Origin of the sequence: Sorangium sp. So ce124 (assembly GCF_051525235.1) — a bacterium.
Lineage (GTDB): Bacteria > Myxococcota_A > Polyangia > Polyangiales > Polyangiaceae > Sorangium > Sorangium atrum.
In genome coordinates this window covers 11816299-11931641 of sequence record NZ_CP150312.1, presented here as the reverse complement: position 1 = coordinate 11931641, position 115343 = coordinate 11816299, and the positions used below count along the sequence as shown (strand labels likewise).

The following is a 115343-nucleotide window of genomic DNA, read 5'->3' as shown; positions in this document are numbered from 1 at the left end:
AGAGGTCATCTGGTGTGCGTCGACCGCCAGGGGAAAAGAACCGCGAGAGCAGAGCGCGCACGGTGGGCGCGCAGGCCGCGCACCCGGGGCGGCGGCCGGGTCACTCGAAGGCCATGATCTCCGTGTAGCATGCGTCGTAAGCCTCCTGGCAGGAGACATTGGGGTTGTCGTTCATGCACGCGACGAGATCGTCCGCTGCATCTCGGTTGAGAGGGTTCATCTGAGCCGCGCACTTGGAGGTGTCGAAGGTGCCGGCGTCGCAGAAGTCGGAGATGGTGTCGCAGATCTCGTCGGCCTGGTGCGGGCACGCGTTGGCGTACGTGCGATTCATGCACGCTTGAACGGGCTCCACATCGCACGCCCGCTCCACACCGATGTCGCTCAGGCAGTCCACGAGGTCCGCGGCGTGACCCGGGGAGAAGACGGCGAAGCCGTGCTTGCAGAGCCCGTAGCCGATCGGGTCCTCGTCGCGGGTCGCGCCGCACTGGCTCGTCGCCCCCTGCGCAGGCGAGATGTTGAGCTCGTCACAGGCCGCGACCGTGAGGTTGCCGTCCGACGCCTCGATGCAGGCATCGCCGCCGCCGCTGCCGCCCTGGCCGCCGTCGCCGCCGCTGCCGCCCTGGCCGCCGTCGCCGCCCTGGCCGCCGTCGCCGCCGTCGCCTCCGCTGCTCGTGGACCCGTGGGTGACGCCGGGTCCGACCGTCTGGTCCACGTCGTTGTCGGTGTCCTCCGTGGTCACGACGCAGCCGGTGACGATGGCGGGCAAGATGAAGGTAAGCGCGAGGAAAGAATGGCGATGGCGAGCAAGCATGGTCACGGTGCCTCCTACAATGTCAGGGAAGAGTTCCACGGCCTGGTGCGTTCGACTGAACCTGGGGCTCCCCTATTCCCCTCGCAATCCTGCTCTTCGGCCTGGTCCAGCCGTCCGACGCCGACGCTCCGGGGGCGCACCTCCGCCGTCGGCGGCTCAGGCCGCCGTCGACCGCTTGTTTCAGCTGCATTTCGTCAGTGTCAAGAACAGATTTCAGCGTCGTGGTCGTCCGTTCGCCTGCCCGGGCACCAGGCCGGCGCGCCCGGCTCCTCCGGACGTCCGTTCAGGAAGAGCTGAAAAGCTGCTCAGGCCGCGGGGACGCGCGAAACAAACTGAAAGGGCGCGGAAGAATCGCGCTTGCGTACCGCGCCTCCCGCTGGTAATCACCGCGCTCCGTTTTCCCGGGCGATCGGGTGTCCTCCCGGTCTCCCAGTAGAAGAGCCGTAACGGCGCTTCGATCCCAGCTCCGCCCCTTCGGCCGCCGCGGGAACCCCCCCGGTGACGCGAAGGGGGCCCACGTCGATGGACGTCGGGCTGGGACCGGAAGCGTACGACGGTGCAACCGGTTCGCAGCGAACCGAAACCCGGTACGGAGTCACTCCGCCCGCCGGTGTCGCGAGGTATCTCGAATGGTAAGCAAAGCCAGTGCGATGTTTTCGCGGATCGCCCCGCGCAAGGCTCGCATGATCGCTGATCTCGTCCGAGGTCGCGACGCGGACGAGGCGATCCAGTTGCTCTCGTTCACGCAGAAGAGCGGCGCCCCCGTCCTGCGGAAGATCATCGAGAGCGCGGTCGCGAACGCCCAGCAGGCGGGCGCCGACATCGACGCGCTCTTCATCAGCAAGGCCACCGTCGACAAGGGGCCGAACAAGTTCAACCGCCGCTGGCGGCCGCGCGCGATGGGCCGTGCGACCCGGATCACCAAGGGCGTGTCGCACATCGTCATCGAAGTCGACGAGAGAAAGTAAGTAGAGGACCTGCCGATATGGGACAAAAGACCCATCCGTATGGCTTCCGCGTCGGTGTCATCAAGACGTGGAGCAGCAAGTGGTACGAGGACGGCGCTGCGTATCAGAAGTGGCTCCACCAGGACATCCGCATCAAGCGCGCGATCAAGCAGTACCTCTACAACGCCAACATCGCCGGCGTGGAGATCGAGCGCGCCGCCAACCGCGCGAAGGTGATCGTCTTCACCGCCCGCCCGGGCATGGTGATCGGCAAGGGCGGCAAGGGCATCGAGACGCTGAAGAGCGGGAACGTCGGCACCGCGTCCAAGGGTGAGACGCTCTTCCCCGGCGTGTCGTCGTTCACCGACAACGAGGTGTTCATCGACGTGCAGGAGGTCCGGAAGGCCGAGACCAACGCGCAGCTCGTCGCCGAGAACATCGCGACGCAGCTCGAGCGCCGGATCGCGTTCCGCCGGGCGATGAAGAAGGCGGTGGCCACCGCGATGAAGTTCGGCGCGAAGGGCATCCGCGTGCGCTGCGCCGGCAGGCTCGGTGGCAGCGAGATGAGCCGCGTCGAGACCTACCGCGAGGGCCGGGTGCCGCTGCACACGCTCCGCGCCGACATCGAGTTCGGCCTGGCCGAGGCGAAGACGAAGGTCGGCATCATCGGCGTGAAGGTCTGGATGTTCAAGGGCGAGGTCCTGCAGCGTAAGGCGCGCCGGATCCAGTAGAGGGATTGCAGAATGCTGTCTCCGAAGCGAACCAAGTTCCGCAAGATGCAGAAGGGGAACAACCGCGGCCTCGCCATGACGGGCAGCGACGTCTCCTTCGGCGACTTTGCGCTCCAGTGCGTCGAGCCTGCCCGCGTCACCTCGCGGCAGATCGAGGCGGCTCGTATGGCGATCCAGCGGCACGTGAAGCGCGCGGGCAAGCTCTGGATCCGCATCTTCCCGGACCGTCCGGTGACGAAGAAGCCGCTCGAGGTCCGCATGGGTGGGGGCAAGGGCGCGCCCGAGGAGTGGTGCGCGCTCGTGCAGCCGGGCCGCGTGATGTACGAGATCAGCGGCGTGAGCGAGGAGACTGCGAAGGAGGCGTTCCGCCTCGCGTCGCACAAGCTCCCGATGCAGTGCAAGTTCCTCGCCCGCGGGCTGACGTGAGGTAGGCGATGAAGGCGAAGGATTTGCGTGAACGCACCACCGAGCACCTGCGCGAGCTCGAGAAGTCTCTGGCGGCGGGCCTGTTCGAGGCGCGGTTCAAAAATTTCACGAATCGGCTGAACGACACGGCGACGATCCGCAAGTCGAAGCGGGATCTCGCGCGGGTGAAGACGATCCTCACGCAGCGTGCGCGTGCCGAGGAGAAGGCGTAGCCATGGCGAAGAAGAAGGCAAAGACCCAGCAGCCGGTCGCTGCGGCGCCCGAGCTGGCAGCCGCGGCGCCTGCGCAGGGTGAGACCGAGGCGAAGGCGCACGGCTTCCGGCGCAAGCTGGTCGGCAAGGTGACCAGCGACAAGATGAACAAGACGGTCACCGTCGAGGTCATCCGGAACGCGCTCGACCCTGTGTACAAGAAGTACGTCCGTCAGCGGGAGCGCTACAAGGCGCACGACGAGACGAACCAGTACAAGGTGGGCGATCGCGTCGAGATCACGGAGCACAGGCCGATCTCCCGCGACAAGCGGTGGCTCGTGACCAAGCTCGTTGCCCGCCCGGTGGAGGAGTAGCGCCATGATCCAGGTGTCGACGCATCTCGAGGTCGCGGACAACTCCGGCGCCCGAATCGTGAAGTGCATCAAGGTGCTCGGCGGCTCGCGCCGCAAGTACGCCGCCCTCGGCGACGTCATCGTCGTCTCGATCAAGGAGGCGTTGCCGGGCACCAAGGTGAAGAAGGGCGAGACGGCGCGCGCCGTCGTCGTCCGCACCGCCCGGGAGTACCAGCGCTCGGACGGCAGCTACATCAAGTTTGATGGGAACAGCGCGGTCCTCATCAACAAGGAGAAGGAGCCGATCGGCACCCGCATCTTCGGGCCGGTCGCTCGCGAGCTCCGCGCGAAGAAGTTCATGAAGATCATCTCTCTCGCTCCGGAGGTCCTCTGATGAAGCGCCTCAGGGTCGGTGACCTCGTGCAGGTCATCAGCGGCAAGGAGGAGGGGAAGCAGGGCCGCATCACGAAGATCCTCGCTGACGAGGATCGCGTGGTCGTGGAAGGCCTGAACACGGTGACCCGCCACCAGCGGCCCACGCCGCGCAACCAGGAGGGCGGGAAGATCACCAAGGAGGCGCCGATTCACGCCTCGAATGTCATGCCGGTCGATCCGGCGACGGGCAAGCCGACGCGCGTGAAGGTGCGCGTCGGTGAGGACGGCAAGAAGACGCGCGTCGGCAAGAGCGGCAGCGCGATCGGTGTGGGCTAGCCATGGCGGACAAGAAGGACAAGGACAAGGCGGCCAAGGACGCCGGTAAGGGCAAGGACAAGCCCAAGCCGCAGCAGGCCAAGCCTCAGGCGCCCGCCAAGAGCAAGGAAGCCAAGGGCGCGAAGGCCAAGGGCGCCGAGGCCGAGGCCTCCGGGCCGGCCGAGGATCGCCCGCGCGACCCGAACTACGCTCCCCGGCTGCGCACGCACTACAGGAAGAGCGTGACGGCCGCGCTCGCGAAGAAGTTCGGCTACAAGAACCCGATGATGGTGCCCCGCCTGCAGAAGGTGGTCATCAACATGGGTCTCGGCGCCGCGGTGCAGAACCCGAAGATCATCGACTCCGCCGTCGAGGACATGCGGGCGATCTCCGGCCAGAAGCCGGTGGTGACCCGTGCCCGGAAGTCGATCGCGACCTTCAAGCTGCGCGAGAACCTGCCCATCGGGGTGATGGTGACCCTGCGTGCCGAGCGGATGTGGGAGTTCGTGGATCGCCTGATCGCGTTCTCTCTCCCGCGTGTTCGTGACTTCAAGGGCGTGAGCCCGAAGGGGTTCGACGGCAAGGGCAACTTCACGATGGGCCTGCGCGAGCAGATCATCTTCCCCGAGATCGACTACGACAAGATCGATGTCGTGAAGGGGCTCAACATCTCGTTCGTGACGACGGCGAAGACGGACGAAGAAGGACGCGCGCTCCTGACCGAGCTTGGCATCCCGTTCCGGCATTGAGGGATTTTCGATGGCCCGTGCAAAAGAGTTTGCGAAGCTGAACCGTCCGCCGAAGTTTTCTACGCGGCACAAGAACCGTTGCAAGGTGTGCGGGCGCGCGCGCGCTTACTACCGCGACTTCGAGCTCTGCCGCGTCTGCCTTCGGTTGTTCGCGCTCCGTGGTGAGCTCCCTGGTGTGATCAAGGCCAGCTGGTGATTCTATGATGACCGATCCCATCGCCGACATGCTGACCCGCATTCGCAACGCGGCGCTCGCGCGGCACGACAGGACCGAGATTCCCGCGAGCCGCATCAAGGCCGCGGTCGCGGAGATCCTCAAGTCCGAAGGCTTCATCGCCGACGTGCGCGAGACCGAGGGTGAGGGTCCCAAGAAGCTCACGATCGTGCTCAAGTACGGGCGCGATCGTCAGAGCGCGATCGACGGCGTGCGCCGCGTCTCCCGCCCCGGGCGCCGCGTGTACGTGCGTCACGACAGGATCCCGCGCGTGTTCAGCGGGCTCGGGATCTCGATCCTGAGCACGTCCCGCGGGCTCATGAGCGACAGGGATGCGCGTCGCCTCAAGATGGGCGGCGAGCTGATCTGCGAGGTGTGGTGATGGAAGCTCAGGCGAACGCAGCCCAGCCCGCGAACGGTGACAGCCGGCTCGCTCCGAAGACGTCGCGCGTCGGCAAGCGCCCGATCGACCTGCCGAAGGGGGTCACCGCGACCGTCAACGGCCGGAAGATCGACGTCAAGGGCCCGAAGGGGCAGCTCTCCCGCGCGATCACCGACAAGGTGGACATCAAGCTCGACGGCGGCAAGCTGCACGTGAGCTCGGTGGCGCCGGGGCGCGACGGGTCGCGCCTCCAGGGCCTCACGCGGGCGCTCGTGGCCGCGATGGTGAAGGGCGTCGCCGAGGGCTACGAGCGTACGCTCGAGCTCAAGGGGACCGGCTATCGCGTCGAGCTCAAGGGCACGACGCTGAACTTCGCCCTCGGCTTCTCCCACCCGGTGACGTTCCCGGTGCCCACGGGGCTCACGGCGACGATCCCGGCGGACTCGAAGGGCACGATCCTCGTCCTGACGGGCGCGGACAAGGAGCTCATCGGGCAGACGGCCGCGACGATCCGTGGCTTCAGGCCGCCGGAGCCGTACGGCGGCAAGGGCGTCCGTTACCGCGGCGAGCGCGTGCGGGAGAAGGCTGGCAAGGCCGGCAAGGGCGGCAAGAAGTAAAGGCGAGCGGCGGCGTTTACGCCGCTGCACCGAGGGACGAGACGGTCATGGGCATGAAAATCGTCGGTCGGGAGCGCCGGAAGCTCCGCATCCGCAAGAAGGTCGAGGGGACGCCGGAGCGCCCGCGCCTCAGCGTCTTCCGCAGCTCGAAGCACATTTACGCTCAGGTCATCGACGACGTGAGCGGCAAGACCCTCGCCCACGCTTCGACGCTGTCGAAGGACCTCAAGGGCTCCCTCGACGAGGACAACAAGGTCGAGGCGGCGAAGAAGGTCGGGGCGCTGATCGCGAGGATCTGCAAAGAGAGGCAGATCGACAAGGTCGTCTTCGACCGCAACGGCTATCTGTATCATGGGCGCGTCAGCGCCCTCGCCCAGGCGGCGCGCGAGGCAGGTCTCGATTTCTGACTCCCACAGCCGCTGCCCTGATGGTGAGGGCAGCGGGCGCGGTCAACTGCCGCGGCGGAGAACGTGATAGAGGACGGTTATGGCGTTCGATCATGTCGACGAAGAGAAGCTGAAAGAGCGAGTCATCCACATCAACCGCGTCGCCAAGGTCGTCAAGGGCGGCCGGCGCTTCAGCTTCTCGGCGCTGGTCGTGGTGGGCGACGAAGCGGGGCACGTGGGCATCGGCCTGGGCAAGGCGAACGAGGTGCCGGAGGCCATCCGCAAGGGGAACGATCAGGCTCGCAAGAACCTGTTCCGCATCCCGCTGGACGGCGTGACCATCCCGCACGACTCGTTCGGCCACGTCGGGGCGGGCAAGGTCCTGCTGAAGCCGGCCAGCCCTGGGACGGGCGTCATCGCCGGCGGCGCGGTGCGCGCCGTCGTCGAGTCGGCGGGGATCCACGACGTGCTGTCGAAGTCGCTCGGCACGAGCAACCCGCACAACGTCGTGCACGCGACCGTCGCGGCGCTCCGTGGGCTCAAGAGCCCGGAGAGCGTCGCCGGGAAGCGGTCGATGCAGCTCGACTCGCTCGACTACCAGCGCCGCGGTGGCACGAACACCGCGGGTCGACGGCGCGCGAGCGTCGCGCCGCCCCCCGGGAAGCCGGGCGGTGGCGGTGGTGCACCGAGCGGCGGCGGTGAAGGAGGCTCGCAGTGAAGCTCCGGGTACGTCAGAAGGCCAGCAACATCGGCCAGGTCGAGCACACCCGCAAGATCATCAAGGGGCTCGGCCTGCGTGGGCCGGGGTCCGAGGTGGTCGTCGCGAACACGCCCTCGTTCCGTGGCATGGTGAAGAAGGTCCTCCACCTCGTCGAGGTCGAGGAGGTCGCCGACGGTGCGACCTCCTCGAAGGCCTGAGAAGCGAGATCGTCATTCCAGCGGAGTCGCCGCGTACGGAAGTGTGAAACATGGACATTCTCTCTAAGCTCCAAGCCCCTGAAGGCGCCGTAACCAAGAGGCTCCGCGTTGGCCGTGGCGTGGGCTCGGGCGTCGGCAAGACGTCTGGCCGCGGACAAAAAGGGCAGAAGGCGCGGGCCGGCGGCAACATCAACAAGAAGCACTTCCAGGGCGGGCAGACGCCGATCCAGCGTCGCCTCCCGAAGCGTGGCTTCCGCAACCCGCTCGCTGACATCGTCGTCAACGTCAACGTCGGCGCGCTCGAGGCGTTCGACGATGGCGCGCAGGTCGATCTGATCGCGCTCCACGAGCGCCGCCTCGTTCAGGGGCGGTTCGACGTGCTGAAGATCCTCGGCGACGGTGAGCTCACGAAGAAGCTCACGGTGACGGCGCACCGCTTCTCCAAGGGAGCGGTCGAGAAGATCGAGAAGGCGGGGGGCAAGGCGGTCGTGCTCGCGGCGCCTGCACCCCAGGGCAACTCGACGGACTCCTCGTCCTCGTAGCCAGCGCGCACGCGCACCCACCAAGCCGGAGTCCAGGATCGCCTATGGCCAGCCTCGCGGGAATCACCAACTTCCACAAGATCCCCGAGCTCCGGCGACGCGTGATCTTCACCCTGGTGATGCTCGCGGTCTACCGGGTCGGCGTCTTCGTGACGACGCCCGGCGTCGACCGGAACGCGATGCGGCAGTACGTCGCGAAGCAGTCCGGCGGGCTCCTGAGCTTCTTCAACATGTTCTCGGGCGGCGCGCTGGAGAACCTGTCGATCTTCGCGCTCGGGATCATGCCGTACATCTCGGCCTCGATCATCATGCAGCTCATGGGCATGGTCTACAAGCCCATCGACGAGCTGCGGAAAGAGGGCGAGCAGGGCCGCCGGCGGATCGATCAGTACACGCGGTACGGCACGGTCGCGCTCTCGCTGTTCCAGGCCTTCTCGATCGCGAAGATGCTCGAGGGCCTGTCGAGCAGCGAGACCGGGGCCGGGATCGTGAACCACCCCGGCATCGGCTTTCAGCTGATGACGGTCGTCACGCTGACGACCGGGACCGCGTTCCTGATGTGGATCGGCGAGCAGATCACGGAGCGCGGCGTCTCGAACGGCGTCTCGCTCCTGATCTTCGCGAGCATCGTCACGCGCATCCCGGCGGAGCTCGGCAACTACTTCGCCCAGAACGCGGGCGATCTCCAGCCCCTGACGATGGCCGCGGTCGTCGCGTTCATCGTGTTCGTCATCGCCATTATCGCCTTCTTCGAGAACGGCAGGCGTCAGATCCCGATCGTGTACTCGCGGCGCCAGGTCGGTCGCCGCGTCTACGGCGGGCAGACCGCGCACCTGCCGCTGAAGGTGAACACGTCCGGGACCATCCCCCCCATCTTCGCGTCGTCGCTGCTGATGTTCCCGCAGACGCTCGCGAACATGAACGTCCCCGGGGCCGACCACCTCCAGGCGATCATCAACCGGGGGGACTGGGTCTTCAACACCGGCTACGCGCTGCTCATCATCTTCTTCTGCTTCTTCTACACGAACGTCACGTTCCAGCCGGTGGACGTCGCGGAGAACCTGAAGAAGCAACAGGCAAATATCCCCGGGATCAGGCCAGGCAAGCAGACGGCGGACTACATCCACCGCGTGATCCAGCGGATCACCGTGGGCGGCGCGCTCTATGTCGCCGCGGTGTGCGTGGTGCCCTCGATCGTCGGCAACCTCCTGCGTGTCCCCTTCGGCTTCGGAGGTACGTCGCTGATGATCGTCGTCGGCGTCGCGCTCGACACCGTGAACCAGCTGGAGGCGCACCTGATCACGCGGAGCTACGAGGGGCTGACGGGCCCCGGTGCCACCCGCATCCGGGGCCGCAGGCTCCCGGAAGCGTGATGGAGGGCAAATGATCTTGGTTCTGGTGGGACCTCCTGGAGCTGGGAAGGGTACGCAGGCAAAGCTGCTGTGCGCCCGCTTCGGCATCCCGCAAATCTCGACAGGCGACATGCTGCGCGAGGCAAAGCGGTCGGGGACGCTGGAGAAGCGCTATCTGGACATCATGGACTCTGGCGGACTCCTGCCGGATGAGGCCGTCATCGGCCTCATCGCGCGCAGGACGGTCGAGCCCGACTGCAGCAATGGCTTCCTCCTGGACGGATTTCCCAGGACGGTGCCCCAGGCGGACGCGCTCGACGACCTGCTCGCCAGCCAGGGCGGTACCCGGATCGACGCGGTGATCCAGCTGGACGTGGCGCGTCCCCTGCTCGAGGAACGGTTGATCCATCGCCGCACTGACAAACGAAGTGGACAGATATATCATCTCGTCTATAATCCGCCGCCCCCCGGTGCGGAGCTAGAGCATCGGGCCGATGATCGGCCCGAGGCTGTTGCAAAGCGTCTCGATGCCTACGAGGCGATGACGGCCGCGCTTCTGCCGTTCTACGAGCAGAAGAAGCTGCTGCATCGCGTCGATGGGGTCGGGAAGCCTGAAGACGTGACGCACAGGGTACTGTCGGCCATTGGCCGGCCGGGCTCGGGTGGAGAATGAGGCGTAAGAATCAGACCAGACCGCCGAAGGAACCGAAGGGCGACAAGCTCGAGTTCGACGGCGTGGTTCAAGAGGCCCTGCCGAACGCCATGTTTCGCGTGAAGGCGGACAACGGCCTCGGCGTCCTCGCGACCATCAGCGGCCGGATGCGGCAGTACTACATCAAGATCCTGCCGGGCGACCGCGTGACCGTCGAGGTCTCGCCGTATGACCCGAGCCGTGGCCGGATCACGTACCGGCACAAGTAACGTAGTTTTTGAGGAATCTGGAGGCTCCCCGTGAAGGTGCGCCCGAGCGTCAAGAAGATCTGCGACAAGTGCAAGGTGGTCCGGCGGCGTGGTGTCGTTCGGATCATCTGCGAGAACCCCCGCCACAAGCAGCGCCAGGGGAATTAGCTCTTTCGGCGGAAGCCCGCCCTCGTTTCGGTTTGGAGTAACCATGGCTCGTATCGCTGGTGTCGATCTCCCGCGTCGGAAGCATGTCGCCTACGCCCTGCCGTACCTGTTCGGTATCGGGCGGACTCTCGCCTTGCAAATCTGCGAGAAGACCAACATCCCGCAGAACAAGCGGGTCGAGGAGCTCAGCGACGCTGAGGTGAAGGCGATCCGCGACCTCCTGGACGCCGAGTACAAGGTCGAGGGCGACCTGCGGCGCGAAGTGCAGCTCAACATCAAGCGGCTCATGGACCTCGGCTGCTACCGGGGCCTCCGCCACCGGCGCGGGCTCCCGGCGAACGGGCAGAGGACGCATACGAACGCGCGCACCCGAAAGGGACCGCGCAAGGGCATGTTGCAGCGGCGTCCTGCCGCGACCAAGTGACGAGCGGGGATTAGGACGCCATGGCGCAAGCGAAGACGGCTGCCGCTACAACGAAGGCCAAGCAGAAGAAGAAGGTCAAGAAGAATGTGTCCGCGGGCATCGCGCACATTCAGTCGACCTTCAACAACACGGTCGTGACGATCACGGACATCAACGGCAACGCGATCGCGTGGTCGTCCGCTGGCGCTCGCGGCTTCAAGGGATCGCGCAAGTCGACGCCGTTCGCCGCGCAGCTGGCGGCGGAAGAGGCGGCGCGCCGGGCGCAGGAGCACGGGATGCGCTCGGTCGCCGTGTTCGTGAAGGGGCCGGGGGCCGGGCGCGAGAGCGCGCTCCGCGCGCTCCAGACCGCTGGCTTCAAGGTGACGCTGATCCGCGACGTCACGCCGATCCCCCACAACGGTTGCCGGCCGCCCAAGCGGCGCAGGGTTTGAGGTAATTCACGATGGCTCGCTACATTGGTCCGGTCTGCAAGCTCTGCCGCCGCGAGGGGATGAAGCTCTACCTCAAGGGCGAGCGGTGCTACTCCGAGAAGTGCGCGTACACGCGGCGCCCGTATCCCCCGGGCCAGCACGGCCAGGGGCGCATCAAGCTGAGCGAGTACGCGGTGCGCCTGCGCGAGAAGCAAAAGGTGCGTCGCATCTACGGCGTGCTCGAGCGGCAGTTCAGCGGGTATTTCCAGGAGGCCAACCGGCGCAAGGGCCGGACGGGCGAGGAGATGCTCGGGCTGCTGGAGCGGCGGCTCGACAACGTGGTGCATCGGATGGGCTTCGGCTCGTCCCGCGCCGAGGCGCGCCAGCTCGTCCGGCACGGCCACGTGCACGTGAACGGCAAGCGGCTGGACATCCCGAGCTACGTCGTTCGGGCGGGTGACCGGGTCGAGCTCACCGAGGGGGCGCGCAAGTTCAAGAGCGTCCTCGCCTCCGTCGGCGGCGCGGACAAGCGGCCGGTCGCGAGCTGGATCGACGTGGATCGCGCGGCGTTCACCGGCGCGATCAAGGGCGCGCCGATCCGCGAGGATCTCAACGAGCCGGAGATCCGCGAGCAGCTCGTCGTCGAGTACTACTCGCGCTGATCGCGCGAGGGCGGCGCGAGGAGGGCGGCGTCGCGAGCGCACCTTGCAGGGTGCGCTCGCTCGCTGCGGGCTCCCCTCGGCGTCGCCGTCCCGCGCTCTCGCGCGGGGGCATGGAGCCTAGGATGCGGGCAGGAGGCGGCGCCGATCGGTCGAGTGCGGCCGCGGCGTGAGACCTCCGCGCAAACCTCATGAAGGAAGGAGATCGCCATGACGATGAACAACCCGAACCTCACGATGATCGCCCGTAACTGGCGCGATCTGATCCGGCCCAAGGGCATCTCGATCGACGCGGAGAGCGGGACCCAGTTCTACGCCAAGTTCACGTGTGAGCCCCTGGAGCGCGGCTTCGGGATCACGATCGGCAACTCGCTGCGCCGCGTGCTGCTCTCCTCCCTCCAGGGGGCGGCCGCGACGGCCATCCGCATCGAGGGCGCGCTGCACGAGTTCACGACCGTGCCGGATGTGGTCGAGGACGTCAGCGACATCATCCTCAACGTGAAAGAGGTCGTCTTCAAGGCGGCCACCCCGAAGACGTACTCGGTGCGGATCGATCGCGAGGGGCCCGGGCCCGTGTACGCGCGCGATATCCAGCTGGTCGAGGGTCTGTCGGTGCTCAACCCCGACCACCTCATCGCCGTGCTCGACAAGAAGGGCCCGCTCTCGATGGAGCTCACGGTCAACGTGGGCCGCGGCTACGTGCCCGCCGAGCGCAACAAGACGCCGACCATGCCGATCGGGACGATCCCGATCGACGCGCTGTTCTCGCCGATCCGCAAGGTGAACTACACCGTGCAGAACGCCCGCGTCGGGCAGGTGACCGATTACGACAAGCTCACGCTCGAGGTCTGGACCAACGGGTCCGTCTCGCCCGCGGATGCGGTCGCCTTCGCCGCGAAGATCCTCAAGGAGCAGCTCTCCATCTGGGTCAACTTCGAGGAGAGCGAGGAGACGAGCTACCAGGCGGTGATGAGCGACGACGAGCCGCTCAACGAGAACCTGTTCCGCTCCGTCGAGGAGCTCGAGCTCAGCGTCCGCTCCGCGAACTGCTTGCAGAACGCGAACATCACGCTCATCGGCGAGCTCGTGCAGCGGACCGAGCAGGACATGCTCAAGACCAAGAACTTCGGTCGCAAGTCGCTGAAGGAAATCAAAGAGATCCTCGCGAACATGGGGCTCTCGCTCGGGATGAAGATCGACAACTGGCCGCAGCTCCTCGAGCGCTGGAAGGCGCAGCAGGCGCAGGCGTGAGTCGGTACTGAGGGAACGTCATGCGTCACAAGAAAGCGGGCAGGCAGTTTGGTCGGGATACCTCCAGCCGCAGGGCGATGCTTCGCAACCTGACGGCGAACCTGATCACCCACGAGCGGATCGAGACGACCGACGCCAAGGCGAAGGAGCTGCGGCGCGTGGCCGAGCGGCTCATCACCAAGGCGACGCGGCTCGGCAAGGTCGCGTACACCGCGCACGGAGAGCTCAGCCCCGGCGACAGAGCGCGCCGGCTCCACGCCGAGCGGCTCGTGGGCAGCTACATCCCTCGCTGGGGGGTCGCGACCGATGGCAAGAAGGTCGACATCATCGCGAAGGTGATGATCGATCTCTCGAAGCGTTTCGAGGGGCGGCCGGGTGGCTACACGCGGATCATCAAGCTCGGTCCGCGCCGCGGTGACTCCGCGCAGATGAGCCTCATCGAGTTCATCGACGCGCCGCCGGTCGCGGACGCGCCTTCGCAGGCCGCCGAGCCGGTCGCCGCGGCGGAGCCGGCCACCCCGGCGACGACCGCCGGCTGAGCCGGACGCAGCCGGCGCCGCATGGCGCCGGCGCAGTCGAAGACAGAACGCCGGGAGAGCGCTCAGCTCGCCCGGCGTTTCTGCTTTGTGAGCCTCGCCGGCAATCAGGGACAGACCGCTGCGTGGGGCCGGCGCGCTCGACGGCTCAGCGGTCGCGCGCGCCCGCTTCAGGGGCGTCGTCGCTCCGCGGTTCCGCCTGCTCGATAGGTTGTGCCGGCAGGTCAGGGTCCGCGTTCGAGGCGGCGGGCGGGGCCGGCTCGGGAGACGTCGGGGGCTGCGGAGGAGCGGCGCCGTCCTGCCTTCGCGGCGGTGTCGAGGCAGGAGAGGCGGCCGGCGGCGGAGCGGACGGCGCCGAGGCAGGAGAGGCGGCCGGCGGCGGCACCGAAGCAGGAGAGGCGGTCGGTGGCGGAGGAACGGTGCCGCCTTGCCCTCTCGCGGGCGATGGAGCGCTCCGACGCCGGGCGATGAAGAACATCGAGAGCACCGCGGCGAGACCTACGGCTGCCGCGGCGATGTGGCGGTTCGTCTGGCTCTTCCGCTCGGCGACCTTGTCCCCGAGGGAGGCGAGCGCCGCCCTCGCGCCGGCGTTGGAAGGGTCGAGCTCGATCGCGCGCTCCAGCACGAACTTGTCCGGCGTGCCGCGCTCGATGAGGAGCGCGCCCTCGAGGTAGGCGATCTCCGCTTCGATCTTCTTCGCGCGCTCGCCTGGCGCGTCGAGGCGCAGCGCCTTGCGCAGCATGGCGAGCGCGTCGTCGCGCCGGTCGGCAGGGAGCGATCGCGCCCGCTCCACGTAGGCGTCCACCATCTCCTTGCGGCGCTCGAAGAGCGGCGCGCGGGCGAGGACCTTGTCGAACGCCTCGGTGGCCTCGGCGGGCTTGCCCGCGCTCGCCGCGGCGACGCCCTCGTCCATCAGCTTGTACACCTCCGCGAGGCGCGCGCGATCGTACGTCCCGAAGAGCTCGCGCGCGACACGGTCCCACGACCATTCGCGCGGCGGCTTCGCGCCGGTGAGGTCCAGGTAGGCGTCGCGGAGCTGCCAGATGCCGGGCTCGCCGATCGCAGAGATCGCCTCCCGCGCGGCGTCGCGCAGCCGCGCGCGGTCGCTGTTGCAGAAGCTGAGGACCACGCGCATGGCGTCCACGTCCCGGACGCGACCATAGGCGCGGAGGACGTCGGCGAGGATCTGCGTGTCGTTCGACGCGATCGCCTCGCCGGGGATCGCCCGGCCGAGCAGGTCGAGCTGCTTGTTGGCCCACCGCTGGACGATCTTGGCGTCGTGCTGGCGCGCCTCGATCAGCGCGGGGACCGCCTTGTCGCGGAGCTTGGCCACCTGCCGCTGGAGATCGATGCGGAGCAGCTCGCCGAAATAGGCGTGCAGCGCGATGAGCTCGCGGACCGCAGGCGTCGTCCCTGCAGCGACGAGCATCCGCTCCATCGCGAGCAGCTTGACGACATCGCGCCACGCGCTGTCCCGCGGCCGCGCGGCGGCCAGCATGAAGTCCAGCCAGTCCCCCTCGTCCTTCTCGTCGTCAGCGCCCTTCTTGGCGCTCTGGTCGGCCTTGGGGTCCTTCTTTGCGTCCTTCGCGTCGCCGGCGTCCTTCTTCGCGCCCTGGTCGGCCTTCGCGTCCTTCTTCGCGTCGCCAGCGCCCTTCTTGGCATCACCGGCGCCCTTCTTCGGGTCGCTGGCGCCCTTCTTCGGGTCGCCAGCGCCCTTCTTCGCGCCCTTGTCGGCCTTCGCGTCCGCGGCCTTCTTCTTGTTGCCGTCGCGCGCGTCCTCCCCCTTCTCGCCCTTCAACGCCTTGCGGCCTTCTCTGCGCGCTTCCGCGAGCACGCGAGGCGCCGCGCCCCGATCGAGCGAGCCGCGGATGTCCTGAACGCGAAGCCGCACCGCATCGACGATGCCAGGGATCGGCTCGTCGAGGGCCGCGCGGGCGTTCTCCCGCGAGCGCGCGTCCTCGGACGTGAGCTGGTCGAGCAACCGGTCGAGCTCGCGGACCGCGGTGATGTCGGGCTCAGGTCGAGCGATCGGGGCGAGGCGCGGGAGCTCCGGGAGCGCGGCGGAGGCCGGCGCGGACGTGCCCGCGTCGCGCTCGCCTGCGGCGCGCGCCGCAGGCGTCGCGAGCGGCACGGCTGCGAGCAGGCCAATCAGGGCGAGCCACGCGCACGCCGGCGTGCGCCGCCGCGCCGGTTGCGCGCCTGCGCCCCTCGGATCCGACGAGCTGCGTGCCAAGCGCATCAATCCGTGATGCGAAAGTCGAAGAAATCGCCGGAGAAGCCCCGCCACCGGACGTCGACGCGCTCGACGCGCGCGGCGCTCGGGCCGCGGTTCGCCCAGGCGATGAGCTCCTTCAGCTCGTCCTCCTCTCCCTCGGCGAGGACCTCGACGGCGCCGTCGGACCGGTTTTTCACCCAGCCGGTGAGGCCGAGCCGCTTGGCCTCGCGCTGCGTGGAGGCACGAAAGAAGACGCCCTGGACGCGACCGCGGACGAACAGCTGAACCTGTTTGAGCCCCATGGAACCAGCTTGACTTAGCCGTGCGTTCGGGGGGAGGCAACTTCAGGCAGCACCTTGTGGTCACGGGCAGTTCGCCCTCGCCGTCCTGCGCAAGGACGGCGCGGACGACCTGTGTCCGTGCCGCGCCCCACGACGCGCGAGCATCGTCCGTGCCTCCCGCCGCGCATTGACAGAGCAGACGCGCTTGATAGAGTCGCCGCCCGATCGGCAAGCACAGCCCGCCGATCGAGCGACATGAACGTGAGGGGCGCCGGTTGCGAGGCGACCCCCTCTTCCCTCTGGCGACCCGCCGACATCGACGACATGCTCGGCCCCGCCTCGGGTCCGACCCGCTGACCCTCCCCAACCAAAAAACCAACGACCGACGGCCTCCACGCCCTTGACAGGGCACGCGCCGTCGCATCCTGGAGCTTTCCGACTCATGCACCTCAGGGAACTGAAGCAGAAACCGATGGCCGAGCTCGTCCAGATGGCGAAGGGGCTCAACATCGAGGGCGCTGCCGGGCTGCGCAAGCAGGAGGTGATCTTCGCTCTCCTGCAGGCCCACGCGGCGCAGGACCAGCCGGTCTACGGCGAGGGCGTGCTCGAATGCCTGCCCGACGGCTTCGGCTTCCTCCGGGCGCCGGACTACAACTACCTGCCGGGTCCGGACGACATCTACGTCTCGCCGTCCCAGATCCGGCGCTTCAACCTCCGCACCGGCGACAGCGTGAGCGGCTCCATCCGGCCGCCCAAGGAGCGCGAGGCGTACTTCGCGCTGCTCAAGGTCGACAAGATCAACGGCGAGCCCCCCGAGGTCGCCCGCGACAAGATCCTGTTCGACAACCTCACGCCCCTCTACCCGCAGCAGAAGTTCAACATCGAGAACGGGACGAAGAGCTTCTCGACCCGCATCATCGACATGCTCTGCCCCATCGGGAAGGGGCAGCGCTGCCTCATCGTCTCGCCGCCCCGCGCGGGCAAGACGGTGCTGCTCCAGCAGATCGCCAACGCGATCTCCGCGAACCACCCGGACACGACGCTGATCGTGCTGCTCATCGACGAGCGCCCGGAGGAGGTGACCGACATGCAGCGCACCGTGAAGGGCGAGGTGATCAGCTCGACCTTCGACGAGCCCCCGACGCGGCACGTGCAGGTGGCCGAGATGGTGATCGAGAAGGCGAAGCGCCTCGTCGAGCACAAGCACGACGTCGTGATCTTGCTCGATTCGATCACCCGCCTGGCGCGCGCGTACAACACGGTCGTCCCGCCGAGCGGCAAGATCCTCTCCGGCGGCGTCGACTCGAACGCGCTGCACAAGCCGAAGCGGTTCTTCGGCGCCGCGCGCAACGTCGAGGAGGGCGGGTCGCTGACGATCGTCGCCACCGCGCTCGTCGACACGGGCTCGCGCATGGACGAGGTCATCTTCGAGGAGTTCAAGGGCACGGGTAACAGCGAGATCCACCTGGATCGCAAGCTGATGGAGAAGCGGATCTTCCCCTGCCTCGACATCAACAAGAGCGCGACCCGCAAGGAAGAGCTGCTGCTGCCCGAGTGGATCCTCCAGCGCGTCTGGCTGCTCCGCCAGCTGCTGCACCCCCTCAACGTCATCGACTCGATGGAATTCCTGCTGGACAAGGTGAGCCGCACCGAGACCAATCAGGAATTCCTCGAGAGCATGAACCAGTAGGCGCATGTCCCAGGGCGCTCCCGGCGGTCGTCGGGAGCGCTCTCGTTCGCGCGAACGGTTCGCGCGGGGGCCCGCGCGCGCGCTTCTCCGGGCGAAGTCGTGTTAGCGTCTTCTGGTGACCGCGAAGGCGGAACAACGCACGAAGGCGCTGCAGGCTCGCATACAGGAGCTCGAGGCGCGCCTCGCCCACGCCGACAAGACGGTGCAGGCGCTCCGGGATGTCGGGCTGGCCCTTGGCAGCACCCTGGATCTCGACCAGCTCCTCGCGCTGATCCTGAACAAGATCACCGAGCTGCTCGACGCGGACCGGGCCACCCTCTACCTGCTCGACGAGCAGCGGCAGCGGCTCTTGTCGCGCATCATCATCGGTGAGGAGGCGCGCGCGATCGAGCTGCCCGTCGGCGCGGGGATCGCGGGCCACGTCGCCAAGATGGGGCGGACGGTCCGCGTGAAGGACGCCTACCGGGATCGCCGGTTCCAGCGCGACTGGGACGAGGTCACGGGCTACCGCACCCGCTCGATCCTCGCCGCGCCGATGAAGAACCACGTCGGCCGGACCATCGGGGTCATCCAGGTCCTGAACAAGCACGGGGAGGGGGAGTTCTCGGTCCATGACGAGGAGCTCCTGAGCGCGCTGGCGACGCAGGCGGCCGTCTCGATCGACAACTCGAGGCTGTTCCTCTCGGTGATCCAGAAGAACACGCAGCTCGTGGAGACGAAGGAGCAGCTCGAGCACCGCGTGAGCGACCTCAAGCTGCTCTTCGATCTCGAGAGCGCGATGGGCCGCGCGACCACGATGGAGGACCTCGCTCGCGCGGTCATCACGGAGGCCGGCAGGGCGTGCGAGGCGCGGGCGGGGGGGATGCTCGTCGACGAGATCGAGGGCGGGCTGTTCCTCTACTTCTTCGATCTCACGGCGTTCGACGGGGGCAGCGCGCCGCCCCGCGCGCCCGCGCTCGGCGATGAGCCGGAGGGCGTCGTGGGCGGGGCCCCTCCGAGGCCGGCGGTGAAGCGCATCGCGATGCGCCGCGGCGAAGGGGTGGTCGGGCGCGCCATGGTGAACAACGAGGCCGTGTGCTTCTCGCGCGAGGGCGGGGGCGAGGAGCCGGACGACACGCTCGTTTCGCCGCGGCTCGCCCAGCTCGTCGGCGCGGAGCTCAGGACGGCGATCGCCGTGCCGCTCGAGGGCGAGGACGCGGTGCCGATCGGCTCCATGGCCCTCTACAACTCCAGGCACCCCCACGGCTTCTCGAAGGACGATCGCGCGCTGCTGCGGCTCGTGTCGGCGAACGCGTCGACCGCGCTGCGGCTGTTCCGGTCGCGCCTCGAGCGGGAGCAGAGCGAGCGGCTCACCACGATCGGGCGCCTGCTCTCGGGCGTGATGCACGACATGCGCACGCCGCTCACGGTGATCAGCGGCTACGTCCAGCTCATGGCCGGCGCTCCCGACGCGGCGACGAGGGAGGACCACGCGCGGCTGATCCTCAAGCAGTTCGACGTGATCAGCGCGATGCAGCGCGAGGTGCTGGAGTTCGCGCGCGGCGAGCGGAGCATCCTCGTGCGCAAGGTCTACTTGACCAAGTTCTTCGGCGACATCGAGAAGCAGCTGGAGCACGAGCTCGCTGGGACCGGCGTCTCGCTCTCCCTGGAGCTCGAGGACCGAGGGACCGCGCGGTTCGACGAGGCGAAGATGACGCGGCTCCTGCACAACCTGGTCCGCAACGCGGTCGAGGCGATGCGGCCAGGCGGGGGCACATTGACGATCCGCGCGTACCGCGACGAGGGCGACCTCGCGATCTGCGTCGCGGACACCGGGAAGGGGATCCCCAAGGAGATCCAGGGCCGCCTCTTCCAGTCGTTCGTCACCTCCGGCAAGCGCGGCGGCACCGGCCTCGGGCTCGCGATCGTGAAGAAGATCGTCGACGAGCACGCCGGGACGATCACGGTCGCGTCGTCCGACAAGGGCGCGAAGTTCACCATCCGCCTGCCTCAGGAGAGCGCGCCGTCGCGGTCTGCTGGGACCGCAGGGGGGCAGCCTCAGCTGGCGTCGACGGACGGCAGCTCGGCGAGCAAGGCGGGCGCGAGCGTCGCGCCGGTCGTCCACGAGGGCATCTCCCGCCGCAGGCCGGCGGGCTCAGCTCCCTCCGTCACTCCCGTGAACGAGCGGGGCCGACGCTCGTCCAGCAACGGCTCGGACGCCTGAAGCGCCCCCGCCGCTTGCGCGAGGCGCACCCGATGGAGAGACTCGAACGGTGTCCCAGCTCCGCCTGAAGCTCCTCGAGCCCCACCGGACGTCGCTCGAGAAGTGCGTCTACTGCCCCAAGCTCTCCCGCGCCGCCTGCCCCGTGTCGAACGTCGAGGCGAACGAGACGGTGACGCCGTGGGGGAAGATGTCGATGGCGTACTTCGCCGCGCGCGGCGACGTGCCGCTCGACCCAGGCCACGCGGACCCGGCCTGGGCGTGCTCCGCGTGCTTCGGGTGCCGCGAGCGCTGCGATCACAAGAACGAGGTGGCCACCGTGCTGACGGACGCGCGCGCTGAGCTCTTCGCGCGCGATCTCGCGCCGGAGGGGGCCAGGCGCGTGGCGGAGCGCTTCTCGGCCCGCGAGGAGGGCCGCGCGGGTGAGCTCGACGCGCGCTCTCGGTCGGCCGCGGCCGCGCCCGACGTGGTCCTCGTGCTGATCGGCTGCGGCTACGAGCGCCACGCGCCGGACGTCGCGCGCGACGCGCTGGACGCGACCGAAGCGCTGACCGGCGCCCCGACCCGCCCGGTGCGCGCCTGCTGCGGGCTGCCGCTCCTGTACGCCGGCGATCGTCCGGGCTTCGAGGCCGCCGCGCGGCGGCTCGCCGCGGAGGTCGCGCCCGGGGGGCGCTTCGTCGCCGTCGATCCCGGGTGCGCGCGCGCTCTGCGCGTCGAGTACCCGCGCGTGGGCGTGAGCGTGAAGGCCCCGGAGCTGTTCGTCGATCTCGCGCGCTCGTCGCTCGACCGGCTGCAGCGATCGGCGTCGGAGCGGCGGGTGCGCTACCACGATCCCTGCCAGCTCGGGCGCGGCCTCGATCGCTACGACGCGCCCCGGGAGATCCTCGCCCGCATCACGGGGCGCCCGCCGGAGGAGTTCATCCACCGCCGCGAGCACGCCGACTGCAGCGGCGGCGGCGGCCTCCTGCCCGCCACGCGCGCCGCGTCGTCCGCCGCCATCGCCGACGGCAGGATCGCGGAGCACCGCGCGCTCGGCGGCGGGCTGCTCGTGACGCACTGCGCGCAGAGCCTCCGGCGGTTCAGGACGCGGGGCGAGCCGGCGGAGGACCTCGCGAGCCTCGTCGCGCGGGCCGTCGCGCCGCGATGACCGCGCCGCCGCCAGCCGCGGACGAGGCGCGCGGCGGCGCCGCGGGGCCGGAGGAGCGCGCGCCTCAGAAGCGGCGCACGGTCGCGGGGAGGCTCCTCGCGAGCTACCTCGTGGTGCTCGCCGCCTTCGCGCTGACCGTCGGCTGGAGCGTCCAGGCGCTGCGGGCAGCTTCGCGCGACGCCCAGCTGCTGCGCGCCGGGTACGTCCCGCTGCTGCTCCGCATCGGGGAGGTCCTGGCCGAGCAGAACGTCTTCAACGCCCAGCTCAACCACATCACCGCCGCGAAGAACCCGGGGGACGTGCGCGAGTGGATCGAGACCGCGCGGCGGACCCGCCCGCTCGCGTTCTCGATCGTCAAGGACGCCGCCCGGGCGCTCGCCGGCGATGAGAAGGCGACCGGCGGGGACGCCCGCCTCGGGCAGACGGCCGCGTCGTCCGGCGTCCGCCGGTTCAGCGACGAGGTCGCGGCCGAGGTGGCGGCGATCGAGCGGCTCGTCGGCGCCAGCCCGGAGCGGTTCGCTCAGCTCTTCCAGGCGCTCGCCGTCGGCGACCGCGAGCTCGCCGAGCGCACGCGCGACGAGCTGGTCAAGCGGGAGGTCGAGGGCGCGCAGCGGCTGCGAGCGATCAGGAGCCGCGTCGAGGGGCAGATGCAGAGCCTCACCGACGAGGCGGAGCTGCGCGAGGAGCGCTCGATGCACCTGCTCCTCGGGCTGGGCGTGCTGACGCTCCTCGTCGGCGTGATGATGTCGCTGTACGCGCGGCGCGTGCTCGCCCCGCTGACCGCGGTCACCGAGCGGGCCAACGCCGTCGCGCGCGGCGACCTCACCCCGAAGCAGGCGCTCGCCACGAACGACGAGATCGGCGAGCTCGCGACGACGTTCGAGGACATGGTCGCCGCGATCCGCCGCGCGCGCGCCGAGCTCGTGAACGCCGAGCGGCTGGCGGCGATCGGGAAGATGGCCGCGCACGTCACGCACGAGATCAGGAACCCGCTGTCGTCGATCGGGCTGAACCTCGAGCTGCTCGAGGAGGAGGTGGCGCGCGCCTCCGCGGCGGACATGCCTGACGCCGAGCTGAGGCCCGTGATGAAGGAGTCGGCGCAGCTCGTCACAGCCATCCGGGCCGAGGTGGACCGCCTGTCCCGCATCGCGGAGCAGTACCTCAGCGTCGCCCGCCGCCCCCGCCCGCGCCTGGAGCCAGAGCGGGTGGACGACCTGGTGCAGGAGCTGGTGGCGTTCGTGAGGCCCGAGCTCGACCGCGCCGGCGTCGCGGTTCGCGTCGAGGTGGAGGAGGCGGGGCCCGAGATCCTCCTCGACGAGTCGCAGATCCGTCAGGCGCTCCTGAATTTGCTCCGCAACGCGCGCGAGGCGATGCCGAAGGGCGGCGAGATCGTCGTGAGCGTCAGCTTCTCGAGCGGCGCCGCGACCATCGCGGTCGACGACACGGGCCCCGGCGTGCCGGAGGAGCTGCGGGCGTCCATCTTCGACCCCTTCTTCACGACGAAGCAGCGCGGTACGGGGCTCGGGCTCGCGGTCACGCGGGACATCATCGAGGCGCACGGCGGCACGATCTCGTGCGAGCCGCGCGAGGCGGGGGGCACGCGGTTCCGGATCGCGCTGCCCACCGGGCGCTCACCGGCCCAGGGCCGCGCCGCGGACGCGATGCTGTGAGCTGCTCCGGCCGCGGCTCGCTCGCGCGGCGGAGAGCGGCACGTCCGACGCGGGGCCGCAGCGCGCGGACTATTTGGGCATGTCCAGGTACTGGAGGGCGAGCCCCATGAGGAAGAAGCCCACGACGGCGAACAGGATCGCCGCGAGCACGTAGACGATGGTTCGAAGCGTCCGCGCTGGCGGCGCCGGAGGCCGCTGCTCGAGCGGCCCTGGCTCACCGGCGGTGGCAGGCCCCGGGCTTGCCGAGTCCATGCTTGGCCGCACGGGTTTGTAGACAAGCGTCGGACCCTGGCCGGTCGTCGACCCGCCCGAGCTGTCCTCGGAGAAATCCGGGAGCGTCCGCGGCGTCACGGGGTGGGACACGAGCGGGGGCACGAGCTCTCTGACCGCGTTGTTGAGCACCATGGTGCCGTTCGGACCGGTCCATTGGGCGGGCGCCATCGCCGTCTGCCCGCCCGGCGCGCGCCCGCCGGGCATGTAAGGTGGGAGCTGGCCCTCGTTCTGCGTGAGCGGCGGCTCCGCGAGGGGGTGGGCCGCCCGCTCAGGCTCGCCGTGCGGGCGCACCATGGTCTCGACCCGCGGTTGCGCCCCCGGGTCGGTCGCCGTGCGGATCAAGATGGGATCGATCGGTGGCACCGGGAGCTTGACCGCGCCGGAGGACGGCGGCTTGTAGCTCTGGTGCGCTGGCGGGATGGGCGAGCTGCGCGCATGGCCGGAGGCGCTGCTCGCCGGCAGCGTGGAGCTGGGTGAGCCGCTGACCGGATGGCTGGAGGTCCTCGCCGGCCGCAGCTCCCGCCAGGCGGTGAGCCCCTCGAGCGCGCTCTGGAAGCGGTCCGCGGGCTCTCGCGCCAGCCCCTTCGCGAGGAACGCCTCGAGCCGCGGGTCGACGGGCCCGTCCATCGCCTCGGCCAGCGTCCGCGCGTTGGTCTTCTGCTTCATCTCGACCATGATGAGCAGGTTGCGCGCCTGGTAAGGCAGCTGGCCGCTCATCGACTGGTAGATCATCGTGGCGCAGGCGTAGATGTCCGCGCGGTGGTCGACCGTCTTCGCCTTGCCGATCTGCTCGGGCGGCATGAACGAGAACGTGCCCAGGCTCTGGCCCATCTCGGTCAGGGTCTCCGCTCCCATCTCCTTCGGCAGCTTGGAGATGCCGAAGTCGAGGATCTTGACCCGCTTCGACCCGTCGGGGCGCGCCTCGATGTACACGTTCGACGGCTTCAGATCGCGGTGGATGATCCCGGCGCGGTGCGCGTCGGCAAGCCCCATCCAGACCTGCTCGATGATCGGGTGCAGCTCCTCGAAATCGATCGGTCCCGTCCGCTTCAGCCGATCGATCAGCGACTCGCCCTCGAGCAGCTCGAACACGAGGACGATGCCGTGCTCGGGGTCCTCCTCGACGTCGAGGATCTCGGTGACGTGGTCGCTGTTGATGGATCCCGCGGCGCGCGCCTCGCGCCGGAACCGCTCGGCCGCGGACGACTTGGCCTTCGACTCGGCGCGCAGGAGCTTGATCGCCACCTGGCGGCCGGTGCGGATGTTCTCCGCGGCGAACACCTCGCCCATGCCGCCGCGGCCGAGCTGGCGGATGATGCGATACCGGTTCGCAACGACGGTTCCAGCTTCGAGCTCCAAGCGCGCCCTCGCCCCAGAGTATCCTCCGCGCCGATGCGGAGGATCAAATTCTCCGGCGCGAACGAGGTGATCCGACCGTAAGTCGCGGGCCGCCGGTCGCGGGCCGCCGTCGCTCTTCCCAGCGCCCAGCGCGGCGGAAGGGCCGCGGGATCGAGCTCTTCCGTGGGTTCTCCTCCCCTTCGCCGAGGGGCAGGCGCTGCCCGGTCACGCGCGGCGTCCTCGCGTCGGTCGCAGGGGCACGGCCGCGCCCCTGCGCCGCCGCGGGGCTCACTCGTCTTCTTGCTGGCGGAGCTTCGCCATGACGCTCAGGTCCTCGAGCGTCGAGGTATCGCCGGTCAGCTCTCGACCAGCGGCGACGTCCTTGAGGAGCCGGCGCATGATCTTGCCGCTGCGGGTCTTCGGCAGGGCGTCCGCGAAGCGGATCGCGTCGGGGCGGGCGAACTTGCCGATCTCCTTGGCGACGTGCTCGCCGAGCTTCGCCTGGAGCTCCGGCCCGGCCGTCACCCCCGGCCGGAGCGAGACGAACACCACGAGCGCCTGTCCCTTGAGGTCGTCCGGACGACCGACGGCGGCCGCCTCTGCGACGGAGGGATGAGACACGAGCGCGCTCTCGATCTCGGCCGTCCCGATGCGGTGGCCGGCCACGTTCAGCACGTCGTCGATGCGACCGACGACCCAGAAGTAGCCGTCCTCGTCGCGGCGGGCGCCGTCGCCGGTGAAGTAGCAGCCCTCGACGTCGCTGAAGTACTGCTTCCGGAAGCGCTCGTCGTCGCCCCACACAGTGCGCAGCATCGACGGCCACGCCTGCTTCAGGACGAGCAGCCCTCCCTCGCCCGCGGCGACGGGCTTGCCGTCCTTCGTCACGACCTCGGGCACGACGCCGAACATCGGCAGCCCGGTCGATCCCGGCTTCGAGAACGACGCGCCGGGCAGCGTGGTCATCATGATCGAGCCCGTCTCCGTCTGCCACCAGGTGTCCACGATCGGGCAGCGGCCGCCGCCGATGGTCCGGTGGTACCAGATCCACGCCTCGGGGTTGATCGGCTCGCCGACCGAGCCGAGGAGCCTGAGGCTCGACAGATCGCTCTTCGCGGGCCACTCGTCGCCCTGCCGCATGAAGGCGCGGATGGCCGTGGGGGCGGTGTAGAGGATGGTGACCCCGTGCTTCTCGATCAGCCGCCAGAAGCGGCCCCAGTCGGGGAAGTTCGGGGCGCCTTCGTACATGAGGCACGTCGCGCCGTTCGAGAGCGGGCCGTACACGATGTAGCTGTGGCCCGTCACCCAGCCGACGTCGGCGGTGCACCAGTAGATGTCGTCGTCGCGCAGATCGAAGACGTACTTCGTCGTGACGTGCGCGCCGACCAGGTAGCCGGCGGTCGTGTGGAGCACCCCCTTGGGTTTCCCGGTCGAGCCGCTCGTGTAGAGGATGAAGAGCGGGTGCTCGGCGTCGACGATCGTCGGCTCGCAGGCGGGGGCGGCCCCGGCGAGCAGGTCGTGCCAGAAGACGTCGCGGCCCTCCGTCATCTGCACATCGCAGCGCTCCTTGCCGAGGTGCTGGTACACGATGACGCGCGTCGCGCTCTTCGCCTCCGGCTGAGCGAGCGCCTTGTCGACGGTCGCCTTCAGCGGCACGACCTGCCCGCGCCGGTACGCGCCGTCCTGCGTGATGACGAGCTTGGCCTGGCTGTCGTGGATGCGGTCGCGGAGCGCGTCCGCGGCGAAGCCGCCGAACACCACGGTGTGCACCGCGCCGAGGCGCGCACAGGCGAGCATCGCCACGGCCACCTCGGGGACCATGCCCATGTAGATCGCGACCCGGTCACCCTTCTCGATGCCCAGCCGCTTGAGCGCGTTGGCGAGCAGCAGCGTCTCGCGGTGGAGCTGGGCGTAGGTCAGCGTCCGCGTGGCGCCGTGCTCGCCTTCCCAGATGATGGCGGCCTTGTTCTTGGTGGCCGTCGTCAGGTGTCGATCGAGGCAGCTCTCCGTGACGTTGAGGGTGGCGCCGAGGAACCACTTGGCGTGCGGCAGGGACCAGTCGCTGGTCGCGGTCCACGGCGTGCGGAACACGAGGTCGCTCACCTCCCGGCGCCAGAACGCGTCCGGCTGCTCGATGCTCTCGCGGTAGAGCGCCTCGTAGGTCGCCTGCGCGCCGACGCGCGCACGACGCGAGAACTCGGCCGGCGGCTCGAACCGGCGCGTCTCCTTGAGCAACGACGTGATGGCATCCTGCGACATGGCACCCCTTGAGGGGACGGCGGCAGCCGATCCCTGGCTGACGTTGAAGGGGACGGCGGCAGCCGATCCCCGGCTGACGTGATTGAAGAGGACGGCGAAAGCCGATCCCCGGCCCATGCTCCCCGCTGGAGAGCGCGGCGAACCCTCTACGACTCACCGCGAGGGCGTGCGAGGATACATCCGTCAAGCGGCAGAACAAGGATGGAACGAGCGGCCGAGATCGGCAGAGGCTGATCACCAGAACGCATAGCCGGCGTGCAAGCTGCCCCCCAGCTGCAGCAGCACGGCCGAGTAGAGCGTGGCGTCGTCCTGATCGCTGTTCTTGTAGCTGATGCCGCGCGACGACTGGAAGTAGCTGTCGAGCGAGAACCCGAGGAGCACGCCCCCGAGGTCCAGCTCGACGCCCACCTCGGAGAACACGAACGCGTTCACCCCGGCGGCCTTCTGGCAAAGGCCATTGCAGATATCTCCCGCCGGCGTCTTGATGCTGTCGAACTTCACGGAATCGTAGGTGAGACCGCCCCCGATCGAGCCCACGAACCGCCAGGTCTGCCCAGGGGTCATCAGGCGGACGTTCAGCCCGAGGCGCGTCGAGCCGAGCGTGTAACTGGCGTTCGGGTAGGCGGGGTCGTCCGAACCGGTCGCGATGTTCGCGTACTGGAGCATCACGTCGAACGCCGCGGGGGTGTTCACGCGGTATCCCACCCGGATCGAGCCAGCTCCGCCGCTGTTCGCCTCCGGCGCCGGGAAGGCTCGCGGGTGGCTGAGCGGCCAGAGCAACGACGCGGCGCCGATCACATAGTAGCCCTGCGGCGGGAGCGAGAGGGGCACCGGCTTCGGCGGAGGGGGCAGGGGCGGCGTGAACGGCTGCGGCGCCGGGGTGGCGGGGGCTCTGTCCGGGACCAGCGCGAGCTTCACCTTCTTGTCGCGCTCGCCGCTCGCCACGGTGACGCTCTCCTCGGCGCTCGCGTGCCCCTCGGCTCGCGCGCCGATGCGGTGCACCCCCGGCCCGAGCTCCACGACGCGCGTCCCCGAGGACGAGGGGGGCTGTTCCTCGCCGTCGATGATCAGCGTGGCGGTCTGTGGGCTGAGCTCGATCGTGAGATGGGCGAGGAGCGCGCGCATCTCCTCGATGGCGCTGCGCGCCGTCTTCTCGTCGCCCTCATCCATCGTGTCGCGGTGCTCCGCGAGCGCGCGCTCGAGCGCCGCGATGGCCCTCGGGTAGTTGAAGAGGGCCTTCTCCGCGAGCGCGATGTTGAACAGCGGGCTGGCCTTCGGCTTTTCCTTGTAGGCCGCCTCGAACTCGACGACCGCGGCCCGGTAGTTCCTGTCCTGGAACAGCTTGATGCCGTTCTCCATGTGCTGCCGGTACGGTTCGACCTGCGCGAGCGCCGGCGAGAGCTGCATGGTCAGGCCGAGCGTCGCCGCGCAGAGCGCCAGCGTGAGTCGTCCGTGTGATCTGCCCAATCCCGCCTCAGTCGACCTTGAGCTGCAAACCAGCCGCGACCCCCGCCGGCTTCGGCGTCGCGACCGCCGGGGTGGCCTGCGCCGGACCGGCGGACTTCGCCCCGGCGCCCGCGCCCCTGGGGCGCGCCGCGAAGGGGAGCGTCGTCGCCTTCTTCGTGATCGGCTCGGCCTTGGGCGCTGGGGCGGGCGCGACGGGCGCCGCAGTCGTGGCCTCGGCCGGAGGCGGCGCCGGGGTCACGGCCGCCGGCAGCGGATGGAGCAGGACATCGATCGGGGCGTTGCGGTCCTGGAGCGTCACCTCTTTGTCCACGGCCGTGTAGCCGGAGGCCTCGATGCGCACACGCTTCGTCTCGCCCGTGCGGCCGCGCAGCGTGCGGTCGGTCAGCGCCACGCCGTCGACGGTGAACAGGGCGCCTTCGGCGTTCGTCCGGAGCTCGACGGAGACCTGGGTGGGCAGCGCGGGCGCGATGGCTGCCGTGCCCGCCTCCGGCGAGCGGCGCGCGTGAAGGACCGCGCCGGCGAGCCCGCCGATCAGCGCGACCAGCGCCACCGCGGCGAACGCGAGCCGCCGCGGGCCGCGCGCGCCCGTGTGCCCGCTGCTCGACCAGCCCACCTTCGAGCCGCTCCCGTGCACCTCGAGCGTCGGATCCAGCCCGATGCTTGGATCCCCCGGCGTCTGCTGCCTCGCCGGCGTCTGCCCGAGGGCGCCGGGAGCGCTCGTCGTGTGCGCCCCGAGCTCGTCGCTCGAGCTGCGCCGTGACGCGAGGAGCCCGCCGGCGCCGGCGGCCAGGGCGTCCAGGAAATCTCGCGCGGAGGAGAACCTCGCGTCCCTGTCCCGCGTGAGCGCCTTGGCGATCACGCGCGCGATCGGCTCGGGGACGGCCGGGTTGCTCATCCGCACATCCAGCGCGTCCTTCATGCAGATGTTGACGATCACCTGCTCGTACGAGCCGCCGCTGTGCGGCGGGTGCCCCGTGAGACACTCGTAGAGGATCGCGCCGACGGCCCAGAGATCGGTCCTGCCGTCCACGTCGGGCAGCGCCTGCGCCTGCTCCGGCGACATGTAGAACGGCGTTCCGAGCACCGTGCCCTGCCGGGTCAACGTGTGGGCCGGAGCGCCGTCGGCGCGGCGCACCTTCGAGATGCCGAAGTCCAGGATCTTGGCGAAGTTCGGGTCGTCGTCGCGGTCGACAAGGAAGACGTTGTCCGGCTTGAGGTCGCGGTGGACGATGCCCGCCTCGTGGGCGCGGTGGAGGCCGCGGAGGAGCTGCGCGGTCACGTGGAGCGCCTCGCCGAGGTCGAGCCTGCCGCAGCGCCGGATGCGGTGGCCCAGGTCCTCGCCGCGGAGCAGCTCCATGACGAGGAAGGGGATGTCGTCGGCGAAGCCGGCGTCGAAGATCTCGACGATGTGCGCGCTCTCGACGGCGCTCGCCGCCTGCGCCTCGCGGTGGAACCGGGCGACCGCGTCCTTGTTCTGCGCGAGAGCGGCGTCGACGAACTTCATCGCGACGCGCTTCCCGATGGCGGTGTTCACCGCCTCGTAGACCACGCCCATCCCGCCACGCCCGATCGTCCGTACGATTTCGTACTTCTGAACCCGCTTTCCGACGAGCGCCCCCTCGACCGGCTGGGTCGCTGCGGCGGTGGTGTCGGTGCTGCTAGGCATGGCGGTTCGACGTGGGGGAAGCGGACGAAGCCCGTGAAGCCCTTTGGACGAACCGCATCAAAGAAAGCTGCGCCCCGTCCCCGCGCGGCAGCTTATCACCTCCTCACGCCGGGGTGCACCTTCGCCGGCGGGGCCCCAGGGGTGCGTCCGACGAGGATTCTCCGCCGTACCTCAGGCACCTTCATCCGTCTCAGCGCGGCATGGGAGGTGCGTCCGCGCTCGGCGCCTCACCGAGGCGCGGATCGAGCCCCCCCTCCCTGTCGAGGGCCGAGAGGTCGCTGAATCCGCCGATGCTGGCTCCATTGATGAAGATCTGAGGGACCGTCCGCTGCCCGGAGGCCTTGACCAACCAGGCGCGGAGGTCATCGCGGTTCTCCACGTTGATCTCGGTGAAGCGCGCCTGCTTCTGCGTCAGCAGGCGCTTCGCCATGGCGCAGTAAGGGCAGTAGTCGGTGACGTAGATGGTGACTTCGGCTGCTTGCATGGGCATCTCGTCCTCTTTCCTTTCCCGGGCAGGCCGAAGATGCAAGCGCACAGGGCTCCACCTTGCGGTAGGCTGCGCGCATGGCCGAGAAAGAGGGCACGATTCACCTCGATCGCTATACCGGCGACGCGAAGCAGGTCGTCGCCGGCGCACAGCAGATCGCGGACGAGCGCCAGCACGCGGAGGTCACGCCGCTGCACCTGCTCATGAGGTTGCTGGAGCGCGACCGGGGCGTGTCCGAGGTCTTTCGGCGGGCCGGCGCCGACCCGAACGAGGTGCTCCAGCTCGCCGAGAACGCCCTGAAGAAGCTGTCCAGGGCGGGCAGCAGCGGCGTTGCGTACGTGAGCCCTCGCCTGCTCGATCTGCTCGGGCGCGCCGAGCGGGAGGCGACCCGGGACAAGTCGCAGAACGTGGGCATCGAGCACCTGTTGCACGCGCTCGCCCAGGAGATCCGCGGGCCTGCCGGGGAGATCCTCTCTTCGTTCGGCATCGGTCCCGGCGCGTTCCGGCCCCACCTCGGGGCGCTGGAAGCGGCCTCGCGGGAGCCCTCGCCCGCGCCGGCCAACGCGGCCGAGCCGGGTCAACCCGCGCCCTACACGCGGGACCTCGTCGCCGACGCGCGTGAAGGGCGGTTCGATCCGGTCATCGGCCGTGACGTCGAGGCGCGCCGCTTGCTGCAGATCCTCGAGCGGCGGTTCAAGAATCACCCCCTCATCGTCGGCGAGCCCGGCGTGGGCAAGACCGCGCTCATCCGGGGCCTGGCCGATCGCATCGCGCACGGCGACGTGCCCACGAACCTCGCCGGCGCCCACCTCTACGAGCTCGACACCGGCGCGCTCGTCGCCGGGGCGAAGCTCCGCGGGGAGATCGAGCAGCGCCTCAAGGTCCTCGTCGATCGGCTGCGGGGCGAGCAGGACGCGGAGAGCATCCTCGTCGTCGAGGATCTCGACGCGCTCTTCGGCCAGGGGGTGCAGGGCGCCGGCGTGGGCGAGCTCCTGAAGCCGCTCCTGTCGCGCGGGGAGATCCGGATCATCGCCACGACGACGCCCGAGGGCGTGCGCAAGATCAACGAGCGCGATCCCGGGATCATCCGGCGGTTCTCGACGATCACGCTGGAGGCGCCGAGCATCGATCAAGCGACGGAGATCCTGCGCGGGATCGCCACGAAGTACGAGGCCCACCACCGCGTCCGGGTGGGGGAGAGCGCCATCACCTCGGCGGTCGCGCTGGCCAAGCGGTACATCTCGGACCGCGCGCTCCCCGACACGGCGGTGGACCTGCTCGACGAGACGTCCGCCCGCAAGCGGGTGGAGGTCGACGGCGTGCCGGCCGAGCTCGACACGCTGACCCGGCGTGTCGACGCGCTCCGCGCCCAGATCGCCGCGCTCGCGGACGACGACGACAAGCTCAGCGTCCAGACCCGCACGCGGCTGGAAGCGGAGCTCGCGGAGATCGAGCCGAAGGCGTCGTCGATGCGCAGCCGCAACGCGTCGCGCCGCGGCGTCATCGCGGCGTGCCAGTCCATCCGTCGGGAGCTCGTCGCCGCGACGGAGGCCTTGAAGGCTGCCCAGCGCGACAAGGCGTTCGCCAAGATCGGCGAGCTCGAGCACGTCACGCTCCCGGAGATCAAGCGGCGGCTCCAGGCCGCGGAGGAGGCCGCGCAGCGGGAGGGGGTCGCGCCGACCTCGAACGTCGTCGCGGAGTCGGACGTGGCGGCGACGCTCAACGACTGGACCGGCATCCCGGTGGCCAAGATGCTCGAGGGCGAGGCCGAGAAGCTCCTCAAGATGGAGGCGCGGCTCGCGCAGCGGGTGGTCGGTCAGGACGAGGCGGTGCGCGCGATCGCGAAGGCGGTGCGCCGCGGGCGCGTCGGCCTGCGCGATCCGGGGAAGCCGATCGGCTCGTTCCTGTTCCTCGGGCCGAGCGGCGTCGGCAAGACGGAGCTCGCGAAGGCGCTCGCCGAGTTCCTGTTCGACGACGAGCAGGCGCTGACGCGCATGGACATGAGCGAGTTCATGGAGCGCCACATGGCGCAGCGCCTGATCGGCGCGCCCCCGGGCTACGCGGACAGCGAGCAGGGCGGCTTCCTCACCGAGGCCGCCCGGCGCCGGCCGTACAGCGTGCTCCTGTTCGACGAGGTCGAGAAGGCCCACGCGGACGTGTTCAACCTGCTGCTCCAGATCCTCGACGACGGCCGGCTCACCGACGGCCGCGGGCGGCTCGCCGACTTCTCGAACACGGTCGTCATCATGACCTCGAACATCGGGTCGAAGCGCGTGCTCGAGACCGACGCCAAGCTCTGGACCACGGAGGACGGGCGCGAGGCGATCCGCGACGTCCTGCTCGAGGAGCTGCGCGGGTTCTTCCGCCCCGAGTTCCTGAACCGGGTCGACGACATCGTCGTCTTCAAGGCGCTCAGCAAGGAGGACCTCCGGGGCATCGTCGACATCCAGCTTCGTCGGCTGGAGCAGCTGCTCACGGACAAGGACATCCGCCTCGCCCTCACGGACGCCGCGAAGGCACGGCTCGTCGAGCTCGGTTACGAGCCGAGCCTCGGCGCTCGCCCGCTGAAGCGGGCGATCCTGCGCGAGCTCCAGAACCCGCTCGCCGAGACCATCCTGGCCGGCGGGTACCAGCCCGGTCAGACGATGCAGGTCGACGTGGTCGACGAGAAGTTCGTCTTCACCAAGGCGTGAGGGCGAAAAAGGCGGTGGGCGAGCGGCGAGCGCGACCCGCGCCGCGACCGGGCGCGCGGCCCGGGCTGCGCTCTGCCCGGGGCTTTCCAGGGCCCTGCCCACGCCCGGAGGCGCGGACGTCGCTCCCGGCCGTCGCTCCGGCGAAGAACCTGGGCGACGCCGCTGCGAACCACTTGCCAAGCCGGAGAAGGTCCGTATACTGCCGCTCCCTCGCCCACCGGGCCCTCCGATCGAGGGCTATCTGCGTGGCGTATGGCGAGGGATCGCGGTCCCCAGGTTGAGGAAGACGCACCATGTACGCGGTCATCAAGACGGGCGGCAAGCAGTATCGGGTCGCCGAAGGTCAGAAGCTCCGGGTTGAGAAGCTTGTCGGCAATGCGGGTGACAAGGTCACCTTCAGCGAGGTGCTCCTCGTCGGCGGTGACTCTCCCAAGATTGGCAAGCCCCTCGTGAGCGGCGCCTCTGTCGCTGCCGAGATCACCGGGCAGGACCGCGGCAAGAAGATCGTGGTCTTCAAGTTCAGGCGCCGGAAGAACTACCGCCGCAAGAACGGCCACCGCCAGCCGTACACCGAGCTCAAGATCACCGGCATCACCGCCTAGCAGGAGAAGTAGAGATGGCTCACAAAAAAGGTGGCGGCTCCTCCAGAAACGGCCGTGACTCGAACGCGCAGCGCCGTGGGGTGAAGGTGTACGCCGGGGCGCCCGTGCGCGCTGGCAACATCCTGGTCCGGCAGGTCGGCTCCTCGATCCACGCCGGCCACAACGTCGGCACCGGCCGCGACTTCACGCTCTTCGCCCTCGTTGACGGCGTCGTCACGTACGAGTGGAAGTCCAACACCAAGAAGCAGGTGTCGGTCTACCCGGCTTCCTGAGCTCTCCTCACCGGGAGGGCGTCCTGATCCGTCCCATCCAGTCCCGCCTGCTGCGCTCCACGCGCTCCCGAGCTACTCAAGCGCGGTGACGACCTACAAGCTCCTTGCCCTCGACGTCGACGGGACCCTCGTCCGTCGTGATGGGTCCATCCACGACGAGGACCTCCGCGCCATCCAGCGGCTCCAGGATGCCGGCGTCCCGGTCTCGATCGCGACAGGGCGTCTGTACTCGGGGACGCGCGAGGTCGCGCGGCGGATCGGCGTGGTCGGCCCCATCGCGTGCGTCGACGGCAGCCACATCGTGCACACCGAGGGCGACGCGCACCTGTACTCGCGCACGATCTCCGGCGCCGAGGCGTCCCTCCTGCGCTCGATCACCGAGCGGCACGCGACGGCGTCGTTCCTGTTCGCGCAGGACAGCATCGTCCACGACGCGACCGGCGCGCCGCACGTCCACTATGTCCGGGGCTGGTCGCCCGCCATCGCCGAGGTCGATCGCGTCTCGTCGCACCCGTACTGGGAGCACGAGCACGGCCTGCTGGCGCTCGTGGCGCTCGGGACCGAGCTCCAGGTCGCGGCGGCCGTCGAGGAGGTCCGGTCCGAGCTCGGTGAAGCGGCCTTCGTCGTCTCGTTCCCCCTCATGCGCGACGACCGGACGAGCCTCTTCGCGATGATGGTCCGGGCCGCTGGGCCGACGAAGGGGACGGCGATCGCGTGGCTCGCGGAGCACCACGGCTGCGAGCTGTCGGACGTGGTCGTCGTCGGCGACTGGCTCAACGACGTGCCGATGTTCGAGGTCGCGGGGCGGTCGTTCGCCATGGCGCAGGCGCCCGAGCCTGTGAAGCAGGCGGCGACGGACCGCCTGAAGGCCGACGGCCTGGTGGGCGGCGGCATCGCCGAAGCGATCCGCCGCGCCTTCGGTCGCTGAGCGCGCTGAACGCCGGCGAACGGCGAGCGCCGGAGGCAGCGGAGGAGCGCCGCTCAGCGCTCCCCTGCCTCCGTGCGCGTCAGGCCTTGCGCTGCGCCGGCTGGGCCGCCGCGGCGAGCTGCTGCTGCTGCTGCTGCAGGTACTGGGCGACGGCGCGCGACCGCTCGATGGCGAACTGCTTGACCTCCTTGCTCGGAGAGCCCGCGAGGGCATTCAGCAGCTTGGTCACCTTCTCGAGCTGGCGCGACTGGAACAGCGCCTCGAAGTAGTTGTTCGCCAGGCGCACGTCGCGGCTCATCTTCGCCTCGTGCGGCTGGAGCAGGCGGACCACCGCCTCGAGGTCGTTCTTCTGCCCGTAGAGCGCCGACAGGCAGAGCAGCGCCAGCGGGTTGTCCGGGTTCTGCGCGACCGCCTTCTTGGCGTACTCGACCGCCTTGTCGCGCGTCTCCTCGTTGGCCGCGTAGAAGCCCTGGATCGCGATGTACGGCGCGGCCGTCTTCTTGTCGGCCGAGAACTTCTCGATCGCCGCGACCGCGCTCGCCTCGTCGCCGCGCTGCTTCTCGTACTGGAAGAGGTAGGCCCACGCGTCGATACAGTCCACGTCGATCGCGATCGCCTTCTCGATGAACTCGCGCTCCTTCGCGTCGTCCTTGCGCGCCTGGTAGAGCTTCGCGAGGTGCAGCGAGGGGTAGGGGTTGTCCTTGAGCAGGTTCTGCGCGCCCTTGAGCGTCCCCTCGGCCTTGTCGTGCTTGTCCTGCGAGAGCTGCGCGACGCCGAGCGCGAGCCAGTCGTCGCCCGTGCCGCCCTTCGCGACCACCTTCGAGAGCACCTGCTCGGCGCGCGCCAGCCGGTTGTGCTTGAGGAGCTCCTGCGCGAAGATGCGCCCGCGGTTCAGGTCATCGGGCTGCTCGGTCCAGTGCTTCTCGAGCCCCGCGAGCAGGTCCTCCAGGCCGATCGCGATCGGGCGCCCCTGATCGTCCTGCACCTGCACCGCCGGCCCGTTGAAGCCGAGGAGCTGCCACATCTGCTCGAGGGTCACCGCGGCGGGACCCTGCTCGAGCAGGCCCTTCAGCTCGTCGGTCGGCTTGTTCATCGGGATGACGATGAGCGCGTTCCCCGGCACGCCGTTCGGAAACGCGCTCACGGGCGCGACGATCGCCGCCCCTCCGGTGATGTTGAGCCCACCCGCCTGCTGCTGTCCGTTCGTCGTCATCGTCGATGCTCCGAGATCTCTCCCCCACGCGCGCCGAGGCGCAGGCATCGCCCAGCCTCGCCCCGGTACCCTGCGCGCCGAAATGATGGGGGCCGTAGTTCGTGTAGAAGGGGCGCGAACGCTAGCAGGGAGGACCCAGCCGGGCAACGGGGGAGCTCGGTGCGCGCGCGGCCTCATCGCGGCCGTCGCGTTCGGGCCAGAAGCGCTTCCGCCGCTTCCACCGCTTTCACGGCTTCCACCCGTGATTCCACGCGTCGCAACCGTGAACCTCGGCGCGGCTCCCGCGCTTGAACCCGGCTGCGCCGCTGCGGTTCGCGTCGCCGTCGCCGCCTCGCGGTCGCTCGTGTGATCCCCGTCGTGCTCGCTGTCGCTATCGCCGTCTCGGACGCCCATCTCGCTCGCCCTCTCCCTCGCCGCGCGCCGTCCTAGTCGAGTCGCGGGCCGGCGGCGAGGGGGCCCTCGAGCGTGCGCGCCGATCCGGAGCGCGCCGGCGCGCCGCCGCGCAGGCGCTCCGCGAGGTGCGTGCGACGCTCCTCACGGCGGGTCTCCGCCAGCGCCAGCGACACGGCCCGCGGATCCGCCACGAGCACCACGAGCCGCTTGCCGCGGGTCACCGCCGTGTAGATGAGGTTGCGCGAGAGCATCACGAAATGCTGGGTGAGGATCGGCACGATCACCGCCGGATACTCGCTCCCCTGGCTCTTGTGGATGCTCGTCGCGTAGGCGAGCGTCAGCTCGTCGAGCTCCGCTTCCTCGTAGCTGACCTCGCGATCGTCGAAGCGCACCTGGAGCTTCCGCTCCTCGGTGTTCACGTCCGTGATGAAGCCGACGTCGCCGTTGTACACCTCGCGGTCGTAGTCGTTGCGGAGCTGCATCACCTTGTCGCCGAGCCGTAACGTCCTCGCGCCACGCGTGACGCTCGGGCCCTCGGGGTTCAGCGCCGCCTGCAGCCGCGCGTTCAGCGCGATCGCACCCGCCTCGCCCTTGTGCATCGGCGTCAGGACCTGGACGTCGCGCCGCGGATCCAGCCCGAACCCCTTGCCGACGCGCTCCGTCACGAGGTGGAGGATCAGATCCGCCGCCGCCTCGGCCTCGATCCGCTCGATCACATAGAACTCGCCGCCGGGCCCGCGCGCGCCCTCGGGCGGCTCGCCGTCGTGGATCCGGTGCGCGTTCCGGACGATGAGGCTGCCCTCGGCCTGCCGGAAGATCTGCGTGAGCCGCACCGTGGGCACCTCGCCGGAGGCGATCACGTCCCGCAGCACCGCGCCCGGCCCCACCGACGGGAGCTGATCGACGTCGCCCACCAGCACGAGCCGCGCCGCGTCGGACGTCGCCTGCAGGAGCGCGTCGGCGAGCGCCAGGTCGAGCATCGACGCCTCGTCGACCACGATCGCCCCCGCCTCGATCGGCCGGCCCCGCTGGCGGCCGAACTTGCGCTGCTTGGGATCGAACTCCAGCAGGCGGTGGAGCGTGACGGCCTCGCGCCCCGTCGCCTCGCTCATCCGCTTCGCCGCGCGGCCCGTGGGCGCGGCGAGCCGCACCGGGAGCCGGGCGCGGTCGAAGAGCGCCAGGATGGCCCGGACGATGGTCGTCTTGCCCACGCCCGGGCCGCCGGTGATGACCAGCACCTTGTTCCGTGCCGCCTGCGCCACGGCGTCCCGCTGGGCAGGCGCCAGCGAGACCTGCGTCTTCGCCTCGAACGCGGCGATCGCCGCGTCGACGCCCTCCACGAGGCGCGCCTCGGGCGCCGCGTCGCCCTCGTCGTCGCCCAGCAAGGAGCGCATCCGGCGCGCGAGCCGCACCTCGGCCTCGTGGAGGTCCTTCGGATAGACGGCCACCTCGCCGGTCTCGAGCGTCTCGACCCGCACATGGCCGCTCGCCACGAGCGCGTCGATCGCGCCGTCGACCTCGGCGGCGTCGCGCTCGAGCATCGCGGCGGCGAGCTCCGCGAGCTCCGGCCGCACCGCCAGCGTGTGGCCGCGCGTCGACAGATCCACCAGCGTCTGCAGCACGCCCGCCTGCGCCCGCTCCGGCGAGTCGGCCCGGACGCCGATCGAGCGCGCGATCCGGTCGGCGGTCTTGAAGCCGATGCCCCACACGTCGATCGCGAGCCGGTACGGGGAGCGGGAGACGATGTCGATCGCGTGGGGGCCGAACCGCTTGTAGATGCGGCTCGCCAGCGCCGGCGAGGCGCCGTGCGCCTGGAGGAAGATCATGATGGCCCCGATCGCCCGCTGCGCCGCCCACGCCTTCGCGACGGCCTGCGCCCGCCGCTGGCCGAGCCCGGGGACCTCGGCGAGCCGCTCCGGCGACCGGTCGAGGATCTCCAGCGTCTCCGTGCCGAACGCCTCCACGATCCGCTTCGCGTACGCCGGGCCGATGCCCTGCACCATGCCGGACCCGAGGTAGCGCTCGAGCCCATCGAGCGTGGCGGGGGCGATCGGCAGCAGGGTCTCGACCTTGAGCTGCTCGCCGTGCTTCGGATCGCGCTCGTAGCGCCCCGTCGCGCGCACGCGCGTGCCCGGCCCGACCTGCGGGAACACGCCGACCCAGACCTCCGGCGGGGCGCCGGGGGTGACCTCCACCCGCAGCACCCGGAAGCCGCTCGACTCGCTCTCGTACGTGACGCGGACGACCTCCCCCTCGACCGTCGCCGCCCCGTTGCCCGCCACCTCCCGGGCCGAGAAGAGCTTCTGCTGGCCACCGCCGCCCGGTTGCCGCTCCCCGGTCCCGCCCGTGCGCTCGCCGCGGTCGTCGTGGCGCGGCGCGTTGTCCGGCCCCGGCGTCGGCGCCGGCGCGGCGGCTCCCCGGGCCGCCCGATCGGGGCGGCCGCTCCGCTGGGACGGTTGCACGAGGGCAGCATGTAGCCGCCGGCGCGGCGGCGGCAACGTCCTCGTGCGCGGACGCGAGCGACGCTGCAAAACATCGCGCAGCGCCGCATGACGCCCCGCAACGCAGGCCCACGCTGAACGCGCGTCGCGTGGAGCGCGCCGCACGCGAGCGCGGGGCTGCGGTTGGCGTCGCTCCCTCGCGTCAGTATAGTGGCCCGCGATGGGGCGCAGCAGCTTGGTTTCCGTCCTCTGCGCCCTCCTCCTCGCGGGCTGCGCCGGGAGGGCGCCGGAGGCGGCGCGGTCCAAGGACGGCCTGCTGCGCGTGGCCTCCGCGGTGTCCTCGGAGCAGCGCGGCGCCTCGCCTCCGCCCGCGCCCGGGACGGCGGAGGAGGCCGCGCTCGCGGACGCCCACGACGTCGACGACGACGACGGTGAGGTCGACGACGGCCTGGAGCTGCCGGCGGATCCGGGCACCGGCGCGCGGGCGCACTCGCCGCTCTCGGCGATGACCGAGGCCCAGATCGAGGAGCTACTCTCGAAGGACCCCGCGGCGCTCGGGCCGATGTCGCTGGGCGCCACCAACGCGGGCGCGCTGTTCAACGGCGTCCGGATGCCCGAGGGCGATCGGTGGGAGCTCGTCGATCCGGCCCACGCCTGGGGGACGCGCGAGACGATCGACGCGCTCGACAGGGCGATCGCCGAGGTGCACCGGCAGTTCCCGGGGAGCCCGAAGCTCTACATCGGGCACATCAGCGCCCGGGAGGGCGGCCACCTCTCCCCGCACAAGAGCCACCAGGCCGGGCGCGACGTCGACATCAGCTATTTCCTCGACGCGCGGCACCGCTGGTATCAGCGGGCCACGGCGGCGAACCTCGACCGGGAGCGCACCTGGGCCTTCGTCCGGGCGCTCGTCACCGAGACCGACGTGGAGCTCATCCTCATCGACAGCAGCGTGCAGCGGCTGCTCAAGGAGTACGCGCTGAAGATCGGGGAGGACAAGGACTGGCTCGACGAGGTCTTCCAGCTCGGGTCGAGGAAGCCGCGCCCGCTCGTCCGCCACGCCCGGGGGCACGCGAACCACATCCACGTCCGGTTCTACAGCCCGATCGCGCAGGAGTCGGCCGCGCTGGCATATCCGCTGCTCGTGAAGCGCGGGGCGATCAAGCCCACGTCGCAGTACGTGCGCCACACCGCGAAGAAGGGGCAGACCCTGGGCTCGCTGGCCCGGCAGTACGGCACCACCGTGGAGGCGATCAAGCGGGCCAACGGCCTTCGATCCGCGGCGATCCAGGCGAAGCGCGTCTACAACATCCCGCGGCCGTCGAGCGGCCCCGCCGCTCCGCCGAAGCAGGTCGTCGTGCCGCCGCGGAGGCTGCCCCCGCCCAAGGCGGCCGACGCGCCTCCGCCGCCGGCGCGCCACGGCGAGCCCGGGCCCGCGCTGGACGGCTGAGCGGCGGGCGGCGCTCGCCGCGCCCTGCGGCCCGCTCGCGGCGCGGCGAGCCGGAGGGGTGCCGTGGACGCGGCCTCAGTGCTTCACGTCGACGACGAGCCGCGCCGGCTTGGTCAGCTCGAGGACGCGGTACCGGTTCGGCGACGAGACCCCGAGCACCCAGGTCACCTCGGCCTCGAAGTCGCACGTCCGCTCGATCTCGCGCGCCACGCCGAGCGCGAGCTTCTGCTCGCGGAACGGGACCGTGGCGTTCCCCGCGTCGTTGTGCGCCGCCGCGGGGGTCATCCGCACCGCGAGCCATGCGTCGCCCGCGATCTCCGTCGCCTCGCCCGAGCCGCACTGGCGCACCGGCTTGTCGATGTAATCGATGTGGTAGCCCGGCACCGCGTCCCCCTCGAACTCGAACACGATGCGGTCGTAGTGCTCGTGCCGGGCTGCTCGCACGTCGCGCAGGACCGCGACCTTCGCGCCGGCGCGCGGCTTGTCGGTGGCGCCCGCGGTGCCCTCGAACGCGTCGGTGCTCGTGGGATCGGCCTCCTTCGGGGGCCGCGGCGTGGGCGGCTCGTCGTCCGCTGCCGGCTCGGCGGAGGCGCGCGTGTCGATCGGCGTGACGTTCGGCATGGGCTGGGCAGGCTCGCTGCCGGCGCCGTTACGGCAGCCCGCGGCGAGCGACACGGCGGCGGCTGCGAGCAGCAGGGCGGCGATCCTCATGGGGTCCCATCCATGGTGCCGCGGCCTCCGCGCGTCCACCGAGACGCCGACGCGCACCGCGACGCGGCGGCGCACGCGCGGGCGGGGCGGCCGGCGCGCCTCGAGGATCACCGCGCCGAGGCCCGCGCCCGGCTCAGGATGGCCGCGAGCCGGGGCACGATCTCGTCCACCGCGCGCTCGCCCTTCACCGATCCCTCGATGCGGAGGGGCGTTCCCCGGCCGTCCTCGCCGGGCACGACGAAGAGCGGGATCATCTCCGACGCGTAGCCGGCCTCGGCGAGCCGATCCCGATCGCGGTCGAGGTCGAACTCCAGCAGGCGCAGCGCAGGCAGGACCGCGTCGAGCTGGCCGGCCTTCACCGCGTCGTGAAACCTCGTGCACGGCTCGCACCAGGGCGCGCCCACGTAGACGACGAGCTCGCGGCCCTCCCGCCGCGCGCGCTCCCGCGCCTGCTGCACAAGCGCGGCGATCTCGCCGCCCTCCGGCGCCGGCTCGAGCTCGGCCCGCAGCGCCGCCGGCCGCGTGGCCTCGCCTCGAGCGGCCGGCTGGGAGGTCTCTTCCCGCGAGCAGCCGAGCGGCGCCGCGAGACAGAGGACCAGCCCAGCGCAAACCGACCCCTTCCAGCCATGAGCATTCACGTCGTCGTCTGCCTCTCGGCCAGGGTCTTTGCTCAGGGGCGGCCGCGCTGCCAGCGCCTCAGGGCAGCACGAGCTTGATCGAGAACACGTAGTCGACGTTGACGGGCCTGCCCTGGTAGGTGACCGGCTGGTAGCGGCTCGCCGCGAGGGCGGCGAGGACCGCCTCGTTCATGTGGGGCACGCCCCTGACGATCCGGCAGCCGGTGAGGCTGCCGGCCGTGGTCACCACGCACTTCGCGAGGACCGTCCCCTCGACGCGCGCCTGCCGCGCCTCCCGGGTGTAGACCACGGCGGGCGCCGCGAGCGGCACGGGGCGGGTCATCCCTTCCTGGAAACGCAGGATCTCGGGGGCGGCCAGCGCAGGCGTGGCGGCCAGCGCAGGCGCTGGAGGCGGCGGAGCGGCCGCGCTCGGCTCGGCGCCGGGCTCGGCCGTACCGGTCGCGGCGCCGGCGGGCTCGGCTGCCGCGGCGGCAGCGTCAGGCTCGGCTGCGCTGGCCGTGGCAGCGCCGGGCTCGGCCACCGCGGCTGGGGTAGCGCCGGCCTCGACGGGCGCCGGATCCGTCGGTGGCGCTGGCTCCGGCAGCGCGCCTGCTGCCAGCCGCGACCCCGGCGGCGGGGCCGCGGCGAACGCCTCGAGCTCCGCCGAGGCGGTCTCATCCTCCGGGCGCACGACCAGCACGGCCGGCCTGTAGCCGGGCTTGGTCAGCTGGAGCCGGTACTCGGCCCTGCTCCCGGCGCCCTGCAGCACGAGCCGGCACGGCGTCGCCAGGCAGACCTCCGTCCCGCGGTCGGAGACACGGGCGCCGGGCGGGGCGCTCTCGATCCTCACGATCCTGAACTCGGCCACCGCGCCCGGCTCCCTGCCCGCCGACGCCTCGACGGGCACGGCGATCGGCACAGGGGAGGCCTGGACGGCGGCAGGGGCGCGCGCGGCGTCCGGCCCGCGCCAGCCGAGCGCCAGCACCAGGCCCCCGCCGACGATCGCCGCCACGAGCGCGACCAGATAGAGGGACACGGTCGCGTGGCGGGGCGGCGCGACGGAGCCGCTGAAGGTCGCGGGAGCCTGCGGCGGAGAGAGCGAGTCGAGCGGCGCAGCGCGAAGCGACACGAGCGGCTCGCTGGGAGAGGGCGAGAAGGCCGAGATGCGGAGCTCCGAGATCGAGGACGCGGAGGGCAGCGCGCCCCGGGGTTGCGCCAGGGACAGGCGGTCCGGGGCCGAGGCTCGCGAGGCGTCGCTCGGCTCGCCCGCCGCGCTCTTCAGCGCGGTGAGACACTCCCTCATCGACTGGAAGCGCCTGTCAGGGCTCTTCTCGAGACACCGCATCACGATGGCCGACATCGCCGGCGACACGAGCGCGCCCTGCGCGTGATCGGAGAGCGGCGGCGGCGGCTCGCCGACGTGCGCCATGAGCGTCGCCGAGGGCACCTTCCTGTCGAAAGGCACCCTGCCGCAGAGCATCTCGTAGAGCAGGACGCCGAGCGCATAGACGTCCGCGCGCGGCGAGAGCTCGTGGCCCATCGCCTGCTCCGGAGCGGTGTACTTGGGAGAGCCGATGAACAGGCCCCTCTGGGTCAACTCATCCAGCTGCCGCCCCGAGACGTCCTTGACCAGGCCGAAGTCGAGCACCTTGACGAAGTCCTTCTCGTCCTCCTGGTCGACGAGGAGCACATTGCCCGGCTTGAGATCCCGGTGCACGAGGCCGAGGCCGTGCGCCTCGGCGAGCGCGCGGCAGATCTGCCGCGCGATCCGGCCCGCGCGCGCCTCCGGGAGCGCGCCCTCGTCGTGGAGCACGCGGTGGAGCGTGCGCCCGGCGATATACTCCATGGCGATAAAGTAGATCCCGCGCGGATCGTCCCGGCCGTAATCGAAGACCGTGACGGAGTTCGGGTGGGTGAGCCTCGCCGCGGTCGCAGCCTCGCGCGAAAAGCGCCGAAAGAACTCCGGATCTTGCTCGAGGCGCTCATCGGGGAGGAGCAGCTTGAGGGCGCAGATCCGACCCAGCGCGAACTGCTCTGCCCTGTAGACCCTGCCCATCCCCCCTCGCGCGATGAGCGAGATGATCCGATATCGATCGGCGATCGTCGCGCCGATGAGGGGGTCTTGACCGTTGCTCCTGGCCGCACCCATGGTCTTTACTATATGCGCGATGACAGGCGCACCGCTACCCCAACTCGTGTGTTCTGGCCGACTGCGCGGCTCTGGATCAACGACGCGGCTTGGATCGTACGGCGGTGGAGCGCGAGTGATGCGGCGAGTTGCCGACGCGTTTTCCTGACGGCCTCGCCCCACGGGTCCGCCGCGGTTAACCAGCGAGCGCAGAACCATTGCGATTCTGTTTCGCGCGGCCCGCGCCCGCGCGCTGTCCAGCGCCGGGCGCCCCTGCTCCGGCGCGCCCGTCACAGCGCGGCGACATCGATGTCGACCTCGCGCGGCTCCTCGGTGACGCCGCTGCGCGTGACCTCGGCGCCCAGGATCGCGCCCACCGTCAGGGTCAGGGTCACCTCTCCGCTCGTGAGGGGCGTGGCGACGTACTTCCAGCGCAGCCGCACGCTGCCGCCTCTCTCCCCCTCTGCCGAGAGCGCCTCCACGGCGCGCCGCTCGATCTCCGGCGCCGTGAGCGCGGTGCGGAGCCGATGGCCCGTCGAGGCGATGGCGGGCCAGCGGATGAGGGCGCGGTTGAAGGTCCCATCGAGCGTGTGCGTCACGACCGCGCGGTGCCCCTGGACCCGGACGCCGTTCACGGCCCGGAACACGAACGTCTTGTAACGATGGACCTCCGGGGCGGAAGCCGCCGTTCCGTCCTGATCCTCACGCAGCGTCCTCCGCTGCACCACGGCTCCGATCTCGTCGTTCGGTATGCCCCAGCTGTTCAGGCGCGCCAGCGCGTTCCGCCGGAGGAGCGCCTCGTCCGGCGAGGTCCGCGGGCCGCTCGGCGTCTTCCGCAGGACGAGCACCTGGCCGTTCGACGGGTCCTTCTCATAGGTCCAGTCCGCCGACTCGAGCTCCGTCCGGCGCCCCAGCTCGCCGATCGGCGTGAACGGCTGATCGGCCCCGATGAGCGAGCGCTGGATGAGCGCGTCATCGAACGAACGCAGCGTCAGCCGGGCCGTCGGGAGCCTCGCGGCGGGCGCCGTGGCGAGCTCCCGCGAGTCGAACGTGAACCCCTCGAGCGCCTGCGCGGCCGCGGCGATCTCGCCGTCGTCGCCGCCCCCTTCGGTCGTTACCTCCGGCGCCCCGCAGGCGATGAGGGTCATCGAGAGCGCGGCCCAGAAACCAATCGTTCGCGTCGTCATGGTCATGTCTCCTGTCGTTCGAATCCCTCGGGCAACACGCAGCGTTCGTCGTTCATCCGCCGGGGAGCACGCGCCCGTTCGAGGGGTCGCAGCCGGCGATGTAATAGATGGTCGAGCCGGTCTTCAGGCCGGTGTTCTTCCGGTCGCGCCACCCGCCGTACTCGTACATGAGCTCCCGCGACGCGAACGACGCGCCGAACACGATGGAGACGGGGCAGTCATCGTCGTTGCTGAACTGGCTGTCGTCGTAGGCCTCGTCGATCCAGTTCTCTCCCACCCCATTCGAGATCGAGCTGATCGAGTAGTCGCCCACATAGTCCTTCACGTGATTGCCGCACGACGAGTCGCCGTGGAACGCGTTCCACATCGTCATGGTGCTGTCCGAGGTCGTGATCTGCTGCCGGTATCCGCCGTTCTTCCACACGTCGTAGTCGCCCGACTGGCACGCTTTGACGACCGCGATCTCCAGATCCCCGCCCGAGCTCGGGTTGCCGAAGAGCATGTTCTCGTTCGTCAGGACGCCGCAGTCGTAGCTGCCGTTGCCCATGACCAGGCCGCTGTAGGCGGGCGTCGACGAGCTCCCGGCGTCGTGCCAGCCGTGCGTGTGGATGAAGACGACATCGGCCTCGTCCGCGCCCGAGCCGGACGCCATGTCGTTCGCCGAGCAGGCGCAGGACGCCGCCTGGCTCGAGTCGGTCCAGTAGCTCCCCCGGGCGCTCGTGTTGTTGCGCGTCGAAACCTCATCCCAGAGGGAGACCATGCTGAGGAGGTTGAACGTGCTCGCGAAGGCGGCGGCGGTGCTCGTGTGCACCGAGTGCGACAGGCTGGTGTCGTCCTCACACTCCCCCGCGTGTCCGAAGTTCGCGATCCCGTAGACGTGCGCCTCGTGCTGCGCGCGCGCCGGCGACGGCATCGCAAGGAGGCACCCGAGCACCGGAACCCCTGCGAGGACATGGAACGATCGCCTGTTGCTCATACGCTCGACTCCTTCGTTGTCTCGATCGGTGGATGTCAGCCGCGGCCCGCCGCCCCGCAGCACGGGCGCGCCGCCGCCGGACCACGGCGTGGACCGGCGCCGGGCAGCGCCGGCGGGCGCGGGCGTCAGCGCGCCGCGCTCCGTTCAGCGCGGTCGCGCGTCATTGACGTCGACAGCGGCGTCGACCTCGATGACGTCGCCAACGAATCAACGTTATTCGCAGCTTCCGTGCCATCGCCTGGCGTCCGCCAGCGGGGGCGTCGCGTCACCCCGGGATTTCGGCGATCTCCCCGGGATGCGCCGGGATTGTGCCCGCGCGGGCGCCGTCGGCTGCCGTCGGGCGCCGTAGGGTTCCGCCAGAGGTGGCGGCGCGATCCCGCGGGGTGATGGCCCGGGCCACCACCACCTCGAGGCGCCGGGCGGCGGTCCAGAAACTTCAACCCCCCGGCGCGGGGATGCGCCGCCGAAAATCGCGGCGCGGCTCCGGAACCTGCGGCGGGCGGCGCTGTCGATCCCTGGCGTGGACGCGGTGAGCCGCGGCGCACGCAGAGAGCGGTGAAGCTCGCCGCGCGTGCGCCGGGGCGCGCCGAGAGAGGCGGGCCCTCGAGGGCTCGCTCCATTCAGACCGCTCGCCGCGCGGACATGCGCCCGAGCGCGAGCAGGGAAAGGGCTGTTCTCCGATGGACACGTTCAAGATGGCTCCGGGCATCGCACCCTCGAATCCGTTCCTCAGCAACCTGCCCTTCAGCCCGTATCCGGCCATCGCGGCCGACGTGCCCGCGGACGCGCCGGAGGGCTCCTATACGTACGCGCTCGTCAAGAGCGCGCCGGACGTCCCCGCCGACGAGTGCGAGACCGACGCGCTGTCGCTCGAGGTGATCATCCGGTGGGGGAACACCCCGCTTCACGTCGCGCACTTGACGCCGCCGCGCCCCTTTCATGTCGGCGAAACGGAGGGCGCCGGGGGCGTGTGCGACTTCTTCATACCCGCGGAGCGGCTGGGCGCGGCGCGGGCGCCGCTCGTGCTCGTCGGCGAGGGCGGTGAGGTGAGCGCCGTCATCCCGCCGGGCGCGTCGGGATCCATCGAGTTCGGCAGCTGCAGGATGACGATCGCGCAGGCGATCGCCGCCGGCCGCGCGGCGCCGTGCGCGGAGCTCGACGGGGCGCGGCGGATCGCGCTGCCGCCCGGCGCTCGCGCGAGGCTCGAGCTCGGCGATTTCGGGTTCGAGGTGGCGGTGGGCAGGGCGGGCCGCCGCGTCGCGGGCAAGGCCGGCATGGACCGCCGCGGCCTGCCGTTCACCGCGCTCTCGACGCTGCTCCACGTCGGCCTGCTCGGGGCCATGGCCGCGTTCATGCCCCCGCTCGCCATGGCCGACGACGGCGGCGTGAGCGCGGAGCAGGCCTACCTCATGGCGCAGGCGATCGGGGCGATCGCCGAGAAGGAGCTGCCCGAGGCGAAGGACGTCACCGACGCGAGCGGTCAGACCGAGCGCGAGGGCGGCTCCGGCGCGGCCGCGATGGGCGAGTCGGGCAAGGCCGGGAGCGAGACGAGCCGGAAGACGGGCGGGCGCTTCGAGATCCAGGGGCCGAAGGACAACCGCGACGTGCGGATCTCGCGGGCCCAGGCGCTCGACGACGCGGCGCGCTTCGGCATGATCGGCGTGCTCCAGGCGGGGTCCGGCGGCGATCCCAACGCGCTCTCGGCGCCCTGGGGCGGCCCCGACACGCTCGGCAACGGCGAGAGGAGCGTGATCGGCAACATGTGGGGCGAGACGATCGACGAGTCGGGCGGCGTGGGCGGGCTCGGATTGACGGGCGTCGGCGAGGGCGGCGGCGGGCATCTCATGGGCATCGGGATCGGGGCCATCGGCACCATCAACCACGGGAACGGCGTGGGTGATGGGCAGGGCTTCGGGCCTGGCGGCGGCGCGTCGCGCTTCGCCAACGGCCCTGGCCACAGGGTGAGGGCGCCGCGCATGGGGGTCGGCTCGACCACGGTGTCGGGCCGGATCCCGCCGGAGGTCATCCAGCGCATCGTGCGCCAGAACTTCGGCCGCTTCCGGCTCTGCTACGAGAACGGGCTGCGCAACAGCCCGAACCTCACCGGGCGCGTGTCGGTCGGCTTCGTGATCGGCCGCGACGGGGCGGTGTCGAGCGTCCACAACGGCGGCTCCGATCTGCCGGACGCCGGCGTGGTCTCCTGCGTGGTGCGCTCGTTCTACGGGCTGTCGTTCCCGCCGCCGGACGCCGGCATCGTGACTGTGACGTATCCCCTCATGTTCAGCCCCTCTGGCGGCTGATCCGGCTCTTCAGCCAGGTCCCTATATCTGCAGCGGCAAGGCGGGCGACGACGTGAACCGCCATGACGCCAAGGGCGCCAAGAAACCGGGGGAGTAGGAGAGACAAATGCCCGGACGGCCCTTCTCCTCTCCTCTTGGCGGCCTTGGCGTCATGGCGGTTTTTCTGCTGAACCGGGGCAACTCCCCGCAGCAGGCAGTGCTACTGCCCGCCGCGCGCGGCGATCTGGCCGACGGCCCGCTCCGCCTCCGCGATCTCCTGCGCTCGCTGCTGGATCATCACTCCCTGGGGCGGGCCCTGGAAGCGGCGGCGCTCCAGCGCGAACCAGACGATGGCCGTCACGGCGAACACGATGAGCATGATGCCCAGGGCCTTGTCGTTCGGCGGCTGGACGCTCACCACGATCAGCATCAGGCACGCGAGGACGCTGATGATCGCGAGCGGCCGGTACAGCGGGCCGAGGTCCCACGGGCCCATCTTCACCCAGGTGCGGCCGTAGGCGCGCACGCCCATCATCGTGGGCATCACGTACGAGATGTAGAGGAAGATCACGCAGACGGCCGTGATCGTCGAGTAGACGGGCGTGTACACAGTGAAGCCGATCGTCAGCGCGCTGACGACCCAGATCGCCGTCGCCGGCGTCCGGAACTTCGGGCTCACCTTGCGCAGCTGCTCCGAGAGCGGCAGCCCCCCGTCGCGGGCGAACGCGAAGGTCATGCGGGAGGCGGACGTCACCGTCGCCAGCCCGCAGAGGTACTGGGCCACCGAGATGCCGGCGTAGAGCGCGATCCGGAGGTTCTCCGGGATGACGCGCTCCATCACCCAGAAGAAGACGCCCCCGCCCTTCGACGCCGCCTCGTCCATGTCCGGAATCGCGAGCACGATCGCGCTCAGCATCAGCGCCCCGAAGACGCCGGAGACGAGCACCGCCCGGACGATGCCCCGCGGGACCGTCTGCGCCGCGCCGATCGTCTCCTCGGACGTGTGCGCCGACGCGTCGTACCCGGTGATCGTATACGCGGGCAGGAGGAAGCTCAGGAGGAACAGCGTTGTCATGCTGCCCGTCTCCGGCCACACGTCGCCCCCCTTCGGCCCGCTGTAGTTCGTGAACGTGACGAGCCGGCCGACGTCGATAGCGGGCGCGTAAAAGAGCATCGCGGCGGTGAGGATCACCGAGACGACGAGGATGAGGTACCCGCTGAAGTCGGTGAGCAGCGTGGTGACGCGGATCCCGAGGTGGTTGAAGAGCGCCTGCGTCCCCGTGATGAGCGTGACCCCGACGGCCTGCGTCACCAGCGCGCGATCCGGGGGCATCGCGGCGAGATCCACGCCGAACAGCGGGCCGAGAGAGCTCATGATGAACAGGTAGGCGCCGACGTTGATCGCCGCGAGGACGGTGATCAGCCCGATCAGGTTGAACCACGCGGTGGCCCAGCCGAAGCCCCGGCCGCCGAGGATCGAGGCCCAGTGGTACAGGCCGCCCGCGGTCGGGAACGCCGACGCGACCTGGCCCATCGTGAGCGCGATGCAGAGCGTGAGCGCGCTGCACACCGGCCACCCGATGCCGATGCCGGCGCCGCCGACGCTGCAAAAGCCCATCTGGAACGACGTGATGCCGCCCGCGATGATGCAGATGATCGAGAACGAGATCGCGAAGTTGGAGAAGCCCCCCATCCTGCGCAGCAGCTCCTGCGCGTAGCCCATGCTGTGGAGCGTCTTCACGTCGTCGGCGATCACGCCCTCCACGCTGCCCGGCGCGGCGCCTGCGCGCGGCCCGACGTCCCCCTTCGTCTCATGGCTCATGAGCGGTCCCCTTTCGTCACGGTCTCTCGCCCGGGGCCGACGGAGCCCTTCGGGCCTCGTCAGGATCGGCGCGTCTCGCCGATGAGCGCTCCCCCTCGGGGCCCTCGCCCGGACCCGACCAGCCTACATGGGGGCACGCGGGCCTGCCCAGGGCTGCGCCCGCGCCCCGCTGCTACCCTCGCCGCCGATGGCCGCCTCGACGATCCCCCCGCTCTCGCGCCGGCGCGCGCTGCTCGGCCTCGCCGCGCTCGCCGCGCCCTCGTGCCGGCGAGGCACCTCACCGCCGGCGCCGGAGGAGGCGGCCCCCTCGGCCTGGAAGGATCTCCCGTTCGAGCCCGCCTCCGAGGGCGAAGACCCGCAGCGCGCGCTGCTCCTCGCGCCCGAGGCCGCGCCCGCACCGCCGCTGCTCGTCGCGCTGCACGGGCGCGGCGAGGCGGTGCGAGGCCTCGAGGTCGGCGCGCGCGGGTGGCGCGACGACTACGGCCTCGACGCGGCCCTGAAGCGCCTCCGCTCGCCGCCGCTCACGCCGGACGATCTCGGGCAGATGGTGACGCCCGAGCGGCTCGCGCAGCTCAACGCCTCGCTGAAGGAGCACCCCTACCGCGGGCTTTGCATCGCCACGCCGTTCACGCCCGACCTCCGCGACCGCTCCGTCGAGGGGGCCGCGGGCTTCGGCCGTTTCCTCGTGGAGCGGCTCCTGCCGCGGGCGCGCGCCGAGGGCGGGTGCCAGGCCGCACGCGAGGCCACCGGCATCGACGGCGTGAGCCTCGGCGGACGCCTCGCGCTGCTCGTCGGCCTGTCGTTCCCCGACGTCTTCGGCGCGGTCGGCGCCCTGCAGCCCGCGGTGCGGGCGGGCGAGGCGGAGATGTTCTCCGCGCTCGCGCGCCGGGCGATGGAGCGCCGCGCGGTCACGCTCCGGCTCGTGTCGAGCGAGGGCGATCCCTTCTTGCACGCCATCCAGGCGCTCAGCGATCGGCTGCGGCAGGACGGCGTGACCCACACCCTGCTCGTCGTGCCCGGTCCGCACGATTACGCCTGGAATCGGGGGCCGGGCGGCGTTGAAATGGTGCTCTGGCACGAGCGGATCCAGCGCGGTTTGCCGCCGCCGTGATCGCGGCGGCCCGGCCGTCACAAGCCCCTGACCCAGGCCGCCGAACCGTGTTACTCCCTCGGCATCGACGTGGCCGATCCCACACGCACCGCCCGCGCCGACGGCGCGACCGACCCGCCCACCGTGCGCGAGTGGCTCAAGCCGCTCGAGAGCGCCGGCCTGCGCCGCCACACGAGCGCGAAGCGCGTCGGCGGCAAGGCGGCCTCGCTCGGGCGCCTGCTCCGCGACGGCTTCCCGGTGCCGCGCGGGTGGGTGCTCGACGCGCGGTGCTTCACGGAGATCGTCGACCGGCAGCTGCCGCCGGGGCACGACCTCGCCACGCTGATCCGGCTCTCGGGCACGAGGGCGGGCGTCGACCGGGCGGCGCGCGCGCGCGACCGCATCCTGAGCGAGCCGCTGCCCGAGGCGCTCTCGACCGCGCTGCAGGCGCTCTGGCAGGCCGTCGAGCAGGAGGCGCCGTGGGGCCTCGCGGTGCGGTCCAGCGCCACGTGCGAGGACAGCGAGGAGACGTCGATGGCGGGGCTCGCGATGACCGTGCTCGGCGTGCGCGGCGAGGCCGGGCTCGACGCCGCGATCCGGCAGGTCTGGGCGAGCGCCTTCCTGCCACGCGCGCTCGCGTACCTCGCGCACGCCGGCGTCCGCGACGTCGCGATGGGCGTCGTGCTGCAGGTGATGGTGCGCGCCGAGGCCGCGGGCGTGCTGTTCACCGCGCCCCCGCCGGGGCTCGAGGGCGAGCACTGGCACGCCGGCGAGCGGCTCGTGAACGCAACGCTCGGGCTCGGCGCGCCGGTCGTCGACGGCGCCGCGGCGGCCGACACGATCCGGCTCGCGCGCGACGGCGGCAGGGTCGTCGCGTCGGCGGTAGCGCAGAAGCGGCGCGCGCTCGTCGTGGGCGCGGCAGGGCTCGAGGAGGTCCCTGTGCCCGAGGCGAGCGCCGAGCAGCCGGCGCTCGGCGAGGCCGCGCTGCGGCAGCTCGCCGAGCTCGCCGAGCGGCTCGAGCAGGGCGGCAAGGGCCCGTTCGACGTGGAGTTCGCGGTCGAGGCGGTGCCGCCGGGCGTGGCGCTCGTGGTCGACGGGGAAGGGCCTTCCGGCCAGCCGGAGGGCGCCGCCGCGGAGGGCGCGCCCTCCGCGGTGGCGTCGGCGGGCGGCGAGGGCGTGCCCTCACCAGCGGCGGCGTCGGAGGCCGGCGAAGGCGCGCCCTCCTCGGTGGCGCGGCGCGTGTGGCTGCTCCAGGTGCGCCCGGTGAGCGGCGGCGGCTTCCCCGAGGGCGGCGACGCCGACACGATCTGGTCGCGCGCCAACGTGGGCGAGGCGCTCCCCGGGGCCGCGACGCCGCTCACCTGGTCGGTGGCGCGGGCGTTCTCCGACCGCGGCTTCCGCGAGGCGTTCGCCGCGCTCGGCTGCCGCGTGCCGCGGGGCGCGCGCCTCGTGGCCAACGTGCACGGGCGCTTCTACCTCAACCTCACGGCCTTCATGCGGATCGCGGCGCAGGTCCCGGGGCTCTCGCCGCGCGCGCTGCTCGGCATGAGCGGCGGGGCGAGCGAGGCGCTCATCGCGCGGCTCGCCGAGCAGAGCGAGGGCGTCTCGCGGCGCGGCTTCTATGCGCGGCTGCCGCTCACGGGGCCGCGGCTCCTCCTCCGGCAGGCGCGGCTCGAGCGCGAGGTGGCGGCCTACGAGGGCGAGGCGCTCTGGGCGCAGCGCGCCCTCTCCGAGCTCGACATGACGCTCCTGCCGGACGACGCCATCGGCACCACGCTCCGGAGCGTCTTCCTGCTGCTCGAGCGGACCGGCACGCGGATGCTGCACTGCGCGTCGGCGTCGCTCGCGAGCCACCTCGCGCTGTGCAAGGCGCTCGAGCGCATCGCGGGCCGCCGCGCCTCCGCGCGCTCCGCCTCCGGGGAGGCGCACCTCGACGCGCCGGCCGGGCGCGCGGAGACGAACGTCGAGCACCTGGCGCAGGTGCTCGCGGGCGGCGTGCGCGAGCTCGACAGCGCGGGGCCGGGCATCGAGCTCGCGCGGGTCGCCGAGCTCGTCCTGCAGGATCGGACGGCGCGCGAGCGGCTGCTCTCCGGCGGGGTCCTGTGGCCGCGCGACCTGCCCGAGGGGCCGGCGCGCGACGCGTACGCGCGGTTCCTCGACGCCTACGGCGATCGCGCGGTGCGCGAGGCGGAGCTCGCGACGCCGCGCTGGCGGGAGGACCCGTCGCCGGTCGTCGCGATGCTCACGGCGTCGCTGCGCGGGGCGCCGGGCGATCCGGAGCGCGCGCTGGCGCGCGCCCGGGCGCTCGCCGATCGGGAGATGGCGATGCTCGAGACGCGCGTGCCGCGGCTGGAGCTCGCGCTCCTGCGCGCGCTCGTCGGCCGCGCGCAGCGCTACGTGCGCCTGCGGGAGCGCATGCGCACGTGGGTGACGCGCGTGCTCGGCATGCTGCGCAGGGTCGCGCTCGACATCGACCGGCGCCTCCGGCGCCTCGATCCCTCGCTGGAGCCCGGCAGCGTCTTCTTCTGCACCTACGAGGAGCTCGTGACGGCGCTCTCCAGCGGTCGCGCCGACGTGGGCCACCTCGTCCGGCTGCGGCGCGCCGAGCACCTCCGCGACGCCGCCCGCCCCGATCCGCCGGCCACGTTCATCGGCCGGCCGCCGCCGGTCGTGCTGCCGCCCGCGTCCGGGGAGCGCCTGCTCGGGTTGCCCGCGAGCCCTGGGGTCGTCGAGGGGCGGGCCCGCGTGCTCGAGCCGGGCGCCTCGGCGCTCGACGCGGTGGCGCCGGGGGAGGTGCTGGTCGCGCGCACGACCGACGTGGGCCTCTCGCCGCTGTTCCTGGTGGCCGCCGCGGTCGTGACCGAGCTCGGCGGCCCCATGTCGCACGCCTCGATCGTCGCGCGGGAATACGGCATCCCCGCGGTGGTGAACGTCCCCGGCGTGACGCTGGCGATCAAGACGGGCGATCGGCTCCGGATCGACGGCGATCGCGGCGTTGTCGAGCGCCTGGACGAGCGCGCCTCGCCGTCGGCGCCGGGCGTCGTCGCCGAGGGAGCTCCTGGCGGCGGCGCCGCGCCGCTCGCGGCGCCGCCCGGATGACGGCCGCGCGCTTCCGCGTCGGGCCCTCGGACGGCCCCACGGTGGCCGACGTCCTCGAGCGCGCGGGCGGCGCGTCGCGGGGCCTCGCGGGCGCTGCGGCGGAGGGGCGCGCGTTCCTGAACGGCCGGCGCGCGCGGCCCGGCGACGCGGTCGCGCTCGGCGACGAGCTCGCCGTGTGGCCGGCGCGGCGCGACGCGCCGGGGGCGCCGCCGGTGGAGGTGCTGGCGCGCTGGGGGGAGCTCCTCGTCGCGTCGAAGCCTGCGGCGCTGCCGACCGAGCCGGAGCGCCGGGGCACGCGGTCGCTGGTCACGGAGGTCGCGGAGCTGCTCGGGCTGCGCGACCTGCCGCACGCGGCCTCGCGGCTCGACGTCGGCGTGAGCGGCGCGGTGCTGTGCGCGACGGGCGCGCGGGGCCGGCGGCACCTGGCGGCGATGCGCGAGGCGGGGCGCATCGCGCGGGTCTACGTGGGCATCGCCGGGGGGCGCGTCGACGGGGCGGGCACGTGGGACGCCCCCATCGGCGCGGCGCGGGCGCGGGGCGGTCGCAGCCTGCCCGCGGTGGGCGGCGCGGACGCGAGGGACGCGGCGACGCGTTACCGCGCGGTCGCCTCGGCGGGCGGCGGCGCGGCGCCGGCCACGCTGCTGCGCCTGGATCCGGTGACGGGCCGCACGCACCAGCTCCGGGTGCACGCGGCGCACGCGGCGGCGCCGCTCCTTGGCGATCGCGACCATGGCGGGGCCCGGTCGGTGACGACGGCGAGGGGCCGGGTGATCCCGCTCTCGCGCGTCGCGCTGCACGCCTTGCGCGTCACGGTGCCGGACGAGCGCGGCGAGCTCTGCGCGGCGATCTCGCCGGTGCCGGACGAGCTCCGCGAGCTCTGGGGGGCGCTCGACGGCGACGGCTCGGCGTGGGAAGAGGTGCTCTCCGCGCCGCTCGAGGCGGCCCTGCCGCTCGGTGCTCCTTCCGGTACCAGATGACCTCGCCTCGCCCTTTCACCCGCGCTGCCCTGGGGATCCTCGCTGGCCTCGCGCTCGCCGCCGCCGGCGTGGTCGCCGTGGCCGAGCCGGAGTCCCCGCCGACGCGCGCCGGGTATGCGCCGGACCCTGCCGCGCGGCCGAGCGCGAAGCAGTGGGTCTTCGACGTGCACTATGCGAAGGGGAGGGGCTCGATCGTGCGGGTGCGACCGGTGACGCTCGACCGGCCTCTGGCGACGGCGCGTGTGATGGGCCGGTTCGCGATCGAGCTGTACGTTGGCCAGGAGCTGCTCGATCGGGTCCGTTTCGACGTGCCGCTGACGGGGGACGCGCCGGACCGGCCGCCGGGCGCCCTGCTCCGCCGTCCGACGTTCGACAGCGGCGTGACGACGCGGCTGCGCGTGCAGATGGCGGACAACCCGCGCGCGAGCTGGGCCAAGCTGGTGGACCGGAAGACGGGCGCGGAGGAGCGCTTCCTCTGGCCGCCGGAGCCGGACGGCCGCCTCGTGTCGCTGAGCGCGCAGGGCGGGGTGGCGGTCGACGGAGGCGCGCCGGGGGATGCAGGCAAGCTGCCGGCGGACGCCGGGGGATCGGCGGACGCGGGCTGGCCGGACGCTGGCCCCGATGGGGGCTTTCCGCCGGTGGACGCGGGGTGGCAAGACGCGGGCAGGCTGCCGGTGGACGCGGGGTGGCCGGATGCGGGCTGGCCGCCGGTGGACGCGGGGTGGCCGGACGCGGGCTGGCCGCCGGTGGATGCGGGGCGGCCTCCGGATGCCGGATCGCCGCCGGATGCATTCAAGCCGCGGCGGAAGTAGCGCGCCCTGCCTGAGCTGCGGTACCTTGGCGGGCATGCAGGACCGCTCGCTCGCTGTCGTCGCATCGCTCGCTCTCGCTGTCGTCTTCTCCGCGGCGCCGGTCGCCGCTCAGCCGCCTGCGGGCAAGGAGAAGCCGCAGGCAGCCGCGCCTGAGCCGGTGGCGGCCGCGCCCGATGCTGCTTCTTCGCAGCGCAAAGATCCCAACGGGCACACCGGCATCAGCCCCTACACCGAGCAGATCCTGAAGGGCCAGGCGTCGTTCGTGGCGCGCGACATCCCGGGCGCGATCGCGGGGTTCCAGGAGGCGATCAAGCAGGACTCCTCGAAGATGCTCGGCTTCTATCTGCTCGGCGAGGCGATGCTCGAGTCCGGCAACACGGCGGAGGCCGAGACGGCCTGGACGACGGCGCTCGGCAAGAAGGGCCCGGACGAGCTCCACGCCAAGGTGCTCTTCTGCCTCGCCGATCTGCGCGAGCGGCTGAAGAACTGGCAGGCGGCGAAGGAGGCGTGGGGGGCCTACAGCACGTACCTGACGAGCAACCCCAAGGCGACCGGCTACCCGGCGACCGCGGCGGAGCGGCAGAAGCAGCTCGACCGGCGCATCAAGGACGAGAAGGACTACGCCGCGGTCAAGGAGCGCATCGTCCAGCGCGAGGCCGAGCGCCAGAAGGAAGCCGAAGAGAACGCCAAGAAGGACAAGATGAACCGGTAGCGCGCCCTCGGCTGGGTGCGCCGCCGAGGCGGCGCGCCCGGCGCACGGCGAGACGCCGCCGTCCCGCGCCGCCTCAGGGGGCGGGGGAGTCGACACGCATGAACGAAAGGGTGCGGAACGTCCGCTTGCTGAGCTTCCACCCGGAGGGCGTCCGGACCGCCTCGTTCTCGTACGTGCCGTGCGCCACCTGGACGCTGCTCAGGGGGTCATAGACGTGCGTCGCGATCAGGTACGAGGTGATCTTCGCCCGGTTGCCGCCGGGGAGGATGTCGATACGGACGTTGCTGATCAGGTGCTGCGTGCCGACATAACCTGATTCTGCGAACAGGCCATCGATGAAGTCGGCCCAGGCCTCCGCGCTGGGCACCGAGACGACCGGCGGATCATCCGGAGCGGCGCCGGCGGCCCAGATGAGGACCGGAGCGTCGGGCGTGAAGCACCTTGAATAGATCTGCTTGCCCGTCGCCAGATCACCGCGGCCGATCGCGTCGGTCCCGGCCGCGTAACAGTACTCGAGCTGCTCGATCTCCCGCAGCGCCTGGAGCTCGGGCACGCCGTTCGGCGGCGTGCCCTCCGCGGGCTTCGCGAGCGACACGATGACGGCGCCTGCCAGCGCGAGCGCGGAGACCAACGGGAAGGCACGACGCAGAATGCTGCTGAGACGACCGCTGTTCGTACTCAAGGAACTCTCCCCTTTCGCTGGGTTCTCGAATCGTCACGAATCGATATGCCAGTGTAAATATCTGAGCAACCCCAGCTCCCTACCCGCGGCGCCAGCCGTCGCTGGGTTGGGCCCCCGCCTCCGTCCACCGATAGAACCCTTCCCCCGTCTTCTTCCCGAGCTTCCCCGCGCGCACCATCTGCCGCAGGATCACCGGCGGCCGGAACTGCTCCCCCACCTCGCGGTGGAGGTGCTCCAGGATGGCGAGCCGCACGTCGAGCCCCACGAGATCCGTCAGCTTGAGCGGCCCCATCGGGTGCCGGTACCCGAGCTCCATCGCCCGATCGATGTCGACGGCCGACGCCACCCCGGCCTCCAGCATCCGCATCGCCTCTGCGCCGAGCGCCACGCCGAGCCGGCTCGTCGCGAAGCCGGGCGTGTCGTTCACCACGATCGGCGTCTTGTCCAGGCGCCTCGCTACCGAGAGCGCCGCCGTCACCGTCGCCTCGTCGGTCTCGAGCCCCCGCACCACCTCGAGCAGCTCCATCACCGGCGGCGGGTTGAAGAAGTGCAGGCCGATCGTGCGCCCGCCCGCGCCGAGCCGGCGCCCGAGCTCCGTGATGCTCAGGCTCGACGTGTTCGTGCCGAACAGCGCCCGCTCCGGCGCCGCCGCCTTCACCCGGCCGAGCACCTCGACCTTGAGGTCCATCCGCTCGGGCACCGCCTCGATCACGAGATCGGCGTCCGCCGCAGCGCGCTCGAGATCCGGAGACGCCACGAGCATCCCGATCATCTCGCTGCGCGCCTCGTTGAGCATCTTGCCCTTCTGGACGAGGCGATCGGTCGCGCGCTTGATGTCCTCGATCGCCGCGCCGATCCGCGCGGCGTCGACGTCGTAGAGGCGCGTCACGTAGCCGGCGACCGCCGTGACCTGCGCGATCCCCTGGCCCATCGTGCCCGCGCCGAGCACAAGCACCGTGCGCATCCGCGCTGCGGCGGGGTCCACCACCATCTCGCTCACTTCGGCGGAGCCGGGGCGCCGTCCTTCTGCCGCGCATCCATGCGCTTGCGCACCAGCTCCACCTCCTGGGGCGTCAGCTTGCGCAGGTTCGCCGGCCCCGGCGCGGCGGTGCCCGCCGCGCGCTCGGCCCCGGCGGCGCGCAGGGCCTCCGCGGCCGGACCCGCCTCGGGCCCCGTCGGCGGCGCCGGGCGCGCGCCGGGCTGAGCCGCCGGGCGAGCCTCGGCGGTCGCGGGGCGGGCGCCAGCCGGGGCCGGGCGAGCCACGGCGGCAGCCGGGCGAGCGCCCGCCGGCGCGGCCTGCCCCGCGGCGCCGTCGTCGCCGCTGCTCATCGCAAGAAAGGTGACGCCAGCCACCACGAAGACCGCGAGCCCCAGCGCAGGGACCCAGTTCGGGGTAGGCGGCTCGTCCGCCGGCAGCGCGCGGGCGGGCTCCCCGTCGAAGCCATGGTGATCGCTCACGTCGTGCGCCGGGGCCGCGTGAGCCTCGTGATGGGCCGTGCTCATGCGCGGACAGTTGCCGTACTTCGAAAGCGGCGTCGAGGGGGTTCCACGTCGTTCCACGCCCTTCCACGTCTCGCCCCACGCCCTTCCGCGCCCCGCCGGCCAGAACGGCCGAGCGCACTCAGCCCGCGAGGCTCCGGTGGCTGTCGAGCGCCGCGCGCTGATCCGCGAGATCGTCGCCGTAGACGGCCTCGATCGCCTCCGCCGCGAGGCGGTGCTGCCGCTCCGCCGTCTCCTTCGGCTGCATCCCGTACGCGGCGTCGCGGATCAGCACCGTGCAGAACTCGAAGCGGTGCTCCCCCATCCGCGACCAGATCCGCTGCGCCTCGCCGAAGCGCAGGTGATCCACGAGCGCCGAGGCGTCCGGGATCATCCGGGCGAGCACGCGCGTGTCGAACTCGCGCCCCAGCACCGCCGCGGAGATCACCGTCTGCCGCGTCCGCGGCTCGAGCCGCTCGAGCCGCGCGACGAGCAGGCTGTTCACGGTCCGCGGCGGCATGAACCGGCTCGAGCGCGCGGCGTCGTGGGCCGACCCGTACCGCCCGTCCTCCAGCCAGTACGCGAGGATCTCCTGCGCGAAGAACGGGTTCCCCCCCGCGGTCTGGCCGAGCAGCGACCCGAGCATCGTGGGGAGCGGGCCGCCGAAGAACGGCTCCGCGAGCGCGAGCAGCCGCTCCGCCGGGAGCGGCGCGATCTCGATCCCCTGCGACGGGATGCCGGCGTCGAGCGGGATGCGGGCGTCCACCCCCTCCCCCGAGGACACCCCGGGCCGCGCCGAGCAGATCACCGCCAGCGGCAGGTCCCTGCAGGCGGCCGTGATCGCGCGCACCGCGTCGAGCGAGGTCGGATCGGCCCACTGCGCGTCGTCGAGGTGCACCACCACCGGCTGCAGCGAGCTCTCCGCGACGAGCAGCGCGGCGAGCGCCCCGAGGGCCTCGTCGCGCCACCCGGCCTCGGTCGCGGCCTCCTGGCCGCGCAGCCTGAGCAGCCGCGCGAGCGCCTCGCGCGACCTGTCGATCCCGGCCCGCACCTCGGTCCAGCTCTCGGGCAGCCGCTCCAGGAGCAGCTCCAGCGCGAGATCGAGCCCCGCCTCCTTGGCGCGCTGGCCGAGCTCCGACGAGATCCCGAGGTACTCCTTGAGCGCGAACTCGAACGCGTAGAGCGGGGTCCTCAGCGTCTGATCGCAGCGGGCCTCGATCCACAGCAGCGGGCGCATGTCCATGAGCTGCGCGCGCTGGTGGCGGTAGCTGTGCACGAGGTAGCTCTTGCCGATGCCCGCCTCGCCGAGGATGTACACGACGCCCGCGGAGCGCCCGGCGAACAGGGGCTCGAGCGCCTGCGTGAGCCGCCCGAGCTCGACCTCGCGGCCGATGGGGCCGAGATCGTAGAACTCCTCCTGCACCGCGATGCGCCGCCGCTCGAGCGAGTAGACGAGGATCGGCAGGTCGAACCCGTCGAACCGGAAGATGTTCTCGGTCGACCACTGGTGGCTCGCCTCGCCCGCGCGGAACGCCCGCTCGTCCGCCCAGATCGACGACGGCGCCGCCTTCCGCGCGATCTGCGCGGCGAGGTGGATGGCGCGGCCGACGCACGCGAACTCGCGGCGGCCCACGGCGCCGAAGAAGCCGACGAGGCAGCGCGCGCGGGTGACGCCCACCGCGAGCCGGGGCACGCCGAGGCCGTTGCTCTTCAGCTCGAGCGCGAAGTCGAGGGCGCGATCGTGGTCGCTCTCGTGCGCGACGGGCGCGCCGAAGTAGAACTGCGCGCCGAAGCCGCGCTCCGTCACGGTCATGCCGGCGAACGTCGCGCCGTACATCGCCGAGATCTCGTGCAGCTGCTGGAGGAGCTCCGTCGGGCTCTCCACCCGATCGAGCGAGACGGACACCGTCGTCACCTCGCGGATCTCGCCCTCCGGCGCGAGATCGCCCGCGCCCGGCGGCAGGAACGCCTCGACGTCCGCGTCCGTCGGGGCCGACGCGATCGTCAGCGAGGGGGGCCCGCTCAGGAGATCGGCCTCGTCGAGGTCCGCCACGCTCTCCCGCGCGCTGGCCGCGGGGAGCCGCTCGCGGAAGCTGCGATCGAGGTGGAGCTCGCTGTCGTCCACCCCGCGGTCGGTCGCCTGGCAGGCCTCCATCGCGGGGCCGTAGATCAGGAAGTACGCGCGATCCGGGGCGATGCGCACGATCGTCCAGTGGACCGTGCCCCAGGCGAGCCCGATCCTGAACGGCGTCTGCGCGCCCCCGGCGCCCAGCGCGCGCCGCGCCGCGAGCTCCAGCAGGCTGCGCCGCATCGCGAGCGCCGCGCTGCGCGCGTGCCGGGTGACGTTGCGCCCCGGCCGATCGGGGAACAGCGCGGTGAACCCGCCGCCGGGCGACAGCGTGGCGACGAACCCGCCCGACTGGTGCACGGCCTCGAACAGCGGATCGAAGAACGAGCGCAGCGCCTCCGGATCGAGCGCCTGGCGCGCGATCATCTGCTCGGCGAGCTCCACGACCGCCGGCAGCGAGACGTGCAGGACAGCCGCGTCGACCGCGCCCGCGTATTGCCCTTCGGCGTCCTGTTCGAGGATGAAGTCCGGGACGAGCGGATTCATGTCGAAACTCTATCGGGTATCTCCGCCCGACACGAGCGCGGCGGGAGGGACGCTCGAGCCCCGGGCGAGCGCCCCCGGGCGTGCGCGGAAGAGACTGTTACGGAAGTGCGCCGCGAGGGTCGTTCAGGACATGTGAAGGGAGGGGTGCGCAGGAGAGAGCCTCCGCGCGTGGGCGGAGGTCGGTCCGGTCGGTTTCGGCAGCTCCGTCGGTTTCGTCCGTTTCGTCGGTTCCGTGAGTTCCGTCAAAACGGCGGAGCCGACAGCCCGTCGACCGGCACCAGGCGGGAGGTGAAGAAGACGCGCACCGTGCCGAGCTCGAGGCGCGCGCCCTCGAGCGTGAAGGGAACCTTGCGGGTCTCTCCCGCGAGGCGCAGGGTCAGCTCGCCGCGCACGGGGCCCGGCGCGCTGGCCCCGGGGGTGGGGGCGCCGGCGTCCTCCACGGCCGACGCGCGCGCGATCTCGACGATGTAGCTCCCCTTGGGGAGGCTCCGCAGCGCGAGGGACTCCGACCGCGTGCTCGTCGCGTCGCGCGAGCGCACACCCACCGACGGGAGGGTCGCGCCCATCCACGAGACGCGCCGCCCCTGCGCGTCGATGAGGGAGAGGTCGAGGTCGGCGCCGCCGGTCCACTCGGCGCTGAGCCACACGTCGCCGGGCAGGTCGGCGGCCGGCGCCGCGTCCGGCTGCGCGAGCCGCCGGTCGATCTCCGCGCGGACGGCGGAGGTCGCGTCGAGGCGCAGCTGGCTCGCGAGCTCGCTCATGCCGCCCTCGCCGGCGCACCGGATCGCGGCGGCGACGAGCTTCGCGTCGGCGGGCGCGAGGTCCGCGAGCGCCACCCGGTGCTGGCACGCGAACGCGGGCCGCCCCGCGGCGTCCCAGAGCTCGGCGAGCCGCGTCTGGGTGGCCCGGTCGCCGGGGCGCACGTCGGCGAGGCCGCCGAGGATGCGCGCGGCGCGGTCGCGCTGGCCCTGCCGCGCCGCGAGGTCGGCGCGGGCGATGAGCGCGTCGGGATCGAGCGCGTCGCGCCCGCTCCAGCGCGCGGTCAGCTCCTGGGCCTCGCCGAGGCGGCCGGTCGTGGCGTAGAGCGCGTAGAGGCCCACCGTCCTGTCGCGGCTGTCCGGGGCCGCCGCGAGCGCCGCCTCGGCGGCCGCTGTCTTCGCGGCGCTCTCGGGCGCGAGCGTGTTCGTCGCGTCGAAGCTCACCATGCGATCGAACACCCGGCGCATCGGGATCATCCGCCGCGGCCGCGGGCGCGACCACTCCTCGGCGGCGACGAGGCCGTCGTCGGACGATCTCCTGGCGCGATCGTCCAGCGGCGGCGCCGGCTTCGGCTCCGCGGGCGCGGCGGCCGTCGGCGCCGGCGGGGGCGCCGGCATGTCGGCGTCGAACGACTTGTCGAACCGGCGCTGCGGCTTGGCAGGCGACGCCGGGCGGGCGCCGGCCGACGTGCGCGACTCCGCCTTCGCGGCCGGCGCGACGTCCGGCCAGCCGGAGCCGCCGCCGCCCCTGCCGCTGCCCGACAGGCCAAGGCCCGCCCCGAGCGCGTCGCCCTTCTCCTCGGCGCCCTCGTCCGCCGCGTCGGGCTCCTCCCCCTCGGCGCTCGCGCTCACGCGCTCGGCCTGCTCCTCGCCCGTGAACGCGGAGGTGATGCCGCCTCGATCGAGGCCGAACGCCTTGAACATCGCCTCGCTCTCCAGGACGAGCAGCGAGGTGAACCGGCTCGCCACGGAGAAGCGCCGCGACAGCTCGATGATGGCGGGCTTCTGCGCGTCGCCGCCGCTCTCCTCGAGCTCCGCGATCTTCGCCGCGGCGTACAGGCGCGGGACGAAGGCGTTGCCCGCGCCGGTCGTGGCGACGATGTTGACGGGGTAGGTCTGCTCGAAGCGCTCGCCCGAGACGCGGCCGCGGACGCGGATCGCGCCGGTGACGTCGGCCCCGGAGCTCATCCGGGCCACGACGAGCGCCTCGCCGCCGGCGCGGATCGGGTCGAGCCGCGCCGGCGTGATCTGGGTCAGGCCGGGCGGGAGCTCGATCTCGGGATCGCGCAGCGCGAGGCCGTACGCCGCGCCGAGGACCGACTGCGCCGCGCTCGCGACCTTCTGGCCGGGCACGTAGGGGACCATCACCCCGCCGCCGCCCCGCGCGAGCGCCCTGAGCGACGTGGTGTCCGCGTCGCTCCCGAGCGCGACCGCGACCACGGCGGCGGCGCCGTCCGCGGGGATCGCGCCGCGCACCGCGGCCTCGATGTGGGCGGGGCGCGTCGGGCCGACCGAGGGCGTGCCGTCGCCGAGGTAGATGATCCGGAGCTCCTTGCCGTCGAGCGGGCCGGCGGCCGCGCGCGCCGCGATCATCGCCGCGGCGAGATCGCTGCCGCCGTCGGGCTCGATGCCGCCGAGGAAGCGCTCGACCTCGCCCGCCGAGGCGGCGCCGGGGGCCATGGGGCGCGCGGCGCCGCCCTGGCCGGCGTCGCCGAGCGAGCGGCAAAGGGTGTCGCACGCGAGCACGACGACCTCGTCGCGCCGGTCCATCTCGCGGACGAGCGACGAGGCGAGCCGCGTCGCGCGGGCGAACCGCTCGCCGACCATGGATCGGCTCGAGTCGACGACGATCGCGTGGCGCCGCGAGGTCGACGCCTGCCACCGCGGGAGCCGGGGCCGGATCGCGATCGCGACGTACGGCGACGTGTCGCTCGCGATGGCCTGCGCCGCGGCGAGGGAGGCCTCGTGCTCCGCGCCGTCGCGCTTCGACGTGCCGGCCGCGCCGCGCCACGGCTGAGATGCCGCGGGTGGCGTGGCCGGCGGCGGGGCGGGGGGCATCCGGTAGGCCCAGGCGGTGACGGGCCGGTCGCGATCGGGGAGCGCGTACTCGACCGTGAGGTCGCCGGCCGGCGTGAAGCCGCGGGCCTCCAGCGTGCGGCGGTCGGCCGCGCCGTCCGCGGGGGCGGCGGCGAGCTCGTAGCCGCGCGTCGCGACGCCGAACTCCCGGTCGTGGCCGAGCACCTGCACGTCGAGCGAGAAGTCGCCGATGTTCGTCGTGCCGCTCTGGTCGTGCGCGAGCGGGTAGGTGAAGCGCCGGACGCCGCCGGCCTGCTCGACGAGCTGCGTGTAGGTGAGCACGACGCGCCGCGAGCCGCGCTTCGGGATGGGGAAGATGCGCAGCTCGAACCGGCCGCCCCGCTGCCACTCGAGCAGCGCGGGGTCGCGCCACGGGCCGGGGACCCAGATGATCTCCTCGCGCGGCTTGGGCGCCTTGGGGGCGGCGTTCTGGATGACGCCGCGCCAGATCGCGGCCCCGCGATCGCGATCGACGAACGCGCCCTCGACCAGCTTGCCGTCCACCTCGAGCGCGAGCCGCTCGATCTGCGCGCCCGGCGGGAGCGGGAACCGGAAGATGCCCTCGAGCTCCTCGTCGGTGTCGTTGGCGAAGGTCTCGTCGATCTCCGTCCTGGCGACGACGTCGACGATCCGCACCTTGACGGCGTGCCTGGCGAGCCGGACGGCCCGCTCTTTTTCCTGCGTCGCGCCCGGCTTGCGCGCCCTGAGCTCGCCGAGGCCGCGGAGCGCCGGGGCGTCGGCCTCCTCGGCGGAGCGGTCGCTCCACTCGAGCGTGTCGGCGAGCGACGTCGCGCTCGCGACCTCCGGCGCTGCGCCCTTCGCGAGCGTCGCCTCCTCGCCGGCGCGCACCTCGACGGGCTCGCCGCGCTCGCCGGTGACGCGCACGGCGCCGCGGGCCACCTCGACCGAGGCGCGCGCGGCGCCCGCGGTGATCGCGAGCTTGGTCCCGAGCACCTCGATCTGGCCGTGCGGCACCTCGATGCGCGCGGGCGGCGCGCCGGGGGCCGGCGTGACGTCGAGGACGACGGCGCCCTCGTCGACGCGCGCGCGGCGGCCGTCGCCTGCGATCCACACGCGGGAGCCGCGGTCGATGGCGAGCGCCGAGCCGTCCGCGAGCGACAGGTGGGCGCGCGTCCGCGCGTCGGTGCGCAGGGTCGCGCCCTCCGGCAGCGCGGCGCCCGCGGCGAGCGGCGCGCAGGCGCCCGCGGCGTCGCACGCCTCGAGGCCGCCCGACCTGTCGGCCGACGCGCGCGACACCGAGGCGATCTTGCCGGACCATGGCGCCCCGGCCCCCGCGGCGACGGACGGCGCCGTTGTTTCGCCGCCGCGCCGCAGAGCAACCCCGACCGTTACCGCCGCCGCCGCGGCCAGGGCGGCGGCGGCGAAGGCCGAGCGCCGCCCGAAGGCCGTGCGGCGCGCCGCCGGCGCGGTTCGCTCCGGAATCGTGGAGCGCGGTCCGCCGGTGCGCGCCTCGGCCGCGCCGGATCGCGCTCCGGAAGTGTCGGATCGCGGCCTGGGCGTAGGGGAACGCCACGCGGGCGTGTCGGATCGCTGCTCGGCGATGTCGGATCGCCCTTCGGCGATGTCGGAGCGCTGCTCGGCGATGTTGGATCGCCCTTCGGCGATGTCGGATCGCCCTTCGGCGATGTCGGAGCGCCGCTCGGCGATGTCGGATCGCTGCTCGGCGATGTCGGATCGCTGCTCGGCGATGTCGGATCGCCCTTCGGCGATTTCGGCTCGTCCTTCGGCGATGTCGGATCGAGCGTCGGCCGTGTCGGATCGTTGCTCGGCGATGTCTGATCGCCCTTCGGCGATGTCCGATCGCACCTCGGTCGCGCTGGATCGCACGCCTGCGGCGCCGTGTCGCTCCTCGGCCGCCACCTTCAGGATCGCGCCGCTCGTCGCGCCCTCCGAGGGGCGCGCCGCCTCGATCCGCCGGAGCAGCGCCTCGGTGAAGCCGTCCGCCGGCCGGAAGTCCGCGCCGGCCGCCGCGGCCACCTCCGCGGCGCGCGCCGCGTCGTGGCGGAGGTCGCGGCACGCGTCGCAGCCGGCGATGTGCTCGTACAGCGCCGGCCGCGCCGTCCCGTCGAGCACCTCCGCGAGCTGCTCCTCGACCTCGCCGCAAAGCCCAACCGAACCCGTTCCTGTCGCGCCCATCGCCCTCACTCCTCGCCCAGATCGGCCCTGAGCCGCGAAAGCGCGCGGCTCACCCGCTTCCGCGCCGCCGCCTCGTCGATCCCGCACGCGATGGCCACCTCCTTGAAGGAGAGGCCCGCCTCGAAGCGCAGCACCACCGCCTCGCGCTCGCTCGGCTTCAGCCGCGAGAGCGCGGCGCGGGCGCGCTCGGCCCGCTCGCGCTCCGCCGCGAGCTCGCTCGCGTCGGGCCGCGGCCGGGTGTCGTGGACGAGGCGCAGCCGCGCCTCGCGCCGCGCCCTGAGCTCCGTGTGCCGCCCGCAGAGGCGCCGCGCGATCCCGAAGAGCCAGGCCCGCACGCTCCCCTCGGCGCGGTACTGCGGGAACGCATCGAACGCCGCGAGCAGCGTCTCCTGCACCAGCTCCTCGCTCTCGGCCTGCGAGCCCGTGAACGCCATGCACAGCCGGCCCAGCGGCATGGCGTAGGCCTTCGCACACCGCGACAGCGCTTCCCGGAAGTCGCCTGTCCCGATCAGCCCCTCGATCGCGCGCGCCTCGTCGGCCCGCGCGTCGCCCTCCGACCCAACGAGCGCTAACCCCGCTGCCATCGCTGCCTCATCGCCAGCCATGTGCCCCCGTCCCCCGAGTTCGTGACCGGTTTTTTTTCGCCCCCCGCCCCCGGCGGACTCCGGTGCCCGATCCCACAGTACAGGGCGGTCCGGCCTTTGCCTTTTGCAATGCGATCCGCGCCGCCGCAGAATCGGCCGTCGCCTCAGGAGCCGCGCTTATGAACGAGACAAGCCCGCCTGGTGTCACAAAGGCCGCCGCGCCCCGAGGCGCGGCGCCGAGCGATCCCGTTGACAGGTCGCGTGTGAAGCGATGGAGACGGTCGCTGGCGCTCGCCGCCGCCGTGTCCGCCGCCGCAGCGCTCGCCGCCCCCGCGGCGCTCGCGCAGGGCGCGCCGGGCGAGGCGCAGGTTCAGGGGGAAGGTGAAGCCCCGCCGGCCGGCAAGCGGGTGGTGCTCCCGACCCGGGTCAGCGCGGGCGGGAAGGAGAAGAAGGCGGCCGCCGCCGAGCCGAAGGGGGGCCCGGCCGAGAAGGACAAGGCGGAGCCGTCGGTGGAGGAGCGCGCCGCGCGCGGCGTGGTCGTCATCGAGCGCGGCGGGCAGGTCCTCGGCCTCGGCGCGGCGCTCGCTGGCGACGGGCGCATCCTGACGGCGCTCTCGCCGCTCGGCGCGGGCAACGACCTCACGGCGCGCCTCGCCGACGGGACCACCGTGCGGGTGAAGCTCGGCCACCACGACCGCGTGTGGGATCTCGCGCTGCTCGTGCCGCAGACCGGCAAGTGGGCCGAGGGGCTCACCGCCTCGTCGCGCGATCCGGTGCGGCCGGACGCGCAGATCCGCTCGTTCTCGGCGGCGCGCGGCAAGGTCGCGGCCACCTCGCTCGTGCTGCGATCGCACCGGACGCTGATCGGCGGCGACGACCGGCCGCTGGAGCGCGCGATCGAGCTCGGCTCGCGCGTCTCGCCGCTCGATCTCGGCGCGCCCATCATCGACGAGGACGGCCGCGTGGTCGCGATCCTGGGCCGCGGCTGCGCCCCGAACGAGGGCAAGCCGTGCACGCCCGTCGCGTTCGGCGTGCCGATCAGCGCGGTCAGGGCGTTCCTTCGCGCGGTGCCGCCGACGGCCGTGCCGCCTGCGGCGTGGCTCGGGATCCAGGGCGTCAGCGAGGCGGCGCCGGTCGCCAAGGGGGTCCGGGTCACCGTGGTGCACCCCGAGAGCCCTGCGGACGAGGCCCGCTTGACGGGCGGCGAGCGCGCGGAGAGCGACATGATCCTCGCCGTCGACGGCGTGCCCGTCACGAGCCCCGAGGCGCTCTCCGACGCGATCCGGACGCACGCGGTCGGCGAGAAGGTCCCGCTCACCTTGCTGAGCCGCGGGAAGTACCGGCAGGTCACGGTCGTGCTCCGCGCTGCCCCCGATCCGTCGGCCGCCGCGGCGAAGCGGCCGGAGGCCGAGCTCCCGCCGCCGAGCTCGGGCGGCAAGGCGACCGAGGAGTACCGCAAGTAGGCAAAAAATGATGCGGGGCCGCGCGCGGATTCTATAAGCTCGGCGCTCGGGCCCGATCCGGTTGACACCCCGTCAACCGAACCTCCAGGATCGGGCTCGAGCGGCTCGGACGGGCGCGCTCGCGGTTCTCATTCAACCCCGCGCCTCGCGCGGGGCCATCGATCGGGTGATCCGTGTCCCAAACGTTTCGAATCGAAGTGGCCGGCGAGACGAACGTCGGGCGCAAGCGCAACCACAACGAGGACAACTTCGGCATCATGGTCGAGTACGGCCTCTTCATGGTCGCCGATGGGATGGGGGGGCATGCGTCGGGCGAGGTCGCGTCGAAGATGGCCGTCGACGCGATGCAGGACTTCTTCGCCCAGACGCAGGACGACCCGGAGCGGACCTGGCCCTACAAGATGGACCGGTCCAAGGGCTACGAAGAGAACCGGCTGATCACGGGGATCAAGCTCGCCAACCTGCGGATCTACGAGACCGCGCAGCGCGAGGCGAAGAAGCGGGGCATGGGGACGACGTTCGTCGGCATCTTCACGGCGAACGACGGCGTGTACGTCGCCCACGTCGGCGACAGCCGGGTCTACCGCTTCCGCGAGGGCCGGCTCGAGATGCTCACCGAGGACCACTCGCTCCTCAACGACTACATCAAGATGAAGCGGCTCACGCCCGAGGAGATCGCGAACTTTCCGCACAAGAACGTGATCGTGCGCGCGCTCGGGATGAAGGACACGGTCAAGGTCGACACCCGCTTCGAGGTGCCGCAGCTGAACGACACGTACATCCTCTGCTCCGACGGGCTCTCCGGGCCGGTGAGCGATCTGGAGATGACCCAGATCCTGACGGAGCATCAGGACATCCAGGTCGCGACCGCCAAGATGATCGAGCGCGCCAACGAGAACGGCGGCCCGGACAACGTGACCTGCGTCCTGGTTCGCTGGACTCAGTGAGCGGCGGACACCCGCTTCGGATACGGGCCCAGATCGGCGTTTTCGGTGCTCAGCGTGCTGGAGCACGCTTGCGCGCCGAAAACGCCGATCTGGGCCCGTCTCCTGTGCGGGTGACCGCCGCTCGGCGACGGTGATCGGAGAAGAGCGCTGAGCTGCGACGGGCGGTCAGGGTAGGGCGCCGCCGCTCCAGGGGATGAGGACGAGGAAGACGAAGGCGATGAGGGCGAGCATGAAGAGGCTCGTCATCAGGTAGGTCGAGCGCGGCGAACGCGCGGTGCTCCAGCCGTCGCCGTAGAACTTCCCCCGCGAGCGCACCCGGATCCGGCGCTGCACGCCGCGGAGGAGGCTCGGCGGCGCGGCGGGCGGCGGACGCATCGCGCCTCGGACCAGCTCGCGCAGATCGAGCTCGTCCACGAGCGGCAACGAGCCTTCCTCGGGGAGGTCGCCTTCCTCGGGGAAGTCGCCGTCTTCGGGGAGATCGTCTCGGGGCGCGGCGACGGCGGGCGGGCGCTCCACGGGGGGAGCCGTGGGACGGCTACCGCTCTCCGCGCCCGAAGCGGTCGGCTCATCGGATTGCCCCGTGCGCTTCGGGTCGTCCGCTTCGCTCATTTCCCGCCTCTCACCTTCTCGCCCATCATCTTCTCGACAAGCGCGCGGAGCTGCCCGCGCGCGCGATGGATCCGGCTCTTCACGGTCCCATCCGGCAAACCCGTCACCGAGGCGATTTCTTCGTAGGACATGTCCTCCACGTCGCGAAGGATGAGCGCCTCCCGGAACTCGGGATCGAGCTGGCCGATGGCGCGCTTCACCACCGCCTCGAGCTGCATCCCCTCCACCAGCTCGTCCGGGCGGCTCACGTCGCCGACGCTCACGCCCTTGGCCGCGGACAGCGGCACCCGCTCGGCCATGGCGTCGACGTCGTCCTGGGCGCCCGCGTGCCGCCGCGAGAGGTACTTCGTCCGGTTCTTGCAGAGATTCACGGCGATTCGATAGATCCACGTCGAGAGCTTCGATTCGCCGCGGAACTGATCGATCGCCTTGAAGACCTGCACGAAGACTTCCTGGGACACGTCCTCGGCCTCGTCACGCCGGCCGAGCATGCGGTAGACGAGCGCGAACACGCGGCGCTCGTACATGATCACGAGCTCGTTGAACGCGCTCTCGTCACGCGCGACGAGCCGCGCGATGAACTGCGCCTCGCCCGCCTCGAGCGGCGCCGCCGACGCGCGCTCGAGCTCCGCGCCCGCATGGGTCGGGGCTCCGCGTCCGCGGGCCGCATCACCATGGGTCGGGGCTCCGCGTCCGCGGGCCGTATCTACATTCGGGGCTCCGCGTCCGCGGGCCGTATCTACATTCGGGGCTCCGCGTCCGCGGGCCGTATCTACATTCGGGGCTCCGCGTCCGCGGGCCCCTTCATCGCTCGCCACGCCGTCCGGTCCTCCAGGAGCCAGGGGCTCGCGCACGCCGCGCGGCAGGCGCGGAGCCCTCGGTGAGACCACGGTAAACAACCCCGGCTCGACCGCGCCAGACAATAGCGAGCGGATGACGGCGCAGGACGCTCCCGTGAGGCGGTGCGACCTCGCACGAGGCGCTCCCGCCCGCGCGATGTCGATCGGCCGCCATGACCCTCCTCAGAGGGCGCGGGTGCTCGATGGTTCCGGCGCGTGGATTCGAACCACGATTAGGGGATTCAAAGTCCCCCGTCCTGCCCTTGAACGACGCCGGAGTGCTGCGGGACGGAGCCGACCGCCGCGCGGCGCGCACCTTAGCGCGAGTCGCGCAGGATGGCACCCGTCCCGATCCAGGAGTCGGCTCTGCGGGCCGGATAGCTGATGCCGCGCGTGGCGTCCGCCTCGGATCGACCTCGCCTCAGGCGGAACTGCCCGCGCTCACGGCGGCCCGCCGGCGCCGGCTTCGCGCCGGACGCCGAGGCCTTCTCCGCCCGGTGGAGCGGCAACGCGGGCGCGTCGGTGTCCTCGACCGAGGCCGCGGCCGCTTCCCGGCGTGCCGGGAGCGCCTCGGGAGCAGCGCTGTCGCGCACCTGGGGCGCCTCCGTCGCAGCGCCGTCGCGCGGCGAGGGGGCCTCCGTCGCAGCGCCGTCGCGCGCCTGGATCGCGACGGGCGCCGACACGGCGAGCGCCGCAGCGCCGGCCGTCTCGGTGAGCTTCGGGGCAGGCAGGGCGATCTGCGCGGCGGCGGCCGCGACGCCCTGGGCCACGCCGGGATGCGCAGCCGGCGCGGCCGCAGGCGTCGCAGGCGCGGCCGCAGGGGCGACCATGCTCAGCACCGAGAGGCCCAGCACGAGCACGAGCGCCGCGCTGCCCGCGGCCGCTCCGGCGGCGCCGCGAGAGACGCGGGCGCGCCGCGCGAGCCGCGACCAGGCGCCCGACACGCGCCCGCGCGGCGTCTGGTCCGCGTCGCGCCCGCCGCGCGCCGGCCCGAGCCCGGGCTTCGCGGCGCCGGGCCTCAGCGCACCGGCGCTCGGGAGCGTGTCGGGCGGGGACGAGGGGGCCGCCGGGAAACCGGACGGAATGTCAAGAGAAATCGGCTGCGAGGGGCTGTCCTGCCGCAGCACGGTCTCGGTCAGCGGGAACCGGCCGAGGGTGAAGGCCTCGGCGCGCTCGCCGCGCGCCTTCGCGGGGGCGCCCTGGTGGAAGCGGGGCGCGACGGAGCTGAGGTCGTCCGGCGTCAGCGCGAAGCTGAGCGGGCCGGTGGACTCAGGCGCCTCGCACACGGCGGAGAGGGCGGACGCCTCGTCGCGCGGGGGCGGCTGGGAAATCGTCCAGCCGAGCGCCTTCACCTCGCCGGCCGGCGTCCAGCACTCGAGGCCTTCGCGCCAGACGCGCGTGCTGTGGGGGAGCTCCCCCAGCTCCAGCGCGCGCCAGAGCGAGACCGTGCTCATCGCCTCGAGAAAGCCGCCGTGGTCGATGCACCAGGGCTTCGACTCCGTCGGGGCCTCCTCCGCGCCGCCGGCGTGCGACGTGAACGGCATCGTGGGGGCGCTGCAGAGGCTGCTCAGCTGCCCCTGCCCGCACCCCTCCGCGCCGCCCGACGCCGGCACGCCGTCGCCAAGCCCCTCCACCTTGTACGCTGCGCTCGGGCCCATCGCTGTCTCCCTAGCGAGCCGCGGCGGCCCACCCGATGCTGCTTCCGGGTGCACCTCCGCTGCTCTCGTGCGTCGGTAGCGGATGCTGGCGCGGTGGGCCAAGAAAGGTGCCGGGCGGGGCAGGCGCCCAGGCCGGGAGCGCTGCGTCCGGCGGCAGGGCCGCGGGGCGCGTCGCGGCCCGCGGGGGCGCGTCGCGGCCCGACGTCAGAGGTCGGTGTAGTTGTCGGCAAACATCGCGCGCTGGCCGAGGAAGGCGATCTCGAGCATGCCGCCGACGCTCGTGCCCCCGGTCGAGCTACGGACCACGTTGAGCGCTGGCATCAGCCGGATGAGCCCGCGGTACTCCGTCCCCACCGGCGCGCGCGCCAGCGTCACGTGGACCGGGGCGCGCAGGCTGAGGCGGACATCGGCGGGCGCCTCGTCGTTGAGCGCGACAGCGACCTTCGCGCCGAGCGCCGCGCGGAACGAGGCGTTCGCCGCCTTGTCGACGAGCCCGGCGTGCGCCGCGATCGTGAGCTCCTGGCTCTGCACCGGCGCGCCGAGCACCTCCTTCCTGCAGCGCGTGGCAGGGACGAAGGTGGTGGACTGGGTGACCGGATCCACGCCGTGGACGACGTCGCCCGCGGGCTCGCACCACTCGAGCGTGTCCGTCGACGCGGTCCAGCGCGAGTCGAACTTGATCTGCCCTTCGAGGGTGGGCGCGAGCTTCTTCCCGCCCTCTCCGACGTAGACCGCCGCCGCGCCGACGCTCCAGGGCACGGCGGTGAGCTCGCGCGGCGCGTAGGTCGGCGGCAGGCTCTGGTCGCGCCGCTCGGGGCCCGGACCCAGGTAGCTGAACCGGGTGCGGCCGACCGCGCCGCCGACATAGAGGATCAGCGGCGGATACGCCGAGCTGCCCTCCCCCTCGAAGTCGAGGCGCGCGAACGAGGCGGACAGGCGCAGGGTGCCTGTGGGCGTCTGGGCCGAATCGTCGGTGCTGGAAAGGCCGATCAGCGTGGCCAGCCCGTTCTCGGCCGCCACCTCGGCCTCGATCACGGCGCTCACATCCCACGCCGTCGGGTCCGTCACCTCGCCGAAGCCGGCCAGCACGCCGAATCCGACCCGCGCGAGCGCCGCGCCATCGGAGCCGCCCGTGACCTTGGCCGGAACGAGGTAGACGAGCTCGCGGCCCGTGGCGGCCGGAGAGATGGCCGCGCCCTGGGCTGGCGCGAGCGGCGCGATGGGGGCGGCCGGGGCGACCGGCGCAATGGCGCGGCCCGGCTGCGCGGGCGCCACGGCCGCGCCAGCGCCCGGCGTGGGCGCGGCAGGCGCGGCGGGTGTGCTCGGCGCGGCAGACGGGACCGGCGCCGTGGGGGCGGTGGCCGCCGTGGGGGCGCCGGGCGCAGTGGCGGCCGGCGCGGTGGCGGCCGGCCGGGCGGGCGCCGGGGGCGCTGCGCCCGGCGGCACGGGGGCCGACGGCTGCCCCGCGCCCTGGGCGAGCGCGGGCGCGCCCAGCGTGAGCGAGAGCAGCGCGGCGGCGCGGCGGAGCAGCGGGGCGCCCCTCACGGCGCCACCGTGAACCGGAACGTGAGGCAGTCGTCGCCGCTCGACGTGTCGTATTCGGCGCGGGTGCTCTGGTTCGTCTTGGGATCGAAGGCGAAGATCTGGAACTTGCCGCTTCCGTTCCGGACCCTGAAGCGGAACACGTAGTTACCGGGATCCAGATCGAACTCGGGGAACACCGTGTTGCGGATCGAGAAAGGCTTCACCCCCACCGGATCCGCGGCGGGCGCCGGGTCCTCGAACAGATAGCCGACGGCGCTGAGGTGATACTCGTCGCTGTGGAGCTTGAGCTTGATCCTCTTCATGGTCGCGCCCGATCCTCTCACACGCGCGCGGCACGGTACAGCGGCAGATCACCGTCGCACGGCGGACCTCGCCGACACCGCTTCATCGCGCTGGAGCTGGGCGCTGGCGCTGCCCATGTTGCTCAGGCGGATGCACGTCTCCAGGCCATGCCGGAGGTTGCGGAGCGTGAGCAGCGGGCCGAGGTCCACTCGCAGCGACGCCAGCGTCTGAGCCACCGCAGGGCGGACCCCGGTCAGCAGGCAACGCGCGCCGAGCAGCTCCACCGCGTTCACGAGCCTGAGGAGCCGGTCGGCCGTCGAGGAGTCGACCATCTCCACGCCGGTGACGTCGATGATGACGAACCGACACGGCTTGCCGGCTACTTCTGCGAGCAACTGCTCCGTTATCTCTCCGCTCCGCCGCGAGTCGAGGATGCCGATGATCGGCAGCACGAGCACCTCGTTCCATATCTCCAGGATCGGGGTCGACAGCTCCTGGATCGTACGGTGCATCCTGTCGAGCGTCTCGTTTCGCTCGCGCGCGACGGAGAGCTGCTGCTCGAGCTCCTTCTCCCAGCTCTTGCGATCGCTGATGTCGCGAAACACCACGACCGCGCCCTGCAGAGAGCCGTCGCCCGCGTAAACCGGCCGCGCGCTCGCGACGATCGGCACCCCGTCGGGCCGCTTGGCATGGCGGATGAAAAGCTCCACGCCGAGGACGCTCTCGCCGCCCAGCGCCCGGACGAGCGGCAAGCGCTGAGATGGGAACAGCGTCTTCGTGTCGGGATAGTAAATGCCGTAATTCTCGCTCCACTCTTCCGGAGGGAGCTCCGGCGCACGGGCACCGATGAGGTCCTCTGCGACAGGGTTGAAGTACGTGAGCCTACCCTCGTTGTCAGCGACCACGACCGCATCGGCGATGTTGTCCAGGATGGCTTGCTGCGAGCGCGCCCGCGCCTCCCAGTCGACGTTCGTGGCGTCGAGCACAGCGGTCGAAGAGCGCTGGTGGTGTCCGTTCTTGTGCAGGTCCACGCCGCGCTGGACCGCCGGGACGGTCGGCTTTCGCGGGGCACGCGTCGGCTTGTGCCTGGTGGACTTCGACGAAGCGAGCGCGACTCCATTGTTCGACCTGGACGGTGGCATAGTTTAGCCCCCTGACTAACCATGTCATGCGTGATCCTTGCTTGATCATTCGCTTATACGAGATCATTTTGGTTGTAAATCGATGATTTCTCGATAGCCGCTGGTCGTCGCGTGGTGTCAGGCAACTGAACCTGCGTTCTGGACACACGGAGCAGATTCGACGCTTCCTTCCTCCAATGCAATGCGGGTCGCGGTCGCCGCGGGCGGGGGACACGCGAGTACGCCGTGCGCCCGGGGACCCTTCGCATTCAGCAGGATGAGCGCTGGACCCCCATGGGCGCAGCCACCCAGAAAGGCCCGCTGTCGCCGCCGCGGAGCGAGCGGCAGAACACGGCGCCGCAGCCTCCGGCGCGTGGTCGAAGTGGCACCGCCGGAGGCCTGCGTCCGCGCGCTGTCCTCGCGTGCTCCAGGCCTGCGCTCGCCATCCACGCCACGATTGCTGATCGGCGCCCGGACCCTTCTGACGAGCGCAGGTGGGTCATTTCTGGTGAGCGTCGAAGGATGCCGGAGCGGTAATGTTATCAACTGGGCGTAGTTGTGGGGGAACGTGGGATGCCCGGGTATTCATGATAGCTTTGGGTTCATGGTGGTGGCGGTCATCGGACGAAGCGGTAACGACATGCGTGGGCTCCGGCACCGGCGGGGGCCGTCCGCGAGCTGGCTCCTCGCGGTGGCGCTCGTGACGGTCGCGTGTGACGGGAGGGTGGTGGGGGGGATCGGCGACGACGAGAACGGTTCGGCATCGAGCGGCGGCGCGGGCGAGGGCAGCGCGCAGGGAAGCGCGGGCGTCGGTCACGCCGCGGGAACAGGCGGCTCCAGCGATGCGGTGGGCTCGACCGGCGCCACGGGCGGTGCGGAGGGCTCCAGTACCTCGGGGGGCCAGGGGGCGGGAGGTGATGGCCCAGGCGGCGGTTTTCCTTCAGAGGACGGGCCCGGTTACAGCGTCGTGTTCCCCGGAGAGGGCGTCAACGACAGCCTCTATGCGGCGGCGCTCGACGCACAGGGGCGGCTCGTTGTCGGCGGCGGCGCGGATGGCACCCTCTCGTTGAATGGCGAAGACCACGCCGGCGCCGTGCTGCTCTGGCTCTCGCCGGCCGGCGAGCTCGTGCAGGCCAGGAGCTTCGGCAGCGCCGCTTACGATACGCAGGTGAACGGGATTGCTCCGCTCGCCGACGGGTCGATCATCGCGGTCGGCACGTACCGCACCACGGTCGCCATCCGCGACGAGATCTGGGTCCCCACGGACGAGAACTGGGGCCCCGACATGATCGTGATGAAGGTCGCGGCGGACGGCGAGGTGATCTGGGCGCGGCACTTCGGCGGTATGGGGTACGACGTGGCGGAGAGCGCGGCCGTGGCGCCGAACGGCAACGTGTACGTCTCGGGTTACGTCAGCGGTGAGATCGACTTCGGAGGCGGCGTCCACGAGGCCGGTGGGGAGACGGCCTTCTTGCTGACGCTCGACGCCGATGGCGGTTATGTCACCAGTCAGGTGCTTCACCCGAGAGGTGATCTCGACACGTGGCCCATGACGAACGCGACCGGAATGGCGCTCGGCAGCGACGGGAACGTCTGGCTCACGGGATACGCCACGCAGTCGTTCGGCTACGGCTCGTACTTGACGCAGGTCTCACCGACTGGACAGATCTTGACCCGAAGACCTTTCGGCGTTGATGGCTACACGCTGGCAAACGACATGAGCGGCGCGCGGGGCGGCGGCGCCCTGATCGTCGGTTACATGAACGGGACGGCTGATTTCGGCGGAGGCTCACGGAACACGGGCGGCTCCACGAAGCTCTTCGCGGCGCGCTTCGGCCCCGGCGGCGAGCCGCTGTGGAGCTCCCTCTTCGGCGACGAGGCCGACTACTTCACACGAGCCTCCGCCTTCGCGGCAGACGGCAGCGTGTTCATCACGGGCGGCGCTTACGGCGCTGAGGAGAGCCCGATGCTCGTCCGCCTCGCCGCCGACGGCACGCCGGGCGAACCGGAGGTCTTCGACGCTCCCGGACGCTTCTTCGCCGTCTGCACGGGAGGAGAACACTCCGTCTACCTCGCCGGCCAGCTCGACGGTCCGGGCGACTTCGGCTTCGGACCCGTCGGCGGGCAGCGCGAGCTCGTCGTTGTGCGGCTGGTCAGGTAGCCGGCGCCCGCGAATCGAGGGAGGAGCGTGGCGCCTCGAGGCGCTCAGCCGCCGCTGGCGCGCCGCACGGCGACGCCGACGCCGGCGGTGCTGTAGCAGCCGCTCACCGTCCAGGAGATGGTGGTGTTGGAGTTGGCCACGAGATAGCCGGCCAGCGCGACCATGGTCGTCGGATCGGTCAGGCGCCGGTTCATGGTGGAGGTCGCCGCGGTGGGGCTGATGGTGGCGCCGGTGTTGCCGTTGCGCGCCGCCATCACCGTGTACACGAACGAGCCGCTCGCGCTGAAGTTGGTGGTCACCCCTCGGGGCACGGCGCTGGCGCCGCAGTCCGTCGTGTTGGTGTGGATGCCGGTCGTGGTGGCGCTCGCGAACGGGTTCGACTGGTGCACGGCCTTCAGCTCCACCACGTTGGCGAAGTACACGCCCCAGGTGTTCGAGCTCGCCATCTGCACCACCACGGGCTTGTTGCCGGTGGCGGCCGGAAGCTGGCTGTCCAGGAGGTAGTAGATGTGCGCGGCGGAGTTGTTGTCGGCCTGCCGCGTGTTGAAGAGCGTCATCGGCGTGCCGTCGTAGGTGACGCTCACCGGCACGAGCGAGTTCTCGGAGGCGACGATCCCGACAAGGACCATGCGATCGTTGTCCCGCGGTGTCTGCAGGGCGTGGCTCACGTTGATGATGGGCGCCGAATTCCCGATGGTGCTCAGGGTGCCGGTCGTGCCCGAGTTGACGACGACGATGTCCGGCGAGACGACGCAGTTGCCGTTCGAGCAGATGGACCTCGTCCCCGAGCACACGTGGCCGCAGTCGCCGCAGTTGCTGGCGGTGCCGAGCTGGGTCGTGCAGCCCTCGCGGGGGTCGCCGCAAGCCTTCCAGCCCGGGTCGCAGGTGGGCACGCAGGTGCCGGCCGTGCAGGCGGTGGCGCTCGCGTGCGCCTGGAGGCACTGGGTGTTGCAGGCGCCGCAGGCGTTGACGTCGCCGGAGACGTCCTTCTCGCAGCCGTTCATGCCGTTGCCGTCGCAGCTGCGCCACAGGCCGCTGCACACCGGGGTGCAGCCCGACGAGCTGCATTGATTGCTGGTGACGTGGGCGCTGGCCCCGCTCTGGCACACGAGGTTGCAGCCGAGGCAGTTGTTCTCGTCGTCCCACAGGTCGATGTTGCAGCCGTTCCTCGGCACCCCGCAGTCGTCGTACTGCGCGGTCGTGCACACCGGGTTGCAGGTGCCGTCGAGGCACTGGTTGCTGGTCGTGTGGATGGTGTTGCACTGGGTGCCGCAGGTGCCGCAGTTCCCCTCGTCGGTCTTGACGTTGGCCTCGCAGCCGTCGGTCAGCGAGCTGTTGCAGTTGGCGTAGTCCGCCTTGCAGCCGGCGAAGGTGCAGGTGCCGCCCTGGCAGGTCGCGGTGGCGTTCGCGTAGATGGTGTTGCAGTTGACGCCGCCGGCGGCCGCGCAGGCGCCGCAGTGGGTCTGGTTGACGTTGATGTTCGTCTCGCAGCCGTTGTCCGGATTGCCGTCGCAGTCGCCCATCCCGCTGTTGCAGGTCTTCACCTGGCAGTCGCCGCCATCGCACTTCGGGGTGCCGCCGGCGATGGTGCAGGTCTCGCCGCAGCCGCCGCAGTGGCTGAGGCTCGTCGCCGTGCTGGTCTCGCAGCCGTCGGCGTAGCCGCCGCCGCAGTCGGCGAAGCCCGGCGCGCAGCTGCCGATGGCGCAGCCGGTCGCCGTGCATTTGCCGGTGCCGTTGGCGACCGTGCACAGGCCGCCGCACGTGACGCAGTTCTCCGGATCGGCGGTGAGATCCACCTCGCAGCCGTCTTCGGGGTCGCCGTTGCAGTCGCCCCTGCCGGCCGGGCAAATCGTCTCGCCGCACACGCCGTCGCGGCACCAGGGCCTGCCGCCCGCCGTGGGCTCGCACTCGACGCCGCACCCGCCGCAGTTCAACACGTCGCGGTTGATCGCCCTCTCGCAGCCGTCGGCGATCTGGCCGTTGCAGTTGGTGAAGCCCTTGTCGCACTCGATCTTGCACTCCGACGCCTCGCAATAGGCGTCGCCGTTCACGGCCGGGCACAGCTCCTCGCACCCGCCGCAGTGGCTCGAGTCGGTCGCGGTGTTCACCTCGCAGCCGTTCTCGGGATCGCCGTCGCAGTCGGCGTAAGGCGCTTCGCACGCCTTGATCTTGCAGGCGCCGCCCTGGCACTCGGCCGTCGCGTGCGGCAGCGCGCACTTCTGGCCGCAGCTGCCGCAGTTGTCCGCGTCGATGCGGATGTTGACCTCGCAGTCCCCCTTGGCCAGGCGATCGCAGTTGGCGTGGCCATCCGGGCAGGTGGGGCCGCAGACCCCGTCGATGCAATCGTCGCTGAGGCAGTCCACGCTCGAGCGGCAGATCTTGCCGTCCTGGCAGCCCCCGCAGTCGGCGCCGCAGTCCACGTCGCTCTCGGTGCCGTTGGGCACCCCGTCGGTGCACGTCGGCGCGACGCATTGGCCGTCCTGGCACACGCCGCTCTCGCAGTCGCCGGCCCGGTTGCATTTCTGGCCGGTCGCGCACTTCCTGTCGCAGCTGCCGCCGCAATCGACGTCCGACTCCGAGCCGTCGCGGGCGTCGTTCATGCAGCCCGCTTCCTGGCAGACGCCGTCGATGCACTCGCCCTCGGCGCAGTCGCGGCTCGCGGCGCAGCCGGAGCCGAGCGGGCATGGATCGCACTCGCCGCCGCAGTTCAGGCCCGTCTCGCCGTCGGACTGCGCGTCGTCCGTGCAGTGCGCCGGCGGGCCGGATACCGACGCGAACTCGAAGTCCGGCACGCTGCACGAAGCGGCGGCGGCGAAGATCCCCGCCGTCAGCGCGGCGGCCGAGAACGCGCGGAGCAGCGCGAAGCGACGCAGAAAGCTAGGGGTCGACATCGAACGACAAAAGTATCATTCGCTGGCGGATTTCGCGGCCACAAATCGAGGAGGCTGCGTCAGGATCCGCGCGCGGAGCTCCGCCAGCACGCGCACACCTCCAGTCACGACGCGATGCGGCGTCGCGCGGCGAAGGCCGCGCCGCCACGTTGACGCGTGCGGTGAAGGCCGCGTCGCCACGTTGACGCGCGTGGCGAAGGCCGCGCCGCCACGTTGACAGGAGCGGAGGCGTCAAGTCACCATGGCGAGCGCCGCATGAGGAATTTCCCGCGAATTTTCCGCGTCGCAGCTGTGCTGCTGCTGCTGCTCGAGGCGCCCGCGCTCGCGCAGGACACCGACGAGCTCAAGCAAGCCCGCGCGCAGTTTCAGCAGGCGACGGAGCTCGAGCAGGCAGGCAACTGGGCCGCGGCCCTGCAGCGGTTTCGAGAGGTCGGCCAGGTGCGGATGACGCCGCAGGTTCGCTTCCACATCGCCGTGTGCGAGGAGAATCTGGGGCGGCTCGTGGCCGCGCTCGGTGGCTACGAGCTGGCGCTCGCCGAGGCCGACGCCGTCGGGCCCGAGTTTCGGGCCGAGGTCGATCAGTCGATCGGCCGGCTGCGCGCCCGGATCCCGAAGCTCGTCATCGTGCGCGGCAAGGGGGCGGCCTCCGCGGCCATTGCGCTCGATGGCATCGCCCTCGGCGGGACGTCCATCGGCGTCGAGGTGCCGCTCGATCCCGGGCCTCACGCGCTCACCGCCAAGGCTCCCAACTACAAGCCGTTTCAACAAACGGTGGAGCTCAAAGAGGAGGGGGTGACGCGCGTCGAGGTGACGCTCGAAGCATTGCCGCAAGAGCTGCTGATCCAGGCGGGCGCCTTGCGGGAGAGGCCGCCGTCCAAGGTGGTGCCGTACGTCATCGGGGGCGTCGGCGCCGCGAGCCTGATCGGCTCCGGGGTGCTGTTCGGGCTCCGCCAGGCAGCGCTCAAGGATCTGGAAGACGCCTGCGGCGCGGAAGGCAAATCGTGCCCGCCCTCCATGCAGTCGCGCTACGACGACCTCAAATTCTATCATTACGGCGCGCAGGTGGCGCTCGGCGTCGGCGTCGTCGCGGTCGGCACGGCGACCGCGATCTTGCTCCTTCAGAGCAGGAAGCCAAAAGAGCCCGAGAAGACCTCGCTCCAGCTCGTGCCCGTCGCGGGCGGATCCGAGATTGGCGCGAGTCTCTCAGGAACGTTCTGAGGGAGTCGAACTCGCCTAGAGCGGGGTGCATCTTCGTGCGCTACGGGCTCAGCCGCTAGGCAGGCGAGTGAGGCGTACGAAAGTACGCCGCAGCGAGCCGAACGACGCGGATGAGCCCGTAGCGCACGAAGATGCGCCCCGCTCTAGTACTACAGTTGCACATGCTCCGGGCCGGACGACTCGTCAATGCGGTTCCAATGCGGTTCCGCGCAAACCTGGTGCGAGCTGCAGAGCCCGGGTGCCCACCGTCCCGCCGAGCCCGACGTCGAGCATCCCGAGGCTTAGATGGTTGCGCCAGTTCGCCAGGCAGCAAACTGCAACTGTAGTACTAGAACCCCGGATCGTGCTTCCACGACTTCGGCGGCGTGGGGGTTGGCGTTGGGCTCGGCGATTTGGTCTGCTCGGCGGGCTTGTTCTGACGGCGGGGCGCCGTGCGCGCGGGTGACGCCGGGAGCGGCGCCGGCGTCGGCGCTGCGCTGGCCGAGACGGGGGCAGAAGGCTCGCTCGGGGGCGCGTCGAGCTCGGTCGCAGGGGGCGCCTCCGCCTTGGGAGGCGCGGGCGCCGGGGCGGCGGACGCCGGGGCGGCAGGCGCGGCGCCGGAAGGAAGCGGGGCTGGTGCGTCGCCGCTCCGGAGCAGCACGGCGAGCACGCCGGCGGCGAGGAGACCAAGGATCACGACGGCGGGCAGCGCGCGGCTCCTGGAGCGCGCGAACGGCGGGATCTCGTCGTCGAGCGTGATCTTTCCTGCCACGCCCGGGGCTGCGCCGCGGAGGTTGACGGTCCTGAAGGCGCTCACCGACGACGGGCTCCGGCCGGTCACGTCGGAGACACCGGAGTTGTTGCTCAGCTGATTGCGGTCGGCGCGCTCCAGCGCTTCGGTGAGGGCCGCGCGCGTCTGCTCCTGCTGGTCCTCGAACAGCTCGCGGACGAAATTGGCGACGTCCTCGTCGGTGGCTCGCTGGCTCGGCGGCAGCGCCTTGTCGAGCGCTCGCATCAGCTCGTTGGCCGTGGCGTAGCGCTCGTCGCGCTCCTTTTCGAGCGCGCGCATCAGCACGGCCTCGAGCGACGCCGGGTAGTCGGCCTGGAACTCGTGCGGCGCCTCCACCGGGTCCGTCGACGAGATGGCGAACAGCGTCGCGCCCTCGGATTCCCTGCGGAACGGGTGTTTGCCGGTGGTGAGCGTGTAGAGCACGATGCCCATCGCGAACACGTCGACGCGCCGGTCGATCGCGTCGCCGCGCACCTGCTCCGGCGCCATGTAGCTCACCTTGCCCTTGAGCTGGCCGGCCTGCGTCGTGCTGTCGTTGAGCGCCGTGGCCTTGGCCACGCCGAAGTCCACCACCTTGGCCAGGCCGTTGTACGTGACCAGGATGTTCTGCGGGGAGATGTCGCGGTGCACAAGGCCGACGAGCTTGCCGCTCTTGTCCTTGAGCTCGTGCGCGGCGTGCAGGCCGGCGCAGGCCTGCGCCACGATGCGCACCGCGATCGGGATCGGCATGCCGTTCTGCCGCTTCGCGACCTTCATCACCTGGTTGAGCGGAATGCCGTCGATCCACTCCATCGCCAGGAACAGCACGCCGTCCTGCTCGCCGAGGTCGAGGATCTCGACGGCGTTCGGGTGCCGGATCTGCGACGCGAGCGACGCCTCCGAGAGGAACATGCGCTCGAACTGGTCGTCCTCGGACAGCGTCGGCAGCATCGTCTTTACTGCGACGATCTTCTGGAAGCCGCGCGTTCCCTTCAGCCGCGCTGCCCACACCATGGCCATGCCGCCTGCCGCGATCGGCAGCAGCAGCTCGTAACGACCCAACACGGACCCGGGCCCGAGCTCGGCCGGGGTGTTGGGCAGGAGGTTCGGCGCAGGATTCACGCTACTCAGAAGGTTTGTTAAGTTCCCTGACCGTACGAGTGTGCGGCGACGCGAAGCGAGTGCCTAGCGATAAGAAACACCGCGGAGACAAATTGCGGCTATCGCACCAATAACCCCACCTCCTTACATTCGCCGACAGCTGGCGGCGGCGCTTCGCGGATGGGCAGCTGCCGCCAAAACGCCGTTAGCAAGTCCAAACGCTGTCCGGAAGTCAAGCTGCTCTTATCCGCCTACCATCGTACAAGGACGGCGGACGGGCGCGTCGTCACGCGCCATCACCCGTCGTCACCGCCGCACGACGAACATCGCGGCGAAATACCCGTCTGTGCCGTGCACGTGCGGCAGCAGCCGGAACGCGTCGCCGCCGCCCGCGAGCTCCCGCGCGAGCTCCGCGTCGAACGGCGCCGGCTCCAGCCGGACGCCGAGGCCGTCGTCCGCCGTGGCCGCGAGCCGCGCCGCCACGGCCTCGCACTCCTCGCGCAGCACGCTGCACACAGCGAACACGAGCCGGCCGCCGTCCCGGGCGCGGGTCGCGGCGCGGCGCGCGATCGCGACCTGGAGGTCGGCCAGGCGCGGGAGATCGTCCGCCTCGCGCCGGAGCGAGATCTCCGGGCGCCGCCGCAGCGTGCCCACCCCGGAGCATGGGGCGTCGACGAGCACCCGGTCGTAGCCCTCGGGGACGTCGCCCGCGCCCACCGTCCAGTCGACGGCGTAGGTCTCGCGCACGGAGGCCGCAGCCCGCCCGAGCGCGCCGCCCTGCGCATCGCCGGCCTCCGCGCCTGCGCCCTCTGCGCTCACGGGAGGCGCGCCCAGCGCCGCGCGGAGCTGCGAGAGCTTCGCAGGGTACAGATCCGCCGCGTCCACCGCGCCGCCGGGCAGCACCGCGCGCGACAGGAGCCACGACTTGTTGCCCCGGCCGGAGCAGGCGTCGAGCACGGCCTCGCCGGGTCGCGCGCCGAGCGCGAAGGCGAGCGCCTGCGCCCCCTCTTCCTGGCCGATCCACGCGGCGCCGAAGCCCGGGAGCCGCCGGAGATCGCCCGCGCCCCGCGCGACGATCGCGGCCGGCGAGACGCGCCCCGCCTCGAACGTCGCTGCGGGCGCGGCGGCCCGCAGCGCCTCGATCCACGCGCCGCGGTCCTCGCCGGGGGCGAGGCAGAGGCCGGTCGGCGGCGGCACCGGGCCGGCCGACAGGAACGCCTCGGCCGCGGCCCGGCCGAGCGAGCGCCGCAGGGCGCCCCGCAGCCACCCCGGCGCGGAGGCGACCACCGCGCTCGCGAGCGGCGGGCGACCGCCGGACTCCACGGCCGCCGCGAGCCGGCGCAGCACGGCGTTCGCGAACGCGCCGACCCGCGGCCCGCCGGCCGCCTGGGCGCCGTCCACCGCCTCCGAGACCGCGGCGAACGAGGGGACGCGATCGAGGAAGCAGAGCGAGTACGCCCCCATCAGCACGTGGGCGCGCACCAGCGGGTCGGTCGTCCAGCGGCTCTTCGCGGCGAACTCGGCGATGCGCGCCTCGAGCGCCGCCTGCGCGCGCAGGACGCCGTAGACGAGCTCCGTCGCGAGGCCGACGTCCCGCGGGTCCAGCGCCTGCGCGCGGCGCAGCTCGGCGTCGAGGGCCGCCGAGGCGAAGGCCTCCGAGCCCCACACCCGCGCGAGCACGCGCGCCGCGACAGCGCGCGGCCCGCTCTCGATCGGGTGCGGCGGGCGCGCCGCGCCGCGGCCCCCGTCGCGCCCGTCACCTTGGCCCCGGTCAGCCAACGAGCTCCTTGAATTGCCCCTGGATCACGTCCCAGCGGCGCTCGACATCGTTCTTGAAGGCGATGCCCATCAGGCCGATGAGCACCACGAGCCCGACCAGGCTCGCGATCTCGCGGACGCGCAGCGGCAGCGGGCGCCGCAGCACGGCCTCGAACGTGAAGAACAGGAGGTGGCCGCCGTCGAGCACCGGGATGGGCAGCAGGTTGATGAGCCCGAGGTTGATCGAGATGACCGCCATCGCCCAGACGAAGTAGCTGACCCCCTTCGCGCCCTCCTCGCCGATCACGTCGTACACCGTGATCGGGCCGCCCAGCGTGGAGATGCTGACCTTGCCCTCCATGATGCGGACGATCCCGACCACGATGAACCGGATGACGTCGTACGTCTCGTCGACCGCGCTCTCCAGGGCGAACTGGAAGGCCGACGGGCTGTCGACGAACGGCTCGGCCACCATCGGCGACCAGTTCGACGCGCGCAGGTAGAAGCGCGGGCGGTGCTGGCCGTACTCGTCGATCCAGTCCTCGCGGCGGAGCTCGATGGTGCCGCTCTTGCGCTGGCCCGAGCGCTGCCACGTGATGACGTGCGATCTATCCGGGGCCGCGAAGAGCCGCTCGACGAACGTCGACCAGGCGGTGACCTCGACGCCGTCGACCTCCGTGATGCGATCGCCCGGCCGGAGCTCGGCGTCCCACTCGGCCGAGCCCTCGGGGACCTCGGCGACGTAGAGGTCGGCCGGCTCGATGCCGGTCCGCGCGAGCAGGTCGCCGTGGCCGCTCTCCGGCGTCAGCGCGGCGACGCCCGACTCGTAGACGGCGAGCTCGGCCAGGCCGCCGAGCGCGCGCGGGACAGTGACCGGCCGCAGGTACGTGACCGGCACCGTGGCGCCGCGGCTCTCCTCGAGCGCGAGCTCCAGGTCGGCGAACGTCTTCACGGGCGTGCCGCGCACCTCCGTCACGACGTCGAACGTGCGCAGCCCGGCCCGGAACGCGGGCGAGTCGGGCCGCGAGACGCCCACCACGGCGGCGGGGCGGCTCGGCCGGACGCCGATCTCGCCCACCCGGTCCACGATCTCGAGCGGCTTCTGGACGACCTTCTCCTCGGGGACGACCGTGACCTCGACGTGCTCCTTGTTGCGGAAGACCTTGAGCCGGAGCTCCTGGTTGGGGCTCTTCGTCACGATCCGGTGCAGCTCGGCGAAGGTGCTGACGCGCTCGCCGTCCACCTCGAGGATGCGATCGCCCGGGATCAGCCGGCCCTCGGCCGGGTGCCCCGGCAGGACCACGCCGACCGTCGGCGGGACGAAGCGGGTCTCCCCGATGAAGACGGCGAAGTAGAGCAGCACCGGGAAGAGCACGTTCATCGCCGGGCCGGCCATGACGATGATCACGCGCTTCCAGAGCGCCTGGGACTCGAAGGTGCGCTTGCGATCCTCGGGGAGCACGGCCTCCTGCCGGTTCTCCTCGAGCATCTTCACGAAGCCGCCGAGGGGCAGGAGGGCGACGCAGTACTCCGTCTCCCGGCCCCGCAGGCGCAGCACCCGGGGGCCGAAGCCGATCGAGAAGGTGAGGACCTTCACGCCGAAGATCTTCGCGCACACGAAGTGGCCGAGCTCGTGCACGAAGATGAGCACGGAGCAGAGCAGCGCGAAATACAGGAGGTCCACGGCGGCGGTTGTCTTTACGCGAGGCCGGGCTCGGTGACCACTGGCCACTGAGGGGGCGCAGGGCCGCGGCGCCCCCGCGCGAAGGGCGGCCTCCGGCGCAGGCCTCCGGCGCAGGCACGCCGTCCGGTCCGTGGAAAGGCGCCCTCCGGCGTGAGGTGCCTTCACGGCGATGGCCCGGGTCGGCCGCCCACGAACACCCGCAGTCCCGCCGCGTGGCGAAATGTCACAGAGCGCGGGCGAGCGATGCGCGGTGCTGACGAGCGCCGGAGGGCCGCGTGCCCCGCGCATCCGTGATATCTCACCGATGGAACTCGGCCGGGCGCCGCGCCCGCGAGCGACGCCTCACGGCGGACGGTCCCCTGGCCGATTCTCGCGATGTGCCCTGATACGAACTGCGAGGTCCCATCATGAAGCACACGATTGAGCACGACCTGAGCGACAGCGAGGCAAAGCTGGCCACCGAACGAGCGATCGCGCAGTACCGAGAGCGGTACGCCGAGTACGAGCCTTTCCTCGTGTGGCGCGATCCGCGGCGCGCCGAGCTCGGTTTCTCGGTGAAGGGCGTCAAGCTCAAAGGCAGCATGGAGCTCCGCCCCGGCGCCGTGGACGTGGATCTCGACGTGCCTCTCCTGATGCGCCCCTTCAAGGGGGTGGCGATCGCCGCCATCGACAAGGAGGTTCGTCACTTCATCGAAGAGGCGCACCGCGAACGGGCCCAGGGAGGCGGCAAAGCCCCCTGAGCGAGCGGGCTGTTCCGCTATGGACATGAGCGCCAGACGGCGCTATGTTGCTCCGACAGTATCTACTTCGCCGGCCGAAGTACGCCCCGCGACACGACTCACTCCAGTGCTCGGCCGGCAGGGGGCTGTCTCCTCGCTGCTCACCCTGCCGGCCTCGTCGTTGCGCTCCCCCGTCGTCGCATTCACGGAGCGAGCGCCTTCACGGCCGTCAGCTTGTGCGAGGCCAGCACGGTGTGGATCGCCGTGATGAGGCCGCTCGCGTCGATCTCGCAGCGCATGACGAACCGGGGCGCCAGCCTCTCCACGGTGCTCCCGCGCTCGATGACGACCGCAGGGAGGCCGTTGATGAGGCGCAGCTCGTGGCGGAGCGCTCCGGGGCCGTCGATCCTCAGCAGGCCGATGTAGAACCGCGCGACCCGGTTCGGGCCGACGACGATCCGGCGCGCCGCCTTGAACTCGCCGTTCGCGTCGTTGATGACGCGGACGCCCTCGCTCAGGAGCGCCTCGATCGCGGCGACGTCCTGCGTCGCCAGGGTCTGCAGGAAGCGCACGAGCGCAGCGCCCGACCGCTCGACGAGCTCGGGCGAGGGGCGGCAGCGGTCGCGCTCGTACGGCTCGAGGGCGCGGCGGGCGCGGTGGTGCGTCGTCTTCACGCTGGCCTCCGACAGGTCGAGCGCGGCGGCGGTCTCCTGCACCGAGTAGTCGAAGACGTCGCGGAGCAGGAGCACCGCGCGCTGCTGCGGGGTCAGCGCCTCGAGGGCGATCAGGAAGGCGAAGGACGCGCTCTCGAGGAGGTCGTAGCGGCCCTCGGTGCCGTCCTTGCCGGGGATCTCGAACGACGGGGGCTCGGGCTCCGCCTCGATCGGGGAGGGGAGCCACGGTCCGTCGTAGGCGAGGCGCTTGCGGCGCCGGAGGGCGTCGCGGCCGAGGTTGAGCGCGACGCGCGCGAGCCAGGGGCGGACGGGCTCTCCGGTGCGCGCGGGCGGGCGCTCCAGCGCGCGGACGAACGTCTCCTGCACGATGTCGTCCGCGTCCGCGGCGCTGCCGGTGAGCCGGTAGGAGAGGGCCCAGAGGAAGCGCTCGTGCTCGCGGTAGCTCGCGGCGACGAAGCCGGGGGCGGCGAGCCCCGCGCTCGGGGCAGGAGAGGCCGTGGAGCTGCTCATGGCGCGTCGGGTAACCCCGTCACGCCGCGCGGTCGAGCGCGCGGCGCGAGAGGATGGCCCTCGCGGCGTCCCGCGCGCTGGCGAGGCTCGCGTCGGCGAGCATGCCCGTCGGCCCGACCCAGTCGCCCGCGAGGAAGAGCCCGTCGAGATCCGCGACGCGGACGCCGGGGCGCCCTGCGTGGCCGCCGCCCTCCGCCGTGACCACGGCGTTGGAGACGATGAGCGAGGGCAGGAAGCGGCGCTCGACGAACGCGTCGCGGTAGCCGGGCTGCGCGCGGTCGAGCAGATCCTCGAGCTCGTGCTCGGGGTCGCGGCCGGCGAGCTCGGGGCTGTACTGGGCGGTGTGGATCACGGCGCCGCCCGCGGGAGCGAGGCGCGCGGCGTCGGAGTGGACCGACAGGTAGAGCGGGCGATCGATGCCGAGCACGAAGCCCGGGCGCGCGCGAGGGAGCCTCGACAGGGCGACGTCGAGGCACGCGGCGCGGACCGGGACGGCGCGCTCGGCGTGCGCGGCGAGCGCCGCGCTCGTAGGCACGAGCGCGGCCACGGCGCGCGGGCTCGCGGCGATGAGCACGGCGCCGGCGCCGAGGCGGTCGCCGTTCGCGAGATCCACGGCGGAGACGGCGCCGCCCTCGGCCGCGATCTGCGTCGCGCGCACGCCGCTGAGGATCTCCACGCCGGCCGCCACGGCGGCGTCGCGCAGGCCGTCGACGAGGGTCCTCCAGCCTCCGTCGAGGTAGAGCACGCCGTGGCTCAGGGCGAGCTGCACCTGCGCGAGCGCCGCGCCGCCGCTCTGGCGATCGTCGTCGGCGCAGTAGGTCGACAGCCGGACGATCGCGCCGACGAAACGGCGCACCTCGGGCGTCCGAAAGGCGTCGCGGAGCCAGGCCGAGACCGGGACCGACGCGAGCGGCGCGGGGTTCGCCGCGGCGAGGCTGCTGAGGACGCGCCCCATCTCGACCTTCGCGGCGAGGGGGAAGAGGCCCGTCGTGAGGAGCGACAGGGCGCCGGACGGCAGGGTGTGGAGGACGCCGCGGTCGAGCGCGAGCGCGCCCGACTGGGAGGGCGGCGCGCCGGTGAACCGGACGCCGAGCTCGCGGAGCACCTCGTGCGCCGCGCCCCCGCGGTAGAGCGCGTGGGCGCCGAGGTTCAGCGAGAAGCCGTGGCTCTCCTGCGTGGAGGCGCGGCCGCCCGGCGCGTGCGCCTTCTCGACGAGGGCGACCGACCGACCCGCCCGGCCCAGGTACGCCGCCGCGGCCAGGCCCGCGAGCCCGCCGCCGATCACCACCACGTCTTTTGTAGTACGCATCACATGACCCCTTTCCTGGCGGTACCACGATCGGGGGGCCGGAAAGGTTACGCGCGCCGGGTCGATTTCCGGGGCGGTCTCTGGCAGGGCGAGGGGAAGGGGGACGGAGGAACGCCCCCGCGCGCCGCTAGCAGGCGCGGGGCGCTCAGGTGGCGCGGACGAGGGGCGTGTCGACGAGGTGCTCGGACAGGAACCACACGTGCATCTCGTTCATGCGGAGGACTTCGCCCATGAGCAGGTCGGCGGTGCCGGCGTCGTCACCCGTCGCCGTCGCCTTCAACGCCTCGTGCGTGTCCGCGAGGACCACCTCGTGGGCGTCGAGCAGGCGCGAGATCTGCACCGGCACCTGCTCGCGGCCGCGGGCCGGCCGCTCGACCTTCGTCATCTCCACGACGTCGTGCGCCATGGCCACCGCGACGCCGCCCAGCGTCTGCACCCGCTCGCCGAGCAGGTCGATGAGCGTGCTCTGCTCGTTGAAGTGCTTATCGAAGAGGAGGTGGAGCTGGTAGAAGGTCGGTCCGGAGACCTGCCAGTGGTGTTTCTTGTACATGTCGCGCAGGACGAGCGTGTCCGCCAGGATCTGATTCAACGCGCTGACGCTCGCCGTGCGAGTCTTTACGCTCAGCGCCAGCTGATACTCCACGAGCGTCCCGAAAGGCTGGATCTCGGGGCTTCGCTGCCGGAGTAGCGGCTGGGCCTCGTGGATTCGCGTCTGTCCATCCTTGCCACGTTGTTGCTGGTGCCTCGATGACATGATCCCCTCCTCGTCGACTGGTTCACTGCGTATCTAGGGCTGCGGCCGGCTCCGTCCACAGCCGCACGTCCGGTATCGTGTCCGCGCGGGGCAGCTTTCCGCGCGCGTCCGCTGGATAGCGCGCGCCGCGCCGCATCGGCCGCTCGCATCCGGCCGGGATTTCGTGCAAAGTCCAGCGCAGCATGAAACGGCTCCTGCTCACCAGCGCGCTGCCCTACGCCAACGGGCACATCCACATCGGCCACCTCGTCGAGTACACCCAGACCGACATCTTTGCCCGTTATTGGCGGATGACCGGGCGAAGGTGCATTTACCTGTGCGCCGACGACACCCACGGCACGGCCATCATGATCCGCGCTCGGCAAGAGGGGCGGAGCGAGGCCGACGTCATCGCGGACATGAGCGCGGCGCACCAGCGCGATTTCGCGGCCTTCCAGATCCGGTTCGACCACTACGGCAGCACGAACTCCCCCGCGAACCGCGCGCTGTGCGAGGAGATCTGGGCGTCGCTGCGCGAGCGCGGCATGGTGACCACGAAGGAGGTCACGCAGCTCTTCGATCCGCAGGAGGGCATGTTCCTGGCGGATCGCTTCGTCAAGGGCACCTGCCCGAAGTGCGCGGCCCCGGACCAGTACGGCGATAGCTGCGACCGGTGCGGCTCGACCTACGCCGCGACCGATCTGGTCGAGCCGAGGAGCGCGCTCACGGGCGCGCGGCCCGAGGTGCGGAGCGCGCAGCACCTCATGGTGGCCATCGAGCCGGAGCGGCCGTTCCTGTCGACCTGGACGCAGGGCGAGGGGCGGATGCCGAAGGAGATCGCGAACTACCTCGCGGGGCACTTCCTGTCGGAGCCGCTCCGCGACTGGGACGTATCGCGCCCCGCGCCGTACTTCGGGTTCGAGATCCCCGACGCTCCAGGGAACTACTGGTATGTCTGGTTCGACGCGCCGATAGGGTACATGGCCGCGAGCAAGGAGTGGTGCGACCGGGAAGGCGAGGCGTTCGACGACTGGTGGCGATCCGAAGAGACGGAGGTCGTCCACGTCATTGGGAAAGACATCGTGTATTTCCACACGCTCTTCTGGCCGGCGATGCTGAAGAGCGCGCGCTTCTCGCTGCCGTCGCGCGTGCAGGTGCACGGGTTCCTCACCGTGAACGGAGAGAAGATGTCGAAGAGCAAGGGCACCTTCGTGCTGGCATCGACGTACCTGAAGCACCTCGACCCGGCGTACCTCCGTTATTACTACGCGAGCAAGCTGAGCTCGAAGGTCGACGACATCGATCTGAACCTGGAAGAGCTCGTGAACAAGGTGAACGCCGAGCTCGTGAACAAGGTCGTGAACCTGGCGAGCCGGTCGTCGCGCTTCGTGGCGCAGGCGGGGCTGTCGGCGGTCTACCCGGAGGACGGGGGCCTGTTCGCGGCGGCGGCGGCGGAGGGCGACGCGATCGGGGCGGCGTACGCGGCGTTCGACTATGCGCGTGCGACGAGGAGCATCGTGGCGCTGGCGGACCGGGCGAACGAGTATGTCGACCGGATGCAGCCGTGGGCGCTGGCGAAGCAGCCCGAGAAGAAGGCGGAGGTGCAGGCCGTTTGCACCGTGGCGCTCAACCTGTTCCGGCAGATCGTGCTCTACCTGGCGCCGGTGCTCCCGAAGCTGGCCGGCGACGTCGGGCGGCTGCTCGGGTGTCCCATGGACCGGTGGGAGCTCGCGAAGACGCCGCTTGTGGGGACGCCTGTGGCCGCGTATGAGCACCTCATGAAGCGGGTCGAGCCGGGTGCAGTGGAGAAGATGATCGCGGAGGGCCGTCCTGCCGAGGAGGCGGCGGCGCCGGGCGGCGCGGCGGGGGCGAGCGCCGAGGCGGGCCAGGCGGCGGGCGGCGGCGCGGCCGCGGAGGACGACGGCGCGGCGCTCGCCAAGGAGCCGCTCGCGCCGGAGTGTACGATTGACGACTTCAGCAAGGTCGACCTGCGCGTCGCGCGAATCGTCGCGGCGGAGCACGTGCCCGAGGCGAAGAAGCTGCTCAAGCTGACCGTCTCGCTCGGCGGGGAGGCGCGGAGGACGGTGTTCGCCGGGATCAAGGCGTATTACAAGCCGGAAGATCTCATCGGCAGGCTCGTCATCGTGTGCGCCAACCTGGCGCCGCGGAAGATGAAGTTCGGCCTCAGCGAGGGGATGGTGCTCGCGGCGGGGGACGAGACGGTGCATCTCCTGTCGCCGGACTCGGGGGCGAAGCCGGGGATGCGGGTGCACTGAGGGAGCTCACGGAGGTCCTCGCTGGCGGTCGCGTGCCGCCCGCGAGGACGGCCCTGCCGATGTGAGAGCCGCCGGATAACGAGCGGGTGTCGATCGTCGCCCGGATATCGGCTCGCCAAAGTATCCTCGGCGCATGGCGCGTACCGCCCCGGTCCCGAACATCCCTGGCATGAACCCCGGCGTCTTCGTGATGGGGGGCAGCGGTGGTGGTGGCTCCGGCGGTCGCGGTCAAGATTTCGCCGCCAGGCGAGATGCACTCCAATCCTTGCGCGGCCCGGAGGGCGGCTATGCGCGTTCGCATCGCGGGCTTGCCTCGTTCTGGCGAGCCATCGCGGACGAGGATCTCGTTCGGCCGACTCCGCCAGATCTCCTCCCCCTGCTCACACAGCTCGACGACTGGCTTGCCGGCGGGCCGGCCTGCGCCTTGGTGGTGAGCGCCGATCCCGGGACACGGACGGCCCTCCTGGCGCGATGGGCTCTATCGATCGTGGAGCGCAAGTCGGCCGAGGTGATCTTCGTGCCGGTAAGTCCCTGCTTCGGAAGCGCGGTCGAACGCGATATGCTGAAGCTGTTCTTCGGTCTGTTTCGGAGTTCAGCAACGGCGGTCTTCAGTCGACCGCGCAGCCCCGAGGAGCTGATGCTGTCAATCCGAATGGCGCTTCGGAGCGTCGACTCAGTCTCGTCGGTTCCCAACGAGGAATGCCCTCAATTGCTCGTGATCGTGGACGGGATCGAGCGGGCGGCAGATGGGTGGCCGCACAGGAGAACGCCCTTCCTGGGTGAAGCCTACGACGGGGCACACATCATTGTCTCGACCAGCCCGGAGAGCTCTTCGGCGCGCGGCGTTGGGTTGCATGAACGCCTCGCCTGGTCTCCGGAGCAGACGAGAGTTTTCTTGCTTGCCGGCGAGATCGACTCTTCGAAAGGAACGACGCAGGCGCGGTGGACCGCCGAGAGCGCTGGCGACATGGAACCCTCGCTGGCCCGCTTCTTCGATGCGCTTGGGACGGCGCTCGCTCCCGTATCGAACGACGGTCTCGTCTCGGCGCTGGGTTTGGACCCAACCGAGGTTGAGGCCTTCAAGGACGGACCGCAGGCTGCTCAGCGGCTCGTCCTGCTGAGCGACGACGGCAAATTTTCCTTCCGCGACGACGCGACTCGTGCAGATTGGACGATGGAAACGAACAAAGTCGCGTCCATCGAAGATGCCCTCATCGTGAGGGGGCTGGCGGCGCTCACGAGTGGAGCCATCTCGCCCGAGGCGTGGCCATCCTACCTCGTGGAGTACCTGGGCGCCCACATGAAGCGGCGCTCTGTATCAATATTGGACTTGCTGACGCTCGTGTCACCCGAGTGGCTCCGAATCTGGATGAGCCGTCCCGGAGGCTTGGTCGGGTTCACCACTGACGCTCGTCGCGCGCGCCACGCCGCCGAGGACGCGCTCATCGAAGCCTGCCGTCCGGAGCGCGCTGCAGCGGCCGAGCAAGAGAGGGCAACGCTTCTCTGCGTCATCGTTCGGTGCGCCCTGGTCGAAGCCTCCTTGTTCGCAAAGGAGGGAAGTATCGAAGAAGTAAATTATCGCGCGGCGCCTTATGTAGAGCCAACGGTGGATGTGACGAAGCCGACTGGAGCCGCGCGTGAGCGTGCCGAGGCGCTGGTGACGTTCGCCTCCCTGATGACAGGCTCGGAGCAGCAGCTGGTTCAGGGATGGGCCATGGACGCTTGCGCAGGTCTCGAGGAGATCCTCCCCCGACCCGTCCCTCACGTGACGGCGGACCGGAGCGCGGCGGACCCGGAGCGAGCCCGTCGGATCCGCGCGGGCGCGACATACGACGAAGTCGATGCGTACCTGTCGAGGGACATGGTGATTCGACCCACGGACCTCTCGCCTGACGAAGCTTGGCGCCTCGCGGAGAGCCGAGAAGGGGAGTCGCGCATGGTCAGCTTCGCGGGCATCTTGCCCGATCTCCCCGAGGAGATGCGCGAGAGCGCTGTTCGAGAGGTCATGTCCTCCTACTGGGCCCACGGCGACCGGCTGGCGCTGCGCGTACTTTCGGCCTGCGCGCCCTGGATGGCCCTCGCCGACGCGGCCAGGGTCCTCTGCAGCGAGCTCGGCAACGACTGGACCGGCGACTTCCCCGGGATGTTGGTAGGCTTCGGCAGCCTCACCGAGCTCTCTCCGCTCCTGCAGCGGTTGGGCGGGACGGCGGCGATCGTGGGGGTCGCCCGTGCCATCGCGGAGGTGGGCCAGTGGCTCCCCTAGCGCCGCGTGTCACAAATCCCGCCAGAAACACTGGTCGATGACGAGCGGTCGCCGGAAGCAGTAGCGATTTTCATAGCTTCCGCCTGTTTCACCGCCGAAGACGGCTCCGGTGTGGCCCAACGGGGCGCCCTCCGCCGCCGCGTCGTCAAAGGGGCCGCGTTCACTCCACAGTTTGTAGCGGCAGGAACAGGGTGGGCCGCCGGTGCCGGCGCTCGATCAGCGCGCAGCCTCGCTCCGCTCGATGCTCAGCTCAGGATGGTTCGCCTGGATCCATGCGAGCGCCTGCTCGATCACCGCAGGTTCGTCCGCGTAGAGGATACAGGGGGACACGCAGAACTCGAGGTAGGCGGGCGTCGACCAGATCACCAGGTCGTCGCTCGTCCAGAACGACTGCGTCCGGTCGCTGAGCTCGGGCGCGCGCGGGACGCCGATGGCCCGCGCCAGCGCGTCGCCCACGTCCTCGGAGAGGCTCGCGCAGTGGCGGGCCGGCCACCCCGGGATCACGTCCGGAGCCTCATGTCCCAGGGCGAACCGCTCCAGGAAGATACGCCACGAATCCGCGAAGACGAAGCGCTCCATCACGCCGTCGTCGGCGAGGATCGCGCCGTCGGCGGCCATGAAGTACAGACCCCTGGAGAAGGCGCCGATCGGCACCAACCCGCCGCGGGGCAGGACGCCGCCCTCGAGCTCGAGCGCGGGGCCCAGCCAGTAGTGCTCTCCCTGGTCGCGGGAGACACAGAGGCCGCCCGCGTGCTGCTCGAACGCGAGCAGCGACTCGCTGGCCGCGACGCCGTGAGGTGCGAGCAACTCCTCGAGGCGGGCGCGCGAGGCGGCGCGCTGCGGATCCCGGAGCACCCCCCGCGCGCGCAGGGCGCTGACTGCGCGGTCGGTGAGCACGCCCCGGAACCCTTCGGCGGCGAGCATCCATCGCGTGTGCGCGAGCCGGTCACCCGCCGGCGGGAGCTCGTGGCGCTCGAGCACACGCCCGCCAAAGTCGCGCTCCTGCACGAGGGAGACGCCGGATGCGGTGCGCTCGACGCGCAGCGCTCCCCGCTCCTCGGGCCGGTCCAGGCCGACGGGCACGAGCCCGCGGCTCGCCGGCGCGGGGGCTTCGCCCGGATCGCGAAGAGCCACGGTGACCTCGTCGCAGGCGATCGCCGCAACCGCCGGCGAGCCCGCGAGCGCTTCGACTGCCCGGGCGAGCCGCTCGACCGACCTGGCGAAGACGAGCGTCCGGTCCTGCGCGGCGCCCGAGGGGTGCCCGTCGAGGATGACGAGATCTTCGGCGTCCCAGACCGTGTGGTAGGCATCGCTCGCGGCCGCCACGGGCCGGGCGCCGAGCGCCTCCGCGAGCCGGGCGCCAGCGCGCGGGCGGGCTTCGACGCGCAGGTGGTGGAGGCCGCGCTGCGCGATGTCGAGGAAGCGCGCGAGCTTCTCGACCAGGATCACGGGGGACGCTGCGTAGGGCACCGGCGTGTTTCCCGTCGAAGAGCCTTCCACGGAGACGGTGCCGTCCTCGGCTAGCAGGAAATCGACCATTCCCTGGGAGCGTTCCGCACGGTCGTGAGAGACGTGGAGGTACGGGTCGAGCCCCGCGAACGCCGCGAAAGGTGCGCTGATCCCGATGGGCCAAAAGCCGGCGCGGGACAGCGCCCTCGTCATGTTGCGTTCCAGCAGCGCCGCTGGGCCGAGGAGGATCTCCCACCAATCTCGCGAGGGGGGACCGAAGGAACCGCCGCTCGCAAGCTCCAGCGGGTCCCGCGCGCGGTCCGAGCCGGCGAAGCCGCCGATCGCAGCCTCGGCGGCGAACAGCGCCTCGTGGGTGGGAAGCCCGTGCAGACGCAGCAACTCTTTCAGCCGATCGCGTCCGGCACGACGCGCCTCGCTGCGGACGATGCCACGGCTGGCGAGGGCCTCGATGGCGAAGGTGGAAATCTCCATGGTGAGCCCCTCAGCGTGGCATCTGCACCCGCATGTTCGCTGCATTGCGTGGGTTCATGAGGCTCCTCGCGCTCCTCGTCGGCGCCCCCTGGTTCATCGCTTGTTGCCATCCGGGGCTCGGATTGTCGATGCCCGGCGTGGTGCGGCCCACCAGGTCCACGAGCTCGTTCGGCGGTGCGCCCTGGTTCGCCTGATTCTGGAGGTTGCGGAAAAGCACGCCGCAGTTCGGGCAGGCGTTTCGCGCTCCGCCGCCCTGCTGCGTCGAGCTGATCCCATCGATCTCTCGGAGCGCGCCGCGGAGATGCTGATTGTTCGGATCGCTGGCCGAGCCGCATGCCCCGCGCGGCAAGTTGTTGCGTCGCTCATAATCATAGAGATGCTCGCTCAGCGCCGCCGGCTCGGAGCAGTTCGCCGGATGGCGCGTCGCCTGGGGAAATTGCCCGTTGGTCGAGCCGTTTGCGGCCTGAACCGGCACCTGCGGCGCCATGTTGTTCCAGACCGCGGGGTGGATATCGACCGGGTTGTCGGGATCGCGCCCGCCTTGGCTCACACCGCTCGCGTTTGGCAACGGCGTGCGGCTGCCGTCCGGGTTGATCTGCGAGCGCTGGATGTTCGTGGTCATCGCTTGCAAGCCGTCGAGATCCACCGTGTTGAGCGGCGAGTTGTCGGCGAAGCCGTAGCGGCGGACGATTTCGACGGGATCCGGGCTGATGTAGCGGCCAATGTCGGGGTCGTAATAGCGATGCCTGTTGTAACAAAGGCCGGTTTCTTCATCCGCGTACTGGCCAGGAAACCGCAGCGGCGTGAAGGCCTCTCCCTGGACCGCGCCGAACGCGCGCGCACGCTGCTCGGCCGCGATCTGCCCCGATGACGTCACGAGAAGATCGGGGAATCCATTCGGCGCGCTCACGTAGAACCGGGGCGCGCCGCCGTCATCGATGTGCGCCAGCGGGGCGAAGCTCCCATCCGGGAAAACGTACGTTCGCGTCTCGGTCACCGGGACTTCCAGGGACGCGTCGCGCACACGCACCTCGTGAAGCAGGCGCTGATCGTCCCAAACGAAGCGAGTCAGGGCAAGGAGCTGTCCTTGGCTCGAGCGAACCCGCTTTGCCAGCCGCCGGCAGAACGCGTCGTAAATGAACTCCACGAGGCGCCCATCAGGCGCGACGACCGAGGCCAGGCGCCCACGTCCATCCCAGGTGTACTTCCAGCGGCTCCCGTCGGAGAGGCGCTTTTCCACGAGGCGCGCGCGCTCGTCGTAGGTGTAGGCCGTTGCCCCCCGCCGCAACAGGGCACCGCCGCGATCGTACGCGTGCTCGCCGGCCTCGGTGGCGTAAAGGTTGCCGACCTCGTCGAAGCCGAAGAGCTCCGCCCTCCCGTGGGCAGGGATCTTGGCGAGGAGCTGTCCCATAGGATCGTACCGGTATCCCGTCGCGCCGAGGCGCGCGTCGAGCTCCTCTTCGAGAAGACCTACAGGGGAGTAGCGATACTGCGAGTCCGAAACGACCCCGTGCGCGATGGGCCCAACCCACTCCGGCTCGCCCGGTCCAACCGCGGCGCGCGCTGTCGCGGAGAAGACGCGCCGCTGGGCGAGGCGACCGGCCGGATCGAAGTCGTACTGAATGCGCCCGCCGCCCGGAAGGACGGCCTGCCGCTCGCGGCCGAGCGCGTCGTAGTGGAAGTCCACAACCTCCCGGCCGAGCGCCATTCGCGCGATCTTGCCCATGATGTCTCGATGCATGTGCTCGACGTACCCGAGCGAGCTGACGCGCCGCGTCCTCCGCCCCATGGAGTCGTAGACCGCTTCAATCGTATGGCGGACGCCGAGCGTGATCTGCTCCTCCTTCACGAGGCAGCCCCGCTCATCGTATGTCAGGTAGCACTCCGTGTCAGGCGTTCGTGCATCGGTCAGCCGCCCCACTTCGTCGTAGGCAAACTCTTCCGTTCCACCGTCGTAGATCCGCTTGATCAACTGCCCGGCTGCGTCGTACTCGTATTCCACCAGCTCGCCGGTGCTGCTCCGCCACTGCGTCAGCCGGCCAAACAGATCGCGCCGGAAGTCGTGCGTGCGTCCGTCCATCAGCTCTTCGCGGATCACGTGCCCTGCGAGGCTCCGAACGAAGCGATGAACCTGCCCGCGCTCGTTGTGAACCTCGATGAGGTGGCCTTCGCGGTTGTAACGGTACCGGATGGGCCCGGCGCCGTCATGCTGCACCTCGCAGAGCACGTTGAGCCCACCCCAGGTGAGCCTGCCGACGCGCCTGGCCGCATCGACGATCCGCGCCAGCCGCCCCTCGGCGTCGAACTCGAACGTGGTGACCCCGCCCGCTGGATCGGAAACGGTGCGCAGCAGGCCGCGCGCGTCGTACGCGTAGCGCGTCACGGCGCCGAGCGCATCCATGGTTGCCACGACGCGGCCGAGGTCGTCGTAATAGATCGTCTTCTTCGCGCCGTTCGGCTCGATCACGGCCGTGCGGTTGCCATGCGCGTCGTGCTCGAAGCGGGTCACTCCCCCGTTCGGGAGCGTTGCCACGCTCACGAGCCCACGCTCGTCGTAATCGTACATGACGATGGCGCCGCGCCGGTCCTCGACCGCGAGCAGATTGCCCAGATCGTCGCGCGTATACCGGAGCGCGCTCCCATCCGCGCGCACGAGCTCGGTCAGCGCGCCTCGATCGTCGAAGGCATACTGAGTCCGGCGGCCGAGCGGATCGACGACCGCTGTGACCCGCCCTGCCGCGTCGCGCTCGAAGCGCGTCACCGCGCCCGTGGCGTCCCGAAAAGCGACGATGTTCCCGAGGGAGTCATACTCATGCAAGAGCACGCCCGCGCCCCATGTCGACTTGTCCACCTTGCCGTGCTTGTTGCCGAAAAAGCGCCGGACACGGAGCGAGTCCGCGACTTCGGAGTAGCCGTCTCCCGAGAACTCGAGCTTGCAATGGAATATGCCCCGCGCTCGCGTCACGCCGTCCGCGAGGAACGCAGGCACCCCGGCCGCGAGGCTTGGGTCCGCCTGAGCGGGGTATTCACCCCAGGTCTCGATGCAGCGTCCCTCACGGTCGTACCGGTAGTGGACCACGAGCCCGCTGCGGTATGCGTGGGCGACCAGGCGGTGTTCCTCGTCATAGGCGTACCGGCACACATGTCCCTCGGCGTCCATGGCCTCGACAAGATCCCCACGATCGTCATACCGGTACGTGAAGAAGGCGTGCCAGCCGGAGGGGCTCGTGGCCGTGCGCACCTCGAAGGCGGCGATGCGGCCCGAGCGCTCCCGCCGGACGCGCACGAAGCGCTGAACGCAATCGCGGATCCAGGCGAGGCCGGAGCCATCGTAGCCCAGCTCGATGCAGTTGCCGTTTCGGTCGAGGAGCGCGGTCAGGCGATAGCGCGACCCCAGCTGATGGCGCTCGTTGAACAACAGTGTGAGCCCGTCCTCGGTGGTGAGCGCGAATCCCCAGGCCGCACGGCGGAGCACGATCTGCCCCACCAGAGGGCGCGTCTCGCCCTCTTCCAGCACCGGGGCCGTCACCACGGTGCCATCGTCCTGCGTGATCCGCACGACGCGTCTGGAGAGCTCGATTTCCCAGGCGAGCGAGTGGCTCCACCCGAAGCCAAGGCCCATGTCGCGATCGCGCGCAGAGGACGAGTAGCGCCGCTGCACGACGAGCGGCAGCGGACCGGGCAGGCCGAGGTCGAGCGTCGGCAGCGTGAAGACGCGGCCGGTGACCACGTCGACCGGATCGCCGGCGGAGGTGCCACCGGAGCCGCCGTGGACCGGGTTGGAGCAAGCACCGGCCCCCTGCCCATTTCCGCAGCCATTGGCCCCCTTGCCACCGCCGTCAGGGTTGTTGCCGCCACGGTTGGCGCTCCCACCCTGACCATCTCCATTTCCGCTGCCGCCCCTGCCGCCCTTGCCACCGCCGCCGCCTCCACCGCCCATGATCCAGACGCCAGGGTTCATTCCAGGGATCGCAGGGATGTTCGGGACCGGTGCCGTGCGCGCCATTCAGGCATGGTCCCCAGCGATTCTCACCCCTGTCAAGATGAGAACTCGGGTGCGCAGACGCTACCCGGGAAGCCCGCGCGAGACGCTGGAGCATCATCGAACAGGATTCCTGTCGGAGGGAATTCTTCCAGTCCAGGTGCAGCATGCATTGCCGCGGGAGACTCAGGCGATGACGGGCTACCCGCCCCGGGGGCGGGGGGTTCGATGTCGGCGCGCGGGTGGTCGCCAGCGCCGGACCCGGCGCCGGCGGGAGCCCTCCTGCTTGGAACGTCAGCGGCGCTCGCTGGAAGCAGCTCGTCGGCGATGGCACATAGAGCTCGTAGAACTGCTCGTCCTGGAACCGCGACCCGCTGGGGAAGAGCCCTCGCTTGAATCGCGACCAGTTGACCGCGCCGCGGCCGGCAGCGGCGCGCAGCTCCCAGCGCTCGTAGTGCCCTATGACATCGACATGGTCGGCGACCACGATCCTGGACAGCTCGTCCGGCGAGCCCATTGCCAGCGCCATTCCCGGACGGATCGCCTCGCGGACGTAATCGAGGAGGCGCGGGGGGCGGCGTAGGCGTCAGGGGTCCGTGCATGACTCGGTCATGCACGGAAGAGCTCTTCGCCGGAGACTTCGCCGACGGCGCAAGATGCACCGCACCCCGTCCAGCCTGGCTCACCCCTCTGGTGCGACCGGCAGCCCGAGCAGCCGACCGATCGTCTCGTGAACGACCCGGGCCGCCACCTCGTCCCCGAGGGCGACGGCGCGGCCCAGGGTGCTGGCGAGCGAGGCGACCACGGCCGCCCGAGGCGACGGATCGGTCAGGGCAGGCTCCCCAGGCCCGGCGCTTGACACTTGGGCCCGGGTTGGGTCCATGCCGTCCGACGATGAGGCAGCCCTGAGGTCAAGGGCTTGAGCGCTCTCTTTGCGCGGCTGGCCGGCTTCGGCTCGGCAGCGACGGCGCTCGGCTTCGTCAGTGCGGGTCGTTTCGGCATGGACATCTCCCTTCGTCCTGGTCGGGCGTCGTTCCGCTTGTGCTTGAGCACCTCGTCGCGTCCGCAGGAGCGAGCTGTGGCTCGATCGACGATCCGCATTCACAGGCCGGCGGTCGCCCTGGTGGCCTGGATGCATGCTGGGGTCCGAAACGGGACCGTGGAGGCGCCTTCTAGGGGACGGCATGTTCGACCCACAGGCCGATCACCCGGACGGCTTCCGCGCTCATCCACGTGGCCCTCTTTCACGCTCCCAGCGTGACGCGCTCGTGGCGCACGTTCCCGTAGGGGGAAAGTCAGTGCATCGAGACCCTCCTTGGGGTCGAGACCGGCCTCGACCGAGCCGTTGCCCGAGCGGCGCCGAGTCCCTTGTCGATCGAGCGCTGCCGGCGGCGCGCCTTGACCGCGGCCTCCTTCATGCTTTGCGCCTGCTGCTCGATCGACTGTGCTTGCAGCCGCAGGCCCTTGGCCGAAGCGACCGCTGCGCTCTGCGCATCGTAGACCGTGCCGTCGCGCCACATGGCCCACAGCACCCCCGACAGCCGCCGCGCCAGCGCCACGACCGCAATGTGGCGACCCCGGCGCTCGTCGATGGCCTTGGCCCATCGGCTCAGCGGGTCGTCGCCGCTCTTGTGCCGCAGGATCGTGTGCGCAGCCTGCGTCAGCAGCGCGCGCAGATAGGCGTTGCCTTGCTTGGTGATCGAGCCCAGCCGCTGCTTGTCGCGCCCCCCGGAGGTGTCCTCCAGGGGGACCAGGCCGAGATAGGAGGCGAGCTGGTGGGCGTGGTGAAAGCGCTTGGCTTCGTCCACCACCGAGACGAACGCGGCGGCGACGACCAGCCCCACGCCGGGTGCCGTGGTCAGCCGCACGATCACCGGCTCGTGGGCGCACAGCTGCTCGAGCGCGGCATCGGCCAGCGCGATCTGAGGGGTGAGCATCTCCAGCGCTGTCACCAGAGGTCCAACGAGCTGGCGAGTCTCGGCCGGCAAGGCTGCAGCGCTCAGCACCGTGAGGAAGCCCTCGATGGCGCACGTCGCGAGCTTGTGTCCGCAAGCGCGCAGGATGCCACGCACGGTGGTGACGTACTGGGCCCGCGTCTCAACCAACGCGCGCCGGACAGCCAGCTGGTGGCGAATGGCCCGCCGGTGAGGCGACAGCACGTGAGCGAGTGGAATGCCCCCGCGCTCGACGGCGCGCGCTAACGCCTCGGCATCAAGGCGGTCATTCTTGCGGCCGTGCTGGCCGATGCCGAGCTGACGAGCTCGCGTGGTGTCGACGACCAGCACGTCGTGACCCCAGTCGCGCAGCGTGTCGTGCACCGCCCAGGCCTCGCGGCACGCCTCGATCGCCACCCGGGCCGGCGAGGACGACGGGCCGAGGAGATCCTGGAGCGAATCGAGCGAGCGAACCGTGCGTCGTAGCATCACGGCCCCGCCGGCCACCTCGCAGAATGAGATCTCATGCACCCCCAGATCCAGCGCTACACTTCGCATGGCTGACCTCTCCTGGGCCCCCGTCTTCTGCGTCTTCGAACGCGTGGGGGTGCCCGCAGGCAACCCTGCAGGCGAGAGGTCAGCCACATTGCTCGCTGCTCCAAGCGGCTCTTTCTTGCTCGCTCCTCTCCGGAGCCTGGAGCCCCCGCCGGAGGCCTCCGTCCGCCCATCGCCCGCAGCTTTGTCCGGCTGGAGCGCGCCGGGGGAGTCAAGGGCGGCGGAGCCGGCGAGCTCCGCTCGCGAACCCTTGACGCCTCCGAGCACTCCAGCACGCTTTGCTGCTGCCGATGGGCCGACCTCCACGGTGCTGCGGGCTGTCTTCGCAGGCCCCGCCGCGCGAACGCGTCGAGCAGAGGCTCGGGTCGGTGCAGTTGGCATCATGGGTCCAGGCGCCCCGTGGGCTGCCTCATCCCATCTAGGGGGTGCGACCCGTCGTCACGGCCTCCCCAAATGGCCGGGGAAGCGACGGATCGCGACGGTTCGCCCCCGCGGAATCGTCCCGCCAGAAACACCGGTCGGTGACGAGCGGCGGCCGGCAAAAGTAGCGATCTTCGCAGCTTCCGTCTGTTTCGCCGCCGAAGGCGGCTCCGGTGTGGCCCGACGGGGCGCCCTCCGCCGCCGCATCGCCCGCGGTGAAGGGCTCGCGGCATCACCGGTCCCACCGTGCGGCCACACTGCACGCGCCGCGCTTTCTTGGACCGGTCAGCACGTCATCGACGCCGAACGCGACGTGCTGCATCGCCTTCGCGCGCTCCAAAGCTCTGTACGAGGGGCAGGAAGAGCTCGTCCACGATGGACTGGATGCGTGCGGGCTTCGGCGGCTTGAGATCCATGAGCAGGTCGTGCCGCACGAGGTCGTACGGCATGGCGAGCACGGCGGAGGGGATGCGCTCGAGGTTGATCTCACCGCGGTCGTGGGCGCGCTGGTAGGGGATTCGGACACGCGGCTTCCGGGTGTCCATGACCTTGTCGCGCACCTGCGAGGGGGTCAGGCCGGTGCCGGCCAGCAACCCCGAGAAGGCGGCGGCCGCGGCGATGGCGAAGAAGCCGGCGAGGGCGTCGCTCAGCGCCGTCAGGTGGGCGAGCAGGTCGCTGCGCAGGGCGCCGGTGTCGGGGACCGCGACCGGGCTTTCGTCCCGGCGGTGCTGGATGGCGGCGAACACCAGCTCGTCCTTGTTCGCCCAGCGACGGTACAGGACCGCGATCCCCGTGCGAGCCCGCGCGGCGACCGACTCCATGGTCAGGTTCGCGAAGCCGACCTCGACCAGCTCCTCCCAGGTCGCGTCGAGCAGAGCGGCCTCGAGCTCCGCGCCGCGTCGCCTGCGGCGCGCTCGCGTTCGTGTTCCTGTCGTCATGGCCCCGATTGTTTAGAGAGATTTTCATTTCTTATCAACGCCGCGGATGATAAGAGATGGATCGCTATCTTCAACCGGAGGCTGACGATGGCGGATCCCGAGGCGTGCGCAGTGCTGATCGTCGGCGCCGGCCCGACCGGGCTGGCGCTGGCCTGCGGGCTCGCCCGCAGCGGCGTGTCCTTCCGCCTGATCGAGGCCGCCCCAGGCCCGTGGCCCGGCTCGCGCGGCAAGGGCATCCAGCCGCGCACGCTCGAGGTCTTCGACGATCTCGGCATCGTCGATCGCGTGATCGCCCACGGCCGGATGGCGATGCCGCTCCGCTCCACGGCTCCCGACGGCCGGGTGACGCTGGGCGGCGCCGTCCCCGAGGCGTTGAAGGGTCGCTCCGACATCCCCTATCCGGCGAGCCTGATCACGCCCCAGTGGCGTACCGAGGAAGCGCTGCGGCTGCGGCTTTTGGAGCTCGGCGGCGCGGTCGAATTCGGTGCTGCGCTCGCGAGCTTCGAGCAGTCCGACGAAGGCGTGTCGGCGGTGGTCGTCAAGGGCGGTGAGGCGGAGACGGTCGCCGCGCGCTGGCTGGTCGGCTGCGACGGCGGCCACAGCGTCGTCCGCAAGCAGGCCGGCATCGCGTTCGAGGGCGAGACCCGCGAGGAAGTGCGGATGATCGTCGCCGACGTCGGCGTCGACGGCCTCGACCGCGACGCCTGGCACATCTGGTGGCACGAAGAGGGCGTCGTCGGCCTCTGCCCGCTGCCCTCGACCGACGTCTTCCAATATCACGCCGTCGTCGCGCCGCGACAGGACCCCGAGCTCAGCCTCGCGAACATGCGGGCGATCCTCGAGCGGCGGAGCGGCCGCACCGACCTCCGGCTCCACGAGCCGATATGGTCGTCGCTGTGGCGCGCGAACGTCCGCCTCGTCGACAGATATCGCGAGGGTCGCGTGTTCCTCGCGGGCGACGCGGCGCACATCCACTCGCCCGCCGGCGGCCAGGGGATGAACACGGGCATCCAGGACGCGCACAACCTCGGCTGGAAGCTGGCGGCTGTCGCGAAGGGCGCCTCGCCGGCATTGCTCGACAGCTACGAGGCCGAGCGGCGACCGATCGCGGCCGGCGTGCTCGCGATCTCGAACACGCGCCTCCAGCAGGTGCTCGAGCGGAAGGACGTCGCCCTCCGCCGCGATGCGAGCATCACCCAGCTCGACATCCACTACCGCGGCTCTTCCCTGGCGCGCGACGACCGCGACGAGGCTGCCCTGCTCCGCGCCGGCGACCGCGCCCCCGACGCGACGAAGCTGATCACGGTGGAAGGTGAACGCCGGCTGTTCGAGCTGACGCGCGGCGGGCGCTTCACGTTGCTGAGCTTCGGGTCCGCGCCTGCGATCGGCGCCTCAGCCTCCGACCTGAAGACGCTTCATGTCGTCGGACAGCCGGCGGGCCCCCACGACGTCGCCGACAGCGCTGGCCATCTCGCCCACGCCTACGGCGCGACGGAGCGCACCCTCGTGCTCATCCGTCCCGACGGCTACATTGCGCTGATCTCCGACGCCGGCGACGCCTCGGCGGTCTCGGACCATCTCGCCGCGTTCAGCTGAGCGTTGCGACGGCGGGTCTGCGACGGGCGCGACAGAGAAGCGCACGTCCGATGAGAGCGAGCGGGAAATTGCTGCCATCGGGCGAAACTACTTCTCTTCACCGATAAGGCCCTGCCGCCGGCGCTCCCGGCAGCCGGCAGGAGCCGCTCGCGCAGGACGGGTGGCCGAACCAGCCCGCGAGCCACTTCCTGTTGCCCGACAGCGCGTGGAAGAAGCGCTCCGCCATCTTCGAGAGCGTGTCGCCGCTCAGCCGGTACGACCACTCGCGATACCCCTCGAGCGCCCAGAGCGCCACGATGAAGGCCGCGGGGCCAGCCCAGACCTCGCCGCGATCGCTGATCACGACGAGCTCCTCGCCGAGCCAGGGCACGGCCCCGTACCGCTCCGCCGCCTCGGGCGAGCCGGCGGGCAGGAACTCCATCTCGACAAGCGCCGCCTGGTGCTCCATCCAGTGGCGGCACCGGGCGCACAGCGCGCATTCGGCGTCATAGAGCACGGTGATTCGCTCGATCATGGCCCGCTCTCCTCGCAGCGCGGAGGCCAGGGCGCCTGGCCGCGCCGCCAGCGCGAGGCGCCACGGCGCCCCGCGCCCGCGTCTGCGTTCGTCACGCCGAGACCTCCGCGACGGCTCGCCGGCGCTGTCGCTGCGCGGCCATCTCCTCTTCCGCGCGCTCCGTGCGCGGATCGATGCGCATCTGCGGCGCGACCGGAGGCGGCAGGACCGCGAGCTTCGCGCGGCGGCGGATGCGGTGGAACACGAGGAGGTTCGTGAAGTGCATCAGCGCGAGCGAGAGCAAGAGCAGGCCCAGCTTCGACGACAGCACCTCGACCGCCTCCGTCAGCGTCGCCGAGCCTTCCGCCTTCAGGATCAGCGACGCATACCCCAGGTTCACCAGGTAGAACCCCACCACGAGCAGGCGGTTCACCGCCTCGGCCATCCTCGGGTTGTCGGCGAACACCTCCTCCAGGAACACCGATCCATTCTTGAACAGCGTGCGGGCGATCCAGATCGTCAGTCCGACGCTGATGACCGCATAGGCCCCGTACACCGCGATGAGATAGCTTTCGACCGCGTCTGCCATGGTTCGTCTCCTCGACAGGCCTCTCAGCAGCGCCCGTGCCAGCCGCGGGATCCGCGCCGATCGGGCGCATCGAGGCGCGGCGCCGTCCCCCGGTGCCCAGGCCATGGGCAGGCCGCTGTCCACGCCGTGGACACCTCGCGCCCCCGGGGCCTCTGGCGCTATCGTCGAGGCTTCCTACCCCGCCGAGGCCGTGTGAGACCCCTGGTCGCTCTCGCGTACTACCCGCTCTGGGCCGCCGCCGTGACCGTCGCGGTCACCGCGCTGCGGCTCGGGCGCAACGTGGGCCGCGGCCTCGTCGCCCTCTGCTTCTTCCTCGCCTTCTGGGTCACAGGGCTCATCCTGCTCGAGACCGACGGCACGCTCGCCCTCGCCGAGCACGTTATTCCGAGCGGAATCATCGTGTCCGCGGGCCTCGCCCACGCCTACGCCGACGTCGCCGGCGCCTCGCGCCGCCCCGTCGCCCTGGCCTACGCGGTGAGCGCCGCGGTCGCGCTGCTCGGGGCCGTGGACCCGCGCCTCCTCTACGGCCCTGCGGCCCGCTCGCCGGGACCGCTGTTCTTCCCGCTCTCGGTCGTCATGGCCGTCGCCTGGGTCGTGGTCGCCGTTCACATCGGGCGCGCGGCGCTCGCGGCCCGGGGGCTCCAGCGGCGGCGCATCGCTGCGCTCTTCTTCGGCAGCGTGCTCGCGACGCTCGGGGGCGGCTTCGTCGTGGTGCTGCGCGTGCTCCGGCTGGGCGACGTGCTCCTCGGCGCGCCGCTCCTGCTCCTCGCCATCCTGCTCGTGGCCTACGCCGTGCTCATCGGCGAGCTGGGCCGCTCCCGCCGCGTCTTCGCGCAGGGGCTCGCCTACGCCGGCCTGACGGCGCTCGTCTCGACGCTCGGGCTCGTTGTCTTCTTCAAGGTCCTGCCAGCGCTCGCGCCGGGCGGCGGCGCGTCGCTCGGCTGGCTCGCCTTCGTCGTCTTCCTGGCCGCGCTCCCGTCCGATCCGCTGCGCATGCTCGTCGTGGAGCACCTCGGGCGCCGGCTTTTCTCGAGGCCCATCGGCGTCCGCGACCTCGCCGACGAGATCGAGCGCGTCGAGGTGCGCGCCGACCAGGCCGAGCGGCTCGCCGAGCTCGGCCGCCTCGCGAGCGCGGTCGCGCACGAGATCCGCAATCCGCTCGGGGTCATCGCCGCGCAGGCGAAGCTGCTCGAGCGGCAGGGCGCCAGGCCCGAGACCGTGGCGTCGCTGCGCGCCCAGGTCGACCGGGCGAGGCGCTTCCTCGACGATCTCCTCCGCTACAGCCGCCCGAGGCCGCTCGAGGTGAGCGAGGTCGACGTGCTCTCCACGCTGCGGCTCGCGGCGAGCCAGGTCCGGCAGATCGTCGGCGAGGGCGCGCCGCCCATCGAGGTGGCGTCCGAGTCAGGCGGGTCGATCTTCGTCGAGGCCGACCGCGGGGCGTTCCTCGACGTCGCCACGGCGCTCCTGCAGAACGCGGCCATCGCGCTCGACGGGAGCCCCGAGGGGCGGATCCGGGCGGTGGTCACGCGCGGCGAGGGCGGCTTCGTTGTCGTGCGCGTGGAGGACAACGGCCCTGGGGTGCCGGCCGAGATCGAGGCGATGCTGTTCCAGCCGTTCGTGACGGGTCGGGGGCGAGACGCGAAGCACCCGGGCACGGGCCTCGGCCTGGCCGTCGCGGCGCGCTGGCTGGAGCGGCACGGGGGCGCGCTGCGCTACGAGCGCGCCCCGGGGGGCGGCGCGCGCTTCGAGGCGCGGTGGCCCGAGAGGGCGGCGGAGGCGGCGGGGTGAGGTGATATTGCGCGGTTCGAGCTCGCCCCGGGTTGCGCGAGAGGAAGGTATCGCTGTGGGCCTGTTCACCTCGGAGGCTCGGGAGGAACGACGGCGGTGTTGGCCGCTCGAATGCCCGCGCCGCCGGGGTAGGCGTAACTGTTCCATCTCTCGGCTCGGGCCGTCCCCCAGCCCCACACCGTCACGCTGAACGGTCCGTCGCTGTGCGCCTCGTGCTTGCCGTTGCTGCACTCCCCCTGGCTCTCGACGTGGCGACGCGCGAGATCGCGCCAGGCCACCTCGTACTGCCCTGCGCCATCCACCGGCGTCCATCCCGTGAGCGTCCCGGCGCAGTCGAGCTCGACGTCGTGGAACAGGCCGTCCGTCCCCTTTTTGCGCACGAACACGAGGTTCGTCTCCGAGAAGGTCGGGTCTGTGAAGAACAGATAACGCGACAGGTAGTGCTCAGCCGCGACCACGCCGATGAACTCAGGATCGCCGATCTCCTGGAACGCCGTGCCGCCCGTCATGTAGGTGGCGACGTAGAACGGGTGCTCGTCGTCCTGGCTCTTGACGACGAACGGCGCGCTGGACCGGACCACGAAGCTCTGCCCCTTCTGGACAACGGCCTGCGCGCCCTCCGGCGGCGCTGGATCCCACGACAGGAGCGTGCCGTCGACGGCGCCGACGATGCGTGTGGGAGGCGTCTCGTCCTGGCCATCCACGCGGTTTCTGTAGCGCGCATAGACATACTCGCTGCCGAGCGCGCGCACCGGCGGGAGCTGCTCGTGCCCGCTGTCGGAGGCGGCCTGATCGATCCACAAGGCGGCCTGCTCTGCCCACACGCCGATCGGCCTGCTTGCGCTGATCGCGCTGCCTGTCAGGTCGTCTAGCTGTTCGATCTTGAGCACTTGCCCCTTGCTGAGCGCGAACCGTACCGGCTCCCCCTTCGGCGCGGCGGGGACGCCGACCCCTGCCTGGATATCCGCGGTCGGGTGGATGACGACGTCGGTGTCGTCGGAGGATGCCACGATCGACAGCGTCGACGGCCACGGGTGCACCTCGGAGGGCCACGGCGTCACAGCGATGTAATCGGTGTCCCACGCCGACGTGGGCAGGAGCAGCGCGGCGTCCGAAACCGCGAACATGTCGCCGCTGAACGGCAAGGCGTCGTGAAGGACGATCGGGCCCGACGCGACCACGCGGAGCGCCGTGCCGCTGTCGTTCGTGCCCTCCACCGCGTCGACCCACGCCAAGGCATCCGGATCCGCCTCTGCGACCTCGACGGAGGCGGGGCAGTCGCCGGGGGCGCTTCGCAGAAACACGATCCCCACGTCGCCCGGCTGGATCGTCCCCCCGGGGCCGATGGGCGTCAGCTCGAGGCCCGGGCCGGTGCCCACGGGCGTGTAGGTGTATTTCGAGAGATCGATGGCCTTGCCGCCGATGTCGCCCTCCAGGGAGACCGGCTCGTTCCACATGTTGGCGACGAAGAGGCCATAGCACGAGCGCTGGCGCATCGTCGGGACGTGCACGAAGAACTCGCACCCGCCGAAGCTCGTGAGGGCGGCCGCCGCGTCGCACGCGGCTATGCACTCGCCGTTCGAGCATCCCTGCGACGGCCCGCACGCCTTCACCACGTCGCCGTTGCAATCGACGACGGAATGCATGTCCGCCGAGCACCCCGGGGGCGCGCTGCCGCAACTCGGGCTCGCCCCGCTCGAGGCGACCGGGAAGCCGCCGACCCCCGAGCCCGGCCCGCTCCCGCCCCCGCTGGAGATCCCGCTCGGGCGGGGCTTTGCAGCCGCTGGTTCAGGCTGGCCGCAGCCGGCGACCATGGAGACCATCGCGACGTACAGCGCTGCCCCGCCGATCATGCCATGTCGAATCATTGGTGTTGCTCCTTGCCGCGCGGGCACCCGGGCGGCGCCTATGGCGTCGAAATACTGCTCGCGTCTCGAATTTCGTAGAACGTAACAGGTCGTGCTCGCAGCGAAGCACGACGATCTCGCAACTTCGCAGAAGAGAAATCGCGAATCAAGAAGCGAGTGGAGAAGGAAATCCAAACGCTTCGGAGACGTCAAGCCCCAAACATAGGACCTGCACCGGTTGACAGAACCTTCTTCTCTGCAGCCTCCCGCTCCTCATTGTTCTGAAAAAAAATGTGCAATATCAGCATCTTGTCCGTGTATCGAAGCAGCCGCCCTCAGGCCACAGCTTGCGGGGCGCACAGCGACGTACCTCAGGCGTCCCGCTCCAGAGGTCGGTACCCACGGAGTCGAGATGGCAGCTATGATGTTGCCCCGCCACGGAGCCTGGGCGCTGTGGGGCAGCTGAACGGAAGGGAGACAACGTGAGAAGCAGGGATTTCATCAGCTCGTCCGTCGCGCTGGGGGCGGCGGCGTCGATCCTCGCCGGCTGCGGCGCAAGCGAGGACGATGGCCTTGGCAGGGCACACTTGGCTGTCGGACAGGAGCTCGCTTCGGAGGTGGAGCCCAACGGGACGGCGTCGCAGGCGAACGCCATCTCCAGCGACACGGTCTTGCGCGCCAACGCCGTCCCGGATGGCGACACGGATCTCTTCTCGTTCCAGGCGCCCGCCGGGAGCCGCGTCTACGCGGCCGTGATGACAGCGTCTTCCACCGCATCGCAGGACGCCGACCTCGACATCCTCGATCAGGACGGCACGACAGTGCTGGAGACCGACGTCTTCAACGGGTCGTTCGGAGGCTCCTCGCCAAGCATCGCGGGCACGCCCCTCGTGGCTGCAGGAACTTACTACGCGCGCGTCCGCGTGCCCTCCGCGAACGCCCAGCTGCGCCCCTACGACCTCCACCTCAAGGTGCAGAGCGGCGCGCCCACGGCGGAGGTCGAGCCGAACGACACGACACCGCAGCCGCTCCCCGCGACCGGCTGGATCGCTGGCACGCACACCAACGCGAGCGACGTCGACAGCTACTCGCTCTCCCTCAACGCCGGCGACACCCTCTTCGCGAGCCTCGATCAGGACCCGACGCGCGACCTCACGCAGTTCGCCGCCGCGCTCGCGATCGGTCCCTTCGGGTCCGAATTCGACATCCAGGTGGACAACCAATCCGGGCCTGTCGAAACACCGTACTCGGACGCCATCTTCGCGACCGTCAAAGCAGCCGGCACCTACAGGGTGACCGTGACCGGCTCGGTGACGGCGGGTGATTACGGGCTCAGCGTGAGCGTGCATCCGGCAGCGTCGAGCGTCGGGTGCACCACGTACGATAGCGCGAACGTGCCCCGGGACATCGTCTTCGGAGCGCCCACGACGTCGTTCATCGACGTCCCGGGCGCGCCCCGTATCGGTGACCTGAACGTGAGCATCCGGCTCAGCCATCCCATGCCCCCCGACGTGGACGTGTACCTCGTCTCGCCGGCCGGCAACACCAACGGTCTCTTCACCGATATCGGCAGCAGGACCTACCCGAACCTCGAACTCACGATCGACGACGAGGCTGCCTTCCCGGCCGGACACTTCACCCTGCTGAACGGCATGATGGTGCAGCCGGAGCTCGACTACCGCTTGCACTGGTTCGATGGGGAGAACGCTGAAGGCCGGTGGACGCTCACGCTCCGGGACGATACGGACAACTCGAACAACCTCGGCGTGTTGTCCGCGTGGAGCCTCACGATCTGCGACGCGCCGATCCCCGCGCTCTCGTGCTCGAGCGGCGACGCCCCGTCCACCCGGCTGTCGGCGGACTTCGAGGGCGGCGCGCAGGGCTTCACGCACGCCGGCACAGCCGACGCGTGGGCGCTCGGCACACCGAGCGCCGCGCCGATCGCGACGTGCAACGGCGGGACGCAATGCTGGAAGACGAACCTCTCCGGCGTGTACAACGCGAGCTCGAATCAGGATCTCGTCTCCCCGCCGATCGACCTGTCCGGGGTGGAGGGGCCCATCCAGCTCCGCTGGGCGATGAAGTACCAGCTCGACGACGCGTCCTCGGATCACGGGTGGGTGGAGATCCGAGAGGTCGGGGGTGCGAACGCCAGGCGTCTCTGGGAGTTCCTCGACGCATCGATGACCACGACCGTCGGTAGCTCCAACCTAGTGCTCCAGGAGAGCGCGGGATGGGGCACTCACTACGCTGACGTCAGCGGATACGCCGGAAAGCGAGTCGAGGTGGTGTTCCACCTCGACAGCGACGCGAGCGTCCAGCTCGCCGGTCTCGCGATCGACGACGTGTCGGTCCTGGGCTGCCCGCGCAGCAGCACGGGCGAAGGCGGCGGTACCGGCGGCGGAAGCACCACGGGTGAGGGCGGCGCGACGGGCAGCGGCGCTGGCGACGCGGGGACCGGCACCGCCACGGCGACCGGCGGCGCCGTCACGAGCGGCGCAAGCACCACGGGTGAAGGCAGCGCGACGGGCAGCGGCGGTGGCGGCGCAGGGGTCGGCGGCGCCGCGGCGGGCAGCGGCGGCAGCACCACGGGCGAAGGCGGCGCGACCGGCAGCGGCGCTGGCGACGCGGCGACCGGCACCGCCACGGCGGCCAGCGGCGCCGGCACGAGCGGCGGCAGCACCACGGGCGAAGGCGGCGCGACGGGCAGCGGCGCCGGCGACGCGGGGACCGGCACCCCCGCGTCGGGCACCGGCGCGGGCGCCAGCTCGAACGGCGACCCATCCACCAGCAGCGACACGACGGGTGGCTGCGGGTGCCGCTTCGTGGGCGGTGACGAGCCCCCGTGGCCATGGCCCGCGGCGCTCGCGCTCATCGCGCTGGCCAGAATGCGTTGTAAGCGGTTGCGCTCGCAAAGCTCCTGAGGAGATCCTGCCCAGATGACCCCTGAAACCGTCGATGTCCTCGATCCGGACCTCTACCTCGCTGGCGCGCCGCACGATCGCTTCGAGATCCTCCGCCGGGAGGCGCCCGTCTACTGGCACCCCGAGCCGGCGGGCAGGGGCTTCTGGGCGATCACGCGGCACGCCGACGTCGCCCGCATCTCGCGTGATCCGGCCGCGTTCTGCTCGGGGCGCGGCCTCTTCATCGAGGATCTCCCGCCGGGGGACATGCGCGACAACCCCGATGTCATGATCATGATGGACCCGCCCCGGCACGCCCGGTTCCGGGCGCTGGTCAGCAAGGGGTTCACGCCCCGTGTCATCCAGCGCCTCGAAAACCACGTGCGGGAGCTCGTGACGAGGCTCATCGACGACGCCTGCGAGCGCGGCGGGTGCGACTTCGCCAGCGACATCGCGGGCAAGCTGCCGCTCGCCGTGATCCTCGAGGTGCTCGGCGTCCCCCGCGAGGATCAGGAGCAGATGCTCGACTGGACGACGCGGTTCTTCGGGGCCAGCGATCCCGCCTATGGCGTCACGCCCGAGGAGCTGAACGCCGTGCTCCACAACATGAACGCCTATGCGCACGGGCTCGCCGAGCAGCGGCGGAAGGAGCCCAAGGACGACATGCTGAGCTTGCTCATGGCCGCCGAGGTGGACGGCGAGAAGCTCTCCTACACGGAGTTCGGCGGCTTCTTCAACTTGCTGCTCAC

Annotated in this window: 92 protein-coding genes, 1 tRNA gene and 1 pseudogene (1 of these 94 running past the window's edge); 50 read left to right on the top strand and 44 right to left on the bottom strand. The window is 71.2% G+C overall.

Going from position 1 to position 115343, the window contains the following annotated elements; all coding sequences use genetic code 11:
* Positions 1 to 100: 100 nt before the first annotated feature.
* Complete coding sequence (locus WMF19_RS44775; RefSeq protein ID WP_437901747.1) at positions 101 to 811, bottom strand: hypothetical protein; 711 nt, start codon at positions 809 to 811, stop codon at positions 101 to 103.
* Between the two features lie 629 nt (positions 812 to 1440).
* On the opposite strand from WMF19_RS44775, the gene rplV reads away from it, so the two are divergent.
* The 24 genes and pseudogenes from rplV to rplQ all read left to right on the top strand — a co-directional run bounded on the left by rplV (position 1441) and on the right by rplQ (position 13660).
* Positions 1441 to 1779, top strand: coding sequence for a 50S ribosomal protein L22 (rplV, locus tag WMF19_RS44770; RefSeq protein WP_012240567.1), 339 nt, complete (start codon positions 1441 to 1443; stop codon positions 1777 to 1779).
* A 17-nt stretch (positions 1780 to 1796) separates the two neighbouring features.
* Entirely contained in the window at positions 1797 to 2489 is a 693-nt protein-coding gene (gene rpsC, locus WMF19_RS44765) for a 30S ribosomal protein S3 (RefSeq protein ID WP_061609597.1), read from the top strand.
* 12 nt (positions 2490 to 2501) lie between these two features.
* Entirely contained in the window at positions 2502 to 2915 is a 414-nt protein-coding gene (rplP, locus tag WMF19_RS44760) for a 50S ribosomal protein L16 (RefSeq protein ID WP_012240565.1), read from the top strand.
* A gap of 8 nt (positions 2916 to 2923) precedes the next feature.
* Positions 2924 to 3127, top strand: a complete 204-nt coding sequence (rpmC, locus tag WMF19_RS44755) for a 50S ribosomal protein L29 (RefSeq protein WP_272102120.1) — start codon at positions 2924 to 2926, stop codon at positions 3125 to 3127.
* Between the two features lie 53 nt (positions 3128 to 3180).
* The gene (gene rpsQ / locus WMF19_RS44750; protein ID WP_437331223.1) at positions 3181 to 3480 is read left to right on the top strand and encodes a 30S ribosomal protein S17; all 300 of its coding nucleotides are present in this window, start codon (positions 3181 to 3183) and stop codon (positions 3478 to 3480) included.
* 4 nt (positions 3481 to 3484) lie between these two features.
* Entirely contained in the window at positions 3485 to 3853 is a 369-nt protein-coding gene (gene rplN, locus WMF19_RS44745; protein ID WP_012240562.1) for a 50S ribosomal protein L14, read from the top strand.
* Positions 3853 to 4170 carry a 50S ribosomal protein L24 gene (gene rplX / locus WMF19_RS44740; protein ID WP_272102121.1) on the top strand — a complete coding sequence of 106 codons (318 nt, stop codon included), beginning with the start codon at positions 3853 to 3855 and terminating at the stop codon, positions 4168 to 4170. Before rplN ends, rplX begins: the two co-directional genes overlap by 1 nt.
* A gap of 2 nt (positions 4171 to 4172) precedes the next feature.
* Positions 4173 to 4898 (top strand): 50S ribosomal protein L5, encoded by a 726-nt coding sequence (gene rplE, locus WMF19_RS44735; RefSeq protein ID WP_437325722.1) that lies wholly within the window; start codon positions 4173 to 4175, stop codon positions 4896 to 4898.
* Between the two features lie 10 nt (positions 4899 to 4908).
* Complete coding sequence (locus tag WMF19_RS44730) at positions 4909 to 5094, top strand: type Z 30S ribosomal protein S14 (protein WP_012240559.1); 186 nt, start codon at positions 4909 to 4911, stop codon at positions 5092 to 5094.
* A 4-nt stretch (positions 5095 to 5098) separates the two neighbouring features.
* Positions 5099 to 5494: a 30S ribosomal protein S8 gene (rpsH, locus tag WMF19_RS44725; RefSeq protein WP_272102122.1), complete on the top strand. Its 396-nt coding sequence runs from the start codon at positions 5099 to 5101 to the stop codon at positions 5492 to 5494.
* Positions 5494 to 6111: a 50S ribosomal protein L6 gene (rplF, locus tag WMF19_RS44720; protein WP_437895947.1), complete on the top strand. Its 618-nt coding sequence runs from the start codon at positions 5494 to 5496 to the stop codon at positions 6109 to 6111. Before rpsH ends, rplF begins: the two co-directional genes overlap by 1 nt.
* 47 nt (positions 6112 to 6158) lie before the next feature.
* Positions 6159 to 6518, top strand: a complete 360-nt coding sequence (gene rplR, locus WMF19_RS44715) for a 50S ribosomal protein L18 (RefSeq protein ID WP_012240556.1) — start codon at positions 6159 to 6161, stop codon at positions 6516 to 6518.
* 79 nt (positions 6519 to 6597) lie between these two features.
* Positions 6598 to 7077: pseudogene (gene rpsE, locus WMF19_RS44710) on the top strand (30S ribosomal protein S5); the annotation flags it as partial.
* Between the two features lie 134 nt (positions 7078 to 7211).
* Positions 7212 to 7415 carry a 50S ribosomal protein L30 gene (gene rpmD / locus WMF19_RS44705; protein ID WP_012240554.1) on the top strand — a complete coding sequence of 68 codons (204 nt, stop codon included), beginning with the start codon at positions 7212 to 7214 and terminating at the stop codon, positions 7413 to 7415.
* Between the two features lie 50 nt (positions 7416 to 7465).
* Positions 7466 to 7957, top strand: a complete 492-nt coding sequence (rplO, locus tag WMF19_RS44700; protein WP_272102125.1) for a 50S ribosomal protein L15 — start codon at positions 7466 to 7468, stop codon at positions 7955 to 7957.
* A gap of 44 nt (positions 7958 to 8001) precedes the next feature.
* On the top strand, positions 8002 to 9330 hold the full coding sequence (gene secY, locus WMF19_RS44695; protein ID WP_437895946.1) for a preprotein translocase subunit SecY: 1329 nt from the start codon (positions 8002 to 8004) through the stop codon (positions 9328 to 9330).
* A gap of 10 nt (positions 9331 to 9340) precedes the next feature.
* Complete coding sequence (locus WMF19_RS44690; protein ID WP_437895945.1) at positions 9341 to 9982, top strand: adenylate kinase; 642 nt, start codon at positions 9341 to 9343, stop codon at positions 9980 to 9982.
* Positions 9979 to 10230 (top strand): translation initiation factor IF-1, encoded by a 252-nt coding sequence (gene infA / locus WMF19_RS44685; protein WP_012240550.1) that lies wholly within the window; start codon positions 9979 to 9981, stop codon positions 10228 to 10230. The genes WMF19_RS44690 and infA overlap by 4 nt, the downstream gene beginning before the upstream one ends.
* Positions 10231 to 10260: 30 nt before the next feature.
* On the top strand, positions 10261 to 10377 hold the full coding sequence (gene rpmJ, locus WMF19_RS44680; protein ID WP_012240549.1) for a 50S ribosomal protein L36: 117 nt from the start codon (positions 10261 to 10263) through the stop codon (positions 10375 to 10377).
* 43 nt (positions 10378 to 10420) lie between these two features.
* A complete protein-coding gene (gene rpsM / locus WMF19_RS44675; RefSeq protein WP_012240548.1) occupies positions 10421 to 10801 on the top strand; it encodes a 30S ribosomal protein S13 in 381 nt (126 codons plus the stop codon).
* A gap of 20 nt (positions 10802 to 10821) precedes the next feature.
* Entirely contained in the window at positions 10822 to 11232 is a 411-nt protein-coding gene (gene rpsK / locus WMF19_RS44670) for a 30S ribosomal protein S11 (protein WP_272102128.1), read from the top strand.
* A gap of 11 nt (positions 11233 to 11243) precedes the next feature.
* Positions 11244 to 11873 (top strand): 30S ribosomal protein S4, encoded by a 630-nt coding sequence (rpsD, locus tag WMF19_RS44665; protein WP_272102129.1) that lies wholly within the window; start codon positions 11244 to 11246, stop codon positions 11871 to 11873.
* Positions 11874 to 12080: 207 nt separating this feature from the next.
* On the top strand, positions 12081 to 13121 hold the full coding sequence (locus tag WMF19_RS44660; RefSeq protein WP_012240545.1) for a DNA-directed RNA polymerase subunit alpha: 1041 nt from the start codon (positions 12081 to 12083) through the stop codon (positions 13119 to 13121).
* A gap of 20 nt (positions 13122 to 13141) precedes the next feature.
* A complete protein-coding gene (rplQ, locus tag WMF19_RS44655) occupies positions 13142 to 13660 on the top strand; it encodes a 50S ribosomal protein L17 (RefSeq protein ID WP_437325719.1) in 519 nt (172 codons plus the stop codon).
* 145 nt (positions 13661 to 13805) lie between these two features.
* Here rplQ and WMF19_RS44650 read toward each other — a convergent pair whose 3' ends face one another.
* The gene (locus WMF19_RS44650; protein ID WP_437895944.1) at positions 13806 to 15890 is read right to left on the bottom strand and encodes a hypothetical protein; all 2085 of its coding nucleotides are present in this window, start codon (positions 15888 to 15890) and stop codon (positions 13806 to 13808) included.
* 5 nt (positions 15891 to 15895) lie between these two features.
* On the bottom strand, positions 15896 to 16174 hold the full coding sequence (gene yccX / locus WMF19_RS44645) for an acylphosphatase (RefSeq protein WP_272102132.1): 279 nt from the start codon (positions 16172 to 16174) through the stop codon (positions 15896 to 15898).
* A 421-nt stretch (positions 16175 to 16595) separates the two neighbouring features.
* Between yccX and rho the strand changes: the two genes are divergently transcribed.
* The 4 genes from rho to WMF19_RS44625 all read left to right on the top strand — a co-directional run bounded on the left by rho (position 16596) and on the right by WMF19_RS44625 (position 22860).
* Positions 16596 to 17843 (top strand): transcription termination factor Rho, encoded by a 1248-nt coding sequence (gene rho / locus WMF19_RS44640; RefSeq protein ID WP_012240541.1) that lies wholly within the window; start codon positions 16596 to 16598, stop codon positions 17841 to 17843.
* 115 nt (positions 17844 to 17958) lie between these two features.
* Positions 17959 to 20046: a GAF domain-containing protein gene (locus tag WMF19_RS44635; RefSeq protein ID WP_437895943.1), complete on the top strand. Its 2088-nt coding sequence runs from the start codon at positions 17959 to 17961 to the stop codon at positions 20044 to 20046.
* 49 nt (positions 20047 to 20095) lie between these two features.
* A complete protein-coding gene (locus tag WMF19_RS44630; RefSeq protein ID WP_437895942.1) occupies positions 20096 to 21190 on the top strand; it encodes a (Fe-S)-binding protein in 1095 nt (364 codons plus the stop codon).
* On the top strand, positions 21187 to 22860 hold the full coding sequence (locus WMF19_RS44625) for an ATP-binding protein (RefSeq protein WP_437895941.1): 1674 nt from the start codon (positions 21187 to 21189) through the stop codon (positions 22858 to 22860). The genes WMF19_RS44630 and WMF19_RS44625 overlap by 4 nt, the downstream gene beginning before the upstream one ends.
* A 69-nt stretch (positions 22861 to 22929) precedes the next feature.
* On the opposite strand, the gene WMF19_RS44620 is transcribed toward WMF19_RS44625, so the two are convergent.
* From WMF19_RS44620 to grxC, 5 genes are all read right to left on the bottom strand, one after another.
* Positions 22930 to 24492 carry a serine/threonine protein kinase gene (locus tag WMF19_RS44620; protein WP_437895940.1) on the bottom strand — a complete coding sequence of 521 codons (1563 nt, stop codon included), beginning with the start codon at positions 24490 to 24492 and terminating at the stop codon, positions 22930 to 22932.
* Positions 24493 to 24759: 267 nt separating this feature from the next.
* Positions 24760 to 26727 (bottom strand): acetate--CoA ligase, encoded by a 1968-nt coding sequence (acs, locus tag WMF19_RS44615; protein ID WP_437895939.1) that lies wholly within the window; start codon positions 26725 to 26727, stop codon positions 24760 to 24762.
* Between the two features lie 234 nt (positions 26728 to 26961).
* A complete protein-coding gene (locus WMF19_RS44610) occupies positions 26962 to 28194 on the bottom strand; it encodes a hypothetical protein (RefSeq protein WP_272102138.1) in 1233 nt (410 codons plus the stop codon).
* 7 nt (positions 28195 to 28201) lie between these two features.
* Positions 28202 to 29860: a serine/threonine-protein kinase gene (locus WMF19_RS44605; protein ID WP_437895938.1), complete on the bottom strand. Its 1659-nt coding sequence runs from the start codon at positions 29858 to 29860 to the stop codon at positions 28202 to 28204.
* Positions 29861 to 30050: 190 nt separating this feature from the next.
* Positions 30051 to 30344, bottom strand: a complete 294-nt coding sequence (grxC, locus tag WMF19_RS44600) for a glutaredoxin 3 (protein ID WP_437895937.1) — start codon at positions 30342 to 30344, stop codon at positions 30051 to 30053.
* 80 nt (positions 30345 to 30424) lie between these two features.
* On the opposite strand from grxC, the gene WMF19_RS44595 reads away from it, so the two are divergent.
* The 4 genes from WMF19_RS44595 (at position 30425) to WMF19_RS44580 (ending at position 34842) form a co-directional block, all read left to right on the top strand.
* The gene (locus WMF19_RS44595; RefSeq protein ID WP_437325711.1) at positions 30425 to 33040 is read left to right on the top strand and encodes an ATP-dependent Clp protease ATP-binding subunit; all 2616 of its coding nucleotides are present in this window, start codon (positions 30425 to 30427) and stop codon (positions 33038 to 33040) included.
* A 293-nt stretch (positions 33041 to 33333) separates the two neighbouring features.
* Positions 33334 to 33642 (top strand): 50S ribosomal protein L21, encoded by a 309-nt coding sequence (gene rplU, locus WMF19_RS44590; RefSeq protein ID WP_012240531.1) that lies wholly within the window; start codon positions 33334 to 33336, stop codon positions 33640 to 33642.
* A 14-nt stretch (positions 33643 to 33656) separates the two neighbouring features.
* Entirely contained in the window at positions 33657 to 33914 is a 258-nt protein-coding gene (gene rpmA / locus WMF19_RS44585; protein WP_012240530.1) for a 50S ribosomal protein L27, read from the top strand.
* A gap of 85 nt (positions 33915 to 33999) precedes the next feature.
* Positions 34000 to 34842: an HAD family hydrolase gene (locus WMF19_RS44580; protein WP_437895936.1), complete on the top strand. Its 843-nt coding sequence runs from the start codon at positions 34000 to 34002 to the stop codon at positions 34840 to 34842.
* A gap of 79 nt (positions 34843 to 34921) precedes the next feature.
* Here WMF19_RS44580 and WMF19_RS44575 read toward each other — a convergent pair whose 3' ends face one another.
* Together WMF19_RS44575 and recD2 are read right to left on the bottom strand one after the other, a co-directional pair.
* Entirely contained in the window at positions 34922 to 36055 is a 1134-nt protein-coding gene (locus tag WMF19_RS44575; RefSeq protein WP_437895935.1) for a tetratricopeptide repeat protein, read from the bottom strand.
* Between the two features lie 425 nt (positions 36056 to 36480).
* Entirely contained in the window at positions 36481 to 38910 is a 2430-nt protein-coding gene (recD2, locus tag WMF19_RS44570; RefSeq protein ID WP_437895934.1) for an SF1B family DNA helicase RecD2, read from the bottom strand.
* A 199-nt stretch (positions 38911 to 39109) separates the two neighbouring features.
* Between recD2 and WMF19_RS44565 the strand changes: the two genes are divergently transcribed.
* The gene (locus tag WMF19_RS44565; protein WP_437895933.1) at positions 39110 to 40339 is read left to right on the top strand and encodes a LysM peptidoglycan-binding domain-containing protein; all 1230 of its coding nucleotides are present in this window, start codon (positions 39110 to 39112) and stop codon (positions 40337 to 40339) included.
* Between the two features lie 75 nt (positions 40340 to 40414).
* On the opposite strand, the gene WMF19_RS44560 is transcribed toward WMF19_RS44565, so the two are convergent.
* The 5 genes from WMF19_RS44560 to WMF19_RS44540 all read right to left on the bottom strand — a co-directional run bounded on the left by WMF19_RS44560 (position 40415) and on the right by WMF19_RS44540 (position 45958).
* Complete coding sequence (locus WMF19_RS44560; protein WP_437895932.1) at positions 40415 to 41050, bottom strand: AMIN-like domain-containing (lipo)protein; 636 nt, start codon at positions 41048 to 41050, stop codon at positions 40415 to 40417.
* Positions 41051 to 41157: 107 nt separating this feature from the next.
* Positions 41158 to 41688, bottom strand: a complete 531-nt coding sequence (locus WMF19_RS44555; protein ID WP_437325705.1) for a thioredoxin — start codon at positions 41686 to 41688, stop codon at positions 41158 to 41160.
* 58 nt (positions 41689 to 41746) lie between these two features.
* Positions 41747 to 43816 (bottom strand): TonB family protein, encoded by a 2070-nt coding sequence (locus tag WMF19_RS44550; protein ID WP_437895931.1) that lies wholly within the window; start codon positions 43814 to 43816, stop codon positions 41747 to 41749.
* Positions 43817 to 44085: 269 nt separating this feature from the next.
* The gene (locus tag WMF19_RS44545) at positions 44086 to 44982 is read right to left on the bottom strand and encodes a hypothetical protein (RefSeq protein ID WP_437895930.1); all 897 of its coding nucleotides are present in this window, start codon (positions 44980 to 44982) and stop codon (positions 44086 to 44088) included.
* 52 nt (positions 44983 to 45034) lie between these two features.
* Positions 45035 to 45958, bottom strand: a complete 924-nt coding sequence (locus tag WMF19_RS44540; protein ID WP_437325702.1) for a hypothetical protein — start codon at positions 45956 to 45958, stop codon at positions 45035 to 45037.
* Between the two features lie 680 nt (positions 45959 to 46638).
* Between WMF19_RS44540 and WMF19_RS44535 the strand changes: the two genes are divergently transcribed.
* Positions 46639 to 48258 carry an AgmX/PglI C-terminal domain-containing protein gene (locus WMF19_RS44535; protein ID WP_437895929.1) on the top strand — a complete coding sequence of 540 codons (1620 nt, stop codon included), beginning with the start codon at positions 46639 to 46641 and terminating at the stop codon, positions 48256 to 48258.
* Between the two features lie 199 nt (positions 48259 to 48457).
* Here the strand turns inward: WMF19_RS44535 and WMF19_RS44530 are convergent, their stop codons facing one another.
* Complete coding sequence (locus WMF19_RS44530; protein WP_437901746.1) at positions 48458 to 49960, bottom strand: amino acid permease; 1503 nt, start codon at positions 49958 to 49960, stop codon at positions 48458 to 48460.
* 226 nt (positions 49961 to 50186) lie between these two features.
* Between WMF19_RS44530 and WMF19_RS44525 the strand changes: the two genes are divergently transcribed.
* The 5 genes from WMF19_RS44525 to WMF19_RS44505 all read left to right on the top strand — a co-directional run bounded on the left by WMF19_RS44525 (position 50187) and on the right by WMF19_RS44505 (position 56749).
* Complete coding sequence (locus tag WMF19_RS44525) at positions 50187 to 51170, top strand: alpha/beta hydrolase (protein WP_437895928.1); 984 nt, start codon at positions 50187 to 50189, stop codon at positions 51168 to 51170.
* Positions 51171 to 51239: 69 nt separating this feature from the next.
* Positions 51240 to 54248, top strand: coding sequence for a PEP/pyruvate-binding domain-containing protein (locus WMF19_RS44520; protein WP_437895927.1), 3009 nt, complete (start codon positions 51240 to 51242; stop codon positions 54246 to 54248).
* Positions 54245 to 55225: a pseudouridine synthase gene (locus WMF19_RS44515; RefSeq protein WP_437895926.1), complete on the top strand. Its 981-nt coding sequence runs from the start codon at positions 54245 to 54247 to the stop codon at positions 55223 to 55225. Before WMF19_RS44520 ends, WMF19_RS44515 begins: the two co-directional genes overlap by 4 nt.
* Positions 55222 to 56037, top strand: a complete 816-nt coding sequence (locus WMF19_RS44510; protein ID WP_437895925.1) for a hypothetical protein — start codon at positions 55222 to 55224, stop codon at positions 56035 to 56037. The genes WMF19_RS44515 and WMF19_RS44510 overlap by 4 nt, the downstream gene beginning before the upstream one ends.
* 34 nt (positions 56038 to 56071) lie before the next feature.
* Complete coding sequence (locus WMF19_RS44505) at positions 56072 to 56749, top strand: tetratricopeptide repeat protein (protein ID WP_437895924.1); 678 nt, start codon at positions 56072 to 56074, stop codon at positions 56747 to 56749.
* 73 nt (positions 56750 to 56822) lie between these two features.
* Here WMF19_RS44505 and WMF19_RS44500 read toward each other — a convergent pair whose 3' ends face one another.
* From WMF19_RS44500 to WMF19_RS44475, 6 genes are all read right to left on the bottom strand, one after another.
* Positions 56823 to 57380 carry a nuclear transport factor 2 family protein gene (locus WMF19_RS44500; RefSeq protein WP_437895923.1) on the bottom strand — a complete coding sequence of 186 codons (558 nt, stop codon included), beginning with the start codon at positions 57378 to 57380 and terminating at the stop codon, positions 56823 to 56825.
* Between the two features lie 130 nt (positions 57381 to 57510).
* The gene (locus tag WMF19_RS44495; protein ID WP_437895922.1) at positions 57511 to 58422 is read right to left on the bottom strand and encodes a 3-hydroxyacyl-CoA dehydrogenase family protein; all 912 of its coding nucleotides are present in this window, start codon (positions 58420 to 58422) and stop codon (positions 57511 to 57513) included.
* Positions 58423 to 58427: 5 nt separating this feature from the next.
* Positions 58428 to 58991: a hypothetical protein gene (locus WMF19_RS44490; protein WP_437895921.1), complete on the bottom strand. Its 564-nt coding sequence runs from the start codon at positions 58989 to 58991 to the stop codon at positions 58428 to 58430.
* 61 nt (positions 58992 to 59052) lie between these two features.
* Complete coding sequence (locus WMF19_RS44485; protein WP_437796225.1) at positions 59053 to 61524, bottom strand: AAA family ATPase; 2472 nt, start codon at positions 61522 to 61524, stop codon at positions 59053 to 59055.
* 242 nt (positions 61525 to 61766) lie between these two features.
* Positions 61767 to 66515 carry a VIT domain-containing protein gene (locus WMF19_RS44480; RefSeq protein ID WP_437895920.1) on the bottom strand — a complete coding sequence of 1583 codons (4749 nt, stop codon included), beginning with the start codon at positions 66513 to 66515 and terminating at the stop codon, positions 61767 to 61769.
* Between the two features lie 5 nt (positions 66516 to 66520).
* Positions 66521 to 67099, bottom strand: coding sequence for an RNA polymerase sigma factor (locus WMF19_RS44475; protein WP_272102165.1), 579 nt, complete (start codon positions 67097 to 67099; stop codon positions 66521 to 66523).
* A gap of 263 nt (positions 67100 to 67362) precedes the next feature.
* Between WMF19_RS44475 and WMF19_RS44470 the strand changes: the two genes are divergently transcribed.
* The gene (locus WMF19_RS44470; RefSeq protein WP_437895919.1) at positions 67363 to 68562 is read left to right on the top strand and encodes a S1C family serine protease; all 1200 of its coding nucleotides are present in this window, start codon (positions 67363 to 67365) and stop codon (positions 68560 to 68562) included.
* A 173-nt stretch (positions 68563 to 68735) separates the two neighbouring features.
* Positions 68736 to 69509 carry a Stp1/IreP family PP2C-type Ser/Thr phosphatase gene (locus WMF19_RS44465; RefSeq protein WP_272102167.1) on the top strand — a complete coding sequence of 258 codons (774 nt, stop codon included), beginning with the start codon at positions 68736 to 68738 and terminating at the stop codon, positions 69507 to 69509.
* A 165-nt stretch (positions 69510 to 69674) separates the two neighbouring features.
* On the opposite strand, the gene WMF19_RS44460 is transcribed toward WMF19_RS44465, so the two are convergent.
* From WMF19_RS44460 to WMF19_RS44430, 7 genes are all read right to left on the bottom strand, one after another.
* Positions 69675 to 70118, bottom strand: a complete 444-nt coding sequence (locus WMF19_RS44460; protein ID WP_437895918.1) for a hypothetical protein — start codon at positions 70116 to 70118, stop codon at positions 69675 to 69677.
* Positions 70115 to 70696, bottom strand: a complete 582-nt coding sequence (locus tag WMF19_RS44455; protein WP_044970125.1) for a sigma-70 family RNA polymerase sigma factor — start codon at positions 70694 to 70696, stop codon at positions 70115 to 70117. The genes WMF19_RS44460 and WMF19_RS44455 overlap by 4 nt, the downstream gene beginning before the upstream one ends.
* A gap of 465 nt (positions 70697 to 71161) precedes the next feature.
* Positions 71162 to 71235, bottom strand: a tRNA-Gln gene (locus WMF19_RS44450).
* 39 nt (positions 71236 to 71274) lie between these two features.
* Entirely contained in the window at positions 71275 to 72615 is a 1341-nt protein-coding gene (locus WMF19_RS44445) for a hypothetical protein (RefSeq protein ID WP_437895917.1), read from the bottom strand.
* 204 nt (positions 72616 to 72819) lie between these two features.
* Complete coding sequence (locus tag WMF19_RS44440; protein WP_437895916.1) at positions 72820 to 74160, bottom strand: hypothetical protein; 1341 nt, start codon at positions 74158 to 74160, stop codon at positions 72820 to 72822.
* Positions 74157 to 74462, bottom strand: a complete 306-nt coding sequence (locus tag WMF19_RS44435; RefSeq protein WP_437895915.1) for a hypothetical protein — start codon at positions 74460 to 74462, stop codon at positions 74157 to 74159. Before WMF19_RS44435 ends, WMF19_RS44440 begins: the two co-directional genes overlap by 4 nt.
* A gap of 48 nt (positions 74463 to 74510) precedes the next feature.
* Positions 74511 to 75473 carry an STAS domain-containing protein gene (locus WMF19_RS44430; RefSeq protein WP_437895914.1) on the bottom strand — a complete coding sequence of 321 codons (963 nt, stop codon included), beginning with the start codon at positions 75471 to 75473 and terminating at the stop codon, positions 74511 to 74513.
* 730 nt (positions 75474 to 76203) lie between these two features.
* Here WMF19_RS44430 and WMF19_RS44425 point away from each other — a divergent pair.
* Positions 76204 to 77724 carry a hypothetical protein gene (locus WMF19_RS44425; protein ID WP_437895913.1) on the top strand — a complete coding sequence of 507 codons (1521 nt, stop codon included), beginning with the start codon at positions 76204 to 76206 and terminating at the stop codon, positions 77722 to 77724.
* A gap of 44 nt (positions 77725 to 77768) precedes the next feature.
* Here the strand turns inward: WMF19_RS44425 and WMF19_RS44420 are convergent, their stop codons facing one another.
* Positions 77769 to 80615 (bottom strand): hypothetical protein, encoded by a 2847-nt coding sequence (locus WMF19_RS44420; RefSeq protein WP_437895912.1) that lies wholly within the window; start codon positions 80613 to 80615, stop codon positions 77769 to 77771.
* 255 nt (positions 80616 to 80870) lie between these two features.
* Here WMF19_RS44420 and WMF19_RS44415 point away from each other — a divergent pair, with 255 nt between their 5' ends.
* Positions 80871 to 81833 (top strand): PEGA domain-containing protein, encoded by a 963-nt coding sequence (locus WMF19_RS44415; RefSeq protein WP_437895911.1) that lies wholly within the window; start codon positions 80871 to 80873, stop codon positions 81831 to 81833.
* A 328-nt stretch (positions 81834 to 82161) separates the two neighbouring features.
* Here the strand turns inward: WMF19_RS44415 and WMF19_RS44410 are convergent, their stop codons facing one another.
* The 3 genes from WMF19_RS44410 to rseP form a co-directional block, all read right to left on the bottom strand.
* A complete protein-coding gene (locus tag WMF19_RS44410) occupies positions 82162 to 83703 on the bottom strand; it encodes a serine/threonine-protein kinase (protein ID WP_437895910.1) in 1542 nt (513 codons plus the stop codon).
* A gap of 285 nt (positions 83704 to 83988) precedes the next feature.
* Positions 83989 to 85461, bottom strand: coding sequence for an RsmB/NOP family class I SAM-dependent RNA methyltransferase (locus WMF19_RS44405; protein WP_437895909.1), 1473 nt, complete (start codon positions 85459 to 85461; stop codon positions 83989 to 83991).
* Positions 85454 to 87124, bottom strand: a complete 1671-nt coding sequence (gene rseP, locus WMF19_RS44400) for an RIP metalloprotease RseP (RefSeq protein ID WP_437325682.1) — start codon at positions 87122 to 87124, stop codon at positions 85454 to 85456. The genes WMF19_RS44405 and rseP overlap by 8 nt, the downstream gene beginning before the upstream one ends.
* A gap of 407 nt (positions 87125 to 87531) precedes the next feature.
* Between rseP and WMF19_RS44395 the strand changes: the two genes are divergently transcribed.
* Positions 87532 to 87864 carry a polyhydroxyalkanoic acid system family protein gene (locus tag WMF19_RS44395; protein ID WP_437325681.1) on the top strand — a complete coding sequence of 111 codons (333 nt, stop codon included), beginning with the start codon at positions 87532 to 87534 and terminating at the stop codon, positions 87862 to 87864.
* A gap of 182 nt (positions 87865 to 88046) precedes the next feature.
* Here WMF19_RS44395 and WMF19_RS44390 read toward each other — a convergent pair whose 3' ends face one another.
* The 3 genes from WMF19_RS44390 to WMF19_RS44380 form a co-directional block, all read right to left on the bottom strand.
* Entirely contained in the window at positions 88047 to 89027 is a 981-nt protein-coding gene (locus WMF19_RS44390; RefSeq protein WP_437895908.1) for a sigma-70 family RNA polymerase sigma factor, read from the bottom strand.
* Positions 89028 to 89046: 19 nt separating this feature from the next.
* Entirely contained in the window at positions 89047 to 90336 is a 1290-nt protein-coding gene (locus WMF19_RS44385; protein ID WP_437895907.1) for a phytoene desaturase family protein, read from the bottom strand.
* A 145-nt stretch (positions 90337 to 90481) separates the two neighbouring features.
* The gene (locus WMF19_RS44380) at positions 90482 to 91090 is read right to left on the bottom strand and encodes a Dps family protein (RefSeq protein WP_437895906.1); all 609 of its coding nucleotides are present in this window, start codon (positions 91088 to 91090) and stop codon (positions 90482 to 90484) included.
* 182 nt (positions 91091 to 91272) lie between these two features.
* On the opposite strand from WMF19_RS44380, the gene metG reads away from it, so the two are divergent.
* Together metG and WMF19_RS44370 are read left to right on the top strand one after the other, a co-directional pair.
* Positions 91273 to 93345 carry a methionine--tRNA ligase gene (metG, locus tag WMF19_RS44375; protein ID WP_437895905.1) on the top strand — a complete coding sequence of 691 codons (2073 nt, stop codon included), beginning with the start codon at positions 91273 to 91275 and terminating at the stop codon, positions 93343 to 93345.
* 169 nt (positions 93346 to 93514) lie between these two features.
* Positions 93515 to 95608, top strand: coding sequence for a hypothetical protein (locus tag WMF19_RS44370; protein ID WP_437895904.1), 2094 nt, complete (start codon positions 93515 to 93517; stop codon positions 95606 to 95608).
* Positions 95609 to 95824: 216 nt separating this feature from the next.
* On the opposite strand, the gene WMF19_RS44365 is transcribed toward WMF19_RS44370, so the two are convergent.
* The 5 genes from WMF19_RS44365 to WMF19_RS44345 all read right to left on the bottom strand — a co-directional run bounded on the left by WMF19_RS44365 (position 95825) and on the right by WMF19_RS44345 (position 105378).
* Complete coding sequence (locus WMF19_RS44365; RefSeq protein ID WP_437895903.1) at positions 95825 to 97549, bottom strand: hypothetical protein; 1725 nt, start codon at positions 97547 to 97549, stop codon at positions 95825 to 95827.
* A gap of 10 nt (positions 97550 to 97559) precedes the next feature.
* The gene (locus WMF19_RS44360) at positions 97560 to 101555 is read right to left on the bottom strand and encodes an RHS repeat-associated core domain-containing protein (RefSeq protein WP_437895902.1); all 3996 of its coding nucleotides are present in this window, start codon (positions 101553 to 101555) and stop codon (positions 97560 to 97562) included.
* Positions 101556 to 102213: 658 nt separating this feature from the next.
* Positions 102214 to 102393 (bottom strand): hypothetical protein, encoded by a 180-nt coding sequence (locus WMF19_RS44355; RefSeq protein ID WP_437895901.1) that lies wholly within the window; start codon positions 102391 to 102393, stop codon positions 102214 to 102216.
* Between the two features lie 433 nt (positions 102394 to 102826).
* Entirely contained in the window at positions 102827 to 104023 is a 1197-nt protein-coding gene (locus WMF19_RS44350; protein ID WP_437895900.1) for an IS110 family transposase, read from the bottom strand.
* 710 nt (positions 104024 to 104733) lie between these two features.
* The gene (locus WMF19_RS44345; RefSeq protein ID WP_437895899.1) at positions 104734 to 105378 is read right to left on the bottom strand and encodes a TetR/AcrR family transcriptional regulator; all 645 of its coding nucleotides are present in this window, start codon (positions 105376 to 105378) and stop codon (positions 104734 to 104736) included.
* An 87-nt stretch (positions 105379 to 105465) separates the two neighbouring features.
* Here WMF19_RS44345 and WMF19_RS44340 point away from each other — a divergent pair, with 87 nt between their 5' ends.
* Complete coding sequence (locus WMF19_RS44340) at positions 105466 to 106974, top strand: FAD-dependent oxidoreductase (RefSeq protein ID WP_437895898.1); 1509 nt, start codon at positions 105466 to 105468, stop codon at positions 106972 to 106974.
* A 97-nt stretch (positions 106975 to 107071) separates the two neighbouring features.
* On the opposite strand, the gene WMF19_RS44335 is transcribed toward WMF19_RS44340, so the two are convergent.
* Together WMF19_RS44335 and WMF19_RS44330 are read right to left on the bottom strand one after the other, a co-directional pair.
* Positions 107072 to 107488 (bottom strand): thiol-disulfide oxidoreductase DCC family protein, encoded by a 417-nt coding sequence (locus WMF19_RS44335; RefSeq protein WP_272102190.1) that lies wholly within the window; start codon positions 107486 to 107488, stop codon positions 107072 to 107074.
* Between the two features lie 91 nt (positions 107489 to 107579).
* Positions 107580 to 108056, bottom strand: a complete 477-nt coding sequence (locus WMF19_RS44330) for a hypothetical protein (protein ID WP_437325672.1) — start codon at positions 108054 to 108056, stop codon at positions 107580 to 107582.
* A gap of 192 nt (positions 108057 to 108248) precedes the next feature.
* Here WMF19_RS44330 and WMF19_RS44325 point away from each other — a divergent pair, with 192 nt between their 5' ends.
* The gene (locus tag WMF19_RS44325) at positions 108249 to 109844 is read left to right on the top strand and encodes an ATP-binding protein (RefSeq protein WP_437895897.1); all 1596 of its coding nucleotides are present in this window, start codon (positions 108249 to 108251) and stop codon (positions 109842 to 109844) included.
* Between the two features lie 65 nt (positions 109845 to 109909).
* Here the strand turns inward: WMF19_RS44325 and WMF19_RS44320 are convergent, their stop codons facing one another.
* Positions 109910 to 111712, bottom strand: coding sequence for an IgGFc-binding protein (locus WMF19_RS44320; protein WP_437895896.1), 1803 nt, complete (start codon positions 111710 to 111712; stop codon positions 109910 to 109912).
* A gap of 461 nt (positions 111713 to 112173) precedes the next feature.
* On the opposite strand from WMF19_RS44320, the gene WMF19_RS44315 reads away from it, so the two are divergent.
* Both WMF19_RS44315 and WMF19_RS44310 read left to right on the top strand, forming a co-directional pair.
* Positions 112174 to 114615 carry a proprotein convertase P-domain-containing protein gene (locus WMF19_RS44315; protein WP_437895895.1) on the top strand — a complete coding sequence of 814 codons (2442 nt, stop codon included), beginning with the start codon at positions 112174 to 112176 and terminating at the stop codon, positions 114613 to 114615.
* Positions 114616 to 114630: 15 nt separating this feature from the next.
* Positions 114631 to 115343: the 5' portion of a cytochrome P450 gene (locus WMF19_RS44310; RefSeq protein WP_437895894.1), read on the top strand. The gene runs 496 nt beyond the window's last position; the window shows 713 of its 1209 coding nt (coding positions 1–713); it begins with the start codon at positions 114631 to 114633; its stop codon lies off the right edge, out of view.

Excerpts from the sequence above, each read along its gene's own strand:
- WMF19_RS44775 (WP_437901747.1), bottom strand. The coding sequence starts at position 811 with ATGCTTGCTCGCCATCGCCATTCTTTCCTCGCGCTTACCTTCATCTTG.
- rplV (WP_012240567.1), top strand. The coding sequence starts at position 1,441 with ATGGTAAGCAAAGCCAGTGCGATGTTTTCGCGGATCGCCCCGCGCAAG.
- rpsC (WP_061609597.1), top strand. The coding sequence starts at position 1,797 with ATGGGACAAAAGACCCATCCGTATGGCTTCCGCGTCGGTGTCATCAAG.
- rplP (WP_012240565.1), top strand. The coding sequence starts at position 2,502 with ATGCTGTCTCCGAAGCGAACCAAGTTCCGCAAGATGCAGAAGGGGAAC.
- rpmC (WP_272102120.1), top strand. The coding sequence starts at position 2,924 with ATGAAGGCGAAGGATTTGCGTGAACGCACCACCGAGCACCTGCGCGAG.
- rplN (WP_012240562.1), top strand. The coding sequence starts at position 3,485 with ATGATCCAGGTGTCGACGCATCTCGAGGTCGCGGACAACTCCGGCGCC.
- rplX (WP_272102121.1), top strand. The coding sequence starts at position 3,853 with ATGAAGCGCCTCAGGGTCGGTGACCTCGTGCAGGTCATCAGCGGCAAG.
- rplE (WP_437325722.1), top strand. The coding sequence starts at position 4,173 with ATGGCGGACAAGAAGGACAAGGACAAGGCGGCCAAGGACGCCGGTAAG.
- WMF19_RS44730 (WP_012240559.1), top strand. The coding sequence starts at position 4,909 with ATGGCCCGTGCAAAAGAGTTTGCGAAGCTGAACCGTCCGCCGAAGTTT.
- rpsH (WP_272102122.1), top strand. The coding sequence starts at position 5,099 with ATGATGACCGATCCCATCGCCGACATGCTGACCCGCATTCGCAACGCG.
- rplF (WP_437895947.1), top strand. The coding sequence starts at position 5,494 with ATGGAAGCTCAGGCGAACGCAGCCCAGCCCGCGAACGGTGACAGCCGG.
- rplR (WP_012240556.1), top strand. The coding sequence starts at position 6,159 with ATGGGCATGAAAATCGTCGGTCGGGAGCGCCGGAAGCTCCGCATCCGC.
- rplO (WP_272102125.1), top strand. The coding sequence starts at position 7,466 with ATGGACATTCTCTCTAAGCTCCAAGCCCCTGAAGGCGCCGTAACCAAG.
- secY (WP_437895946.1), top strand. The coding sequence starts at position 8,002 with ATGGCCAGCCTCGCGGGAATCACCAACTTCCACAAGATCCCCGAGCTC.
- WMF19_RS44690 (WP_437895945.1), top strand. The coding sequence starts at position 9,341 with ATGATCTTGGTTCTGGTGGGACCTCCTGGAGCTGGGAAGGGTACGCAG.
- infA (WP_012240550.1), top strand. The coding sequence starts at position 9,979 with ATGAGGCGTAAGAATCAGACCAGACCGCCGAAGGAACCGAAGGGCGAC.
- rpsM (WP_012240548.1), top strand. The coding sequence starts at position 10,421 with ATGGCTCGTATCGCTGGTGTCGATCTCCCGCGTCGGAAGCATGTCGCC.
- rpsK (WP_272102128.1), top strand. The coding sequence starts at position 10,822 with ATGGCGCAAGCGAAGACGGCTGCCGCTACAACGAAGGCCAAGCAGAAG.
- rpsD (WP_272102129.1), top strand. The coding sequence starts at position 11,244 with ATGGCTCGCTACATTGGTCCGGTCTGCAAGCTCTGCCGCCGCGAGGGG.
- WMF19_RS44660 (WP_012240545.1), top strand. The coding sequence starts at position 12,081 with ATGACGATGAACAACCCGAACCTCACGATGATCGCCCGTAACTGGCGC.
- rplQ (WP_437325719.1), top strand. The coding sequence starts at position 13,142 with ATGCGTCACAAGAAAGCGGGCAGGCAGTTTGGTCGGGATACCTCCAGC.
- yccX (WP_272102132.1), bottom strand. The coding sequence starts at position 16,174 with ATGGGGCTCAAACAGGTTCAGCTGTTCGTCCGCGGTCGCGTCCAGGGC.
- rho (WP_012240541.1), top strand. The coding sequence starts at position 16,596 with ATGCACCTCAGGGAACTGAAGCAGAAACCGATGGCCGAGCTCGTCCAG.
- WMF19_RS44625 (WP_437895941.1), top strand. The coding sequence starts at position 21,187 with ATGACCGCGCCGCCGCCAGCCGCGGACGAGGCGCGCGGCGGCGCCGCG.
- acs (WP_437895939.1), bottom strand. The coding sequence starts at position 26,727 with ATGTCGCAGGATGCCATCACGTCGTTGCTCAAGGAGACGCGCCGGTTC.
- WMF19_RS44605 (WP_437895938.1), bottom strand. The coding sequence starts at position 29,860 with ATGCCTAGCAGCACCGACACCACCGCCGCAGCGACCCAGCCGGTCGAG.
- grxC (WP_437895937.1), bottom strand. The coding sequence starts at position 30,344 with ATGCAAGCAGCCGAAGTCACCATCTACGTCACCGACTACTGCCCTTAC.
- WMF19_RS44595 (WP_437325711.1), top strand. The coding sequence starts at position 30,425 with ATGGCCGAGAAAGAGGGCACGATTCACCTCGATCGCTATACCGGCGAC.
- rplU (WP_012240531.1), top strand. The coding sequence starts at position 33,334 with ATGTACGCGGTCATCAAGACGGGCGGCAAGCAGTATCGGGTCGCCGAA.
- rpmA (WP_012240530.1), top strand. The coding sequence starts at position 33,657 with ATGGCTCACAAAAAAGGTGGCGGCTCCTCCAGAAACGGCCGTGACTCG.
- WMF19_RS44575 (WP_437895935.1), bottom strand. The coding sequence starts at position 36,055 with ATGACGACGAACGGACAGCAGCAGGCGGGTGGGCTCAACATCACCGGA.
- WMF19_RS44565 (WP_437895933.1), top strand. The coding sequence starts at position 39,110 with ATGGGGCGCAGCAGCTTGGTTTCCGTCCTCTGCGCCCTCCTCCTCGCG.
- WMF19_RS44560 (WP_437895932.1), bottom strand. The coding sequence starts at position 41,050 with ATGAGGATCGCCGCCCTGCTGCTCGCAGCCGCCGCCGTGTCGCTCGCC.
- WMF19_RS44550 (WP_437895931.1), bottom strand. The coding sequence starts at position 43,816 with ATGGGTGCGGCCAGGAGCAACGGTCAAGACCCCCTCATCGGCGCGACG.
- WMF19_RS44545 (WP_437895930.1), bottom strand. The coding sequence starts at position 44,982 with ATGACGACGCGAACGATTGGTTTCTGGGCCGCGCTCTCGATGACCCTC.
- WMF19_RS44540 (WP_437325702.1), bottom strand. The coding sequence starts at position 45,958 with ATGAGCAACAGGCGATCGTTCCATGTCCTCGCAGGGGTTCCGGTGCTC.
- WMF19_RS44535 (WP_437895929.1), top strand. The coding sequence starts at position 46,639 with ATGGACACGTTCAAGATGGCTCCGGGCATCGCACCCTCGAATCCGTTC.
- WMF19_RS44530 (WP_437901746.1), bottom strand. The coding sequence starts at position 49,960 with ATGGGCTACGCGCAGGAGCTGCTGCGCAGGATGGGGGGCTTCTCCAAC.
- WMF19_RS44525 (WP_437895928.1), top strand. The coding sequence starts at position 50,187 with ATGGGGGCACGCGGGCCTGCCCAGGGCTGCGCCCGCGCCCCGCTGCTA.
- WMF19_RS44515 (WP_437895926.1), top strand. The coding sequence starts at position 54,245 with ATGACGGCCGCGCGCTTCCGCGTCGGGCCCTCGGACGGCCCCACGGTG.
- WMF19_RS44510 (WP_437895925.1), top strand. The coding sequence starts at position 55,222 with ATGACCTCGCCTCGCCCTTTCACCCGCGCTGCCCTGGGGATCCTCGCT.
- WMF19_RS44505 (WP_437895924.1), top strand. The coding sequence starts at position 56,072 with ATGCAGGACCGCTCGCTCGCTGTCGTCGCATCGCTCGCTCTCGCTGTC.
- WMF19_RS44495 (WP_437895922.1), bottom strand. The coding sequence starts at position 58,422 with ATGGTGGTGGACCCCGCCGCAGCGCGGATGCGCACGGTGCTTGTGCTC.
- WMF19_RS44485 (WP_437796225.1), bottom strand. The coding sequence starts at position 61,524 with ATGAATCCGCTCGTCCCGGACTTCATCCTCGAACAGGACGCCGAAGGG.
- WMF19_RS44480 (WP_437895920.1), bottom strand. The coding sequence starts at position 66,515 with ATGGGCGCGACAGGAACGGGTTCGGTTGGGCTTTGCGGCGAGGTCGAG.
- WMF19_RS44475 (WP_272102165.1), bottom strand. The coding sequence starts at position 67,099 with ATGGCAGCGGGGTTAGCGCTCGTTGGGTCGGAGGGCGACGCGCGGGCC.
- WMF19_RS44460 (WP_437895918.1), bottom strand. The coding sequence starts at position 70,118 with ATGAGCGAAGCGGACGACCCGAAGCGCACGGGGCAATCCGATGAGCCG.
- WMF19_RS44445 (WP_437895917.1), bottom strand. The coding sequence starts at position 72,615 with ATGGGCCCGAGCGCAGCGTACAAGGTGGAGGGGCTTGGCGACGGCGTG.
- WMF19_RS44435 (WP_437895915.1), bottom strand. The coding sequence starts at position 74,462 with ATGAAGAGGATCAAGCTCAAGCTCCACAGCGACGAGTATCACCTCAGC.
- WMF19_RS44425 (WP_437895913.1), top strand. The coding sequence starts at position 76,204 with ATGCGTGGGCTCCGGCACCGGCGGGGGCCGTCCGCGAGCTGGCTCCTC.
- WMF19_RS44420 (WP_437895912.1), bottom strand. The coding sequence starts at position 80,615 with ATGTCGACCCCTAGCTTTCTGCGTCGCTTCGCGCTGCTCCGCGCGTTC.
- WMF19_RS44415 (WP_437895911.1), top strand. The coding sequence starts at position 80,871 with ATGAGGAATTTCCCGCGAATTTTCCGCGTCGCAGCTGTGCTGCTGCTG.
- WMF19_RS44395 (WP_437325681.1), top strand. The coding sequence starts at position 87,532 with ATGAAGCACACGATTGAGCACGACCTGAGCGACAGCGAGGCAAAGCTG.
- WMF19_RS44390 (WP_437895908.1), bottom strand. The coding sequence starts at position 89,027 with ATGAGCAGCTCCACGGCCTCTCCTGCCCCGAGCGCGGGGCTCGCCGCC.
- WMF19_RS44385 (WP_437895907.1), bottom strand. The coding sequence starts at position 90,336 with ATGCGTACTACAAAAGACGTGGTGGTGATCGGCGGCGGGCTCGCGGGC.
- WMF19_RS44380 (WP_437895906.1), bottom strand. The coding sequence starts at position 91,090 with ATGTCATCGAGGCACCAGCAACAACGTGGCAAGGATGGACAGACGCGA.
- metG (WP_437895905.1), top strand. The coding sequence starts at position 91,273 with ATGAAACGGCTCCTGCTCACCAGCGCGCTGCCCTACGCCAACGGGCAC.
- WMF19_RS44370 (WP_437895904.1), top strand. The coding sequence starts at position 93,515 with ATGAACCCCGGCGTCTTCGTGATGGGGGGCAGCGGTGGTGGTGGCTCC.
- WMF19_RS44365 (WP_437895903.1), bottom strand. The coding sequence starts at position 97,549 with ATGGAGATTTCCACCTTCGCCATCGAGGCCCTCGCCAGCCGTGGCATC.
- WMF19_RS44360 (WP_437895902.1), bottom strand. The coding sequence starts at position 101,555 with ATGGCGCGCACGGCACCGGTCCCGAACATCCCTGCGATCCCTGGAATG.
- WMF19_RS44350 (WP_437895900.1), bottom strand. The coding sequence starts at position 104,023 with ATGCGAAGTGTAGCGCTGGATCTGGGGGTGCATGAGATCTCATTCTGC.
- WMF19_RS44345 (WP_437895899.1), bottom strand. The coding sequence starts at position 105,378 with ATGACGACAGGAACACGAACGCGAGCGCGCCGCAGGCGACGCGGCGCG.
- WMF19_RS44340 (WP_437895898.1), top strand. The coding sequence starts at position 105,466 with ATGGCGGATCCCGAGGCGTGCGCAGTGCTGATCGTCGGCGCCGGCCCG.
- WMF19_RS44335 (WP_272102190.1), bottom strand. The coding sequence starts at position 107,488 with ATGATCGAGCGAATCACCGTGCTCTATGACGCCGAATGCGCGCTGTGC.
- WMF19_RS44330 (WP_437325672.1), bottom strand. The coding sequence starts at position 108,056 with ATGGCAGACGCGGTCGAAAGCTATCTCATCGCGGTGTACGGGGCCTAT.
- WMF19_RS44320 (WP_437895896.1), bottom strand. The coding sequence starts at position 111,712 with ATGATTCGACATGGCATGATCGGCGGGGCAGCGCTGTACGTCGCGATG.